General features: G+C 64.5%; 107 protein-coding genes (2 of these 107 only partly in view). 57 read left to right on the top strand and 50 right to left on the bottom strand.

Going from position 1 to position 115343, the window contains the following annotated elements:
- From BM382_RS17550 to BM382_RS17510, 9 genes are all read left to right on the top strand, one after another.
- A protein-coding gene (locus tag BM382_RS17550) for an Hcp family type VI secretion system effector (RefSeq protein ID WP_011064257.1) crosses the window boundary here: on the top strand, positions 1–344 show its 3' portion. It extends 145 nt beyond the left edge of the window; only the last 344 of its 489 coding nucleotides appear in the window; its start codon lies off the left edge, out of view; its stop codon occupies positions 342–344.
- A 160-nt stretch (positions 345–504) separates the two neighbouring features.
- Positions 505–1020, top strand: coding sequence for a type VI secretion system baseplate subunit TssE (gene tssE, locus BM382_RS17545; RefSeq protein WP_011064258.1), 516 nt, complete (start codon positions 505–507; stop codon positions 1018–1020).
- Positions 1017–2876: a type VI secretion system baseplate subunit TssF gene (gene tssF, locus BM382_RS17540; protein ID WP_072443451.1), complete on the top strand. Its 1860-nt coding sequence runs from the start codon at positions 1017–1019 to the stop codon at positions 2874–2876. The genes tssE and tssF overlap by 4 nt, the downstream gene beginning before the upstream one ends.
- Positions 2840–3892: a type VI secretion system baseplate subunit TssG gene (gene tssG, locus BM382_RS17535; protein ID WP_011064260.1), complete on the top strand. Its 1053-nt coding sequence runs from the start codon at positions 2840–2842 to the stop codon at positions 3890–3892. The genes tssF and tssG overlap by 37 nt, the downstream gene beginning before the upstream one ends.
- Positions 3885–6560, top strand: coding sequence for a type VI secretion system ATPase TssH (gene tssH / locus BM382_RS17530; protein WP_072443449.1), 2676 nt, complete (start codon positions 3885–3887; stop codon positions 6558–6560). Before tssG ends, tssH begins: the two co-directional genes overlap by 8 nt.
- A 130-nt stretch (positions 6561–6690) precedes the next feature.
- Positions 6691–8628 (top strand): type VI secretion system Vgr family protein, encoded by a 1938-nt coding sequence (locus BM382_RS17525; RefSeq protein ID WP_072443447.1) that lies wholly within the window; start codon positions 6691–6693, stop codon positions 8626–8628.
- 18 nt (positions 8629–8646) lie between these two features.
- Positions 8647–9072: a DcrB-related protein gene (locus BM382_RS17520; RefSeq protein ID WP_072443445.1), complete on the top strand. Its 426-nt coding sequence runs from the start codon at positions 8647–8649 to the stop codon at positions 9070–9072.
- A gap of 9 nt (positions 9073–9081) precedes the next feature.
- Positions 9082–13542 carry an RHS repeat-associated core domain-containing protein gene (locus BM382_RS17515; RefSeq protein ID WP_072443443.1) on the top strand — a complete coding sequence of 1487 codons (4461 nt, stop codon included), beginning with the start codon at positions 9082–9084 and terminating at the stop codon, positions 13540–13542.
- Between the two features lie 15 nt (positions 13543–13557).
- Entirely contained in the window at positions 13558–14184 is a 627-nt protein-coding gene (locus BM382_RS17510) for a hypothetical protein (RefSeq protein WP_019093145.1), read from the top strand.
- A gap of 19 nt (positions 14185–14203) precedes the next feature.
- Here the strand turns inward: BM382_RS17510 and BM382_RS17505 are convergent, their stop codons facing one another.
- The 7 genes from BM382_RS17505 to BM382_RS17475 all read right to left on the bottom strand — a co-directional run bounded on the left by BM382_RS17505 (position 14204) and on the right by BM382_RS17475 (position 17938).
- Positions 14204–14467 carry a hypothetical protein gene (locus tag BM382_RS17505; protein WP_072443441.1) on the bottom strand — a complete coding sequence of 88 codons (264 nt, stop codon included), beginning with the start codon at positions 14465–14467 and terminating at the stop codon, positions 14204–14206.
- Positions 14468–14520: 53 nt separating this feature from the next.
- The gene (locus tag BM382_RS17500) at positions 14521–14955 is read right to left on the bottom strand and encodes a DcrB-related protein (protein ID WP_011064267.1); all 435 of its coding nucleotides are present in this window, start codon (positions 14953–14955) and stop codon (positions 14521–14523) included.
- Positions 14956–15066: 111 nt separating this feature from the next.
- Positions 15067–15438 carry a hypothetical protein gene (locus BM382_RS17495; RefSeq protein WP_015637490.1) on the bottom strand — a complete coding sequence of 124 codons (372 nt, stop codon included), beginning with the start codon at positions 15436–15438 and terminating at the stop codon, positions 15067–15069.
- Positions 15426–15950 (bottom strand): hypothetical protein, encoded by a 525-nt coding sequence (locus BM382_RS17490; protein ID WP_072443439.1) that lies wholly within the window; start codon positions 15948–15950, stop codon positions 15426–15428. The genes BM382_RS17495 and BM382_RS17490 overlap by 13 nt, the downstream gene beginning before the upstream one ends.
- Positions 15951–16114: 164 nt before the next feature.
- Positions 16115–16390, bottom strand: a complete 276-nt coding sequence (locus BM382_RS17485) for an HU family DNA-binding protein (RefSeq protein WP_011064269.1) — start codon at positions 16388–16390, stop codon at positions 16115–16117.
- 189 nt (positions 16391–16579) lie between these two features.
- Positions 16580–17728, bottom strand: coding sequence for an NAD(P)/FAD-dependent oxidoreductase (locus BM382_RS17480; protein WP_053154601.1), 1149 nt, complete (start codon positions 17726–17728; stop codon positions 16580–16582).
- 42 nt (positions 17729–17770) lie between these two features.
- Positions 17771–17938, bottom strand: a complete 168-nt coding sequence (locus tag BM382_RS17475; RefSeq protein WP_011064271.1) for a rubredoxin — start codon at positions 17936–17938, stop codon at positions 17771–17773.
- 215 nt (positions 17939–18153) lie between these two features.
- Here BM382_RS17475 and BM382_RS17470 point away from each other — a divergent pair, with 215 nt between their 5' ends.
- Entirely contained in the window at positions 18154–18717 is a 564-nt protein-coding gene (locus BM382_RS17470) for a chorismate--pyruvate lyase family protein (protein ID WP_011064272.1), read from the top strand.
- Positions 18717–19607 carry a 4-hydroxybenzoate octaprenyltransferase gene (ubiA, locus tag BM382_RS17465; RefSeq protein ID WP_072443437.1) on the top strand — a complete coding sequence of 297 codons (891 nt, stop codon included), beginning with the start codon at positions 18717–18719 and terminating at the stop codon, positions 19605–19607. The genes BM382_RS17470 and ubiA overlap by 1 nt, the downstream gene beginning before the upstream one ends.
- Before the next feature lie 116 nt (positions 19608–19723).
- On the opposite strand, the gene BM382_RS17460 is transcribed toward ubiA, so the two are convergent.
- Positions 19724–20107: a COG4315 family predicted lipoprotein gene (locus BM382_RS17460; RefSeq protein WP_011064274.1), complete on the bottom strand. Its 384-nt coding sequence runs from the start codon at positions 20105–20107 to the stop codon at positions 19724–19726.
- Between the two features lie 151 nt (positions 20108–20258).
- Between BM382_RS17460 and phoB the strand changes: the two genes are divergently transcribed.
- The 3 genes from phoB (at position 20259) to BM382_RS17445 (ending at position 23827) form a co-directional block, all read left to right on the top strand.
- Entirely contained in the window at positions 20259–20948 is a 690-nt protein-coding gene (gene phoB / locus BM382_RS17455; protein WP_003177195.1) for a phosphate regulon transcriptional regulator PhoB, read from the top strand.
- Positions 20949–21076: 128 nt separating this feature from the next.
- Positions 21077–22369, top strand: a complete 1293-nt coding sequence (gene phoR / locus BM382_RS17450) for a phosphate regulon sensor histidine kinase PhoR (RefSeq protein WP_186355251.1) — start codon at positions 21077–21079, stop codon at positions 22367–22369.
- A 117-nt stretch (positions 22370–22486) separates the two neighbouring features.
- Positions 22487–23827, top strand: a complete 1341-nt coding sequence (locus BM382_RS17445; RefSeq protein ID WP_011064276.1) for a hemolysin family protein — start codon at positions 22487–22489, stop codon at positions 23825–23827.
- Between the two features lie 37 nt (positions 23828–23864).
- Here BM382_RS17445 and BM382_RS17440 read toward each other — a convergent pair whose 3' ends face one another.
- The 10 genes from BM382_RS17440 to BM382_RS17395 all read right to left on the bottom strand — a co-directional run bounded on the left by BM382_RS17440 (position 23865) and on the right by BM382_RS17395 (position 35894).
- Positions 23865–24761, bottom strand: a complete 897-nt coding sequence (locus BM382_RS17440) for a peptidoglycan DD-metalloendopeptidase family protein (RefSeq protein ID WP_072443435.1) — start codon at positions 24759–24761, stop codon at positions 23865–23867.
- A 61-nt stretch (positions 24762–24822) separates the two neighbouring features.
- Positions 24823–25137: a helix-turn-helix domain-containing protein gene (locus BM382_RS17435; RefSeq protein ID WP_072443433.1), complete on the bottom strand. Its 315-nt coding sequence runs from the start codon at positions 25135–25137 to the stop codon at positions 24823–24825.
- Positions 25130–25465 (bottom strand): type II toxin-antitoxin system RelE/ParE family toxin, encoded by a 336-nt coding sequence (locus BM382_RS17430; RefSeq protein ID WP_011064279.1) that lies wholly within the window; start codon positions 25463–25465, stop codon positions 25130–25132. The genes BM382_RS17435 and BM382_RS17430 overlap by 8 nt, the downstream gene beginning before the upstream one ends.
- Before the next feature lie 682 nt (positions 25466–26147).
- Positions 26148–27107, bottom strand: a complete 960-nt coding sequence (locus tag BM382_RS17425) for a response regulator (protein ID WP_019093932.1) — start codon at positions 27105–27107, stop codon at positions 26148–26150.
- A gap of 166 nt (positions 27108–27273) precedes the next feature.
- Complete coding sequence (gene phoU / locus BM382_RS17420; RefSeq protein WP_011064281.1) at positions 27274–28035, bottom strand: phosphate signaling complex protein PhoU; 762 nt, start codon at positions 28033–28035, stop codon at positions 27274–27276.
- A gap of 121 nt (positions 28036–28156) precedes the next feature.
- Positions 28157–28990, bottom strand: a complete 834-nt coding sequence (pstB, locus tag BM382_RS17415; RefSeq protein ID WP_011064282.1) for a phosphate ABC transporter ATP-binding protein PstB — start codon at positions 28988–28990, stop codon at positions 28157–28159.
- Positions 28991–29175: 185 nt separating this feature from the next.
- Positions 29176–30846 (bottom strand): phosphate ABC transporter permease PstA, encoded by a 1671-nt coding sequence (gene pstA, locus BM382_RS17410; protein WP_011064283.1) that lies wholly within the window; start codon positions 30844–30846, stop codon positions 29176–29178.
- A 15-nt stretch (positions 30847–30861) separates the two neighbouring features.
- Positions 30862–32895 (bottom strand): ABC transporter permease subunit, encoded by a 2034-nt coding sequence (locus BM382_RS17405; RefSeq protein WP_169892551.1) that lies wholly within the window; start codon positions 32893–32895, stop codon positions 30862–30864.
- Between the two features lie 488 nt (positions 32896–33383).
- Positions 33384–34367, bottom strand: coding sequence for a phosphate ABC transporter substrate-binding protein PstS (locus BM382_RS17400; protein ID WP_011064285.1), 984 nt, complete (start codon positions 34365–34367; stop codon positions 33384–33386).
- 237 nt (positions 34368–34604) lie between these two features.
- Positions 34605–35894, bottom strand: a complete 1290-nt coding sequence (locus BM382_RS17395; protein WP_170866337.1) for an MFS transporter — start codon at positions 35892–35894, stop codon at positions 34605–34607.
- Between the two features lie 403 nt (positions 35895–36297).
- On the opposite strand from BM382_RS17395, the gene BM382_RS17390 reads away from it, so the two are divergent.
- Both BM382_RS17390 and BM382_RS17385 read left to right on the top strand, forming a co-directional pair.
- Complete coding sequence (locus BM382_RS17390) at positions 36298–36702, top strand: acyl-CoA thioesterase (RefSeq protein ID WP_003229628.1); 405 nt, start codon at positions 36298–36300, stop codon at positions 36700–36702.
- 58 nt (positions 36703–36760) lie between these two features.
- Positions 36761–37660: a D-hexose-6-phosphate mutarotase gene (locus tag BM382_RS17385; protein WP_072443431.1), complete on the top strand. Its 900-nt coding sequence runs from the start codon at positions 36761–36763 to the stop codon at positions 37658–37660.
- Positions 37661–37764: 104 nt separating this feature from the next.
- On the opposite strand, the gene BM382_RS17380 is transcribed toward BM382_RS17385, so the two are convergent.
- From BM382_RS17380 to BM382_RS17360, 5 genes are all read right to left on the bottom strand, one after another.
- On the bottom strand, positions 37765–38301 hold the full coding sequence (locus BM382_RS17380; RefSeq protein WP_011064288.1) for a DUF3299 domain-containing protein: 537 nt from the start codon (positions 38299–38301) through the stop codon (positions 37765–37767).
- A 137-nt stretch (positions 38302–38438) separates the two neighbouring features.
- Complete coding sequence (locus BM382_RS17375; protein ID WP_011064289.1) at positions 38439–38684, bottom strand: GlsB/YeaQ/YmgE family stress response membrane protein; 246 nt, start codon at positions 38682–38684, stop codon at positions 38439–38441.
- 107 nt (positions 38685–38791) lie between these two features.
- Entirely contained in the window at positions 38792–39874 is a 1083-nt protein-coding gene (locus BM382_RS17370) for a 5-(carboxyamino)imidazole ribonucleotide synthase (RefSeq protein WP_011064290.1), read from the bottom strand.
- 11 nt (positions 39875–39885) lie between these two features.
- Positions 39886–40377: a 5-(carboxyamino)imidazole ribonucleotide mutase gene (gene purE, locus BM382_RS17365; RefSeq protein ID WP_011064291.1), complete on the bottom strand. Its 492-nt coding sequence runs from the start codon at positions 40375–40377 to the stop codon at positions 39886–39888.
- A gap of 308 nt (positions 40378–40685) precedes the next feature.
- Positions 40686–41600 (bottom strand): LysR substrate-binding domain-containing protein, encoded by a 915-nt coding sequence (locus BM382_RS17360; RefSeq protein ID WP_011064292.1) that lies wholly within the window; start codon positions 41598–41600, stop codon positions 40686–40688.
- A 181-nt stretch (positions 41601–41781) separates the two neighbouring features.
- On the opposite strand from BM382_RS17360, the gene aspA reads away from it, so the two are divergent.
- The 13 genes from aspA (at position 41782) to BM382_RS17295 (ending at position 56256) form a co-directional block, all read left to right on the top strand.
- Positions 41782–43206: an aspartate ammonia-lyase gene (gene aspA / locus BM382_RS17355; protein ID WP_019094636.1), complete on the top strand. Its 1425-nt coding sequence runs from the start codon at positions 41782–41784 to the stop codon at positions 43204–43206.
- 474 nt (positions 43207–43680) lie between these two features.
- Complete coding sequence (locus tag BM382_RS17350; RefSeq protein WP_072443429.1) at positions 43681–44037, top strand: DUF6124 family protein; 357 nt, start codon at positions 43681–43683, stop codon at positions 44035–44037.
- A 201-nt stretch (positions 44038–44238) separates the two neighbouring features.
- Positions 44239–44964 carry a hypothetical protein gene (locus BM382_RS17345; protein WP_072443427.1) on the top strand — a complete coding sequence of 242 codons (726 nt, stop codon included), beginning with the start codon at positions 44239–44241 and terminating at the stop codon, positions 44962–44964.
- A gap of 93 nt (positions 44965–45057) precedes the next feature.
- Complete coding sequence (locus BM382_RS17340; protein ID WP_072443425.1) at positions 45058–45705, top strand: YcxB family protein; 648 nt, start codon at positions 45058–45060, stop codon at positions 45703–45705.
- 47 nt (positions 45706–45752) lie between these two features.
- Complete coding sequence (locus tag BM382_RS17335) at positions 45753–46772, top strand: beta-ketoacyl-ACP synthase 3 (protein ID WP_072443424.1); 1020 nt, start codon at positions 45753–45755, stop codon at positions 46770–46772.
- Entirely contained in the window at positions 46772–47779 is a 1008-nt protein-coding gene (locus BM382_RS17330) for an NAD-dependent epimerase/dehydratase family protein (RefSeq protein ID WP_072443422.1), read from the top strand. Before BM382_RS17335 ends, BM382_RS17330 begins: the two co-directional genes overlap by 1 nt.
- Positions 47776–48630 (top strand): MBL fold metallo-hydrolase, encoded by an 855-nt coding sequence (locus BM382_RS17325; protein ID WP_011064299.1) that lies wholly within the window; start codon positions 47776–47778, stop codon positions 48628–48630. The genes BM382_RS17330 and BM382_RS17325 overlap by 4 nt, the downstream gene beginning before the upstream one ends.
- On the top strand, positions 48620–49978 hold the full coding sequence (locus BM382_RS17320) for a F390 synthetase-related protein (protein ID WP_072443420.1): 1359 nt from the start codon (positions 48620–48622) through the stop codon (positions 49976–49978). The genes BM382_RS17325 and BM382_RS17320 overlap by 11 nt, the downstream gene beginning before the upstream one ends.
- Positions 49966–51120, top strand: a complete 1155-nt coding sequence (locus tag BM382_RS17315) for an ATP-grasp domain-containing protein (RefSeq protein WP_072443418.1) — start codon at positions 49966–49968, stop codon at positions 51118–51120. Before BM382_RS17320 ends, BM382_RS17315 begins: the two co-directional genes overlap by 13 nt.
- A complete protein-coding gene (locus BM382_RS17310) occupies positions 51117–52256 on the top strand; it encodes a hypothetical protein (RefSeq protein WP_072443416.1) in 1140 nt (379 codons plus the stop codon). Before BM382_RS17315 ends, BM382_RS17310 begins: the two co-directional genes overlap by 4 nt.
- The gene (locus BM382_RS17305) at positions 52253–53269 is read left to right on the top strand and encodes an aromatic ring-hydroxylating oxygenase subunit alpha (RefSeq protein ID WP_072443414.1); all 1017 of its coding nucleotides are present in this window, start codon (positions 52253–52255) and stop codon (positions 53267–53269) included. Before BM382_RS17310 ends, BM382_RS17305 begins: the two co-directional genes overlap by 4 nt.
- A 441-nt stretch (positions 53270–53710) precedes the next feature.
- Positions 53711–55150, top strand: coding sequence for an alanine/glycine:cation symporter family protein (locus BM382_RS17300; protein ID WP_011064304.1), 1440 nt, complete (start codon positions 53711–53713; stop codon positions 55148–55150).
- 104 nt (positions 55151–55254) lie between these two features.
- The gene (locus BM382_RS17295) at positions 55255–56256 is read left to right on the top strand and encodes an asparaginase (protein WP_053160486.1); all 1002 of its coding nucleotides are present in this window, start codon (positions 55255–55257) and stop codon (positions 56254–56256) included.
- Positions 56257–56320: 64 nt separating this feature from the next.
- Here the strand turns inward: BM382_RS17295 and BM382_RS17290 are convergent, their stop codons facing one another.
- Positions 56321–56866: a hypothetical protein gene (locus BM382_RS17290; RefSeq protein WP_026020147.1), complete on the bottom strand. Its 546-nt coding sequence runs from the start codon at positions 56864–56866 to the stop codon at positions 56321–56323.
- 198 nt (positions 56867–57064) lie between these two features.
- On the opposite strand from BM382_RS17290, the gene BM382_RS17285 reads away from it, so the two are divergent.
- The 5 genes from BM382_RS17285 (at position 57065) to BM382_RS17265 (ending at position 64373) form a co-directional block, all read left to right on the top strand.
- Positions 57065–58057, top strand: a complete 993-nt coding sequence (locus BM382_RS17285) for an AraC family transcriptional regulator (protein ID WP_015637519.1) — start codon at positions 57065–57067, stop codon at positions 58055–58057.
- Positions 58058–58127: 70 nt separating this feature from the next.
- Positions 58128–60041, top strand: a complete 1914-nt coding sequence (locus tag BM382_RS17280) for an ankyrin repeat domain-containing protein (RefSeq protein ID WP_072443412.1) — start codon at positions 58128–58130, stop codon at positions 60039–60041.
- Between the two features lie 109 nt (positions 60042–60150).
- A complete protein-coding gene (locus BM382_RS17275; RefSeq protein WP_072443409.1) occupies positions 60151–62064 on the top strand; it encodes an ankyrin repeat domain-containing protein in 1914 nt (637 codons plus the stop codon).
- A gap of 164 nt (positions 62065–62228) precedes the next feature.
- Positions 62229–63260, top strand: a complete 1032-nt coding sequence (locus BM382_RS17270) for a histone deacetylase family protein (protein WP_011064310.1) — start codon at positions 62229–62231, stop codon at positions 63258–63260.
- 12 nt (positions 63261–63272) lie between these two features.
- Positions 63273–64373, top strand: a complete 1101-nt coding sequence (locus BM382_RS17265; RefSeq protein WP_072443407.1) for a polyamine ABC transporter substrate-binding protein — start codon at positions 63273–63275, stop codon at positions 64371–64373.
- A 113-nt stretch (positions 64374–64486) separates the two neighbouring features.
- Here BM382_RS17265 and BM382_RS17260 read toward each other — a convergent pair whose 3' ends face one another.
- Positions 64487–65698 (bottom strand): YeeE/YedE family protein, encoded by a 1212-nt coding sequence (locus tag BM382_RS17260; protein ID WP_072443406.1) that lies wholly within the window; start codon positions 65696–65698, stop codon positions 64487–64489.
- 39 nt (positions 65699–65737) lie between these two features.
- Complete coding sequence (locus BM382_RS17255; protein WP_072443404.1) at positions 65738–67288, bottom strand: MocR-like pyridoxine biosynthesis transcription factor PdxR; 1551 nt, start codon at positions 67286–67288, stop codon at positions 65738–65740.
- A gap of 106 nt (positions 67289–67394) precedes the next feature.
- On the opposite strand from BM382_RS17255, the gene BM382_RS17250 reads away from it, so the two are divergent.
- Genes BM382_RS17250 through BM382_RS17240 form a run of 3 tightly spaced genes read left to right on the top strand, consistent with a single transcriptional unit; the run spans position 67395 to position 69186 of the window.
- Complete coding sequence (locus BM382_RS17250) at positions 67395–68018, top strand: FMN-binding negative transcriptional regulator (RefSeq protein ID WP_072443402.1); 624 nt, start codon at positions 67395–67397, stop codon at positions 68016–68018.
- A gap of 30 nt (positions 68019–68048) precedes the next feature.
- Complete coding sequence (locus tag BM382_RS17245) at positions 68049–68495, top strand: GNAT family N-acetyltransferase (RefSeq protein WP_072443400.1); 447 nt, start codon at positions 68049–68051, stop codon at positions 68493–68495.
- Between the two features lie 19 nt (positions 68496–68514).
- Entirely contained in the window at positions 68515–69186 is a 672-nt protein-coding gene (locus BM382_RS17240) for a GNAT family N-acetyltransferase (RefSeq protein WP_072443398.1), read from the top strand.
- 66 nt (positions 69187–69252) lie between these two features.
- On the opposite strand, the gene BM382_RS17235 is transcribed toward BM382_RS17240, so the two are convergent.
- Positions 69253–70152: a homocysteine S-methyltransferase family protein gene (locus BM382_RS17235; RefSeq protein ID WP_072443396.1), complete on the bottom strand. Its 900-nt coding sequence runs from the start codon at positions 70150–70152 to the stop codon at positions 69253–69255.
- 110 nt (positions 70153–70262) lie between these two features.
- On the opposite strand from BM382_RS17235, the gene BM382_RS17230 reads away from it, so the two are divergent.
- Positions 70263–71084: an ABC transporter substrate-binding protein gene (locus BM382_RS17230; protein WP_015637530.1), complete on the top strand. Its 822-nt coding sequence runs from the start codon at positions 70263–70265 to the stop codon at positions 71082–71084.
- A complete protein-coding gene (locus BM382_RS17225) occupies positions 71081–71917 on the top strand; it encodes an amino acid ABC transporter permease (protein ID WP_072443394.1) in 837 nt (278 codons plus the stop codon). Before BM382_RS17230 ends, BM382_RS17225 begins: the two co-directional genes overlap by 4 nt.
- Positions 71918–71920: 3 nt before the next feature.
- On the opposite strand, the gene BM382_RS17220 is transcribed toward BM382_RS17225, so the two are convergent.
- From BM382_RS17220 to BM382_RS17205, 4 genes are all read right to left on the bottom strand, one after another.
- Positions 71921–72190, bottom strand: a complete 270-nt coding sequence (locus tag BM382_RS17220; RefSeq protein WP_072443392.1) for a helix-turn-helix domain-containing protein — start codon at positions 72188–72190, stop codon at positions 71921–71923.
- Complete coding sequence (locus BM382_RS17215) at positions 72187–73461, bottom strand: type II toxin-antitoxin system HipA family toxin (protein ID WP_072443390.1); 1275 nt, start codon at positions 73459–73461, stop codon at positions 72187–72189. The genes BM382_RS17220 and BM382_RS17215 overlap by 4 nt, the downstream gene beginning before the upstream one ends.
- Positions 73462–73693: 232 nt before the next feature.
- On the bottom strand, positions 73694–75502 hold the full coding sequence (gene oadA, locus BM382_RS17210) for a sodium-extruding oxaloacetate decarboxylase subunit alpha (RefSeq protein ID WP_019093474.1): 1809 nt from the start codon (positions 75500–75502) through the stop codon (positions 73694–73696).
- An 11-nt stretch (positions 75503–75513) separates the two neighbouring features.
- Positions 75514–76929 carry an acetyl-CoA carboxylase biotin carboxylase subunit gene (locus tag BM382_RS17205; protein ID WP_015637534.1) on the bottom strand — a complete coding sequence of 472 codons (1416 nt, stop codon included), beginning with the start codon at positions 76927–76929 and terminating at the stop codon, positions 75514–75516.
- Positions 76930–77119: 190 nt separating this feature from the next.
- Between BM382_RS17205 and BM382_RS17200 the strand changes: the two genes are divergently transcribed.
- Positions 77120–78082: a LysR family transcriptional regulator gene (locus BM382_RS17200; RefSeq protein ID WP_019093475.1), complete on the top strand. Its 963-nt coding sequence runs from the start codon at positions 77120–77122 to the stop codon at positions 78080–78082.
- Here the strand turns inward: BM382_RS17200 and BM382_RS32095 are convergent.
- The 3 genes from BM382_RS32095 to BM382_RS17185 form a co-directional block, all read right to left on the bottom strand.
- Positions 78024–78236, bottom strand: a complete 213-nt coding sequence (locus BM382_RS32095; protein WP_072443388.1) for a PA3496 family putative envelope integrity protein — start codon at positions 78234–78236, stop codon at positions 78024–78026. The genes BM382_RS17200 and BM382_RS32095 overlap by 59 nt on opposite strands.
- A gap of 185 nt (positions 78237–78421) precedes the next feature.
- Entirely contained in the window at positions 78422–79288 is an 867-nt protein-coding gene (gene hexR, locus BM382_RS17190) for a transcriptional regulator HexR (RefSeq protein ID WP_011064325.1), read from the bottom strand.
- Positions 79289–79455: 167 nt separating this feature from the next.
- Positions 79456–82320: a putative bifunctional diguanylate cyclase/phosphodiesterase gene (locus BM382_RS17185; protein ID WP_011064326.1), complete on the bottom strand. Its 2865-nt coding sequence runs from the start codon at positions 82318–82320 to the stop codon at positions 79456–79458.
- A 247-nt stretch (positions 82321–82567) separates the two neighbouring features.
- On the opposite strand from BM382_RS17185, the gene uvrD reads away from it, so the two are divergent.
- From uvrD to BM382_RS17165, 4 genes are all read left to right on the top strand, one after another.
- A complete protein-coding gene (uvrD, locus tag BM382_RS17180; protein WP_072443386.1) occupies positions 82568–84751 on the top strand; it encodes a DNA helicase II in 2184 nt (727 codons plus the stop codon).
- A 124-nt stretch (positions 84752–84875) separates the two neighbouring features.
- Positions 84876–85316, top strand: coding sequence for an EamA family transporter (locus BM382_RS17175; protein ID WP_011064328.1), 441 nt, complete (start codon positions 84876–84878; stop codon positions 85314–85316).
- Between the two features lie 180 nt (positions 85317–85496).
- Positions 85497–86372 (top strand): Tim44 domain-containing protein, encoded by an 876-nt coding sequence (locus BM382_RS17170; protein WP_072443384.1) that lies wholly within the window; start codon positions 85497–85499, stop codon positions 86370–86372.
- A gap of 136 nt (positions 86373–86508) precedes the next feature.
- Complete coding sequence (locus BM382_RS17165; protein WP_011064330.1) at positions 86509–86916, top strand: SMI1/KNR4 family protein; 408 nt, start codon at positions 86509–86511, stop codon at positions 86914–86916.
- A 71-nt stretch (positions 86917–86987) separates the two neighbouring features.
- Here BM382_RS17165 and BM382_RS17160 read toward each other — a convergent pair whose 3' ends face one another.
- On the bottom strand, positions 86988–88751 hold the full coding sequence (locus tag BM382_RS17160; RefSeq protein ID WP_011064331.1) for a cation:proton antiporter: 1764 nt from the start codon (positions 88749–88751) through the stop codon (positions 86988–86990).
- A gap of 289 nt (positions 88752–89040) precedes the next feature.
- Here BM382_RS17160 and BM382_RS17155 point away from each other — a divergent pair, with 289 nt between their 5' ends.
- Both BM382_RS17155 and BM382_RS17150 read left to right on the top strand, forming a co-directional pair.
- Positions 89041–89526 carry an acyl-CoA thioesterase gene (locus BM382_RS17155; protein WP_011064332.1) on the top strand — a complete coding sequence of 162 codons (486 nt, stop codon included), beginning with the start codon at positions 89041–89043 and terminating at the stop codon, positions 89524–89526.
- 254 nt (positions 89527–89780) lie between these two features.
- Entirely contained in the window at positions 89781–91193 is a 1413-nt protein-coding gene (locus BM382_RS17150; RefSeq protein WP_072443383.1) for an APC family permease, read from the top strand.
- A gap of 7 nt (positions 91194–91200) precedes the next feature.
- On the opposite strand, the gene pdxY is transcribed toward BM382_RS17150, so the two are convergent.
- Complete coding sequence (gene pdxY, locus BM382_RS17145; protein WP_015637539.1) at positions 91201–92073, bottom strand: pyridoxal kinase PdxY; 873 nt, start codon at positions 92071–92073, stop codon at positions 91201–91203.
- A gap of 117 nt (positions 92074–92190) precedes the next feature.
- Between pdxY and BM382_RS17140 the strand changes: the two genes are divergently transcribed.
- On the top strand, positions 92191–92583 hold the full coding sequence (locus BM382_RS17140) for a DUF3301 domain-containing protein (protein WP_015637540.1): 393 nt from the start codon (positions 92191–92193) through the stop codon (positions 92581–92583).
- 21 nt (positions 92584–92604) lie between these two features.
- Here BM382_RS17140 and BM382_RS17135 read toward each other — a convergent pair whose 3' ends face one another.
- From BM382_RS17135 to dksA, 4 genes are all read right to left on the bottom strand, one after another.
- Positions 92605–93567, bottom strand: coding sequence for a CobW family GTP-binding protein (locus BM382_RS17135; RefSeq protein ID WP_011064336.1), 963 nt, complete (start codon positions 93565–93567; stop codon positions 92605–92607).
- Positions 93568–93712: 145 nt separating this feature from the next.
- Positions 93713–94414, bottom strand: a complete 702-nt coding sequence (locus BM382_RS17130) for a DUF1826 domain-containing protein (protein WP_053160514.1) — start codon at positions 94412–94414, stop codon at positions 93713–93715.
- Complete coding sequence (zigA, locus tag BM382_RS17125) at positions 94414–95622, bottom strand: zinc metallochaperone GTPase ZigA (RefSeq protein ID WP_093508654.1); 1209 nt, start codon at positions 95620–95622, stop codon at positions 94414–94416. Before zigA ends, BM382_RS17130 begins: the two co-directional genes overlap by 1 nt.
- A gap of 30 nt (positions 95623–95652) precedes the next feature.
- The gene (dksA, locus tag BM382_RS17120; RefSeq protein ID WP_011064339.1) at positions 95653–96057 is read right to left on the bottom strand and encodes an RNA polymerase-binding protein DksA; all 405 of its coding nucleotides are present in this window, start codon (positions 96055–96057) and stop codon (positions 95653–95655) included.
- A gap of 121 nt (positions 96058–96178) precedes the next feature.
- On the opposite strand from dksA, the gene BM382_RS17115 reads away from it, so the two are divergent.
- Positions 96179–96556, top strand: a complete 378-nt coding sequence (locus BM382_RS17115) for a hypothetical protein (protein ID WP_011064340.1) — start codon at positions 96179–96181, stop codon at positions 96554–96556.
- A gap of 109 nt (positions 96557–96665) precedes the next feature.
- On the opposite strand, the gene BM382_RS17110 is transcribed toward BM382_RS17115, so the two are convergent.
- A complete protein-coding gene (locus tag BM382_RS17110) occupies positions 96666–97889 on the bottom strand; it encodes an N-acetylmuramoyl-L-alanine amidase (protein WP_072443382.1) in 1224 nt (407 codons plus the stop codon).
- A 129-nt stretch (positions 97890–98018) separates the two neighbouring features.
- On the opposite strand from BM382_RS17110, the gene folE2 reads away from it, so the two are divergent.
- From folE2 to thrS, 8 genes are read left to right on the top strand one after another with little or no spacing between them, the layout of a single operon-like run.
- Positions 98019–98912 (top strand): GTP cyclohydrolase FolE2, encoded by an 894-nt coding sequence (gene folE2 / locus BM382_RS17105; protein WP_015637546.1) that lies wholly within the window; start codon positions 98019–98021, stop codon positions 98910–98912.
- Positions 98912–99577 (top strand): metal ABC transporter ATP-binding protein, encoded by a 666-nt coding sequence (locus BM382_RS17100; protein ID WP_015637547.1) that lies wholly within the window; start codon positions 98912–98914, stop codon positions 99575–99577. The genes folE2 and BM382_RS17100 overlap by 1 nt, the downstream gene beginning before the upstream one ends.
- The gene (locus tag BM382_RS17095; RefSeq protein WP_011064344.1) at positions 99577–100443 is read left to right on the top strand and encodes a metal ABC transporter permease; all 867 of its coding nucleotides are present in this window, start codon (positions 99577–99579) and stop codon (positions 100441–100443) included. The genes BM382_RS17100 and BM382_RS17095 overlap by 1 nt, the downstream gene beginning before the upstream one ends.
- A gap of 11 nt (positions 100444–100454) precedes the next feature.
- Positions 100455–101339, top strand: a complete 885-nt coding sequence (locus tag BM382_RS17090) for a metal ABC transporter substrate-binding protein (protein ID WP_041120483.1) — start codon at positions 100455–100457, stop codon at positions 101337–101339.
- Entirely contained in the window at positions 101336–101779 is a 444-nt protein-coding gene (gene hisI, locus BM382_RS17085) for a phosphoribosyl-AMP cyclohydrolase (RefSeq protein WP_019093405.1), read from the top strand. The genes BM382_RS17090 and hisI overlap by 4 nt, the downstream gene beginning before the upstream one ends.
- Complete coding sequence (locus BM382_RS17080; protein ID WP_011064347.1) at positions 101769–102329, top strand: gamma carbonic anhydrase family protein; 561 nt, start codon at positions 101769–101771, stop codon at positions 102327–102329. Before hisI ends, BM382_RS17080 begins: the two co-directional genes overlap by 11 nt.
- 2 nt (positions 102330–102331) lie before the next feature.
- Positions 102332–103666, top strand: coding sequence for a dihydroorotase (locus BM382_RS17075; protein WP_072443380.1), 1335 nt, complete (start codon positions 102332–102334; stop codon positions 103664–103666).
- A gap of 26 nt (positions 103667–103692) precedes the next feature.
- The gene (gene thrS, locus BM382_RS17070; RefSeq protein WP_072443379.1) at positions 103693–105582 is read left to right on the top strand and encodes a threonine--tRNA ligase; all 1890 of its coding nucleotides are present in this window, start codon (positions 103693–103695) and stop codon (positions 105580–105582) included.
- Between the two features lie 41 nt (positions 105583–105623).
- Here thrS and BM382_RS17065 read toward each other — a convergent pair whose 3' ends face one another.
- A complete protein-coding gene (locus tag BM382_RS17065) occupies positions 105624–106148 on the bottom strand; it encodes a DUF3617 domain-containing protein (protein ID WP_011064350.1) in 525 nt (174 codons plus the stop codon).
- A 131-nt stretch (positions 106149–106279) separates the two neighbouring features.
- Between BM382_RS17065 and cls the strand changes: the two genes are divergently transcribed.
- Positions 106280–107719 carry a cardiolipin synthase gene (cls, locus tag BM382_RS17060; protein WP_011064351.1) on the top strand — a complete coding sequence of 480 codons (1440 nt, stop codon included), beginning with the start codon at positions 106280–106282 and terminating at the stop codon, positions 107717–107719.
- Positions 107720–107728: 9 nt separating this feature from the next.
- Here cls and cfaB read toward each other — a convergent pair whose 3' ends face one another.
- The 8 genes from cfaB to BM382_RS17020 all read right to left on the bottom strand — a co-directional run.
- On the bottom strand, positions 107729–108916 hold the full coding sequence (gene cfaB, locus BM382_RS17055) for a C17 cyclopropane fatty acid synthase CfaB (RefSeq protein ID WP_011064352.1): 1188 nt from the start codon (positions 108914–108916) through the stop codon (positions 107729–107731).
- A gap of 84 nt (positions 108917–109000) precedes the next feature.
- The gene (locus BM382_RS17050; protein WP_072443378.1) at positions 109001–109789 is read right to left on the bottom strand and encodes an HvfC/BufC N-terminal domain-containing protein; all 789 of its coding nucleotides are present in this window, start codon (positions 109787–109789) and stop codon (positions 109001–109003) included.
- Complete coding sequence (locus BM382_RS17045; protein WP_072443377.1) at positions 109780–110625, bottom strand: MNIO family bufferin maturase; 846 nt, start codon at positions 110623–110625, stop codon at positions 109780–109782. Before BM382_RS17045 ends, BM382_RS17050 begins: the two co-directional genes overlap by 10 nt.
- Positions 110626–110690: 65 nt before the next feature.
- The gene (locus tag BM382_RS17040) at positions 110691–110942 is read right to left on the bottom strand and encodes a BufA2 family periplasmic bufferin-type metallophore (protein WP_011064355.1); all 252 of its coding nucleotides are present in this window, start codon (positions 110940–110942) and stop codon (positions 110691–110693) included.
- Between the two features lie 118 nt (positions 110943–111060).
- Positions 111061–112965: a cation-translocating P-type ATPase gene (locus BM382_RS17035; protein WP_015637557.1), complete on the bottom strand. Its 1905-nt coding sequence runs from the start codon at positions 112963–112965 to the stop codon at positions 111061–111063.
- On the bottom strand, positions 112962–114020 hold the full coding sequence (locus BM382_RS17030; protein WP_019093400.1) for a protease modulator HflK: 1059 nt from the start codon (positions 114018–114020) through the stop codon (positions 112962–112964). The genes BM382_RS17035 and BM382_RS17030 overlap by 4 nt, the downstream gene beginning before the upstream one ends.
- Positions 114017–115060, bottom strand: coding sequence for a protease modulator HflC (locus BM382_RS17025; RefSeq protein ID WP_015637559.1), 1044 nt, complete (start codon positions 115058–115060; stop codon positions 114017–114019). The genes BM382_RS17030 and BM382_RS17025 overlap by 4 nt, the downstream gene beginning before the upstream one ends.
- Positions 115057–115343: the end of a protease modulator HflK gene (locus tag BM382_RS17020; RefSeq protein ID WP_072443376.1), read on the bottom strand. 1663 nt of this gene lie beyond the right edge of the window; 287 of the gene's 1950 nt are visible here — the last part of the coding sequence; its start codon lies off the right edge, out of view — the gene reads right to left on this strand; it ends in the stop codon at positions 115057–115059. The genes BM382_RS17025 and BM382_RS17020 overlap by 4 nt, the downstream gene beginning before the upstream one ends.

Below are 115343 nucleotides of genomic sequence, written 5' to 3'. Positions count from 1 at the left end.
GCAAGGTGAACATCCAGGACCTGTCGCTGACCAAGTACGTGGACAAGGCATCGCCGAACCTGATGATGCATTGCTCCAGCGGCAAGCACATCGACAAGGTGCGCCTGACCGTGCGCAAGGCCGGCGGCGAAAGCCAGGTCGAGTACATGATCATCGACCTGGAAGAAGTGCTGATCACTTCGCTGAGCACCGGCGGTTCGGGCAGCGATGACCGCCTGACCGAAAACATCACCCTGAACTTCGCTCAGGTGATGGTCGAGTACCAGCCGCAGAAAGCCGATGGCACCAAGGACGGCGGCCCGATCAAGTACGGCTGGAACATCCGCTCCAACACCAAGCGCTGATCCGCTTCGGTCGCCGCCCCGTGGCGGCGACCGGCCCGGCCTTCGCGTTGCGCCTGGCGCAACGCGAGGACGGTTGGCCAGGACCGCGTCCTCGTGAGTCTTTGGTTATGCCCCTTTTCGTGACGTCATGCCTGCGCAATCCGATCCTGGAGCGAACCCCTTGGTAACCGACATCGCCGCCCGCGATCGCTTGCAACCCTCCCTGCTGGATCGTCTGACCGACGATGAACCCGGCAACCTGAAAGAAAGCCCGGACAAACGCGTGCTGTCCCTGAGCCAGCTCAAGGCCTCGGTACTGCGCGACCTGGCATGGCTGCTCAACACCACTTCCCTGCTGGAAGCCGACGCCACCCTGCACACCCCCGCCGGTACTTCGGTGGTCAACTACGGCCTGCCGGCCCTGGCCGGGTACAGCGCTTCGAGCATCGATATCCCGGCCCTGGAGGCGCTGATCCACCAGGCCATCGCCACCTTTGAGCCGCGCATCCTGCGCAGCACCCTGCGGGTACGCGCACGCACCGCGCCCGGGGAAATGAACCACAACGCCCTGAGCTTCGAGATCGAAGGCGACCTCTGGGCCCAGCCGATGCCCCTGCGTCTGCTGCTGCAAACCGACATGGACCTGGAATCGGGCCACGTACGAGTGGTGCACGCCGACTCCCGGAGGCGCTCATGAACCCGCGCCTGCTGGAGCTGTACAACCAGGAACTGCACCACGTGCGCGAAAGCGCCGCGGAGTTCGCCAAGGAATTCCCGAAGATCGCCAGCCGCCTGACCCTGTCGGGCATGGACTGCGCCGACCCCTATGTCGAGCGCCTGCTGGAGGGCTTCGCCTACCTGACTGCCCGGGTGCAGCTCAAGCTCGACGCCGAGTACCCGACCTTCACCCACAACCTGCTGGAGATCGCCTACCCGCACTACCTGGCACCGACCCCGTCGATGACCGTGGTGCAGTTGCAGGCCGATCCCGACGAAGGTTCCCTGAGCAGCGGCTTCACCCTGGAGCGCGACACCAGCCTGCGCGCCGCCCTGGGCCGCGATACCCAGACCTGCTGCGAATACCGCACCGCGCACTCGGTGACCCTGTGGCCACTGCAAGTGGCCCAGGCCGAATACTTCGGCAACCCGTCGGCAGTGCTCGGGCGCCTGGCCGCCAGCGAGCCCAGGGCCAAAGCCGGGCTGCGCCTGACCCTGCGCACCGGCGCCGAACTGCCGTTCAACAGCCTGGCCCTGGACGAGTTGCCGCTGTACCTGAACGGCAATGACGAACAGCCGTTCCGCCTCTACGAACAACTGCTGGGCAACGTCTGCGCGGTGTTCGCCCGGGCCCCGGGCGGCGACTGGGTCGAGCGCCTGCCCCCGGACGCCCTGCGCTCGCGCGGTTTCAACGACCGCGACGCGGCGCTGCCGGTGGTGCCCCAGGCCTTCCAGGGCTACCGCCTGCTGCAGGAATACTTCGCCCTGCCCAACCGCTTCCTGTTCGTCGAATTCGCCCAGCTGGGGCGCGCGGTCCAGCGCTGCGCCGGCCAGGAGCTGGAGCTGATCGTGCTCTTCGAGCGCTTCGACCAGAGCCTGGAAGGCAGCGTCGGCACCGCTCAGTTCGTGCCCTTCTGCACCCCGGCGATCAACCTGTTTCCCAAGCGCCTGGACCGTATCCACCTGTCCGACCGGGTCAACGAGCACCATGTGATCGCCGACCGCACCCGACCGATGGATTTCGAGGTCCACTCGCTGACCGCCATCAGCGGCCACGGCACCGGCCCGGAACAGCCGTTCCTGCCGTTCTACGCCGTGCGCGATCCATCCCGCTACGGCCGCGACCAGTCCTACTACATCGTCCGGCGCGAGCCGCGGGTGCTGTCCAGCGACCAGCGTCGCAACGGCCCGCGCTCCACCTACATCGGCAGCGAATCCTTCGTCAGCCTGGTGGACAGCCAGCAGGCGCCCTATCGCCACGACCTGCGCCAGCTCGGGGTCAGCGCGCTGTGCACCAACCGCGACCTGCCACTGTTCATGAACACCGGCAACGGCAAGACCGACTTCACCCTGGCCGACAGCGCCCCGGTACAGGCCATCCGCTGCCTGGCGGGCCCGAGCCGGCCGCGCCCCAGCCATGCCCACGACGGCAAGGCCTGGCGCCTGATCAGCCAGCTGTCGCTGAACTACCTGTCCCTGAGCGAACAGGGCCAGGGCGCGGCGGCCCTGCGCGAACTGCTGCGGTTGTACGGCGACAGCAACGACGCGGCCCTGCAGTTGCAGATCGAGGGCCTGCGGGAAGTCAGCAGCAAGGCGGTGACCCGGCGCCTGCCGATGCCCGGGCCGATCGTCTTCGGCCGGGGCCTGGAGATCACCCTGGAGTTCGATGAAAACGCGTTCCGCGGCACCGGGGTGTTTCTGCTCGGCGCGGTATTCGAGCGCTTCCTGGCACGTTATGTGTCGATCAACAGTTTTACCGAGACGGTGATCCGTACCACCGAACGCGGCGAGATCATGCGATGGAAAGCCAAGCCCGGACGTCGTCCGACTCTTTGAATACGCTGACGGCGATGCACGCCGAGCCCTGGGAGTACGACTTCTTCCAGGCCCTGCGGCGTATCGAATGCCTGTCGCCGCAACTGCCGCGCTTCGGTCACTCCGTGCGCCTGGCGGACGATCCGCTGCGCCTGGGACAGCAGGCCGACTGCAGCTTCGCCCCGGCCACCCTGGCCTCGGTCACCCCCGGCAGCGACGGCGCCGCGACCCGCCTGGAGCAGTTCTTCTTCGGCCTCGGCGGGCCCAACGGGCCGCTGCCGCTGCACATCACCGAATACGTGCGCGAGCGCCAGCGCAACAACGCCGACAGCACCAGCAAGCGCTTTCTCGATGTGTTCCACCACCGCCTGCTGAGCCTGTTCTATCGGGCCTGGGCCGAAGCCCGGCCGACGGTGAGCCACGATCGCCCGGACGACGACTACTGGTCGGCGCGGCTGGCGGCGCTGTCGGGCCGGGGCATGCCCAGCCTGCTCAAGCAGGGTCTGATAGCCGACACCGCCAAGCTGCATTACAGCGGCCACCTGGCGGCCCAGACCCGCTACCCGGACGGCTTGCGGGCGATCATCAGCGAGTATTTCGGCCTGCCGGTGCAGATCGAGGAATATGTCGGCCAGTGGCTGGAGTTGCCCGAACGCAGCCGGGTCGGGGTGCAATCCCATCAGCTGGGGGTGGATTTCTGCCTGGGCAGCCACGTCTGGGACCGCCAGCACAAGTTCCGCATCCGCCTCGGCCCGATGAAACTGGACGATTACCTGGGGATGCTGCCCGACGGCCAGCAATTCCAGGAACTGGTGGCCTGGGCCGCCGAATACCTGGGCTTCGAGCTGGACTGGGACCTGAACCTGGTCCTGCTCAAGGACGAAGTACCCAAGCTGCAACTCAACGGCCGCCAGCGCCTGGGTTTCAACACCTGGCTCGGCCAACCCGGCAGCGATGCCAAGGATCTAATACTGGCCCGGCACTACGCCGACCTGGCCACTACCTCACGTACACCAAGGAGCACAGAGCATGGGTGAAATCAGTCGCGCGGCGCTGTTCGGCAAACTCAACAGCGTTGCCTACAAAGCCATCGAAGCCGCCACGGTCTTCTGCAAATTGCGGGGCAACCCCTATGTGGAACTGGCCCACTGGTTTCACCAGTTGCTGCAACTTACGGACTCGGACCTGCACCGCATCATCCGCCAGTTCAACCTGGAGCCGGCGCGCCTGGCCAAGGACCTGACCGAGGCCCTGGACCGCCTGCCCCGGGGCTCGACCTCGATCACCGACCTGTCGTCCCACGTCGAGGAGGCGGTGGAGCGCGGTTGGGTCTACGGCAGCCTGATGTTCGGCGAAAGCCAGGTGCGCACCGGCTACCTGGTGATCGGCATCCTCAAGACCCCGAGCCTGCGCCATGCATTGCTGGGGCTGTCCCGCGAGTTCGACAAGATCAAGGTCGAGACCCTGTGCGAGCGCTTTGACGAATACATCGGCGACTCGCCGGAAAACGCCCTGAGCGCCAGCGACGGCTTCAGTGCCGGTGCGGTGCCCGGCGAAGCCAGCGGCGCCATGGCCCCCAGCGCCCTGGGCAAGCAGGAAGCCCTCAAGCGCTTCACCGTCGACCTCACCGAACAGGCCCGCAGCGGCAAGCTCGACCCCATCGTCGGCCGTGACGAAGAGATCCGCCAACTGGTGGACATCCTCATGCGCCGCCGGCAGAACAACCCGATCCTCACCGGTGAAGCCGGGGTGGGCAAGACCGCGGTGGTGGAAGGTTTCGCCCTGCGCATCGTCGCCGGCGACGTGCCGCCGGCGCTCAAGGACGTTGAACTGCGCAGCCTCGACGTCGGCCTGCTGCAGGCCGGCGCCAGCATGAAGGGCGAGTTCGAACAGCGCCTGCGCCAGGTCATCGAGGACGTCCAGGCCTCGCCCAAGCCGATCATCCTGTTCATCGACGAAGCCCACACCCTGGTGGGCGCCGGTGGCGCCGCCGGCACCGGCGACGCGGCCAACCTGCTCAAGCCGGCCCTGGCCCGTGGCACCCTGCGCACCGTGGCCGCCACCACCTGGGCCGAGTACAAGAAGCACATCGAGAAAGACCCGGCCCTGACCCGGCGCTTCCAGGTGGTGCAAGTAGCCGAACCTTCGGAAGACAAGGCGCTGCTGATGATGCGCGGCGTGGCCTCGACCATGGAACAGCACCATCAGGTGCAGATCCTCGACGAAGCCCTGGAGGCCTCGGTCAAACTGTCCCATCGCTACATTCCCGCGCGCCAGTTGCCGGACAAATCCGTCAGCCTGCTGGATACCGCTTGCGCCCGCGTCGCCATCAGCCTGCACGCCGTGCCGGCCGAGGTGGACGATAGCCGCCGGCGCATCGAGGCCCTGGAAACCGAGCTGCAGATCATCGCCCGGGAACAGGCGATCGGCGTTGCCATTGGCAACCGCCAGGTCAACAGCGAGAACCTCCTGACTGCCGAGCGCGAGCGCCTGGCCGAGCTGGAAAGTCGCTGGGCACAAGAGAAGACCCTGGTGGACGAACTGCTGGCAACCCGCGCCCAATTGCGGGAAAACGTCGGCCTGGTGGACAGCGACGTCGGCGACGACAGCCGCGGCCTGCGGGAAAAACTGGTGGACCTGCAACAGCGCCTCAGCACCCTGCAAGGCGAGACCCCGCTGATCCTGCCGACCGTGGACTACCAGGCCGTGGCCTCGGTGGTCGCCGACTGGACCGGCATTCCAGTGGGGCGCATGGCCCGCAACGAGCTGGAAACCGTGCTCAACCTGGACCAGCACCTGAAGAAACGCATCATCGGCCAGGACCACGCCCTGCAGATGATCGCCAAGCGCATCCAGACCTCCCGCGCCGGCCTCGACAACCCGAACAAGCCGATCGGCGTGTTCATGCTGGCCGGCACTTCCGGGGTGGGCAAGACCGAAACCGCCCTGGCCCTGGCCGAAGCCATGTATGGCGGTGAGCAGAACGTCATCACCATCAACATGAGCGAGTTCCAGGAAGCCCACACCGTGTCCACCCTCAAGGGCGCCCCGCCGGGCTATGTCGGCTACGGCGAAGGTGGCGTGCTCACCGAAGCGGTACGGCGCAAGCCCTACAGCGTGGTGCTGCTGGACGAAGTGGAAAAGGCCCACCCGGACGTGCACGAGATCTTCTTCCAGGTATTCGACAAGGGCGTCATGGAAGACGGCGAAGGCCGCATGATCGACTTCAAGAACACCCTGATCCTGCTCACCACCAACGCCGGCACCGAGCTGATCGCCAACGTCTGCAAGAACCCGCAGGCGGTGCCCGAGCCGGAGGAAATCGCCAAGGCCCTGCGCCAGCCACTGCTGGAGATCTTCCCGCCGGCACTGCTGGGGCGCCTGGTGACCATTCCCTACTACCCGCTGAGCGACGAGATGCTCAAGGCCATCACCCGACTGCAACTGGGGCGGATCAAGAAGCGCGTGGAAAGCACCCACAAGGTGGATTTCGATTTCGACGACGAGGTCATCGACCTGATCGTCTCGCGCTGCACCGAGACCGAAAGCGGCGGGCGGATGATCGACGCCATCCTGACCAACAGCCTGCTGCCGGACATGAGCCGCGAGTTCCTCAACCGCATGCTCGAAGGCCGCGCCCTGGCCGGGGTGCGCATCAGCCAGCGCGACAACGAACTGCACTACGACTTCAGCGAGCCGGCCTGACCCCACGCCCTGCGCAGGAGCCGGCTTGCCAGCGAAGCGACCGCCACGGTGATGGACCTGGCGCCTTCGCGAGCACGCTCGCTCCTGCAGGGGGCTGACCTGGCACACCACGCATTCAACGAGACTGACGATGTTATTTCAGCAATCCACACGACTGGCACAGGTCAACTGCCCCCTGGGCCCGGACGTCCTGCTGCTCAAGAGCCTGGGCGGCGGCGAGGAGCTGGGGCGGCTGTTCGACTACCAGCTGCAACTGGCCTCCAGTGACGCCAACATCGACCTCAACCAGTTGCTGGGCAAGCCCATGGGCCTCAGCGTACAGCTGGACGGCGGCGGCCAGCGGTACTTCCACGGCATCGTCGCGCGCTGCAGCCAGAACATCGACACCGGCCAGTTCGCCAGCTACGAGGTGACGCTGCGCCCCTGGCTGTGGCTGCTGAGCCGCACCTCCGACTGCCGGATCTTCCAGAACCTGAGCATCCCGCAGATCATCAAGCAGGTGTTCCGCGACCTGGGCTTTTCCGATTTCGAAGACGCCCTGAGCCGCCCCTACCGGGAGTGGGAGTACTGCGTGCAGTACCGCGAGACCAGCTTCGATTTCGTCAGCCGGCTGATGGAACAGGAAGGTATCTACTACTTCTTCCGCCACGAGAAGGACCGCCACGTGGTGGTGCTGGCCGACGCCTATGGCGCTCACAGCAGCGTGCCCGGCTACGCCTCGGTGCCCTACTACCCGCGAGACGAGCAGCAGCGCGAGCGCGACCACATGTTCGACTGGCACCTGGCCCAGGAGGTGCAGCCCGGCTCGCTGGAGCTCAACGACTATGATTTCCAGCGCCCCAGCGCCCGGATCGACGTGCGCTCGGCCATGCCGCGGCCCCACAGCGCCGGCGACTACCCGCTCTACGACTACCCCGGCACCTACGTGCAGAGCAGCGACGGCGAGCACTATGCCCAGACCCGCATCGAGGCCCTGCAAAGCCTGCATGAGCGCATCGAGCTCAGCGGCAACGCCCGGGGGTTGGGGGTGGGCAACCTGTTCAGCCTCACCGGCTTCAGCCGCCAGGACCAGAACCGCGAATACCTGATCGTCAGCATCCGCTACTACCTGGTCCAGGAAAGCCTGGAGAGCGGCGCTGGCGGCGGTTCGGCGCAGTTCGAGAGCCACCTGACCTGCATCGACGCCCAGCAGAGCTTCCGCCCCCTGGCCACCACCCACAAGCCCATGGTCCAGGGCCCGCAGACCGCGCGAGTGGTGGGCCCGGCCGGGGAAGAGATCTGGACCGACCAGTACGGCCGGGTCAAGGTGCACTTCCACTGGGACCGCCACGACCAGTCCAACGAAAACAGCTCGTGCTGGATTCGCGTGTCCCAGGCCTGGGCCGGGAAGAACTGGGGCTCGATGCAGATCCCGCGCATCGGCCAGGAAGTCATCGTCAGCTTCTTGGAAGGCGATCCCGATCGCCCGATCATCACCGGCCGGGTCTACAACGCCGAACAGACCGTGCCCTACGACCTGCCCGCCAACGCCACCCAGAGCGGCATGAAGAGCCGTTCGAGCAAGGGCGGCAGCCCGGCCAACTTCAATGAAATCCGCATGGAAGACAAAAAGGGTGCGGAGCAGCTGTACATCCACGCCGAGCGCAACCAGGACATCGTGGTCGAGGTCAACGAAAGCCATTCGGTGGGCAACAACCGCAACAAGAGCATCGGCCACGACGAGTACGTGACCATCGGCAACAAGCGCACGCGCATCGTCCAGCACGTGGATGAGCTGACGGTGGGCGAGAAGAAGCTCGACAGCGTCGGCCAGAGCTATGTGATCGAGGTCGGCGAGCGCCTGCGCCTGGTATGCGGGGCCAGCATCCTGGAGCTCAACGCCAGCGGCCAGATCAACCTGTGCGGGGTCAACATCAGCGTGCATGCCTCGGCCGATGCCCAGATCAATACCGGTGGCGTGCTGCACCTGAACAACGGCGGCGGCCCGGGCACCACCACCGAGGGCCAGGGTGTGCAGGGCGCCATCAGCGCCAAGGCCAAAGCCCCCTTTTCCGCCCCCAAAGGCTAATGAACGGATGCCCATGCCATGACCTATCGCCTCAATGAATTGCAGTTCCAGCTGCCTGCCGGCGAACTGCAGGACGCCTCGATCAACATCCTCAAGTTCCCGGCCCTGGGCACTTCGCTGATCGTCAGCCGCAGCCTGCTGGGGGAAGGCGAAACCCTGGAGAGCAACCTGGCCAGCCAGCTGCAGCGGCTGGAGCAGCAAGTCCAGGACCTGCGCTGCCAGGCTCCGCAACCGGTGCAGCTGGGCCCGGCCCAGGACATCCAGGGCCTGGAGCTGCGCAGCCAGTTCAACAAGGGCAAAGAACAGGTGTTCCAGTTCCAGCTGGCCCTGGTGCTGCCCGGCACCCGACAGATGCTCGCCATGAGCTACGTCAAGGCACAGAAGCTCGGCGACGCGGAAGCCGCCCATTGGGCGCAGATCAAGAACACCCTGGTGCTGGGCTGAGGCAGGGCCATGTCTGACGCACTGTGGGCCGCCCGCCTGGGCGACGGGCTGGAACACACCTCGATGATGGCCGACATTCTCGGCGGCGTGCTGGAGGTGGCGGCCAACGTTGCCATCGGCGCCCTGGCGACCATGGCAGTAGCCGCGGCGGCAGGCATCACCGTGGCCACCGGCGGCCTCGGCGCCTGTGTGCTGGGGCTGGTGGTGGGCGTCGTCGTCGGTGTGGTCATGAGCAAGACCGGAGCCGACAAGGGCCTGAGCAATTTATGCGAGGGCATCGCCAACGCCCTGTTCCCGCCCTCGATCCAGGCCACCATCGCCAGCGGCTCGAAAAAGGTCCTGACCAACAACAAGCCGGCGGCCCGCGCGGCCGGCATCGCACCGCCGACACAGATCAGCGGCGACGGCGCCGAAGAAGGCGAAGCCACCGACACCCCGTCGGCAACGCCCGAGGAAGGGCCCGGTTTCCTCGACATGGCCAAGGAGTTTTTCTCGCAGATGTGGCGGCCCACCGTGGCCTCCCCGGCGCCAGGCTCCCAGACCAAGGAACTGGACCTGGTGACCTGCACCAAGCACCCGCCGATGCCGGTGCAGTATCTGGCTGAAGGCTCGGAAAAGGTCAGCATCGACGGCCAGCCGGCAGTACGCAGCGGCGACCGCAGCACCTGCGATGCCAAGGTAGTGTCGGCCGGGCCTATCTCCCCGAACGTGACCATCGGCGGTGGCTCGGTGGTGGTGCGCGAGATCCGTAGCGGCAAGACCCCGGGGGTGGGCCTGGCGGTGACCGTGCTGATGATGCTCAAGGGCGGCAAGGGCAAGTTCCTCAGCAACCTGCCGTGCATGCTGATGGCGGGGGTCAATTCCTTTGTCGTCAGCCAGGCCACCAATGCTTTGACCCAGGCCGTCGTCGCCTCGACCCACCCGGTGCATGCAGCCACCGGGGCCAAGGTGCTCGGAGCCGACGACGATCTGGATTTCACCCTGCCCGGGCTGATGCCCATCGAATGGCAACGCTTCTACAACAGCCGCGACGAACGTCGTGACGGCCTGCTCGGGGCCGGCTGGAGCTTGCCTTACGAGATCAGCGTCCAGATCGAGCCCCACCCCGAAGGTGGCGAGCGCCTGCTCTACATTGATGAGCAAGGACGCCGCATCGACATGGGCTCCATTGCCCTGGGTGCAGGAGCCTTCAGCCCCGGTGAAGGCTTGAGCGTGCGACGCAACGAGAACGGACAGTTGCTGATCGAAAGCGGCGACGGTATCTACCGTCTGTTCGAGCCGCTGCCGGGCGACTCCTCGCGGCTGCGCCTGAGCCAGCTGGGGGACCGCAACGACAACCGTCTGCACCTGGAGTACGACTCGTCCGGACGCCTCTGGCTGCTGCGTGACACCTTTGAACAGGCGCAGCTCGAACTGAGCTACAGCACGCTCTGGCCCGGTCGGATTGCCCAGGTCGAACGGCTGTACCCCGACCAGCAACGGGAAGTGCTGGTCAGCTACGACTACGATGCGGCAGGAGACCTGGCACAGGTGCGCGATAGCGAAGGCCAGGTACAGCGTCGCTTCGCTTATGACGCCGGCCACCGGATGACCGAACATCAATTGGCCACCGGGCTGCGCTGCTTCTATCAATGGACACAATTTGCCGACCAGCAGTGGCGAGTGACCCGTCACTGGACCGACGAAGGCGATAGCTATCAGTACGACTATGATCTGGAGGCGGGAATCACCCAGGTCACCGACAGCCTGCAACGCCTCAGCCGCCGCCGCTGGAACAGCCAGTTACAGATCGTCGAGTACACCGACAACCTCAACCAGACATGGGCCTTCGAGTGGAACGATGAGCGCCAACTGCTCAGCGCCACCGACCCCTTGGGAGGACGCTATGCCTACAGCTACGACGAAACCGGCAACCTGATAGCCGAGACCGATCCTCTGGGGCACAGCCATTCGACCTTGTGGCTGGAGCACTGGTCGCTGCCACAGACCCTGACCGATCCCGCCGGAGAAAGCTGGCACCTGCGCTACGATCCCCGGGGCAACTGTATCGCCGAAGTAGACCCGCTGGGCCAGGTGACCCAGTACCGCCATGACGCACACGGCCAGGTGGTAGAGATCATCGATGCCGCGGGAAGAAGCCGGAAGATGCGCTGGAACTCGTCCGGGCAACTGCTTGAACACCTGGACTGCTCGGGCTATCCAACCCGCTTCGAATACGATCGACGCGGCAACGTGAAAGCAATCATCGATGCCCTTGGCGAGCACACCCGGTTCCATTACGACTGCCAGGGACGGTTGCTGAGCAGCCAACTGGCCGATGGGCGCGCCGAGCATTTTCAACGCAGCAGCAACGGCCAGCTACAGGGCTACACCGACCCTTCCGGCTACACCACGCTCTACCAGTACAACCGGCGCGGGCAGATACGCCAGCGCATCGACGCTCACGGCCGACAGGTCCGGTTCGACTATGACGCGTACGGACGGCTGCTGGCGCTCACCAACGAGAACGGCGAAAGCTATCGCTTTGCGTGGGACGCCGGCAACCGCTTGAGCGAACAGCAGGACCTCGACGGCAGTGCCAAACGCTATGGCTATGACCTGCTGAACAACGTCGTCGAACTCCAGTCCCACCCCGCCCCTTATGGCACCGGGCTGAGTGCCGTGCCCGTGCAACCTATCGCGCCGATCATCCACCGGTTCGAGCGCGATGCCGTGGGGCGGCTGCTGGCCAAAATCACAGACGATGGCCGCAGCCAATACACCTACGACCCCTTGAACCAACTGACCGCCGCCAGCTTTACCGACAACCTCGGCAACCAGCAGGCACTGAGTTTCAGCTACGACGCCCTGGGCCAATTACTCGAAGAACACACCGTGGCCGGCAGCCTGATCCATCGATACGACGAACTGGGCAATTTGACTCAGACCCAGCTACCGGACAAGCGTTGGCTCAACCGGCTCTATTACGGCAGCGGCCATCTGCACCAGATCAATCTCGATGGCCAGGTAGTCAGCGACTTTCAACGTGACCGCCTGCACCGTGAGGTGCTGCGCACCCAGGGTCAGATCAGCACTCGCAGCGAATACGACCGTTGTGGCCGCCTGCGCGCACGCCTGCAGCATTCCAGCCTGCTGGCAAACACCTTGCCAACAGCCCCGGAGCGACACCTGGAGTACGACGATAGCGATAATCTGGTGGGCCTGGCCGAACGACATGCCACCGGGCAACATCGGCAACTGTTCCATTACGACGCGACCGGGCGAATCATTGCCAGCCAGGACGGCCTGCAGGGCCAGAAAGAAACCTTCGCCTATGACGCCGCCGCCAATTTGCTTGATGGCCCGAAGGCGGGCGCCGGGCTGGTGGTGCACAACAAATTGCTGACCTACCAGGACAAGCGCTACCGCTACGATGCCTTCGGGCGAATGATTGAAAAACGCAGTGGTCGGCGAGGCGTGCAACGTTTTGCCTACGACGCCGAACACCGGTTGATCGAAGTGCGCAATCAGACCTCCAGCGGCGAAACCCTGGTCAGGATGCGCTACGACGTCTTGGGTCGCCGCATCAGCAAGAGCGAGTACGACAGCCAGGGCAACCTTCTGGGTGAAACGCGATTCGTCTGGGATGGCCTGCGGCTGCTGCAGGAACAGCGTAATCAACAGACCAGCCTCTATGTCTATGAAGACCTGGGACATGCGCCCCTGGCGCGGGTCGACGGCCTCGGCGCGCAGCAGAAGATCCGCTACTACCACAACGACCTGAATGGCCTGCCTCAACAGCTTTGCGAGCCTGACGGCCATAGCGTCTGGCAGGCCCGCTATCAGGTCTGGGGCAATACTGTCGAAGAAATACGCGAGCCCTACTACATCGAGGAACAGAATCTCAGGTTCCAGGGCCAGTACCTGGACCGCGAGACTGGATTGCACTTCAACACGTTCCGTTTCTACGACCCGGATATCGGGCGCTTCACCACGCCGGACCCCATCGGCCTGGCCGGAGGCTTGAACCTTTATCAGTACGCTCCCAACCCAATCGGTTGGATCGATCCGCTGGGCTGGATCTGCAAATCGGCCTACAGCGGTAGAAGGGGCACTACAAAAGCCAAAGCTGACCTCGAGAGGAACGGTTTCACTGTGGTAGGTGAAGAATTGACCATGAAGGTCAAACACCCTGTCACCCAGAAGTCCTATCGCATCAGGGCAGATATCATCGCCAAGGACAAAGCCGGCAACTACCACGTGTTCGAAGTCAAAAATGGCAGCGGCAAACTGACCAAGAACCAACAGGGATCGGGAATGTTCGACATGAGCAATCCGGCCAATACGAACGGTGGCCTGGGCGGTGGCCTGATCAAACCGTCGGGCGCTACCCAAGGCCAGTTCGAAGTTGCGACCAAAACCGCCAGAGGTACCCAGTTCGGTGGCAATGGCGCACAGCATTCGGCCACCTTCTGGCTTCTTCGCTATTGAACGAGTAATCGAGAAATGAAAGCAGACACCAAGGAATTGCGCAGCAACTTTGAAAAGGCACTCCAGCTTTTTTTGAAGAGCGAGCTCTCGGGTTACCCCGGAGTAAAAGTCACCAAGAACAAAGTGGTGGTTGCACAGAAAGAATCGGGCGCCGTGGCGACCCTGCATTTCGAATACCTGGCCAACACCCGCGCCTACGAAATCCTCATCTTCGTCGAACACCCGGCCCTGCAGGCCGAGATCGACCAGATAAACCCGCCCTACCCGTCCAACCTGGCCAATCCGAAATTTATCTACAGCTTGTCGACGGTCAGTGAAAAAGCTGCCTGCCCGCTACTGCCCGTGACAGAGCAAGGTATTGAAAATACCTGCCAGGTGATTCTGCGCCAGCTCCAGGATGTTCACCTGCCTATTCTGTTCAACCTCTTCAACGTCAGCCCCGCGCTGGTGAGCGATGTCATAGACAGGCCAAAGTATTACTCCTATCCGGTCCCACTGATTTTCATCGCCTTGAAAACCAACAAAATCAAACCGGACGACGAAACGCTAGCGAAGATCATGAGCGAGCAGACCCTGGGCTACACCGGTCATCAGGACCTGAAAGAGTCGTTCAACAAGCAACTACTGGCAGCACTAAACTGAGCGCCTGTTGGAGGCCGGGTCAAATCGCCGAGCCGCGATTCTTGCCCGGCCTGATGATCAGCAACGCGTCCAGCTCGCGCTTTCTGGCGCGGCTGACGAACGCCAGCGCGGCCTGCAGATCCTGTTCGAACTGTTCGAAGGTCGCGCGCTCGATGGCGTAGTACTCCTCGTAGTCGACCACCCCAAGGCTCACCGGAAAGGTCAGGTAGTACTGGCCGGTGGATTCCTCGATGCCCATCGAGAACATCTCCTCGCGACTGACGAACAGATCGTTGAACTTCATGCGGTTCCTAGAGTTCGGCTACCGGGCAATGCGCCTCAGGGCAGGTTGACCGATCAGGCTTTCGAAGGCTGCGGCTTGAGGCTCTGCATGGCCTGTTTCCAGGCCGGCTCATGATGCACCAGGTCGTTGACCGTGGTGGTCAGGGTGGTGATCAGCACGGCCGGCTTACGCTCGATGAAGACCTGGCGCAGCATCAGCTCGCGCCCTTCGCGTTTCCAGCTGTAGTCCAGCAGCACGGCGGCATGGCCTTGCATGTCGAAGTCCCAGCGCTTGATCAGGTTGAAACCTGGCAGTTGCTGCTCCGCAGCATTCAGCTGCGCGGCGACATAATCGGCAAAGGCGGCGTCGCCCTGGCTCGGGTCGCGGCTGATGACGAAGCTGGCTTCCTGGGCACCGCCAACGGCTGGCAGCTTGAAGATATTGATGCTCTGGTCCTGCCAGGCGTCAGGAATATCGAGATCGGCTTCTTGAATGCGGTAGGTGGACAAGAGTTTGGCGTTCCATGCTGAAAGGGTGATTCGGAGAGTGGCAAATATTCAGGCAACGGCCGGCAACAATCAAGGAACCACTCGGCAACTCTGCGCAGCGGCCGTGGCCCCTCAACGCGCTTCCAGGCAGGACGCGTAGGCACGGGCGAAGCCTTGATCGAACTTGAGGGCCTGGGGTTCTTCGGGGTCGATGCTGACGTTCCACAGGGCCTGCTGCGGCACGTCGTAGCGGACCCAGCCGATGGTCCCGCTGCCGGAGGTTTCGTAGAACAGCTGCAGGCTCAGCTGGTCGCCATCGTCGCGGTCGATCAGCAGCTTGAGGTGCTCCGGGGTGGTGAAGTCGCGGTAGGGAAAATCGCTGCTGCGCACCAGTTCGGTGAGGTAGCCGTAGCAACCCTTGCCCGGGTTCGATTCATCCGCCAGGGCGGGCGTGGCCGCGCAGGCGATCAGCAGGCCCAGGCCTGCCAGGTTCAGGTACCGCATGATTGCCCCTTGAGGGTGAGGGTTTCGACCTGGTCGTTCATCTCGATGCGCGCCAGCACCTGGCGGTCGTGAGACTCCTGGTACTCGCTGAAATTGTTGCGCTTGAGGATGTTCAGGGTGACCCGGATATGAGCGCCGGTGTTCTGGTACTCGCTGCGTTCCAGGCCCTGGGCGGCGCCGGTGAGTTCCACCAACTGGCCGGCGGTCTTGAGGTAAAGAAAGCGCTGGTCCACTTCCACCAGCAGGCGCGGAGCCTTGGGCGCTACGCTGTAGTCCTCGCGGGCCAGGGAATAGCCGCAGAGCCAGGCGCCGGAACTGTCGTATTTCTGGCTGTGGAACCAGCTGAGGGCCTCGCGATAGCCGATCTGCTCCAGTCGCGAGTCGTTGCCGGCAGCGGCCGATGACAGGCCAAGGCTGAACAGGCAGCCCACGATCAAGGCAACTAAACCGGGGCTTGCCAGGCCGTGCAGCAGGGCGGCCCATGAAAGGGGGCTGTCAGTGGGGCGGGTCATCCTTGGCCTTAGATCAAAAATCGAACGATCGCGCATCCTAGCCACGCCAAAGCGGCTTCGCAAGAACATCTGCGGGCAAACGGCAGGCAAAAAAATAGGCACCCGATGCGCTCGGCGTGCCTATTTCCCCTGCGTGCTCCCGCTGCCGGGAGCCCGCTCAATGCTTATGGGTTGACGCTGTCTTTCAGCGACTTGCCCGGTTTGAATGCCACGGTGTTGCTGGCCTTGATCTTTACCGGCTCGCCGGTCTGCGGGTTCTTGCCGGTGCGGGCGCCACGGTGGCGTTGCAGGAAGGTGCCAAAACCAACCAGGGTGACGCTGTCTTTGCGGTGCAGAGCCCCGGTGATCTCTTCAAGAATGGCGTTGAGCACGCGATTGGCCTGCTCTTTGGTCAGGTCCGCTTTTTCAGCAATGGCTGCGGCGAGTTCTGGTTTACGCATAGTGTGAAGCCTCTTTGACGGTTTTTTGTTGTTATGTCCGTGCTGTTCACGGGAACAGCGCCCAAGGCGCCGCAGGCTCTACGCTGCGGCAGACGGGTGTGAGGATGGCACGCGCTTGAGAGTGGCGCCAGTCTCCCCGCGACCTTTGTGAGGGCAAGAACCGGGTTATTCCGACAGAACGACCGGTATTTAAGCCAGCAACGCAGGAAGTTCCTTGTTCAGGGCCAGTTTTTCCATCACCGCGGCCCCGGTCAGGGCGTAGCCCAGCAACTGGCCTTCGGCGTTGCGGCACAGGACCTTGATGTCGGCCCCCTGCCCTTCTGCAGTCCATACGCCTTCGGCGCCACGGGGCGGCGGCGACACCACCAGGGGGCAGACCGGAGTCTTGACGGTGATCGGCATCGGCCCGTAGCTGACCGCCGTCGGCTTGCCCGCCAGGGTCTGCGCCAGCGCCCGGGCGCAGCTCATCAGCGGCATCACGTACAGCAGGTTGAGACCGTCGACCTCGGCGCAATCGCCCAGGGCGTAGATATTGGCGTGGGAGGTTTTCAGCTCGCGGTCCACCACCACTCCGCGATTGACCACCAGCCCGGCGGCAGCCGCCAGGTCGATGCGCGGGCGCAGGCCGATGGCCGAGACCACCAGGTCGCAGGCGATCACCTGGCCATCGGACAGGTGGGCTTCCAGACCGTCGGCGCTGCGCTGCAGGCGGTTGAGCACCGGGCCCAGGTGGAAGCGTGCGCCCAGACTCTCCAGCCCGGCCTGGACCGCCGCCGCTGCGGCCGGGTGCAGCAGGGTCGGCATCACCTGCTCGCAAGGTGCCACCAGGTCCACGCTGTAGCCGCCGAGGATCAGGTCATTGGCGAACTCGCAGCCGATCAGCCCGGCGCCCAGCAGCAGCACCCGACGCTTGCCGGCCGCGGCGCTGCGAAAGCGCGCGTAGTCTTCCAGGTCATTGATGGGGAAAATCAGTTCGGATGCGTCGCCCTGCACCGGCACCCGCACGGTTTCCGCGCCCCAGGCCAGGATCAGGTCGCGATAGGCCACCGCTTCCTCGCCGATCCACAGGCGCTTGTGGCCCGGGTCGATGCCGCTGATACGGGTGTGGGTGCGGACCTCGGCCTTGAGCTGCTCGGCCATGGCGCCGGGCTCGGCCATGCTCAGGCCGTCGGCGTCCTTGTTCTTGCCGAAGCCGGTGGACAGCATCGGCTTGGAGTAGGAACGGCCATCGTCGGCAGTGATCAACAGCAGCGGCGTCTCGCTGTCGAGCTTGCGAAACTCCCGGGCCAGGTTGTAACCCGCCAGGCCCGTCCCCACGATCACTACCGGTGCGCTCATTCCCTGCTCCTTGTTATTGGTTGTTCAAGCCACAAAAGTCGATCAAGCGATCTCGATCATTTCGAAATCCATCTTGCCCACGCCGCAGTCCGGGCAGAGCCAGTCCGCGGGCACATCTTCCCAACGGGTACCCGGCAAAATACCGTCGTCCGGCCAGCCTTCCGCTTCGTTGTAAATCAGGCCGCAGACCACACATTGCCACTTTTTCATTGATGCATTTCCTCAAGGGTTCAGGCTTCGCCGGTGGGTCGGTCGATGGATCGACTCTAGAAGGCCACGCTGATCAGCGTCCGGCACTGGGGTTTTTTACTGATCACTACCGGCAGATGCAAGCACGTTCGTGCCGCCGGGCGTCCTGGATCAATCAAAACCGGCGATCGCCATGCTAAGCTCGCCGCCTCATTTGCTGCCAATACTGACCCACTGTGCCGCACTCAATGCCCCCCGCCCCGGCCCCCATCTGGCTGGTGCAAAGCCGTTTGTCCCCCTTCCCCGGCACAGCCGTTGCCAACTGGCTGTTCGATGAAGGGTCGCTGACCCGGCGCCTGACCCGGCTGTCCCACAACGCCTTCAGCGTCACCCCGCTGGTGCAAGAGTGGCAAACCCTGCGCAACGACGAATGCGCCGCCCTGGGCCTGCCCGAACAGAGCGAAGGCTGGGTGCGCGAGGTGTACTTGCGCGGGCACGGCCAGGCCTGGGTGTTCGCCCGTAGCGTCGCCGCCCGCAGCGCCCTGCTCGAAGGCGGCCTGAATATCGACGAACTGGGCAGCCGCTCCCTGGGCGAGTTGCTGTTCTGCGACCAGGCCTTTACCCGCCAGCCCATCGAAGTCTGCCGCTACCCCCGGCACTGGCTGCCCGCTGCCGTTGCCGACAACGGCCTGTGGGGCCGTCGCTCACGCTTTGACCGCGGCCCCCTGAGCCTGCTGGTGGCGGAAATCTTCCTGCCCAGCCTGTGGACCGCCATAGACGCCCGACCGGAGGCCTGCTGATGTACCTGAGCCTGCTCAAATCCCTCAATCGCCTGCACCCGCGGGCCTGGGACTTCCTGCAACTGGCGCGCATGGACAAGCCCATCGGCATCTATCTGCTGCTATGGCCAACCCTGGTGGCGCTGTGGATCGCCGCCGAGGGCCAGCCGTCCCTGAGCCATGTGCTGATCTTCACCTTCGGGGTGGTGCTGACCCGCGCCGGCGGCTGCGCCATCAACGACTTCGCCGACCGCAAGGTGGACGGCCAGGTCAAGCGCACCGACCAGCGGCCCCTGGCCACCGGCAAAGTCAGCGCCAAGGAGGCCCTGATACTGTTCGCGGTGCTGATGGGCGCCGCCTTCCTGCTGGTGCTGTGCACCAACGCCACCACGGTCTGGCTGTCGTTCGGCGCCCTGGCCCTGGCCGCCTGCTACCCCTTCATGAAGCGCTACACCTATTACCCGCAGGTGGTACTGGGAGCGGCGTATTCCTGGGGCATCCTGATGACCTTCACCGCGCAGAACGGCGAACTGCCGGCCACCGCGTGGCTGCTGTACATCGCCAACCTGCTGTGGACCGTGGGCTACGACACTTACTACGCCATGACCGATCGTGACGATGACTTGAAAATCGGGGTCAAGTCCACGGCGATCCTGTTCGGCGATGCCGACCGGGTGATCATTCTCACCCTGCAGGGCTTGTCCCTGGGCTGCCTGCTGCTGGCCGGGGCACGGTTCAATCTGGGGGGCTGGTTCCACCTGGGGCTGGCGGTGGCGGCGGCGTGTTTCGCCTGGGAGTTCTGGTACACCCGGGATCGCGACCGGATGAAGTGCTTCAAGGCCTTCCTGCATAACCACTGGGCGGGCCTGGCGATCTTTGTCGGGGTGGTGCTGGATTACACGTTGCGCTAGACCGTCAAGCAAGGCCCTATGGGCCTTTTCGCAGCTTTGCCAGGGCTCGGCAGCGGCTACAGAGATCGGTGTAGCCGCTGCCGCAAGCTGCCAATGGCCCGGAGGGCGGCGGGAGGTCAGTCGGATTTCGCGACCTTCCAGGCGCCGTCCATCTTGCCTTCGCCGGTCATGTCACCGGCCTTCTTGTCCATCACGAAGCCGTACAGCGGCTTGCCGTCGTAGGCCCACTGCATCTTGCCGTCGTCACGCTTGATCACCGTCCACTTGCCCATGGCCTTGTCACTGCCCTCGGCCATCAGCGGCGGCCAGTTGGCAGCGCATTTGTCATTGCACATGGACTTGCCGTCGGCATCCTTGGCAAAGGTGTAGAGGGTCATGCCCTTGTGGTCCACCAGCACGCCGTCCTTGCTCATTGCCGGGTCGGCGGCCATGGCGAATGTCGGCAGGGCCAGGACAGCGCCTACCAGCAGGACTTTCAACGATTGCTTGAACAGAGTCATGGAAACCTTCTTTTGTGGTTGTCAGGAATCGGACTCAAAGCTTAGTCCACGAAGCAGCACCCCGCCCCGCGACCTGAAATACTGTCACACGACTGCAATAATTCCGTTATCTAATGCGGCGCAAGACAGTTAAATGACAAGAGGTTCAAGCATGGTTGGCAGAAGCATTCTGATCGTTGACGACGAAGCGCCTATTCGCGAAATGATCGCCGTTGCGTTGGAAATGGCCGGCTATGACTGCATGGAGGCAGAGAACTCTCAGCAGGCCCATGCCATCATCGTCGACCGCAAGCCGGACCTGATCCTGCTGGACTGGATGCTGCCCGGCACCTCCGGCATCGAGCTGGCGCGGCGCCTCAAGCGCGACGAGCTGACCGGGGACATCCCGATCATCATGCTCACCGCCAAGGGTGAAGAGGACAACAAGATCCAGGGCCTGGAAGTCGGCGCCGACGACTACATCACCAAGCCGTTCTCCCCCCGCGAACTGGTGGCCCGCCTCAAGGCCGTGCTGCGCCGTGCCGGCCCTACCGATGGCGAAGCACCAATCGAAGTCGGCGGCCTGCTGCTGGACCCCATCAGCCACCGGGTGACCATCGACGGCAAGCCCGCGGAAATGGGCCCTACCGAATACCGCCTGCTGCAGTTCTTCATGACCCACCAGGAGCGTGCCTACACCCGTGGCCAGCTGCTGGACCAGGTCTGGGGCGGCAATGTGTACGTCGAGGAACGCACCGTGGACGTGCATATCCGCCGGCTGCGCAAGGCCCTGGGCGATGCCTACGAGAATCTGGTACAAACCGTGCGCGGCACCGGCTATCGTTTTTCCACCAAGGCCTGACGGCAGCGGCAAGCGACAAGCGGCACGCCGATGAGTGACCGCTTCAACACTTGCAGCTTGGAGCTGCGCCACCCTCCACGGACGTGTTTCAAGTGAATCAAAACTGGCATGGCACCCTGATTCGCCACATGTTGCTGTTGATCACCGGCTGCCTGCTGGTGGGCCTGATCAGCGGCTACTACGGCTGGAGCCTGGCCGCCGGCCTGGGCATCTACCTGGCCTGGACCCTCAAGCAGTTGCTGCGCCTGCACGAATGGCTGCGCCTGCATCAACCCGACGAAGCGCCCCCCGACGGTTATGGCCTGTGGGGCGAGGTGTTCGACAGCATTTACCACCTGCAACGCCGCGATCAGCGGGTACGCGGGCGCCTGCAGGCGGTGATCGACCGGGTCCAGGAGTCCACCGCGGCCCTTAAGGACGCGGTGATCATGCTCGACAGCGACGGCAACCTGGAATGGTGGAACCGCGCCGCCGAGACCCTGCTGGGGCTCAAGACGCCCCAGGACAGCGGCCAACCGGTGACCAACCTGGTGCGCCATCCGCGCTTCAAGGAATACTTCGAGCAGGACAGCTACGCCGAGCCGCTGGAAATCCCCTCCCCGGCCAACGACCGGGTACGCATCCAGCTCTACATCACCCGCTACGGCAACAACGAGCACCTGATGCTGGTGCGCGACGTGACCCGCATCCACCAGCTGGAACAGATGCGCAAGGACTTCATCGCCAACGTCTCCCACGAGCTGCGCACGCCGCTGACGGTGATCTGCGGCTACCTGGAGACCCTGCTGGACAACGTCGAGGAAGTGAACCCGCGCTGGAGCCGCGCCCTGCAGCAGATGCAGCAGCAAGGCGGGCGCATGCAGACCCTGCTCAACGACCTGCTGTTGCTGGCCAAGCTGGAGGCCACGGACTACCCGTCGGACAACCAGCCGGTGCCCATCGACGTGCTGCTGCAATCGATCAAGAGCGACGCCCAGGCGCTGTCCGGGGAGCGCAACCAGCGCATCACCCTGGAAGCCGACGCGTCGGTGCAACTCAAGGGCAGCGAAGCCGAGCTGCGCAGCGCCTTCTCCAACCTGGTGTTCAACGCGGTGAAATACACCCCGGCCGAAGGCAATATTCGCATTCGCTGGTGGGGCGACGAACAGGGCGCGCACCTGAGCGTGCAGGACTCGGGGATCGGCATCGACAACAAGCACCTGCCGCGCCTCACCGAGCGCTTCTACCGGGTGGATTCGAGCCGCAACTCCAACACCGGCGGCACCGGCCTGGGCCTGGCCATCGTCAAGCATGTGCTGCTGCGCCACCGTGCGCGCCTGGAGATCAGCAGCGTGCTGGGCCACGGCAGCACCTTCACCTGCCATTTCGTTCCGGCCCAAGTGAAGAAAAACCGCACCCAGAGCCTGACCGACCAGCGCTGACAGCCACTCGCCCCTAGGCAATTGCCCTGTCAGCCGCTACATTGCGTAACTTGTGCCTGCCTTTCAGGCACCGCATTTCCTTCCTTTTCGAATACACGGAACCCGCAAAACTCCATCATGGACCCTTCCCCTGGTTTTACCCTCGCGTCTCTTTTCGCCGACTTCGGCATGATTCTTTTTGCTCTGATCCTGGTCCTGCTCAACGGCTTTTTCGTTGCGGCGGAGTTCGCCATGGTCAAGCTGCGCTCGACCCGGGTCGAGGCCATTGCCCACAAGAACGGCTGGCGCGGGCAGATCCTGCGCACCGTGCACAGCCAGCTCGACGCCTACCTCTCGGCCTGCCAACTGGGCATCACCCTGGCCTCCCTGGGCCTGGGCTGGGTCGGTGAGCCGGCCTTCGCCCATCTGCTGGAGCCGCTGCTGGGCGCCCTGGGCGTGAGCTCTCCGGAAGTGATCCGCGGCGTGTCGTTCTTCACCGCGTTCTTCATCATTTCCTACCTGCACATCGTGGTCGGCGAGCTGGCGCCCAAATCCTGGGCGATCCGCAAGCCGGAGCTGCTGTCGCTGTGGACGGCGGTGCCGCTGTACCTGTTCTACTGGCTGATGTACCCGGCCATCTACCTGCTCAACGCCAGCGCCAACACCATCTTGCGCATCGCCGGGCAGGGCGAGCCCGGCCCGCACCACGAACACCACTACAGCCGCGAAGAACTCAAGCTGATCCTGCACTCCAGCCGCGGCCAGGACCCCAGCGACCAGGGCATGCGCGTACTGGCCTCGGCGGTGGAAATGGGCGAACTGGAAGTGGTGGACTGGGCCAATTCCCGGGAAGACCTGATCAGCGTCGAGTTCAACGCGCCGCTCAAGGAAATCCTCGCCCTGTTCCGCCGCCACAAGTTCAGCCGCTATCCGGTCTACGACAGCGAGCGCAACGAATTCGTCGGCCTGCTGCACATCAAGGACCTGCTGCTGGAACTGGCGGCCCTGGACCACATTCCCGAGTCGTTCAACCTGGCCGAGCTGACCCGCCCGCTGGAGCGCGTATCCCGGCACATGCCGCTGTCGCAGTTGCTGGAGCAGTTCCGCAAGGGCGGCTCGCACTTCGCCCTGGTGGAAGAAGCCGACGGCAAGGTCATTGGCTACCTGACCATGGAAGACGTGCTTGAAGTGCTGGTGGGCGATATCCAGGACGAACACCGCAAGACCGAGCGCGGCATCCTGGCCTACCAGCCGGGCAAGCTGCTGGTGCGCGGTGACACCCCGCTGTTCAAGGTGGAACGCCTACTGGGCATCGACCTGGACCATATCGAGGCCGAAACCCTCGCCGGCCTGGTGTACGAAACCCTGAAACGGGTGCCGGAAGAGGAAGAAGTACTGGAGGTCGAAGGCCTGCGCATCATCATCAAGAAGATGAAGGGACCGAAGATCATCCTGGCCAAGGTGCTGATGCTGGATTGACGGCCCTTTCGCCGCCAAGCCGGCTCCTACGGGCAGGTTATTGGTTGCCCAGGGCAAAATTCGGCAGATCCCCCAGGGGCTGGTTGAACTGATAGGGAATCGACACCAGCCCCAACCCGGTATTGCGCTGCACCACGAAATGCAGGTGCGGCCCACTGCTGTTGCCGGTGTTGCCCGACAGCCCCAGGGCGCTGCCCACCGCCACTCGCTGGCCCTCCCGCACGCTGACCGAACCCTGCTTGAGGTGCAGGTACACGCCCATGGTGCCGTCGTCGTGCAGCACCCGGACGAAATTGCCCGCCGGGTTATTGCCCCGCCCGTTCTGGGCGTTCTCGGTCTTCACCACCACCCCGCCCCGGGCCGCAATGATCGGCGTCCCCACCGGCATGGCGATATCCATCGCATAGCGGCTCTTGGGGCTGAAATGGCTGTATTGGCCATTGGCGCCCTGGGTCAGGCGAAACGGCCCGCCACGCCAGGGCAGCGGGTAGCGATAGGCCTGGGTGGCGCCTGCCGGATCCCCCAGGGAATAACGGAACCTGGGGGCATAGCTCAGAGGCTGGTCGGCGCGAATCGCCGTGAGCAGCGCCAGGCGCTGCCTGCTGCGGGCCGGCAGCACCTGGCGGATCGGCTGCCCCGGAGCGCCGCTGACATTGCTCAACCCGGCAAAGCTCAACTCCACTTCCACCGGGGCATACAGGTCATTGCGCACATACACCGCATCCACCCCCCTGTGCTTCTGGATATCCAGGCGCACCTGGCGCTCAAGGTGCTCCACCATGCGGTCGCGGAACACGAACTCCTGGGCCCCCGGCGAAGGCCGGTCGCTGTAGGAGACCACGCCATTGGCGTCGATGGACTTGTACACAGTCATCGCCGCCAGCGATGTGGCGGCTAAAGACAATCCACAGAAAAACAGCAGGCGCACAAACATTCGGCAGCTTCTTGGCAGAGGGTGGAATCACGCTAGCAGCCTGATATGGAGCTTGTATGAATCAGGCGGGCGCCAAGGGTTCAATGCCGCCAGCGTAGAAGTGGATGTCCACCCCCAGTTGCGCCGCCTCGCAGAGGTTGACCAGCGCATCGAGGGAGAACTTGTTGATCTTGCCACTGAGCACATCGTTGAGCCGGGGCTGGGTGATATTGAGGCGCCTGGCCGCCTCCTTCTGCGACCCCCCCCAGGCCTGCACGGTCTTGCCCAGTTCCAGCATCAGCTTGGCCCGCAGGCGCATGTTGGCGGCCTCCTGGGGAGTGGCTTCAAGGGCATCCCAGACACTGGCAAAGCGCTGGTTGATCGGTTGGTCAGTCATGGCGTGAACCTGTTTCCTGATATCTGGCACGAGCCAGCTCTATATCCCGCGCCTCGGTCTTGCGGGTGGTCTTGCGCACCGCGTGCAACACATAAATGGCCGCGGCCCGCCGGACCACATAGAACAACCGAAACGCCCCTGAATCCTCATGGATCCTGATCTCGAAAACGCCCGGGCCAATGGTTTTCACCGACCTGCAATCGTAGGGCTGTTCACCCTGCTGCAGCAGATCCAGCTGGAAACCGGCGGCCCGACGGGCATCTTCAGGGAACGCCCTGAGATCCCGCAGCGCGCTCCCGACAAACACCACATCCTTGTGCCTGGGCATCGAACCTCTCCTGTTAATGACCAGGAACAAGGCTAATCAACACGGCCAGGACCGGTCGCGCCGGGTTGTTTCAAGGCATGGCCGCAAGGGGTGAGCAATAAAGAGCGCCACCTGAAATCTATATCCAAACAGATATAAATCAAGCGCAAAAAAATTAATCTGACGTACGGCGGAAAGTACCGAGGGGGGCGGAGCACGCCTTGTGGCTTGAGGGTTACGGCCTATGTTGCGAGTTGCTCGCTCGATAGCGGGATGACGCAGCAGCCCGCCTCGGCGGCCGGTAAAAGCCCGCAGTGGGAAAGTGTTTTCAGCAGATTTCCGCTGCCTCCCATCACCGCAGGAACCGGCTTGCCGGCAAAGAGGCCTTCAAGCCTTGTGCTGCCCTTGCGGGCGCCTTCGCTGGCAAGCCAGCTCCTACACAGCAAGAGGGTGTTCTCGCGGCTTACGCACCTGCCACCGTAGGAGCCGGCATGCCGGCGAAGAGGCCTTCAAGCCTTGTGCTGCCCTTGCGGGCGCCTTCGCTGGCAAGCCAGCTCCTACACAGCAAGAGGGTGTTCTCGCGGCTTACGCACCTGCCACCGTAGGAGCCGGCTTGCCGGCGAAGAGGCCATCAAGCCTTGTGCTGCCCTTGTGGGCGCATTCGCTGGCAAGCCAGCTCCTACAGCGAGGCGGCCGGCAAGGATCAGGCGCCTGGAACGAAGTGCTTCTGGGCGGTGCCGCGGGCGATCAGGCGGGAGATGTAGTCGAGCTTCTGGGCATCCTGGTCCACGAAGCGGAAAGTCAGCTGCAGCCACTCGCTGTCCGGCTTGGGTTCAAAGGCCACCACCGCATGCAGGTAGCCATTGAGCCGCGCCACTTCGGCGTTGTCGCCCTGCTCCAGGTCCAGCACCGCGCTCTCCAGCACCTGGGGCAGGCTGTCGGTGCGCTTCACCACCAGCAAGGCTTCCTTGATGCTCAGGGCCTTGATCACACACTGCTGGTTGCCGCTGGACAGCCGCAGTTGGCCCTGGCCACGACCACCACCGGCCGCTGCCGCAGGCGCCGGGGCCTTGACCGGAGGGCTGTTGAGCAAACCGCGGGCCGGCGCTGCTGCCGCTGGAGCTGGAGCCGGGGCGGCAGCCGCCGGTTTGGCGAACGGATTGACCGGAGCGGAAGCCGCCCCCACCACCGCCGGCTTGCCGCCAGTCAGGGCGCTCAGGGAGTCGTTGCCAAAGGCCGAGTTCATCTTGGTCGGCGCGCTGTTCATCAAGGTGTCGAGCTTGCCGACCTTGTTCAGCGCCTGCTTGACCTTGGTCAGCAGCTGTTCGTTGGTAAAAGGCTTGCTCACATAACCGGAAACCCCGGCCTGGATCGCCTGCACCACGTTTTCCTTGTCGCCCCGGCTGGTGACCATGATGAACGGCATGGCCTTCAGCGCATCTTGCTCGCGGCACCAGGTCAGCAGCTCAAGGCCGGACATTTCCGGCATTTCCCAGTCGCACAGGACCAGGTCGAAGGCTTCACGGGCGAGCATCGCCTGGGCCTTCTTGCCATTGATCGCGTCTTCGATCTTGATGCCAGGGAAGTAGTTGCGCAGGCACTTCTTCACCAGGTCACGAATGAACGAAGCGTCATCCACCACCAACACACTTACCTTACTCATCGACCACCCCTTTAAAAATCCCGGCAAGCATAACGCTGGCTGATGGCACTTTGCCAAAACTCTTCAGTCACGCCGGGACTTTTCGTTCGCGGGTGCTGCTTTTCAATTTCCAGGAGCACAAACAAAAACGCCCGGCCAAAAGGCCGGGCGCTCTTCTCGGGCACTCTTACTTATCGTCAGTTTCATCCGGAACATTAGCGGATTCGCCACTGGTACCTTCAACTTCCTGCTTCATGCGCTTGAGCCCAAGGTGACGAACATCGGTGCCGCGCACCAGATAAATCACCAGCTCGGAAATGTTGCGCGCGTGGTCGCCGATCCGCTCCAGCGAGCGCAGCACCCAGATAATGCTCAGAACCCGCGAGATAGAGCGTGGGTCTTCCATCATGTAGGTGGCCAGCTCACGCAGCGCGGTCTTGTATTCGCGGTCGATGATCTTGTCGTACTGGGCCACCGAAAGTGCCAGGTCGGCATCGAAGCGGGCAAAGGCGTCCAGGGCATCGCGCACCATGTTGCGCACCTGGTCGCCGATATGCCGCACTTCCACGTAGCCACGCGGGGCCTCGCCCTCTTCGCAGAGCTGGATGGCCCGGCGGGCGATCTTGGTGGCTTCGTCGCCGATGCGCTCCAGGTCGATCACCGACTTGGAGATGCTGATGATCAAACGCAGGTCCGAGGCCGCCGGCTGGCGACGGGCGAGAATGCGCAGGCATTCCTCGTCGATATTGCGTTCCATCTGGTTGATCTGGTCGTCGATCTCGCGCACCTGCTGGGCCAGGCCGGAGTCGGCCTCGATCAGCGCTGTGACCGCGTCATTGACTTGCTTCTCCACCAGCCCGCCCATGGCCAGGAGGTGGCTGCGTACTTCTTCCAGCTCGGCATTGAACTGCTGGGAGATGTGATGGGTTAAGCCTTCCTTCGAAATCATCGTGTTCGCTCCGCGAAAGTTGCAAGCTTCAAGCCGCAAGCTTCAAGCAGTTAAATTGTGATCCGGATGTCGCGCACCGCCTCTGTTGCGCCGCGTGAAACCTGCGGCTGGCAGCTGCTTTCTAGCCATAGCGCCCGGTAATGTAGTCTTCGGTCTGCTTCTTCGCCGGGTTGGTGAACAGCGTGTCGGTATCGCCGAACTCCACCAGTTTGCCCATGTACATGAAGGCGGTGTAGTCGGAAACCCGCGCCGCCTGCTGCATGTTGTGGGTCACGATGACGATGGTGAACTTGGACTTGAGCTCATAGATCAGCTCCTCGACCTTCAGGGTCGAGATCGGGTCCAGGGCCGAGCAGGGTTCGTCCAGCAACAGCACTTCCGGCTCCACGGCGATGGTCCGGGCGATCACCAGACGCTGCTGCTGGCCGCCGGACAGGCCCAGGGCCGAATCATGCAGGCGGTCCTTGACCTCGTCCCACAGCGCCGCGCCCTTGAGGGCCCATTCCACGGCTTCGTCGAGCACGCGCTTCTTGTTGATGCCCTGGATGCGCAGGCCGTAGACCACGTTTTCATAGATGGTCTTGGGGAACGGGTTGGGCTTCTGGAACACCATGCCGACCCGGCGACGCAGCTCGGCCACGTCTTCGCCCTTGCGATAGATGTTGTTGCCGTAGAGGTTGATCGCACCCTCTACGCGGCAGCCGTCCACCAGGTCGTTCATGCGGTTGAAGGTCCGCAGCAGGGTCGACTTGCCGCAACCGGACGGGCCGATGAAGGCGGTCACGCGCTGCTTGGGGATGTTCATGCTGACGTCGAACAGCGCCTGTTTCTCGCCGTAGTACAGGCTCAGGCCGGGCACTTCGATGGCCACGGTTTCCTGTTCCAGGCTCAGGCTCTGCTTGTCGCGGCCCAGGGCGGACATGTTGATGCCATGAGTGTGTGCTTCGTGTTGCATGGGATGCTCCCTGTGCTACCAATTCGTTTGTCGTGAACCGCAGGCATCTGGCCAGCGGCGACATCATTCTGTTTGTAGGAACCGGCTTGCCGGCGAAGAGGCCTGCAGGCCTTGTGTCGCCCTTGTGGGCGCCTTCGCTGGCACGCCAGCTCCTACGCAAGCCAGCGTCCACACAAGCCAGCCGATCAGCTGTCCAGTGCCTTGTATTTTTCACGCAGGTGGTTACGGATCCACACCGCCGACAGGTTCAGGGTGGCGATCACCAGCACCAGCAGCAGCGCGGTGGCGTACACCAGCGGCCGCGCCGCCTCGACGTTGGGGCTCTGGAAGCCGACGTCGTAGATGTGGAAGCCCAGGTGCATGATCTTCTGGTCCAGGTGCAGGTACGGGTAGTTGCCGTCCAGCGGCAGCGACGGCGCCAGCTTCACCACACCCACCAGCATCAGCGGCGCCACTTCACCGGCGGCACGGGCCACCGCGAGGATCATGCCGGTCATCATCGCCGGGCTGGCCATGGGCAGCACGATCTTCCACAAGGTCTCGGCCTTGGTCGCGCCCAGGGCCAGGGAGCCTTCACGCACGGTGCGGGGAATCCGCGCCAGGCCTTCTTCGGTGGCCACGATCACCACCGGCACCGCCAGCAGCGCCAGGGTCAGGGAAGCCCAGAGCAGGCCCGGGGTGCCGAAGGTCGGCGCCGGCAGCGCTTCGGGGAAGAACAGACGGTCCACGGAGCCGCCCAGCACGTAGACGAAGAAGCCCAGGCCGAACACACCGTAGACGATGGCCGGAACCCCCGCCAGGTTGTTCACCGCAATGCGGATCACCCGGGTCAGGGTGTTCTGCTTGGCATATTCACGCAGGTAGACCGCTGCCAGCACGCCGAACGGGGTGACGATCATGGCCATGATCAGGGTCATCATCACGGTGCCGAAAATGGCCGGGAAAATACCGCCCTCGGTGTTGGCTTCGCGCGGGTCATCGCTGAGGAACTCCCAGACCTTGCTGAAGTAGAAACCGATCTTGGTAAAAGTGCCCATGGCGTTCGGCTGGTAGGCGTGTACCACCTTGCCCAGGCCGATCTCCACTTCCTTGCCGTTGGCATCACGGGCGGTCAGGCTGTCGCGGTTGAACTGGGCGTGCAGGTCGCTCAGGCGCGCCTCGATGTCCTGGTAGCGGGCATTGAGTTCGGCGCGCTCGGCATCCATGTCGGCCTGGGCCGCGGCATCCAGCTTGCCGTCCAGCTCCAGCTTGCGGCCGTGCAGGCGGATGCGTTCCAGGCCGGCGTTGATGGCGCCGATGTCGGATTTCTCCAGGGTCTTGAGCTGGGCGGCCAGCTTGTTCACCCGGTCGATCCGCGCTTGCAGCTCGGGCCAGGCGGCTTCGCCTTCGGCGATCACCTTGCCGCTTTCCTTGACGTTGACCAGGTAGCCGTAGAAGTTGCCCCACTCACGGCGCTCGATGGCCATCAGCTCTTTGGGGTAGCTCTGGTTGGTCAGCCACTCGCCGACGATCCAGGTGAAGTCGTTGCCGTTCAGGTCACGGTTGCCGACCTTGATCAGCTCGCGGGTCATGAACTCCGGGCCCTGGTCGGGCACCGGCAGGCCGGCACTCTTCAGGCGCGCCCGGGGCACTTCTTCCTTCTGCACCACTTCACCGATGACCAGGTGGTTGGCCTGGCCCGGAACGTCGTAGTTGGCATGCACCAGGTCGGCTGGCCAGAAGTGGCCGAGGCCACGCACGGCGATCACCGCCAGCAGGCCGATGGTCATGATGACCGCGATGGACACCGCGCCACCGCTGATCCAGACGCCGGGGGCGCCGCTCTTGAACCAGTCTTTTAGGGAGTTCTGTTTCACAGACTTCTACCTTTCTTAAAGCGACGAGTATTTCTTGCGCAGACGCTGACGGATCAGCTCGGCGAGGGTGTTCATGACGAAGGTGAACAGCAGCAGCACCAGCGCCGAGAGGAACAGCACGCGGTAGTGGCTACCGCCGACTTCCGATTCGGGCATTTCCACCGCGACGTTGGCGGCCAGGGTGCGCAGGCCTTCGAACAGGTTCATTTCCATGACCGGGGTGTTGCCGGTGGCCATCAGTACGATCATGGTCTCGCCCACGGCGCGGCCCATGCCGATCATCAGCGCCGAGAAGATCCCCGGGCTGGCGGTGAGGATCACCACCCGCGTCATGGTCTGCCACGGCGTGGCGCCCAGGGCCAGGGAGCCCAGGGTCAGGCCCCGTGGCACGCTGAACACGGCGTCTTCGGCGATCGAGTAGATGTTCGGGATCACCGCAAAGCCCATGGCCAGGCCCACTACCAGGGCGTTGCGCTGGTCGTAGGTAATCCCCAGATCGTGGGAGATCCACATGCGCATGTCACCACCGAAGAACCAGTTCTCCATGAACGGGCTCATGTACAGCGAGAGGAAGCCGACGAAGATGATCACCGGGATCAGGATCGCGCTTTCCCAGCCGTCCGGCACTTTCAGGCGCAGCGACTCGGGCAGGCGGCTCCAGGCGAAACCGGCCACCAGGATGCCGATCGGCAGCAGGAGCAGCAGGCTGAAGATGCCCGGCAAGTGGCCTTCGACATAGGGCGCGAGGAACAGGCCGGCGAAGAAACCGAGGATCACCGTCGGCATCGCCTCCATCAGCTCGATCACCGGCTTGACCTTGCGGCGCATGCCCGGGGCCATGAAGTAGGCGGTGTAGATCGCCGCCGCCACCGCCAATGGCGCCGCCAGCAGCATGGCGTAGAACGCCGCCTTCAGGGTACCGAAGGTCAGGGGCGAGAGGCTCAGCTTGGGTTCGAAATCGGTGTTGGCCGCGGTGGATTGCCAGACGTATTTAGGCTCGTCGTAGTTCTCGTACCAGACCTTGCTCCACAGCGCGCTCCAGGACACTTCCGGGTGCGGGTTGTCGAGCACCAGGGGCTGCAGCTTGCCGCCGGCCTCGACGATTACCCGGTTGGCCCGTGGCGACAGGCCGAACAGGCCCTGGCCGTCTACCACCTGGTCCACCAGCAGGGTGCGGTGGGCGGTGCTGTGGAACACCCCGAGCTTGCCGGCGGCGTCCAGGGCAACGAAACCCTTGCGACGCTCTTCGGCGGTGATTTCAACAATGGGCGCAGTGCCCATCTGGAAGGTGCGGATCTGCTTCAGGCGCAGCTCGCCGTCCGGGTCGCGGGCCATGAACCACTGGGCCAGGCCGCCCTTGGAGGTCCCGATGATCAGCGAGATGCCGCCCACCAGCTGGGTGCTGGCGGTGACTTCGGTATCGGCGTCTTCCAGCAGTTTGTAGCGACCGTTGAGGCTCTTGTCCCGCAGGCTGAAGACGTCGGCCTGGGCGCGCCCGTTGATCACGTACAGCCACTGCTGGCGCGGGTCGATGTACATGGCCTTGACCGGCTCGGTCATCTGCGGCAGCTCGATGCGGCTCTGCTCGCTGGTGACCTCGCCGGTCATCATGTTTTCTTCGCGGGTCAGCTTCAGCACTTGCAACTGCGAAGCGGTAGAACCGGCAACGATCAGCGACGAATCGGTGGCATTGAGGTTGACGTGCTCCAGCGCACCGCCCTGCTCGTTCAGGGTGATGGGGGTCTCGCCGTAGGGGTACTCGATGGCCGGCGAGATGGTCTTCTTGCCGTCCGGGTAGCTGACCTTGTAGGTATGACGGAACACCAGGGCCTGGCCGTTGGACAGGCCGACCACCACCAGCGGGTTGCCGGGCTGGTCCTTGCCGATGGAGGTGACGCTGGCGCCCGCCGGGATCGGCAGGTCGACCTTGCGCAGCTCGGCGCCACTATCGATGTCGAAGAACAGCGCCTGGCCCTTGTCGGAGACACGCATGCCAACCTGGTTCTGCTCTTCCAGGGAGAACATCAGCGGCTTGCCGGCGTCCTGCATCCAGGCGGGAGTCAGAGGGTCCTTGGCGGTCAGCTCGGCGCCCTGGAACAGCGGTGCGACGACATAGGCGAGGAAGAAGAAGATCAGGGTGATAGCACCCAGTACCGCGAGGCCGCCGACAAGGACGTACCAACGGGTCAGGCGGTCTTTGAGCGCGCGGATGCGACGCTTGCGTTGCAGTTCAGGCGTATTGAAGTCAATGCGCTTGGGGGGAGAAGTCGTAGTCATGGTGGAGTTGGCCAGATCATTCATGCGCACACCCTAGCGATCCTGTATGACAGAAAGATGACAATGCAGTGACGCAACAAATCCGCCGCATGGCAGGGCCGGCAGCGGACAGAAAATGAGGTTGCAGGAGCCGGCAGGCCGACGAACCAGCCTTAAGCCTGGGTCGCCATTCCGGGCGCTTTCCCTGGCAAGCGGAACGCCGCCCGGCCAACTCCTACGAAAACGAGAAGGTCCGGGGAGCCCGGACCTTCGGAGGCGGCTTATGCGCCTTCTTTCAGGCCCAGGTCAGCCAGTGCCTTGGCGGCCACCTTGGCTGGCAGTGGGATGTAGCCGTCTTTGACGACCACTTCCTGACCCTGTTTGGACAGGACCAGTTTCACGAACTCGGCTTCCAGCGGGGCCAGAGGCTTGTTCGGGGCCTTGTTGACGTAGACGTAGAGGAAACGCGACAGCGGGTACTTGCCGTTCAGGGCGTTTTCTTCGGTGTCTTCGATGAAGTCGGTGCTGCCTTTCTTGGCCAGGGCCACGGTCTTCACGCTGGCGGTCTTGTAGCCGATGCCCGAGTAGCCGATGCCGTTCAGCGAGGAGCTGATGGATTGCACCACCGACGCCGAACCAGGCTGTTCGTTGACGTTAGGCTTGTAGTCGCCTTTGCACAGGGCTTCTTCCTTGAAGTAGCCGTAAGTGCCGGATACCGAGTTGCGACCGAACAGCTGAACCGGCTTGTTGGCCAGGTCGCCCTTCACGCCCAGGTCGCCCCAGGTCTTCACTTCTTCCTTGGCGCCGCACAGACGAGTCGAGGAGAAGATCGCGTCGACCTGTTCCATGGTCAGGTGCTGGATCGGGTTGTCCTTGTGCACGAACACGGCCAGGGCGTCCACGGCCACCGGGATAGCGGTTGGCTTGTAGCCGTACTTCTGCTCGAAGGCCGCCAGTTCCGTGTCCTTCATCTTGCGGCTCATCGGGCCCAGGTTGGAGGTGCCTTCGGTCAGCGCGGGTGGCGCGGTGGCGGAGCCGGCGGCCTGAATCTGAATGTTGACGTTCGGGTATTCTTTTTTGTAGTTCTCGGCCCACAGGGTCATCAGGTTCGCCAAGGTATCGGAACCGACGCTGGACAGGTTGCCCGACACACCAGTGGTCTTGGTGTAGCTCGGGATAGCAGGGTCAACAGCGGCAACCGCGTGGGCAGTCGCAACGCCAGCGGCGACAAAGGTCATTGCCGCCATCAAACGCTTCAGTTTCATGCCTTACTCCTAGCAGATAGGGTGTGTTAAGTCGGGGCCAAGTATCTGTAGGCCGTGTGAACACTCTATGTCCGGAATATGACAATTAGATGAAAGGCCAGCATTCCTGAACGGAAGCTGGCCTTTCTTTGTTCGGCGATAAAAACCTCTGTAGCCGCTGCCGCAGGCTGCGATCGACCCGCAGGGTCGCGGCGCCCTTCAGCGCACACCAGGGCCTGAGCGGCTACAGGGTGGTGGTCAGCGGCCCTTGGCCCACAGGTACAACCCCACCAGCAGGCCGATGCCGCAAATAATTGCAACATAATAGGCCGGGCCCATGGGGCTTTCCTTGAGCAGCCAGGTCACCACCATTGGCGTCAGGCCACCGAAGATCGCGTACGCCAGGTTGTAGGAAAACGACAGGCCGCTGAAGCGCACCACCGCCGGGAACGCCTTGACCATCACATAAGGCACCGCGCCGATGGTGCCGACGAACAGGCCGGTCAGGGCATACAGCGGGAACAGCCACTGCGGGTTGTCCAGCAGGCCGTGATAGAAGGTCCAGGAAGTGACCAGTAACAAGACGCTGCCGAACACGAACACCTTGCCCGCACCGAATCGGTCCGCCAGGGCACCCGAGGCCACGCAGCCCAGGCTCAGGAAGATAATGGCCAGGCTGTTGGCCTCCAGGGCGGTGATGGCCGGGAATTTATAGACGGTCTGCAGCACGGTGGGGGTCATCAGGATCACCACGATGATCCCGGCGGACAGCAGCCAGGTCAGCAGCATGGAAATCACGATCGCCCCGCGGTGATCACGCAGCACCGTGCGCAGCGGCAGTTCCTCGGCCAGGGCCTTGCGCAGTTGCAGTTCGGCGAACACCGGGGTTTCGTGGAGCAGGCGGCGCAGGTACACCGAGAACAGGCCGAACACCCCACCCAGCAGGAACGGGATCCGCCAGGCGTAATCCGCCACTTCCACCGGGGTATAGATGCTGTTGATCGCAGTGGCCACCAGCGACCCCAGGAGAATCCCGGCAGTCAGGCCCGAGGTCAGGGTGCCGCAGGCATAGCCGATATGCCGCTGGGGCACGTGTTCGGAAACGAACACCCAGGCCCCGGGCACTTCACCACCGATGGCCGCCCCCTGGATCACCCGCATCAGCAACAGCAGGATCGGCGCCCACATGCCGATCTGCGCGTAGGTCGGCAACAGGCCCATGATCAGGGTCGGCACCGCCATCATGAAGATGCTCAGGGTGAACATCTTCTTGCGCCCCAGCAGGTCGCCAAAGTGGGCCATGACGATCCCGCCCAGGGGCCGCGCCAGGTAACCGGCCGCGAAGATCCCGAAGGTCTGCATCAGGCGCAGCCACTCGGGCATGTCCGCCGGGAAGAACAGCTTGCCGACCACGGTGGCAAAGAACACGAAGATGATGAAGTCGTAGAACTCCAGCGCCCCGCCCAGGGCAGACAGGGACAATGTCTTGTAGTCACTACGGGTCAACGGACGGGCGGGTTGCGCAGGCTGCGCGGCGCTCGAGGGCACAGTGGTCATGGCAAGGGCTTCTCTTATTAGTCGGTTCTGGAAGCCGCAACAGCGCTGGTTGGGGCCTGGCAGGTTCGGCACGATAGCAAATTGTTCGAATGCGTACACAGCGGCGCACAAATGACTCACAAATTTGCGAACTGGACGGGTCGTCGCGGAGTCTATCGACCGATATACTCGCAGACCTCGAAGCGCAAAGCCGCTTCTGGCAAGGGTTGCTGTGCGAAAACGCTGCTGCGCGCCCCTGGCCCTGGCCAGCGCCAGTCGATTTCGCAGAGTTTCCCTTTAGCACGCCTTAGAAAGAACGTGACGAACGTAGTATGTTCGGGCTGAATCGTTTTTCCTGAAGACGGCTATTCACCTGAAGTACCCATGAAGCGTCACGGGTCAGAGGCCCCCCGGCATGATAGAACTCGAACAAGAAGATCCAATCCCGCAAGGCGACCTGGCCTTGCAAATCACCGCACTGCCCCGTGAAACCAACGGCTTTGGCGATATTTTCGGCGGCTGGCTGGTCGCGCAGATGGACCTGGCGGGCACCGCCATGGCCAGCCGCGTGGCCGGCGGCCGGGTGGCCACGGTGGCCATCGACCGCATGGCGTTCCTGGTGCCGGTGGCGGTGGGCGCGCAGCTGTCCTTCTACACCCAGACCCTGGAGATCGGCCGCAGCTCGATCCAGATGATGGTGGAAGTGTGGAGCGACGACCCGCTGTCCAGCGAATGGCGCAAGGTCACCGAGGCAGTGTTCGTATTCGTCGCCATCGATGGCAGTGGCCGCACCCGCTCGGTTCCGCCGCGCGCGCGCTAAACCTGATGACCGTTCTGCGGTCCATAGCAGCCCACACCTTGCGAACGAGAACAGCAGCATGCCTACGCCCCAGGTCGAAACGGTAAAACTGGATGAACTGAACTGCTGGCGCATCCGCCACGGTGACGCCGAACTGCTGGTGGCCCAGCAGGGCGCGCACATCCTCAGTTATCAAGTGGCCGGGCAACAGCCGCTGATCTGGCTCAACGACGAGGCCGTGTTCAAGCGCGGCAAGAGCATCCGCGCCGGGGTGCCGGTGTGCTGGCCCTGGTTCGGCAACTTTGCCCGCAACCCGCAGGCGGTGCAGGCCATGCGCCAAGGCACTGACCCGGCGCCGGCCCACGGCCTGGTGCGGGCCACCGACTGGGAGCTGCTGGGCATCGAAAGCCAGGGCGACAGCCTGCTGGTGGAGCTGCGCCTGCCCTGCCCCGCGGGTGGTTTTCCCGGCTGGCCCCATCAAGTGGAACCGCGCCTGAGCATCCGCCTCGACCAGCAACTGCACATCAGCCTCAGCAGCCACAACCTGGGCACTGAAAGCGTGAGCATCAGCCAGGCGCTGCACAGCTACTTCGCGGTCAGCGATGTGCGCCAGGTGCAGGTCGAAGGCGTGGACGGGCTGAGCTACATCGAAACCCTGGAAGACTGGAAGACCAAGGTCCAGAGCGGCAGCCTGCACTTTACCGGCGAGACCGACCGCATCTACCTGAACGCCCCGGCGCTGCTGGAGATCGTCGATCCGGACTGGCAACGACGGATCCGCCTGCGCAGCGAAGGCTCGCGCACCGCGGTGATCTGGAACCCCTGGATCGACCGCGCCGCCCAATTCAGCGACATGGCCGACGACGGCTGGCAGCGCATGCTGTGCATCGAGACCGCCAACGTGATGGACGACATCGTCACCCTGGCCCCGGGCGCCAGCCACACCCTGAGCGTCAGCATCAGCGCCGCCCCGCTCTGACTCCACCTGCCCCGTAGGAGCTGGCTTGCCAGCGAAGAGGCCCTCAAGACCGCGTTCGCCGGCAAGCCGGCTCCTACCGTTCAGCGGCGTTCAAATGCGCCGCTTCAGAGATCCGATTCCTTGACCACCCGCACCTTCGCCGCATCCAGGGCATAGGCGGCATCGGCCAGGTCGTTGCTGACCTTTTCGATCTTCAGGGTGCCGGTCACCCACAGCGGCGTGTAGATGTCGTCCAGCTTCAAGCCCTTGGGAAAACGCACCAGCACCAGCTGGTTGGGCGGCGGTGGCGGCACGTGGATGCAGGCGCCCGGGTACGGCACCAGGAAGAACAGCGTGCTGCGCCCCTTGGCATCGGCTTCCAGCGGCACCGGATAACCGCCGATGCGGATCTGCTTGTCATTCATGGCCGGCACGGTCTTGGTGGAATACATCACCGCCGGCAACCCCTTGCTCTGCTTCAGGCCGCCCTTTTCGGTGAAGGTGCCATTGGCTTCCGGGGAGTTGTGGTCGATTTCCGGCATCTGCTCCAGGGCCTTCTGGTCCGACTTGGGCATCAGCTCCAGCCAATCGGTTTCCGGCAGTTCGCCAGCCTGGGCCAGGCCGCAGCCCAGCAGAACAAAGGTCAATAGAAGACGGCGCATGTGAGGGTGGCTCGGTCAAAAGGGAAGGACGGGAAAACCCGGGCATTCTAGTGCCCAGACCGTCAGATGCGTTGAAGTTTCAGATGAAGAAAAAGGCTCCCCTCCGCGCGGACGGCAGAGGGGGCTTGTAGCGTGGTTCAGCTCTTCTTGACGAAGCCGTAGATCACCAGCAGGACGATCGCGCCCACCAGCGCACCGATGAAACCGGCGCCCTGGCCAGCCTGGTAGATACCCAGCGCCTGGCCGCCATATGTGGCTGCCAGCGAACCGCCGATACCCAGCAGGATGGTCATGATCCAGCCCATGCTGTCGTCTCCCGGTTTGAGGAAGCGCGCCAGCAGACCAACGATCAAGCCGATGAAAATGGTTCCAATAATGCCCATGGCTGTTCCTCTGTAAGGGGGGTTCAAGCCAAAGCCTAGCCAGCACTTTGGCATCCTGCTATCAGAGAACGGCGGGAAACGAAGGTTCCCGCCAGCCAGAGGATTTGTTACTCGGCGATCAGCGCTTGCACCTTGAGGATCTGCGCTTGCAGGGTCGCCTGATCGGCGCAGCGCAGGTTGGCGTGGCCGACCTTGCGACCGACCTTGAAGGCCTTGCCGTAGTGGTGCAGGTGGCAGTCGTCGATGGCGATGACCTTGTCCACCGGCGGCACTTCGCCGATGAAGTTGATCATGGCGCTCTCACCGACCTTGGCCGTGGAGCCCAGGGGCAGGCCGGCCACCGCCCGCAGGTGGTTTTCGAACTGGCTGCACTCGGCGCCTTCGGTGGTCCAGTGCCCGGAGTTGTGCACCCGCGGAGCAATCTCGTTGGCCTTGAGGCCGCCGTCCACTTCGAAGAACTCGAAAGCCATTACGCCGACGTAATCCAACTGCTTGAGCACGCGGCTGGAGTAGTCCTCGGCCAGGGCCTGCAACGGGTGGTCACTGCTGGCCACCGACAGGCGCAGGATGCCGCTGTCGTGGGTGTTGTGCACCAGCGGGTAGAAACGGGTTTCACCGTCACGGGCGCGCACGGCGATCAGCGAGACTTCACCGGTGAAGGGCACGAAGCCTTCCAGCAGGCAAGGCACGCTGCCCAGTTCGGCGAAGGTGCCTTCGACGTCGGCGGCGCTGCGCAGGACCTTCTGGCCCTTGCCGTCGTAACCCAGGGTGCGGGTCTTGAGCACGGCCGGCAGGCCGATGCGCGCCACGGCGGCGTCGAGATCCGCCTGGGACTGGATGTCGGCGAACTCCGGAGTAGGAATCCCCAGGTCCTTGAACATGCTCTTCTCGAACCAGCGATCGCGGGCGATGCGCAGGGCTTCGGCGCTCGGGTAGACCGGCACGAACTGCGAGAGGAAGGCCACGGTTTCCGCCGGCACGCTCTCGAATTCGAAGGTCACCAGGTCCACTTCATCGGCCAGCTGGCGCAGGTGGTCCTGGTCGCCGTAGTCGGCCCGCAGGTGTTCACCGAGGGCGGCGGCACAGGCGTCCGGCGCCGGGTCGAGGAAAGCGAAGTTCATTCCCAGCGGAGTCCCCGCCAGGGCCAACATGCGGCCCAGCTGGCCGCCACCGATTACACCGATCTTCATCGTCAACAACCTCAGGCGACGCGCGGGTCTGGATTGTCCAGGACGCTGTCTGTCTGTTCAGCACGGAATTTTTTCAGCACCGCATGGAACTGCGGGTGCTTGGCGCCCAGGATGCTCGCCGAGAGCAGCGCCGCGTTGATCGCGCCGGCCTTGCCGATGGCCAGGGTGGCCACGGGGATGCCGGCCGGCATCTGCACGATGGACAGCAGCGAATCCACGCCCGAGAGCATCGACGACTGCACCGGCACGCCCAGCACCGGCAGGTGGGTCTTGGCCGCGCACATGCCCGGCAGGTGCGCCGCGCCGCCGGCACCGGCGATGATCACCTCGATGCCTCGCGCCTCAGCCTCATCGGCGTACTGGAACAGCAGGTCCGGGGTGCGGTGTGCGGAAACCACCTTCACCTCGTAAGGGATGCCGAGCTTTTCCAGCATATCGGCGGTGTGGCTAAGGGTGGACCAATCGGACTTGGAGCCCATGATCACGCCAACCAGTGCACTCATCGTCGTGCCTCTTCTCTCTGGGCGCCCGCAGGCGCGTCAAAAACAACAAGCCACGCGAAATGCGTGGCTTAAATTGTACGAATTATGGCCAGGCGAACCGGCCGAAGGCCGCGCAGTATACCGAAAAAGGCGCGTTAAACGCACTTTCGCCGACCATCTGCAAAACAAAGTATTTCCGGCGCAAAACCCCGGTTTTATTGACTCCCAGGTCAATCCCGTCCCCCCTCGCAGGCGCTGGCTTACCAGCGAACAGGCCCACCCTGCGATCACCGCCCTCCCGGCCGACGCTTTCACCGGCAAGCCGGCTCCTACGTGGCCGCAGCTTGCGCGGCAGCGCCTTCCAGCTTGCGCCACAGCAAGCGTACGTTGGCCTTGCGCACCAGGGCGCAGCGGTACAGGCGAATCTCCAGCGGCACATGCCATTGCGCCCCGCCGCAGACCACCAGCTCGCCCCGGGCCAGCTCGGCGCGCACGCTCAGTTGCGGCACCCAGGCAATGCCCAGGCCTTCCAGGGCCATGCTCTTGAGGCTGTCGGCCATGGCGGTTTCATAGACGGTGGTGAAACGCAGGTTGCGCTGGCGCAGCAGCAGGTTCACCGAACGCCCGAGGAAAGCCCCGGCGCTGTACGCCAGCAACGGCACGCTGGCCTCGCCTTCCAGGTCGAACAGCGGCTTGCCCTGGGCATCGGCGGCGCACACCGGGAGCATCTCGGTGTGCCCCAGGTGCAGCGAGGGGAAGATTTCCGAGTCCATCTGCAAGGCCGCGTCCGGGTCATAGAAGGCCAGCATCAGGTCGCAACCGCCTTCGCGCAGGGCGTGCACCGCATCACCGACGTTGGTGGCCACCAGCCGCGTGGCGATGTTCAGCCCTTCGTTGCGCAGTTGGGCGATCCAGCGCGGGAAGAAGCCCAGCGCCAGGGAGTGGGCAGCCGCCACCTGCATCACCTCGCCCTGCCCGCCTTCCAGGTGGTGCAGGTGACGCACCACCTCGCCGAGCTGTTCGACCACGGTGCGCGCGGTCACCAGGAACAACTGCCCCGCTGCCGTCAGCTCCACCGGCGTGCGCGAGCGGTTGACCAGGGTCAGGCCCAGGGCCGCTTCCAGGCTGCGGATCCGCCGGCTGAAGGCCGGCTGGGTCACGAAACGTCGCTCGGCAGCCTGGGAAAAGCTGCGGGTGGCGGCCAGGGCACTGAAGTCCTCGAGCCATTTGCTTTCCAGATTCATCACGTCCTCCCGGACACGCACCATTTTAGGTCACACGCTCGCCGGCAACCCGGCGTCACACCGGCATTATGCCGAATATGCATAGCCCAGTGTTTAACAGCATTGGCCCAAAAAATCCCTTCGGCCTAGGATTCGCAGCGTTCCCGGCACAGACCGGGTCCCTACCGAGATGATCTCCGTCATGTCCTCCGCTGCATCTTTCCGCACAGAAAAAGACCTGCTTGGCGTACTCGAAGTACCGGCTCAAGCGTATTACGGCATCCAGACCCTGCGAGCGGTGAACAACTTCCGCCTCTCCGGCGTTCCGATTTCGCACTACCCAAAACTGGTCGTGGCCCTGGCAATGGTCAAGCAGGCAGCTGCTGACGCCAACCGCGAACTGGGTCATCTGAGCGAAGCCAAGCATGCAGCCATCAGCGAGGCTTGTGCCCGCCTGATCCGCGGCGACTTCCACGAAGAGTTCGTGGTGGACATGATTCAAGGCGGCGCTGGCACTTCGACCAACATGAATGCCAACGAAGTCATCGCCAACATCGCGCTGGAGGCCATGGGCCACAGCAAGGGCGAATACCAGTACCTGCACCCGAACAACGACGTGAACATGGCGCAGTCCACCAACGACGCCTACCCGACCGCGATCCGCCTGGGTCTGCTGCTGGGCCACGACGCGCTGCTGGCCAGCCTCGACAGCCTGATCCAGTCGTTCGCCGCCAAGGGTGAAGAATTCAGCCACGTCCTGAAGATGGGCCGTACCCAGCTGCAAGACGCCGTGCCGATGACCCTCGGCCAGGAATTCAAGGCCTTCGCCACCACCCTGGGTGAAGACCTGGCTCGCCTGAAGACCCTGGCGCCGGAAGTGCTGACCGAAGTCAACCTGGGCGGCACCGCCATCGGTACCGGCATCAACGCCGACCCGCGCTACCAGCACCTGGCCGTACAACGCCTGGCCACCATCAGCGGCCAGCCGCTGGTACCGGCCGCCGACCTGATCGAAGCCACCTCCGACATGGGCGCCTTCGTGCTGTTCTCCGGCATGCTCAAGCGCACCGCGGTCAAGCTGTCGAAGATCTGCAACGACCTGCGCCTGCTGTCCAGCGGCCCACGCACCGGCATCAACGAAATCAACCTGCCAGCGCGTCAGCCCGGCAGCTCGATCATGCCCGGCAAGGTCAACCCGGTCATCCCGGAAGCGGTCAACCAGGTGGCGTTCCAGATCATCGGCAACGACCTGGCCCTGACCATCGCGGCCGAAGGCGGCCAGCTGCAACTGAACGTGATGGAGCCGCTGATCGCCTTCAAGATCTTCGACTCGATCCGCTTGCTGCAACGCGCCATGGACATGCTGCGCGAGCACTGCATCACCGGCATCACCGCCAACGAAACCCGTTGCCGTGAACTGGTGGAGCACTCCATCGGCCTGGTCACCGCGCTGAACCCGTACATCGGCTATGAAAACGCCACCCGTATCGCCCGCATCGCCCTGGAAAGTGGCCGTGGCGTACTGGAACTGGTGCGCGAAGAAGGCCTGCTGGACGACGCCATGCTCGACGACATCCTGCGTCCGGAAAACATGATTGCCCCGCGTCTGGTTCCGCTGAAAGCCTAACCGCCGCGACCCCGAAACATGCAACACCGCTCACCAGGTTGAGGGACTAGACACCTCTCACCTTTTGAGGGCTTGGAGATACGTCTCCAGGCCCTTTTTTTTGCCTGGAGAAAAGCAGAGTTTGTAAGGGGATGCCGCCCGGCATCGAAGCGGATTCGCTTTGTTTTGTAGGGCAAATCCGAGAGAATCCCCAACGCCTTTGAGCGCCTTGTACCCCTTCGAACGATCAGGCAGTCTCCCGGTGCCGCTGCCAAATCAGCGGCCCGGATGTGGAAGTTCGGACCTGAGTAAGCATGAGCGCTCATGAGCATGGCTCGACGCATAGTCGTCGGCATCGCTTTATGGCGGTTGTGCGCGGGACACCTTCGGGTGTGCTGGGTTACTCAGTCCCGGTCTTCCACACCCTCGCACAACTGCCCCCCCTCATGTGGAAGTGAGCTCGGCAGTCCGTTAACTACTGAGTGAGTGACCGTCATGAAAAAGCTCGTCCCCGATCCACCCTTGTCCACCGATCATCCGCGCCGCGACCCGGAGCTGGACCACGCCAACGCCAACCTGCTGGCCGCCTTGCACGGCACCCGTCATCGCCCCTTCGGCCTGCGCGATGGCCGGGGCCACCCGCTGTTCGCCGTGCAACCCCAGGTGAATGCCGAAGACGCCCTGATGCACGTCTCCTTACTGCTCAAATGCGCCGAAGAGGTGTCCGATGAAATCACCGAACGGGCCAGCGGCATCGAACGCGGGCTGATCTGGTCCATGGTGCATTCCGTGGAAATGGCCCGCGCCGTGGTGGACGCCCTGCTCGACGGCGCCCGCCCAGCCCCCGCCTAAACACCGCCCCGTAGGAGCTGGCTTGCCAGCGAAGAGGCCTGCCCTGCCTTCACCGAAATCCGGCCGACGCCTTCGCCGGCAAGCCGGCTCCTACAGGTCTTGCGAGCGTTATGGTCCCTTGTTTTAAACCAGCACAATCCATCGCCCGCAGTGGATAATCGCCTCTCTCAAACATCCGCCATCCCCGAGGCACCGCAGTCGATGGACCCGACGCACACCCAAGCTCTGCAACAGCTACGCAAGCTGATCCCCATCGGCCTGCGCCATGCCCAGGCCCTGCTCGCCCGCTGCGCCAATAATCCGCAGCAAGCCGCCGAGTTCTACAAAGCCGAGCTGTTGCAGGTGCTGGTAGACAAATCCGGCCTGCCCCCCGAGCAAGCACGAGAACACTTGCTCAACGCCGGTTACGACCTGAACTGCGCCCTGCACGCTATAGAAGAAGCGCGCTTCACCCTGACCCAGCGCATCCTGCGCAAGCATCACCGGGACAAGGGCCAGGCCCTGGACCTGATCGCTCAGGCCATCGAAACCGCCGAGCAACTGCCGCGTCAGTACTGGCTGGATTTCCAGCGACTGGAACAACTGCCCCCGGCGCTGCGCTGCTTCATGGTGCTCCACGAGTGGCTGGCCTTCGAGGACTGGGAGGGTTTCGACAGCGCCCTGCACTTTCACCTGCCCCAGGCCATCGCTCAGTTCAGGTACCTGCAACTGGACGCCCTGGCGCACACCCTGGAACAGGCCGATCAGCGCCAGCAACAGGTGCGGGCCGCCCATGCTGCAAGCGACAGCGCCACCGAGCTGGCGGCTCGGGTCAATCAGGACCCGCTCTTCAACCGTTGCCAGGACAGTTATCGCCAACATCGAGCCCAGCTCGACGAGCGTCTGTTGGAGTGGGTGGAACAGCATCTGCCAGCATTTCCCGCCTGAGCGGCTCTGTCGCCGCTCATGCCACTCCTCGTCACACCCCAGAAGCCGGTAGACTGCCGCCCTCACCGAACACGGACCTCGGATTCAGCCCCCATGGAATTGCACTACCGCATCACCCCCGCCCACACCGAAGCCTGGATTGCCGAACCGCTGAAGCAGGAATTGCTCAAGGATGATCAGCAGCATGTCCGGGCCATGAGCACATTTGCCCGGTGGCAAAGCCGCTTTATCGGTCCCGTGATGTTCACCCTGTGTCTGATCGGCGGCTGCCTGTCGATCTATTTCCCCGAGCGGACCTTCACCCCGGAGAAGGTCATCGCCATGGTGGCGTTCGCCTTGATCTTCATCCCCCTGTGGTGGCGCTTTTCCGGGCGCTGGATCAAGCACCTGCAAGCCCGTATTGCCGCCACCCCGATCAAACCCCAAGCGCCGTTGCGCGGGTTGAGTCAGCGCCTGATCGAAACCCGGTTGCGAGCCGTCGAAGGCACCTATTGCCTGAACTTCGACGACCAGGGCTTCACCCTGCTCAACACCCGCGGAGGTCAGAGCAGCCTGGCCTGGAAGCAGATCGCAAGCGTGCAGGAAATTCCCGACTTCTACCTCGTGGCGGACGCCGATATGGAGCGTCAAGGCGTGGCCTGCTTCATCGCCAAACACACTGACCTGATGCCCACCGAGGCCTACCAGCAGGGGCTGCAAGCCTTCCTGAGCCAATGCCCGGCGGCACTGCCAGCGCACTAACCGCCTCTCTCAACGCCAGCCCCGACGCCCACACACACGGAATTTGCATGCACACATCAGCGTCCTCCCCTCGCCCGGCCCGCGCCCTGGCCATCCTCGGCACGGGCCATGCCCTGCCGCAGCGGGTGGTCACCAGTGCCGAGCTGGACCGCCAGCTCGGCCTGGAAACCGGCAGCGTGGCGCGCATCAGCGGAGTGCAGCAGCGTCACGTCGCCGACCCTGCGGACACCGCCGCCAGCCTCGGCGCCAGCGCCGCGCGCCGGGCCCTGCACGCGGCGGGCCTGGAGCTTGGCCAACTGGACCTGATCGTCTGCGCCAGCGGCACCATGGACCAGGGCATGCCCTGCAACGCCGCGCTGCTGCAACGGGAGCTGGGCCTGGGCCAGTCAGGCATTCCGGCCATGGACATCAACGCCAGTTGCCTGGGCTTTATTGCCGCCCTGGACACCCTGTCCTGGCCGATCCAGGCCGGGCATTACCGGCGCGTGCTGCTGGTGTGCGCCGACATCGCCTCCTGCGGCCTGGACTGGCAACAGGTGGAAGTCTGCGGCATCTTCGGCGACGGCGCGGCAGCGGTGGTGCTGGAAGCGGGCGACGGCGGCCCGAAGATCCTCGCCTCGCGCCTCAAGACCTACGCCGAAGGCGCCGCGCTGTGCCAGATCCCCGCCGGCGGTTCGCGCTTTCATCCGCGGCGCATCCAGGTGCCGTTCGAGCCCCTGACCAGTTTCACCATGCAGGGCAAAGGCGTGTTCCGCCTCGCGGCCAAGCACCTGCCCGAACTGATGGACGATTTGCTGCAGCAAGCCGCACTGTCCCTTGCGCAGATCGACTGGATCATCCCCCATCAAGCCAGCCAACAGGCCATGCAGCATGCGGCCAAACGCCTGAGCCTGGGGCCGGAGAAAGTCATCGATATCTTTGCCCAGCATGGCAATCAGGTGGCGGCGTCCCTGCCCACCGCTCTGGATATCGCGGTGCGCGACGGGCGCATTCAACGCGGACAAACCCTGATGCTGATCGGCACCGGCGCGGGCCTGTCCCTCGGCGGCATGATCCTGGAGTTTTGATGAAGATCCTGGTCACCGGCGGCACCGGTTTTATCGGACGGCATCTGGTCTGGAAGCTGGCCGCCGAAGGCTGCGAGGTGCAGTTCAGCGGGCGCAACCCCGAGGCGGCGGCGCAAGTCATTGCCCACAGCCCGGCGCCCGTGCGCTGGCTGCCCCTGGAGCACGGCAGCCCGCTGGCCAAACGCCTGCTGGCCGATGCCAGCCGCGAGCATGACGCCATCGTGCATTGCGCCGCCTTGTCTTCACCCTGGGGTTCGCCCCAGGCCTTCGCCCGGGCCAACCTCGACTCCACCGCCGAGGTGATCCACGCCTGCGGCAAGAACCGCATCCCGCGGCTGGTGCATATCTCCACCCCCAGCCTGTATTTCAACTTCAGTGATCGCCTGGGCATCCGCGAAGACCAGCCACTGCCGCCACCGGTGAACGACTACGCCCGCAGCAAGGCCCAGGCCGAAACCCTGCTGGCAGACGCCAAGCTGCCCGAATGCGTGATCCTGCGCCCCCGGGCGGTGTTCGGCCCCTGGGACGCAACCCTGATGCCGCGCCTGCTGCGGGTGATGCAACGGGGGGCGATTCCGCTGATGCGCGGCGGCCAGGCACAGTTGGACCTGACCTGCGTCGACAATCTGGTGCACGCGGTGTGGCTGGCGCTGACCCGGCCGCTGCCGCGCCCGCTGTGCGTGTACAACCTGAGCAACGGCACGCCGCTGGCCTTCAAGGACCTGCTGCAACAGATGGCCGAGCACTTCCGCCTGCCCCTGCGCACCCGTCGCCTGCCCTGGCCCCTGGTGCATGGCCTAGCGCGCCTGCTGGAGCTCAAGGCACGGCTGGGCAACGGCGCCGAACCCCTGATCACCCGCTACGGCGCAGGCGTCCTGGCCTTCAGTCAGACCCTGGACATCAGCGCCATCCAGCGCGAGCTGGGCTATCGCCCGGTGATCAGCCAAGACCAGGGCATCGCCCTGCACGCCCAATGGTGGCTGGCCCAACAGAGGCAACGAGCATGAGCCGCAGCGTGAGCTTGAAGATCCTGCGGGCCGGCTGGTGCCAGCACCTGGAATGCATGGCCGACCGTGGCGGGCGCCTGGCGCCGGTGCAATTTCCGGCACTGTGCGGGCTGATCCAGCACCCGGAGCACGGCTGGATTTTGTACGACACCGGCTACGCCGAGCACTTCTTCCAGGCCACCCGCGCCCTGCCCGAGCGCCTGTACCGCAGCGCAGTGCCGGTGCAGTTGCCGGTAGTCGAGCAACTGGGGGCGCAGCTGCATGAGCTGGGCATCGGCCCGGGGGATATCCGCCATGTGATCATTTCCCACTTCCACGCCGACCATATCGCCGGGCTGCGGGATTTTGCCAATGCGCGCTTTATCGCCCTGGAAGCCGATTACCGGCATATCGACAGCCTGCGCGGCCAGCGTTGGCGCGCCACCCTTGGCGGCCATCTGCCGGGCTTGCTGCCGGACGACTTCAGCGCCCGCCTGCGCCTGGCCGAAGCCAGCCCCAACTGTGCGCTGCCAAGCTGGATGGCGCCCTTCGAGCAAGGCCTGGACCTGTTCGGCGATGGCAGCCTGATCGGCGTACCGCTGCCGGGGCACAGCGCCGGCCAGCTGGGCCTGTTCATCCCCGATGCCCAGGGCCGGCCGGTGTTCCTGGTGGCCGACGCCTGCTGGTCGGTGCCGGCCTGCCGCGCCGAGCGCCTGCCGGCCGCCCCGGCACTGTGGTTTGCCAGCGCCGACCGTCAGCAATACGTGCGCACCTACAGCGGCCTGGGCCAGTTGATTCGCCGCGAACCGGCGGTGGCGGTGCTGCCGTCCCATTGCACCCAGGCCTGGGAGGCGTTCGCCAATGAACAGTGAGCGCCTGCTGGGCACTCTGCGCAGCATCGGTTCATTCGTGTTCAGCCGCTACGCCCTGCGCTTTCGCCGCCGTGAGCGGCTGGAAGCCTGGCAGGCCCGGCGCCTGCGGCACTTCATGGCCAAAGTCCTGCCCCGTGGCCAGCGCTTCAACGGGCTGACCCAAGACGGCCTGCACAACTTGCCGCTCATGGACAAAGCCGCCCTGATGAGCGACTTCGCCGCCTTCAACACCCGCGCCCTGAGCCTGGAACAGGTGTTGCCGGTGGCCCTGCAGGCCGAGCGTTCCCGGGACTTCAGCCCGACCCTGGGGGACATCACCGTGGGCCTGTCCAGCGGCACCTCGGGGGCCCAGGGGGTGTTCCTGGTCAGCAGTGTGGAACGCCAATGCTGGGCCGGCATCCTGCTGGCGCGCACCCTGCCCCGGGCGCTGCTGCCCCGGCTGCTGTGCCCCTGGCTGGCGCCGCTGCGGATCGCCTTCTTCCTGCGGGCCAATAGCCGCCTGTACACCACCCTCGCCAGCCGCCGCATCGACTTCGCCTTTCATGACCTGACTCTAGGCCTGACCGCCTCCCTGCAACGCCTCAACCAGCAGCATCCGGACGTGCTGGTGGCTCCGGCCACGGTGCTGCGCGGGCTGGCCCAGGCGGCCCTGGCCGGGCAGCTGACAATCCGCCCACGGCACATCCTGTCGGTGGCCGAAGTGCTGGAAAGCACCGACGCCGAGCTGGTCCAGCAAGCCTTCGGGCGCAAGCCGCAGCAGATCTATCAGGCCAGTGAAGGCTTTCTCGGCTACACCTGCGAGGCTGGCACCCTGCACCTGAATGAAAGTCACCTGCACATCGAGCCGCAATGGCTGGACCCTGAGCGCACGCGCTTCCAGCCGATCATCACCGACTTTTCCCGGCGTACGCAGCTGATCGTGCGTTATCGCCTCAACGACATCCTGCGGGTGGCCAGCGCGCCCTGCCCCTGTGGCCGTGCGGAGCGGGCCATCGCCGCCGTGGAAGGCCGCGCCGACGAGATCCTCTGGCTGCCCCGGCTCGACGGCCAGCAGCTGGCACCGCTCTACCCTGACGTATTGCGCCGGGCCCTGCTGATGCTGGGGGCGGAACTGGAGGAGTACCAGATTCACCAGCGCGGGCTGCTCTGGCAGGCCAACCTGCGTACCTCGGGCGACTACCACGGGCTGTGCCAGCGCTTGAGCGAAGCCCTGGCCGAACTCTGCGCGCAACAAGGGCTGCAGGCGCCGCAGCTGAGCTTCGGCCACTGGCAGGCACCACCGCCACAAACAAAAAGACGCCGTCTGCTGATGCTGCAACTACCCGAGGGACTGCCATGCGTGTATTGATTCTCGGCGCCCGGGCCCCGGCCTGCCTGGAGTGGGCCCGGGCCTTTAGCCAAGCCGGCTGGACGGTGACCGTGGCCGATTCCCTGGCCCAGCCCCTGAGCCGCTTCAGCCGCGCCGCCGAGCACTTCGTGCGCCTGCCGGAACCCCGCCACGACCCGGATGCCTGGATCGAAGCCCTGGCCGGGGTCATCCGCCAACAGGCCATCGACCTGCTGCTGCCGACCTGTGAAGAGGTGTTCTACCTGGCCCACGGCCTGGAGCGCTTGCGGCCTTTGTGTCGGGTGTTCACCAGCGACTTCGAGCTGCTGCACCGCCTGCATCACAAGGGCGATTTTGCTGCCATGACCCAGGGCTGGGACGTGGCCGCGCCGCCGACTCAGGTGCTGCATGACCCGGCCGCGTTGCAAGCACTGGCGGCAGAGCACGATGCCCTGGTGTTCAAGCCGGCCTATTCGCGCTTCGCCTCCCAGACCCTGATCCGCCCGAGCCCGGCGCAACTGGCCAAGGTCCGCCCCAGTAGCGATGCGCCCTGGGTGGCCCAGCGTTTTGTCCCCGGCCAGGAGTACTGCAGCTTCAGCGTGCTGGTGGACGGCCAGTTGCGCGCCCACAGCAGCTATCAGCCGCGCTACCGGGTTGGGCGCGGCTCGGGGATCTACTTCCACAGCTGTGCCCCAGCGCCGATCCGTGCGTTTCTGGAACAGTTCGGCCAGGCCACCGGCTACACCGGGCAGGTGGGTTTCGACTTTATCGAAGACCAGCAGGGCCGCTTCCATGTCCTGGAGTGCAACCCCAGGGCCACCAGCGGCGTGCACCTGTTCGACGACCAGCGCGTGCAGTTGGTAGCGGCGCTGGGCAGCGAAGCCGACGCAGCGCTGGAGGCGACCCTGGAACCCCGGATGATCGCCCTGGCCATGCTGCTTCTGGCGGCGCCGCAACGGGCCTTGAGCCGCACGTTCTGGCACGACTACCAACAAGCCCGGGACGTGATCGTCCAGGACGGCGATCGCGGCCCGCTGACCGCCCAGTTGCTGAGCCTGAGCGAGATCATCGGCCGCGCCCTGACCCGCCGTTGCGGGCTGCTGGCCGCCTCCACCGCCGATATCGAGTGGAACGGCCAACCCCTGGGAGCGCCGCGCCGATGAAACTGTTGCTGCCCGAGCAACTGGCCCTTGAGCCCCCGAGCATTGGCGACAGCCACGCCCGGCAGTACGTGCGCACCTGCGCCGGCGGCGCGCTGATCGGCAACGTCAGCACCGCCCTGGCCCTGCTGGACACCGGCCGCCAGCAGTTCCCGGTGAGCATCAACCACGGCCACGACCCTGTGGATAACTGCTACGTGGTCTCGCCACAAACTGCCTACAGCGGCTATGCCCGGGAAGAACTGCAGCGCCTGAAACGGCCCTGGCTGGCCTGGCCCTTGAAGCTGCTGACCCAAGGCGTGGACCGGTTGCTGAGCGCGGCCAAGGTCGACCGCCTGGTGCAGGTCAACAACTGGCTGCTGTCGACCAATCTCTACCCGGCCGACTGGGATGGCGCGGATTTGCCGGCGATCACCGAACTGCTGCGCCGGCAGTTTCCCGACCACGGCTTTGGCTTTCGCTCGCTCAACGACTTCAGCAACCTCGAACTGCGCAAGCGCCTGCAAGCCCTGGGCTACCTGGCGATCCCCAGCCGTCAGGTGTACCTGTTCGACGGCCGCGAGGGCGAAAATTCAGCCTTCCTGCGCCACCACAACACCCGCCTGGATGCCACCCTGCTGCGCCGCAGCCCTTATACGGTGGTGCCCGGCAGCGAGCTGAGCGAGGCCGACTTCCAGCGCATCGAGCAGCTGTACAACCTGCTCTACCTGGACAAATACAGCCGCCTCAACCCCCACTACAGCGCCCACTGGCTGCAACGCGGGCAGGCCGAAGGCTGGCTGGATGTGCGCGCCCTGCGCAACGCCGAAGGGCGCATTGACGGCGCCCTGGGCTGGTTCGCCAACAGCGCGCTGATCAGCACCCCCATCGTCGGCTACGACACCGCCCTGCCCCAGCGCGCCGGCCTGTACCGGCAACTGACCAGGCTGTGCCTGCAAGAAGCGGTGAACCGTCGTCAGGTGCTCAACTTCAGCTCCGGCGCCGCCGCCTTCAAGCGCCTGCGCGGCGGCCAGCCCGAAATCGAATACAGCCTGATCCACGTCGCCCACCTGCCCTGGTCGCGGCGCCTGGTGTGGCAACTGATGGGCCTGCTGCTGCAACGAATCGGCGTACCGCTGATGAGGAAGCTCAAACTGTGAACAGTCACGCGGGCTGGTGGCCCGTCGCCCTGAGCCGGCAGCTGCACAAGCAGCCCCTGGCCTGCACCCTGCACGGCGTACCGCTGGTGCTGTTTCGCGATGCCGACGGCGCCGCCGCCGTGCTGCCGGACCGCTGCCCCCACCGCTTTGCGCCACTGAGCGCCGGGCGGGTGCGCGACGGGCAGGTCCAGTGCCCCTACCACGGCTGGCGCTTCGACCCCCAGGGCCGCTGCACTCAGTTGCCCGGCCAGGAGCAGCAGCGGTGCAGCCAGCCCTTGTTGCAGCCGCTGCACAGCTGCGAAGCCCAGGGGCTGGTGTGGGCCAGCCTCGCCAGCGAGCGGCCGAATGCCCCGCCGGTGGCCGCCGCCGAGCAGGCCCAGGCCCTGGATGTGTTCTGGATCAGCGACCGGGTGCAGTGCAGCTTGCAGGACGCTGCGGAGAACTTCCTCGACGGCTTCCACACCCATTTCGTGCACGCTGGCTGGATCCGCCACGACCGCCAGCGCCAGCGGATTCGTGCCTGGGTGCATCAGCTCGAAGACGGGGTTGAGGCGCAGTACAGCGAAGAAGGCACCCAATCCGGGCTGATATCCCGGCTGTTCGAAGGCGAACGCGGCCTCAGCATGGGGCGCTTTCGCCTGCCGGGGCTGGCGGAAATCGAATACCGCGACCGCCAGGGCCGGCTCAACCTGCTGGTCAGCGCCTGGCTGACCCCGACTGCCGAGGGCGAACTGCGCCTGTTCGCGCGCATCGCCACGGCCCGCGGGCGCTTGCCGGGCTGGCTCAAGCGCGCTGTGCTGCAACCCTTGTTCAAGGTGATCCTCAAACAGGACCGGCAGATCCTCGAACAGGTCAGCGCCAACCAGCAGCGCTTTGCCCGGGTGCCGCTGCGCTGGCACCGGCCCACCCCTCTGGACAGCTCGCTGGATCTGCTGGGGCCGTGGATTCGGCAATTACTGGAACAAGGTGAACTGAAGGACTTCCAAGAGTGCCGAGAGGAATTCTGGCTGTAATCCCGTAGGAGCCGGCTTGCCAGCGAACAGGCCCTCAAGACCGGCGCCGCTCAAACGGGCCCCTTCGCTGGCAAGCCAGCTCCTACGGTTGGCAACAGTATCGCGAGGATGATGCGGGCCCCTTGGGGCCCCTGTTCGCGGGGTTTTGCGGGGCGCGACAAGAACCGATTCAGCCCCCCGTACAGCCTGCCGTTCCTCGGCTCGACGCGCTATATGCAGACGGCGAGCCCGCGCACCGGTATAGTGCGCCCCCTCTTCACGTGGACAGCCGTCGGTAACGAGGCTCAAACCCACGGGAAACCCGAACTAATAACAACCCGCGAATAGAGAACCGGGACGAACAATCGCCCCACCGCTTTGCCGTGCGTGCAATCAGCGGTGTAACAGAATGTTTCCGTCTGCTCTGCTTTTGCCTACACAAAAAACAGCGAGGAATAATCCATGCTCGAAGTCATCAACGACTTCCTCTCAGGGAAAGTGCTGATCGTGCTCATTGTCGGGCTCGGCAGCTACTTCACGATCCGCTCGCGTTTCGTTCAATTGCGCCACTTCCTCCACATGTTCGCGGTGTTCCGTGACAGCCTGAAAAGCAGCGGCGGCCAGCTCAGCTCGTTCCAGGCGCTGATGCTCAGCCTCGCCGGCCGGGTCGGCGCGGGCAACATTGCAGGCGTCGGCATCGCCGTGACCCTGGGTGGCCCGGGCGCGGTGTTCTGGATGTGGGTGACCGCGCTGGTCGGCATGTCCAGCAGCTTCTTCGAATGCACCCTGGCCCAGGTCTACAAGCGCGCCGACGGCGACGGCCTGTACCGCGGCGGCCCGGCCTACTACATCGAGCACGGCCTGAAGCGCAAAGGCATGGCGGTGGTGTTCTCCATCCTGCTGCTGGTCACCTACGGCTTCGCCTTCATCGGCCTGCAGTCCTACACCGTGACGCACTCGCTGCAGGATGCCTTTGCCTTCGACCCAAGCCACACCGGCATCGTCCTGGCGGTGCTGCTGGCCATTACCTTCATCGGCGGCATCAAGCGCATCGCCGCAGTGTCCGACCTGCTGGTCCCGATCAAGACCCTGGCCTACATCGCCGTGACCCTGTACGTGATCGGCACCCAGATCGAACAAGTGCCGGCCATGCTGGAGACCATCATCAAGAGCGCCTTCGGCCTCGACCCGGCCTTCGGCGGCCTGCTCGGCAGCGCCATCGTCATGGGCGTGAAGCGTGGCGTGTTCGCCAACGAAGCGGGCCTGGGCAGTGCGCCCAACGTCGCTGCCGTGGCCGCCGTGAAGCACCCGGGCGCCCAGGGCGTGGTCCAGGCCTTCAGCGTGTTCCTCGACACCTTCGTGATCTGCACCTGCACCGCGCTGCTGATCCTGCTGTCGGGCTTCTACACCCCGGGCTTCGAAGGCGACGGCATTGTCCTGACCCAGAACTCGCTGGCCGCCGTGGTCGGTGACTGGGGTCGCCTGTTCGTCAGCGTCGCGCTGTCGCTGTTCGTCTTCACCTGCATCCTCTACAACTACTACCTGGGCGAGAACAGCCTGCAGTTCCTCACCCGCAACCGCACCGTGCTGATGCTGTTCCGCGGCCTGGTGCTGGCGCTGGTGGTATGGGGTTCGATGCAGGACCTTTCGACCGTGTTCGCCTTCGCCGACATCACCATGACCTGCCTGGCCTTCGTCAACCTGGTGGCCCTGGCCATGCTGTTCAAGGTCGGCCTGCGGGTGATGCGCGACTACGACGAGCAGCGCCGCGCCGGCGTCGCCCAGCCGGTGTTCGACTCGCGCAAGTTCGCCGATCTGGACCTGGACCTGAAGGCCTGGCCCGCCGAACCCTCGGCCACCGCCGAGGCCGAGCCGCAAGGCGTGCCCGCAGCGCAACGCTGACGGGTGAACGACGGGCGCATCCTCTGCACCCGTCGGTTACAGTGCGATAAATGTGCGAGCGGGCTTGCCCGCTCCCACAGGTACTCACCGTTTCGGAGAATCCCATGACCCCTTCGACCTACCCTGGCGCCCAGCACGTCATGGTGCTCTACACCGGCGGCACCATCGGCATGCAGGCCAGCGCCGACGGCCTGGCCCCGGCCTCGGGTTTCGACGTGCGCATGCGCGCCTACCTCGACAGCCAGCCCGGGCTGGTGCTGCCGGCCTGGCGCTTTCGCGAGATGGCGCCGCTGATCGACAGCGCCAACATGACCCCCGACTACTGGCAGCGCCTGCGTGAAGCGGTGGTCGAAGCCGTGGACCAGGGCTGCGACAGCGTGCTGATCCTCCATGGCACCGATACCCTGGCCTACAGCGCCGCCGCCATGAGCTTCCAGTTGCTGGGCCTGCCGGCGCCCGTGGTGTTCACCGGCTCGATGCTGCCAGCGGGTGTGCCCGACAGCGATGCCTGGGAAAACCTCAGCGGCGCCCTGTCGGCCCTGGGCCAGGGCCTGGCCCCGGGGGTGCACCTGTACTTCCACGGCGAGCTGCTGGCACCGACCCGCTGCGCGAAAATCCGCAGCTTCGGCCGTCACCCGTTCGCCGCCCTGAAGCGCAATGGCGGCGGCGCCAGGGCCGAGGCGATTCCCGCCGGGCTGGATTACCGCCAAGCCAGGCAACTGGCCAAGGTCGGCGTACTGCCGCTGTTCCCCGGCATCGGCGCCGAGCTGCTGGACGGAGTGCTCGACAGCGGCATCCAGGCCCTGGTCCTGGAATGCTTCGGCAGCGGCACCGGCCCCAGCGACAACCCGGCGTTCCTCGCCAGCCTCAAGCGCGCACAGCAGCAAGGCATCGTGGTGCTGGCCGTGACCCAGTGCCATGAAGGCGGTGTCGAGCTGGACATCTACGAAGCCGGCAGCCGCCTGCGCGGCGTGGGCGTGCTGTCCGGTGGCGGCATGACCCGCGAAGCGGCGTTCGGCAAGCTCAATGCGCTGCTCGGCGCCGGGCTGGAAACCGCCGAAGTGCGGCGCCTGGTGGAACTCGACCTGTGTGGCGAGTTGGGCTGAAGCTCGGGAGCCGGTAGCTATGCAGTAGCCGCCGGCTCGACGACAAACAACGGGGGCTGTCAGGTTACTTCTTGACCGAATAATCCTGGCCCCAGACCCGCACCGAACTCGAACTCTCGATCGGCCCCTCAAACACGAACTTCTGCCGCACTGCCGCCTTGGCCGGGATGGTGACTTCGTCCGGGTTGTCGAGGCTGACAGTCAGGTTGTTGGCGTAACCGTCCTGGTCGATCGCCAGCAGGGCGCCGGTCTGCTTGAGGTTGATCAGCCGCAACTGGCTGTCGCTGCTGTTCTTGAAACCCAGGGTGACGTTGAAGCTGTCGCCGACGGCTTCGGTCTTCAATACCTGGACCTCGACGCGGCCTTTCATTTGCTCACGGGAGGAAATGATCGACGCACCGTCGACGCCTTGCGCCGATTGGCGACCATCGAGCACACCTTCGCTGACGCCGCCCAAGAGGTTCTTGCCTGCCGAGATGGCTGACGAGACGGCTGACTTGGCAGAGTCCTTGATGGTGCTTTCGCTGCCTGGCTCAGCCTCGGCCAGGCACAGCGAACTCAGGAGCAAGCCGGACACCAGAAGCAGGGAACGCGCAGGAATGAGGGTCATACATAGTCCTTTATCGGGGTTGCTGCACCGCCACCTCAGGCGGTGAATGGCAGGCAGGTTGCACCAATCAATGCGCCAAGTCACTAGCCACACAACGCCGGGAATGCCGCATGTCGCTGGCCGGCAAACCGCAGGCCTGATCGCGGGCGGCATGCAACTTGCTCCGGTTAAGGGTCTTTCCCAGGCTGGAATCTGCGCATGCTGCACTCGCACCTCACCACCCTCAATGCGGTTTCCCTGATCCTCAACACCTTCAAGGACCAGGGCCAGGCCGGCGGCGCGCTGTTGGCCGGCAGCGGTATAAACCCCGCCGACCTGAGCCGCGCCGACACTCGCATCACCACCAACCAGGAAATGCTAGTGTGCGCCAACGCCGTGGCCTTGCAACGGGACATCGGCCTGGAACTGGGCCGGCGCATGCACGTTTCCTCCTACGGCATGCTCGGCTACGCCCTGCTCACCAGTGCCACCTTAGGTGACGCTTTGCGCCTGGCGCTGCGCTATCCGGCGCTGATGGGAACACTTTTCGAACTGAGCCTGGAAACCGACGGTTCGCGCATCTGGCTGACCGCCGCCGACTACCGCGAAAGCCCGGCCCTGGCCGCGTTCAATACCGAGTTCTGCCTGGTGTCGCTGAAGGTCATCTGCGACGACCTGCTGGGCCACGCCCTGCCGCTACTGGGCGCACGCTTCGACTACCCGGCCCCGGACTATCAGCAACGCTACCGCGAGCCTTTCGACTGCCCGCTGCAATTCAACGCCAGCAGCAACGCCTTCGCCTTCGACCAGCGCTGGCTGGACCAGCCCCTGCCCCTGGCGGACGTGATCACCCACCAGGCCATGGCCGAACGCTGCCGCAAGCAGAACACCGAGTTCACCGGGCGCCAGGCCTGGCTGGGGCGCATCCGCCAGTTGCTGGCGGCGCAGCTGGACGCCGCACCGGGCCTGGAGGGGCTGGCGGAACAGATGAACTGCTCGGCCCGGACCCTGCGCCGCCACCTGCGGGACCTGGGGTGCAGCTATCAGGAACTGCTGGACGAGCTGCGCTTCGAGCGCGCCAAGCAGATGCTCTGCGAAGACCAGATGCCCATCTACCGCATCGCCGAGGCCCTGGGCTTCAGCGAAACCGCGAGCTTTCGCCATGCTTTCATCCGCTGGAGCGGCGTGGCGCCGAGCCAGTTCCGGCCCTGACAAAAACCCCGGCACAACGCTGGCGATTGCATTACATTGCCGACCTTTCTACCGGCAAGGGACTGCACGCTTGAACCTATTCACAGACGCCATCGGCATTCGCAGGCTTTGCCTGGCACTGGTGCTGCTGGCTGGCGTCCCTGTCGCCCAGGCGTTCGACCTGTCCAAGATCAAATGGTGGGAGATGTCCCGCAGCTTTGTCCTGGATGAGCCGGAAACCGCCATCCTGCAGATCAAGCCGTTCCCCCTGCCCGGCCTTGCGCAAGTGCCGGCGCGGATCGTCCTCAGCCAGTACCGTGGGCTGTTCTATCTCAATGCCTACCAGGACCTGGATTACCAGCAGCGGATCTACAAGTCCGCGCCCCTGCCGCTGCTCAGCCCCGAGGACCTGCGCAACTGCGTGTCGCCGGACAACCCGATCCAGGTCTCGGACAACTGGCCACCGAGCAACACCCTGGACACCGGCATCACCCTGACGCCGCTGGGTTTCGACTGTTCGGTGCCCCCGCAGTGGCAACTCAGCCTGCGCTACCTGCTGATCGACCAGCGCGATCCCCAACACCCGCTGCTGGCCATCAGTCACCGCCAGGACATGACCCAGATGGACTTCACCCCGTTGCAACCCATCAGCGTCGAGACCGGGCAACAATGGTTGCAGGCCTTGCAGAAGTTTCCGCCGTGGTTCCGCGCCTTCGACAGCGGTAGCGGGCCGATCACCCTCAATGCCTACACGCCACCGGCCACGGCGGACAGCGTGTGGAAGCAGTTTCGTGCACTGCATGAACAACTGCGCACAGCCAAGGACAAGGGGCCGGGCATCCGCCAGGTGGAAGACTTCTTCGCCCTCCATGACTATCGCAGCATCGCCATCGACCACAGCGAATACCCGGGCCTGCTCAATGACATCGCCTACTGGACCAGCGAGGCCGGTCAGTTGAACACCGCCCGGAACTGGCTGTTGGAAGTGCTGCGCCGGGATCTGGGCCGCATGCCGACCTACCTCAACCTGGCCGACCTGGACTGGGCCCTGTTCGAGCAACGGCCGTTGGACAACATCCACCAGGGCCGGGCCATCGAGGGTTATCGGCTGTACTGCGGCATGCGCCTGCAACGCCAGATGAGCGTGCCGCCGCGGGTGCTCAAGCGCCTGGGCCTGGAGTCCGCCAACCCGCAGGCGTGCCAGGGCTTCTGGCCGCTGGTGGCCGCCGCGGATGCCGGCGACGAGGCAGAGGTAAGGCGTTTGCTGGCCAGTGGCGTCAGCGGCGAGGTCATGGCCGAGGACGGCCGCAGTGCCCTGCTGCACGCTCTGGATGCGCCGCACCTGGAGATCGCCCGACTGCTGCTGGCCCACGGCGCCCACACCAGCGGCCAGTACCAGTGGAGCACCCTGGCCATGCTGGCCATGCAACGTGACCTCAAGGACAGCCCCGACCTGAACCAGGGCGGGCGCCTGAAATTTCTCCTGCAAGCCGGCGTCGCCATCGATGAGCCGAACAGTCGCGGGCAGACACCGCTGATGAAGCTGGCCGAGCAGGAACGCAACCTCCAGGGCTTCACCTGGTTGCTGCAGCACCCGCAGAACCTCGACCTGCGTACCGTCGACGACGGTGAAACCGCGCTGTACCGCGCCTTCTGGAGCAACAACTACCCGGCCATGAAACTCCTGATAGAGGCCGGCGCCGATCTGAACCTGAGCTATGGCCGCGGCACCTGCGGCAACGAGCCCATGGGCCAGAGCCTGCTGATGCTCGTTGCCGACAAGATTTCCCCGGACCAGCACTCCCCCATCGTGAGCATGCAGGACACCCTGGACATGTTCACCCTACTGCTGGAAAAGGGCGCCGACCCCAACGTCGGCCAGCGCTGCGAGAAAAAGGGCCGGACCCTGCTACTGGAGATCATCGCCCGGAAAAAACGCGACGACATGCTCAAGGTGCTGCAAGGCTTTGCGCCGCCAGCGCCGGCGACGGCGTTTCGTCCTTGAGGCGTGGCGCCGAACCCGCTGCGCCCCTGAAACAAAGCCCGGCACAACGGCGCCGATTGCATTACATTGCCGGGCTTTCTACCGGCAAGGGACTGCACACGTGAACCTATTGACCGCCATCGCCCGGCGCATCGGCATTCGCGGGCTTGGCCTGGCGCTGGCACTGCTGGCTGCCACCCCCGTGGCCCAGGCCTTCGACCTGGACCTGGCCTGGTTCAAATGGTCGGGAATGCGCCGCAACTTCGTCCTCGACTACCCGGAAACCGCCACCCTGGAGCTCAAGCCGTTCCCCCTGCCGGGCCTCGCGCGGATGCCGCTGCGGATTGTCCTGAGCCAGTACCGCGGGCTGTTCTACTTCAATGCCTATCAGGACCTGCAGTACCGGCAGCGGGTCTACAAGTCGCCGCCGATGGCTCTGTTCAGCCCTGAAGAGCTGCGGGCCTGTGTGTCCCCGGGCGATGACATCCAGGTCAACGACATCTGGCCCACGAGCAACAGCCTGGTCCCCGGCATCACCCTGACGCCCCTGAGCTTCCAGTGCAAGGAGCCATCCGAGTGGCAACTTAGCGGGCGCTACCTGCTGATCGACCAGCGCGATCCGCAACATCCGCTGCTGGCCATCAGTCACCGCCAGGACCTTGGCCAGATGGAATTCACCCCGTTGCAACCCATCAGCGAGGAAACCGGGCAGCAGTGGTTGCAGGCCCTGGAGACATTCCCGCCGTGGTTCCGCCCCTTCACCCAAGGCAGCGGGCCGATCACCGTCAATGCCTTTGTGCCTGCGCCAGCCTCGACGCCGGACAGCCTGTGGAAAGAGTTCCGCGCGCTGCACGAACAACTGCGCACGGCCAAGGACAAACTGCCGGGCATCCGCGAAGTGGAAGACTTCTTCGTCACCCATGACTTTCGCAGCATCGCCACCGAGCGCCGTGAATACGCCGGCCTGCTCAACGACATCGCCTACTGGACCAGCGAAGCCGGGCAGCTGAGAACCGCCCGCCCCTGGCTCAAGGAAGTGCTGCGCCGTGACCCCGGGCGCATGCCGACCTACCTCAACCTGGCGGACCTGGACTGGGCGATCTACCAACAACGCACGCAGGACAACATCCACCAGGGCCGGGCCATAGAAGGTTATCGGGTGTATTGCGGCCTGCGCCTGAAGCGCCAGATGAGCATCCCGCCCCGGGTGCTGCAGCGCTTGGGCCTGAACGCCGCCAACCCCCGGGACTGCCAGGCCTTCTGGCCGCTGGTGGACGCGGTGGATGCCGGCGACCTGAGCGAAGTGCAGCGCCTGCTGGCCAGTGGCATCAGCGGCGAGGTCATGGCCGACGATGGCCGCAGCGCCTTGTTGCACGCCCTGGACGCACCGCACCTGGACATCGCCCGGCTGCTGCTGGAGCACGGCGCCCACACCAGCGGCCTGTACAACTGGACCACCCTGGCGACCCTGGCCATGCGCCGCGACCTGGGCGACAGCCCCGACCTGAGCCAGGGCGGACGCCTGAAGTTCCTCATCGAGGCTGGCGTGGCCATCGACGAACCCGACAGCCAGGGCGTGACGCCACTGATGCAGATGGCCGAGAACAAGCGCAGCCTGCAAGGCTTCAGCTGGCTGCTGCAGTACCCGCAGAACCTCGACCTGCGCAACAAGAATGACGGCGAAACCGCACTGTACCGTGCCTTCTCGGGCAACAACTACGTGGCCATGAAGCAGTTGATAGCGGCCGGCGCCAACCTCAACCTGAGCTACGGCCGTGCCGTTTGCAACAACCAGCCCGTCGGCGAAAGCCTGCTGACCCTGGTCGCCGACAAGACCTCCGCCGACGCCCAGTCGCCCTCCGTCAGCCAGCGGGACACCCTGGAGATGTTCACTCTGCTGCTGGAGAAAGGCGCCGACCCGAATGTCGGCCAGCACTGCGAGAAAAAGGGCTACGCAATATTGCTGGAAGCCATTGCCCGGAAAAAACGCGAGGACATGCTCAAGGTCCTGCAGCGCTACGCCCCTACCCCGCCTGCCAGCTGAAACCGGATGGCGCCCCGCAACGGGGCGCCATGCCTCTTTAAGGGGCGAATTTCGGTCAAACACTTTGGCCACATCAATCCCCTTTTGGCCGCTCCTGCCGTTCTCCCAAACCCCGCGCCCCGCAAGACTGTGCTCCACCGAATCAGCCTGCGGAGAACAAGAAAATGCTGACGATCTACTCGGACGATCACCACCTGCACCACGGCCGTTGCGAACTCATCGACGGGCAACTGATGCCCTGCTTCGAAATGCCTTCCCGGGCCGACCACGTGCTGGATCGGGTGAAACATCAAAACCTGGGGCCGGTAGAGGCACCCAAGGACTTCGGCCTGGAGCCCATCGAGCGCATCCACAGCCGGGCCTACCTGGACTTCTTCAAGGGCGCCTGGGCGCGCTGGGCGGCACAGGGCATCGACGGCGACCTGCTGCCCTACACCTGGCCGGCGCGTACCTTGCGCAGCGTGATTCCCACCAGCCTCCACGGCCAGCTCGGCTACTACAGCTTCGACGGCGGCGCGCCGATCACCGCCGGCACCTGGCAGGCGGCCTATAGCGCGGCGCAGGTGGCGCTGACCGCCCAGGCCCATATCCAGAATGGCGCCCACAGTGCCTTCGCCCTGTGCCGGCCACCGGGACACCACGCCGCCGGCGACCTGATGGGCGGCTACTGCTACCTGAACAACGCCGCCATTGCTGCCCAGGCGTTCCTCGATCAGGGCCACAGGAAGGTCGCGATCCTCGACGTCGACTACCACCACGGCAACGGCACCCAGTCGATCTTCTATGAGCGCAGCGACGTGCTCTTCACCTCGATCCACGGCCACCCGGAAGCCGAGTTCCCGTTCTTCCTGGGCTATGCCGACGAATGCGGCGAAGGCGCCGGGGAAGGCTTCAACTTCAACTACCCACTGGCCGCCGGTAGCGGCTGGGATGCGTGGAGCGCGGCCCTGGAACAGGCCTGCAACGAAATCCAGCGCTATGACGCCGACATCATCGTGGTGTCCCTGGGCGTGGACACCTTCAAGGACGACCCGATCTCGCAATTCAAACTCGACAGCCCGGACTACCTGGCCATGGGCAAGCGCATCGCCGCCCTCGGCAAGCCGACGCTGTTCGTCATGGAAGGCGGTTATGCGGTAGAGGAAATCGGCATCAACGCCGTCAACGTTCTCGAAGGCTTCCAAAGCGCCCAGTGAGGGATTCGCATCATGCAAAGACTCAAACGCTTAATGATCCCCGCCCTGTGCGCCAGCCTGCTGGGGACCGCCGCCCACGCCGAAGAACGCACCCTGCGGGTGTACAACTGGTTCGACTACATCACCCCCAAGGCCCTGGAAGACTTCAAGGCCCAGAACAGCCAGGTGAAGCTGGTCTACGACATCTTCGACACCAACGAAGCCCTGGAGGCCAAGCTGCTCACCGGCAACTCCGGCTATGACGTGGTGGTGCCGTCCAACGTGTTCCTGGCCAAGCAGATCGAGGCCGGGGTGTTCCAGCCCCTGGACCGCAGCAAGCTGCCCAACTGGAACCACCTGGACCCCAAGCTGATGAAGCTGATCGAGGCCAACGACCCGGGCAACAAGTTCGCCGTGCCCTACATGTACGGCACCATCCTGATCGGCTTCAACCCGGACAAGATCAAGGCCGCCCTGGGGGACAAGGCGCCGGTGGACAGCTGGGACCTGATCTTCAAGGAAGAGAACATCAGCAAACTCAAGCAGTGCGGCGTGGCCCTGCTGGATTCGCCGTCGGAAATCCTGCCCCTGGCCCTGCAGCACCTGGGCCTGGACCCCAACAGCAAGAAACCGGCGGACTACGAGAAGGCTGAAGCGCTGCTGATGAAGATCCGGCCGTACATCACCTACTTCCACTCGTCCAAGTACATGGCCGACATCGCCAATGGCGATATCTGCGTGGCCGTGGGCTATTCGGGGAGCTTCTCCCAGGCCGCCAACCGCGCCAAAGAAGCCAAGAACGGCGTGACCGTGGACATGCGTCTGCCCAAGGAAGGCGCGCCGATCTGGTTCGACATGCTGGCGGTCCCCAAGGGCGCGAAGAACCCGGAAGATGCCTACACCTTCATCAACTACCTGCTGCAACCCCAGGTGATTGCCCCGGTCAGCGACTTTGTCGGTTACCCGAACCCGAACAAGGATGCCACCGAGCGGGTGGACCCTTCGATCCGCAACAACCCCAACCTGTATCCGACAGAAGCGGCCATGAGCACCCTGTACACGCTGCAGCCGTTGCCCCGTGATGCAGAGCGGGCGCGGACCCGGGCCTGGACCAAGATCAAGTCCGGGACCTGATCCGGCGCAAGCACACGGGCGGTGTTCTGGTGGGCGGCGAACGACGAGGACGCGGCGGGTGATAGACCGCGTCGCCGCTGTTCGCCGGCAAGCCGGCTCCTACACAGTGGCGTTTAGCAGCCGGTGAGGCCTTGGGGGGTGCGCTCTTCGGCGAAGAACCAGGGCCGCAGGCGCACGCCCACGCCGTTGCCGATGAAGGCCGCCACCAGCCACAGCCAGCCATGCAGGCTGCCGGAGGCGATGCCGCTGAAGTAGGCGCCGATGTTGCAGCCATAGGCCAGGCGCGAACCGTAGCCCAGCAGCAGGCCGCCGATTACCGCCGCTACCAGGGAACGGGTGGGGATTCTCAGGTTGGGGGCAAAACGTCCCGCCAATCCTGCCGCCAGCAACGCACCCAGGACGATGCCGATGTCCATGACGCTGGTGATGTCCTGCCACACCGGTGCCGCCAGCGCCTTGGCATTCGCCGCGCCCTGCCAGAACACCCAGCTGCCTACGTCCACCCCCAGCCCGCTGGCGACCTTGGCGCCCCACAGGGCGAACGCCGAGGTAATGCCCCATGGGCGCCCCGCCAGGGCCAGGGTGGCAAAGTTCAGCAGAGCCAGGGCTACCGCGCCCCAGACCAGCGGCCAGGGGCCGCGCAGCAGCCGGCGCCAGCCCTGGTGCTCGCTGGGGACCGGAGCTTCAAGGCTGCCATGACGGCGCTTTTCCAGGGTCAGGGTGAGCACCGCGATCAGCGCGAACAGGCACAGGCTCAGGCCCAGCGCCGGGCCTACACCAAAACTCTGGACGATAGAGATTGGCGGCAGCGACGGCAGCGCAAACCACCAGTCGACGTGATGGGTGGCGATCAGCGAACCGCAAATGAAGAACGCCAGGGTCACCAGCATCCGCGCATTGCCGCCGCCAACGGTGAACAGGGTGCCCGAGGCGCAACCGCCGCCCAACTGCATGCCGATGCCGAAGATGAAGGCACCGAAGATCACCGAGACGCCGGCCGGCGCCACCAGCCCCACCACCGGCTGGCCGAACAGGCTGCCCGCCCCCAGCGCGGGGAAGAACAGCAGCACCGCCAGGGCCAGCATGACCATTTGCGCTCGCAGGCCGGCGCCACGCCGGTCGCGGATGAACACCCGCCAGGCCGAGGTGAAGCCGAAGGCCGCGTGGTACAGGGTCAGCCCCAGGGCAGCGCCCAGCAGCAACAGCAGCACCTGGCGGGCACCCACCTGGGCTTGCAGGAACAGAGCACCGGCCACCAGCAGCAGCAAGGCGAACAGCGGGGCGCCGAACTTGCGTTCAGGCGCCAGGGAGAGGGTCTGGCTCATGGGGGTTCTCGCGCGGGAAATGCTCGCGAGTATACCGCTTCAGGCCCGCCAGGCCTGGCGCAAACGGCTTACCGCAGCCTGTATATCGGCTTCCGGCACAGCCGCGAAGCCCAGCACCAGCCCGGCCCGCTGGTCCTCGGGCAAGGTGGTTTGCGGCAGCCAATAGCTGCTCAGGCCGGCGACCTCGACCTCCACACTGGCGGCCTGGGCCAGCAGTTCCTGTTCCCGCGCCAGGCTGTCGACCCGCACCGTCAGGTGCAGCCCCGCCGCCACGCCGGGCAGTGGCCCGACGCCGCCGATCGCCTGCGGCCAGGCCGCCAGCAAGGTGTTGCGCCGGCTCAGGGCCGCCCGGCGCATGCGCCGGATATGCCGCTGGAAGTGCCCGGCGGCCATGAACTCGGCCATCACCGCCTGGGTACTGACCTCGGAATGGCGCACGTCCACCGCCCGGCGCTGGGCGAAGACCTGGACCAGGGTCGGCGGCAGCACCAGGTAGCCCAGGCGCAGGGCCGGAAAGGCGACCTTGCCGAAGGTACCGACGTAGATCACCCGGCCCTGGCGGTCCAACGCCGCCAGGGGGGCCAGGGGCGCACCGCTGTAGCGGTACTCGCCGTCGTAGTCGTCCTCGATGATCCAGCCCTGGCTGCGTTCGGCCCAGGCCAGCAGCTCCAGGCGCCGGGCCAGGCTCATGATCACCCCGGTGGGGTACTGGTGGGACGGCGTGACATAGGCCAGGCGGCAGCTGTCCAGCTGCTCCAGCTGGCGGCAGTCGATGCCCTCCTGGTCCACCGCCACGCCCTGCAACTGCGCACCCGCCAGGGCGAAGGCATGCCCCGCGGCGCGGTAGCCGGGGTTTTCCACAGCCACCTTGTCGCCTGGCTCCACCAGCAGCTGTGCACAAAGGCTGATGCCCTGCTGCGCGCCACTGGTGATCACAATTTGTTCAGCCGTGCAGTTCAGGCCCCGAGCGCTGCGCAGGTAGGCGGCGATCAGGCTGCGCAGCCGCGGATCGCCCGCCGAGTCGCCGTAGCACAATTGCCCGAGGTCGGGCCTGCGCCAGAAAGCCGCATTCAGCTTGGCCCAGACCTCGAACGGGAACAGATCGAAGGCTGGCACGCCAACCCGAAAAGCCCGTGGCGGCCCCTTGGGCGGGGTACTCAAATGATGGGTTTGCAGGCGCTGCCAGCCGCTGCTGTGGATAACTTTACTGGATAAATCACCAGCCATATCTGCCTGTTTTGTGGATAACCCTGTTGGTAAGCCTGTTGAAAACCCTGTGGATAGTTTTGTGGATAGTTTTTTGATCGGCAATCGGGTTTCCGGCAATTGCGCCACATAGGTGCCGTCACCGACCCGCCCTTCGATAAAACCCTCGGCGTACAGCTGGTCATAGGCCCGCACCACGCTGTTGCGGGAAATCCCCAGGGCGGCGGCCAGGTCGCGGCTGGCAGGCAGGCGCGTACCACTGGCCAGGCGCCCGTCCAGCACCCGCTGTCGCAAGGCCTGGTACAGCTGGCGGCTGAGGCCCTGGCGGCGGTCCAGCTCAATGCCGGCAGGGTTGAAAGACAACGGGGGTACGGCACTGTTCATCGAGGTTCACCCGGGCAATTGGACCTACAAAATAGACCAGAGATGGCTCTTACAACGAACCATTAGCCTGCCTAGGATGCAGCCACTCGCCAAGGATTTTTTTTACATGTACCTACCCCGCGCTTTCGTCGATGAAGACCTCGCCCGCCTGCAGCAACTGATCCTGGGCAGCCGCCTGGCGACCCTGGTGACCTGGGGCGCCCTGGGCCTGCAGGCCAGCCACCTGCCCCTGCTGCTGGACCCCGGACAGGGGGCCAATGGCACCCTCTACGGGCACCTGGCCAAGGCCAACCCGCAATGCGCCGAACTGGCCGCTGGCGCCGAGGCGCTGGTGATCTTCACGGGCGAGGATGCCTACGTCAGCCCCGCGTTCTATCCAAGCAAGGCCGAGCACGGCAAAGTGGTGCCGACCTGGAACTACGTGGCAGTGCACGCCTATGGCCAGCCTGAGGTATTCAGCGACCCGGAGCGGCTGCTCAAGGTGGTGGGGGGCCTGACCGAGCGTCACGAAGCCGGCCGCCCCCAACCCTGGCAAGTGACAGATGCCCCCGCCGACTACCTGGAGGGCATGCTCCGGGCAATCGTCGGCTTTGCCTTGCCGATCCAGCGGCTGGAAGGCAAGCGCAAGCTCAGCCAGAACCGCAGCGCCGAGGATATCGCCGGGGTGCGCGAAGGCCTCGCGGCCAGCGCCGACCTGCGCGACCAGCAACTGTCCCGATTGATGAGCTAGGTTTTCGTCCAGAACAATAAAGGAGCTTTCATGCGCCAGATCCAGATCCGCCCCGTTACCGCCGCCGACCACAGCGCCTGGCTGCCCCTGTGGCAGGCCTACCTGCGCTTCTACGAGACCGAGCTGGCGGATGCCGTGACCCAGAGCACCTGGCAGCGCTTTCTCGACCCCCGCGAACCCACCCACGCGGCCCTGGCCTGGGACGGCGAGCGCGCCGTGGGCCTGGTGCATTTCATCTACCACCGCTCCAACTGGAGCATCGAGAATTCCTGCTACCTGCAGGACCTGCTGGTGACCCCGGACCAACGCGGGACCGGCGTGGGCCGCCAGCTGATCGAGTTCGTCTACGCCCAGGCCAAGCAGGACGGCTGTGCCAAGGTGCATTGGCTGACCCACGAAACCAATGCCACGGCCATCCAGTTGTATGAGCGCATCGCCGAGCGCCCGGGTTTCATCCAGTTCCGCAAACCCCTCTGAGTTGCCAAGGAGCCACTGCATGTCGATTTCACTCGCCGATTGGAAAGGCGTTCCCGCCCCCTCGGCCACCCTGCTTGATGGGCGCTTCATCCGTTTGGAAAGGCTCGACCCGGCGCGCCATGGCGACGATCTGTTCCAGGTGCTGCAAGGCCCTGGCGCCGATCCGGTGCTGTGGAACTACCTGCCTTACGGCCCCTTCCCCGAGCGCGCGGCGTTCGATGCCTGGCTCAGTGGCCATGCCGCCGCCAGCGACCCGTATTTCTTTACTGTGATCGACCGCGCCAACGGCCAGGCCCAGGGCATCATCAGCCTGATGTCCATCGTCCCGGCCCAGGGCCGCATCGAGATCGGCCACGTGACCTTCGGTTCCCCCATGCAGCGTTCGCCAAAGAGCACGGAAGCGGTGTACCTGCTGGCCAAGGAAGCTTTCGCCCTGGGTTACCGGCGGCTGGAGTGGAAGTGCAACAACGCCAATGAGCGCTCGCGCTATGCCGCACAGCGCTTGGGTTTCAGCTTCGAAGGGGTGTTTCGCCAGCACATGGTGGCCAAGGGACAGAACCGCGATACCGCGTGGTTCTCGATCCTGGACGGGGAATGGCCGGCAATCGCCAGGGGCTTCGAGCAGTGGCTCAGCGATGAAAACCAGAGCGGCTCGGGGCAGCTCAAGTCGCTGGCGGAGTGTCGCGGGTAAGCGGGATTTTCGCCGGCAAGCCGGCTCCTACAGGCCTGTGTAGGAGCCGGCTTGCCGGCGAAGGACTCAACCGAGCTTCTGCGCCAACACCGCAATATGCTCCGGCCCAATGCCGCAGCAACCGCCCACATGGCTGGCACCGCGCTGGTGCCAGTCCGCTACCCAGTGCAGATAACCCGGCGGGTCCAGGTCTTCACGCAGCGGGCACAGGCCATCGTTGGCGGTGGCATCCTCGGGCTGCGGCGGGAAGGCGTTGGCGTATACGCCGATATGGATCTGCACCCCCAAGCGCTCGAAGGTTTCACGAGCCGCATCCACTGCCGCACCAATCACTTCCGGCTGGCTGCAGTTGAACAGCAGGGTCTGCACGCCCAACTGCGCCGCCGCTGCCGCCGCTTCTGCCACCGGTTCGCCGGAACGCAGGCGTGGCACTTCATCGACGTCTTCATCCTTCAGGGTGAAGGACAGCCAGAACGGCTTGCCGTCCTTGGGCAATCCGGCGTGGATGGCCCGCGCCTCGGCGATGGAGCTTTGGGTTTCTGCGAGCCACAGGTCCACGAAAGGCGACAGGCCCTTGACCAGCGGGCTCAGCACTTCCTCGACCCGGGACGCATCGAACAGGTCCGGGCGATAGGAACCGAACAGCGGCGGCAACGAACCCGCGACCCGCACCGGCTTGCCGGAGGCCTCTACTGCGCGGCGCGCCAGCTCACCGGCCAGAGCCGCCAGGGCTTGGCCTTCAGCGGCAAAACGTTCCTCGCCGATATGAAACGGCACCACCGCGTAGCTGTTGCTGGTGATCACGTTGGCACCGCTGTCGATATAGGCCGCGTGCACCGCCTCAACCGCCTGGGGCGCCTCGCTCAGCGCCAGGGCCGACCATTCAGGCTGCCGGAACGGCGCCCCGCGACGCTGCAGTTCACGCCCCATACCGCCATCGAGAATTACCGTATTGCCTGCGCCCATATGCTTTTTACTCATATGCTTATGAAAATAACTCACTACCGGAGTCGTTCTTATAACTATTAAATACGCACCATTCGGTTAATAACAACTCTTTTTCAGTCAGGATTCCGATGAATTTCAAACCGCTGCTGGCCCTCGGCCTGACCCTTCTCGCCGCCTCTTCCCAAGCCTTCGCCGGCGCCACCCTGGAACGTATCGAGCAGAAAAAGGAGCTGGTCGGAGTGCTGATGGAAAGCTACCCGCCCTTCTCGTTCCTCAATGACCAGAACCAGCTGGACGGCTTCGACGTCGACGTGGCCAAGGCCGTGGCCGACAAGCTCGGCGTCAAGCTGCGCCTGGAAACCCCGTCCTGGGATGTGATCGCCGCCGGACGCTGGAGCGGGCGCTACGACATCTGCATCTGCTCCATGACCCCGAGCAAGGCCCGCGCCGAGGTCTTCGACTTCCCGGTGCAGTACTACGCCTCGCCGGCGGTGATCGTGGTCAACGCCAAGGATGAACGGATCCACGGCGCCCAGGACCTGAGCGACAAGAAGGTCGGCCTCACCGCCGCCTCCAGCTACGAGGGCTACCTGAACAAGAACCTGGTGATCGAAGGCGCCGAGGACACCCACCTGCAATATCCCTTCGAGAACGTGCAAATCGCCCCCTACGACACCGACAACGTGGCCTTCCAGGACCTCGGCCTGGGCCCGGGCGTGCGCCTGGATGCGATCCTCACCAACCTGGTCACCGCCCAGCCGCGCCTGACCCAGGACTCGCGCTTCAAGCTGGCCGGCGAGCCGCTGTACGCCGAGCCCAACTCGGTGGCCATCGAGAAAGGCGATGCCCAGTGGAATGCCAAGGTGCGTGAAGTCTTCGCCCAGCTGAAGCAGGACGGCACCCTGAGCAAGCTGTCGCAGAAATGGATCGGCGCCGACATCAGCCAATGACCGCCTACACGCCACCGCCGCAGCCACCACAATCGGTGGCTGCACCGCTGCTCAAGCGCCTGCTGGGCTTTCGCACCCGCCTGTACCTGACCTGGGGCGCGTTGCTGGTGCTGTTCGCCAGCTTCTTCCTGAGCTTCGATCTGAAGTTCTCGATCATCCTCGACAAGCTGCCGAACCTGCTGGGCCTGCACCTGTCCCCCAGTGGTTTCCTCCAGGGCGCGGCGCTGACCCTGTTCCTTTGCGCCTGCGCCATCGTCGCCTCGTCGCTGCTGGGCTTTGTCACCGCCCTGGCGCGGCTGTCCTCGAGCGCCGTGGCGTTCGGCATCGCCAGCTTCTACGCCTCGTTCTTTCGCGGCACACCGCTGCTGATCCAGATCCTGCTGATCTACCTCGGCCTGCCGCAACTGGGGGTGGTGCCGGGCGCCATTACCGCCGGGATCATCGCCCTGTCGCTGAACTACGGCGCCTACCTCAGCGAGATCTTCCGCGCCGGCATCCTCGGCGTGCCACATGGCCAGCGCCAGGCCGCCCTGGCCCTGGGCATGAGCGACAGCGTGATCTTCTGGCAGGTGACCCTGCCCCAGGCCATGCGCACCATCATTCCGCCGGCCACCAACCAGTTCATCTCGATGCTCAAGGACTCGTCGCTGATCTCGGTAATGGGGGTCTGGGAAGTGATGTTCCTGGCCCAGTCCTACGGCCGTTCCAGCTACCGCTACATCGAGATGCTCAGCACCGCAGCGCTGATCTACTGGCTGCTGTCCATCGGCCTGGAACTGATCCAGGCGCGGATGGAAAGGCATTACGGCAAGGGTTACGTTCAGCGCGGGTGAAGCTCAAGGGCGCAGGGAAACCACTCCCATCTGCAGGCCGAAAGGCTTGAACACCGCGTTCAGCGACTTGAGGGTCGGGTTGCCGTCGCCGTGTTCGATATGGATCAGGGTACGCAGGGAAATCCGGCACATCCTGGCGAACTGGCTCTGATGCAACCCGGTGACTTCAGTGCGCAGGCGCTTGACCGCATCACCAACCGACAAACGCCCAGCGGCCAGTTCCTGGTGGATGTTATCGATCAGCAGGCCGCGCTGTTCCAGGGTCGTAGTCATCGCAAACCCCACTCCTGCAGGCGTCGATCCAGGTCACGCAGGTAAATGCGCGGGTGATTCAGGGTGGCCTCGGGCAAGCCCCCGGCACTCAGCAGGTCCGGCAGGGCCCGTAGCCGTTCGGCATCTTCGCGCAGGCGCGTCAGCGCAGCATCGGGATCGATCAGCGGCTTGAGGCTGGCACACACCTGGCGCCAGTCGATATCACCCGCCACTTCCATCCGGCCGGGCCATTTGGTGCTGCGGGTAATGCCCTTGTCATCCATCACTCGCGGCGCCAGATCGTGGATCGGCGCCAACTGCACCTGGCCCTCGTGACGGATGATCCAGGTATTGCGCCCATGGTTGGCCGAGTTGCCAAGGATCTTGTTGAGCAGGTCCCGACGCAGGTAGTCGGCCACCAGCTCCGGGATCGCCGAGGCCTGCCCGGCGGTTCGCCAGAGTTCGGCCAGCAGCCCCAGGACCTTGGTGTGCCGCATGCCCAGGCTCTGGCCGGGCAACCCCGCCAGGGAATAGATGGACTCCAGCGCCAGCCGTTCCACACCCTGCCCCTGCAGGCGACGATCAAAGCGTCGCATCCACAGGCTCGGCTGCCGCTCCTCTTCCAGGGCCAGGCCTTGGGCGGGAACCGTATCGATGCCCAGCTGCTGCAGCGCCCGGTAGTAGTGGAACTCGCTTCTGAGCATGTCGCAGTCATTTGGCGTCGCCTGCTCTGGCGGGCATTTCACCAGCCAGTGGCACGCCGCCAACCTGTCTTCCAACAGCGCATCGGGGTACAGCAACCCGTCACGCCCCTGGGTCAGCAGCAGCTTCGTCGCCTCGCCAACGGCACCGGTGGCCCCGCTCATTGCCGCTCCCTGTTCATGGGCGTATTCAAGAAAGCGGTTGTCGCGGGCGCTGACCTCGGCCCGGGAGAACCCCTGCAGCGGCCGTTCATTCATGGCGGCAAGGGACTCCTTGATCCGCAGATTGCCCATAGGGGCCGCGCTGGATCGGGCCAGCAGGAACAAGTCGGGGGCAATGCCGGCGGGGCGCGCGCCCACCGAGCGCTCGGCCAAAAAACGCTGCATGGTGAGCGTCGGCGCAATGTCATACAGGAACGCCGGGGCGCCCGGACTGCGCAGCAGTTCCCAGGTCAGCGGCAGACGCACACTCACCGATCCCGCCAGCGGCGTGGCAAAGGCTTCCAGATTGCCTGCCAGGTACGACTGCTCATAACCCAGACGGCAAGGGCTGGTGAAGCCCTGCTCGGGATGCTCGAAAATCAGGGTCATCGCATCGCTCCACGTCCCGGCGCGATGGACCTGTAAAGTCAGCTGTAGCATTCATTACCTGCAATTTAATGCACTTTTGGTGCGTCATTACCTCTGCGAAATGCATTGTAATGCAGATATAGCCGATTTTTGCAGACAATAAGTGCACTAAAATGCACTCAGGCAAATCGTGGACAAAAAAAGGGAGGCCGTAGCCTCCCCGAGGTAAAGCGTTGCAGATGAAGGCCTGAACTCAGCCTTCGATCTCGATCAGGATCTCGCCCGGGTTGACCCGGTCGCCCTTGGCCACATGGATCGCCACGACCTTGCCGGCAACCGCTGCCTGGACTTCGGTCTCCATCTTCATGGCTTCGGTGATCAGTACCGCCTGGCCGGCCTTGACCATGTCGCCTTCCTTGACCAGCACATCGACGATGTTGCCCGGCATGGTGGTGCTGACATGGCCCGGGGCGCTCGCCTGCTTGCGCTTGCTGCCACCACCGCCGACGAATTCGTTGAGAGGTTCGAACACCACCTCTTCCGGCATGCCGTCGATGGACAGGTAGAAGTGGCGCTTGCCTTCGGCCTTGACCCCAACCCCGGTGATGTCGACGCGGTAGGTCTCGCCGTGGACGTCGATGACGAACTCGGTGGGCACGCCTTCACCGCCCGGCTTGCTCACGCCGCCCGCTTCAGGAATCGGCAGCAGCACTTCCGGAACCAGGGTGCCGGCCTCACGCTCTTCAAGGAACTTGCGCCCGATGTCCGGGAACATGGCGTAGGTCAGCACGTCTTCTTCGGAATGCGCCAAGGCGCCGATTTCGCCACGCAGCTTGGTCATTTCCGGCTTCAGCAGGTCGGCGGGACGTACATCGATCACCTCCTCGCTGCCGATGGCCTGGCGCCGCAGTTTCTCGTCGACTTCCCCCGGAGCCTTGCCGTAGCCGCCTTGCAGGTAGAGCTTCACTTCGTTGGTGATGGTCTTGTAGCGCTCGCCAGCCAGGACGTTGAAGAACGCCTGGGTACCGACGATCTGCGAAGTCGGGGTCACCAGCGGTGGGTAGCCCAGGTCGTGACGGACCCGTGGAATCTCGGCCAGCACTTCGTTCATGCGGTTCAGGGCGCCCTGCTCTTTGAGCTGGTTGGCCAGGTTGGAAATCATCCCGCCCGGCACCTGATTGACCTGCACCCGGGTATCGACCGCAGTGAATTCGCTTTCGAACTGGTGGTACTTCTTGCGCACGGCGTAGAAGTACAGGCCGATTTCCTGCAGCAGCTCCAGGTCCAGGCCGGTGTCGAACTCGCTGCCTTTGAGGGCTGCGACCATGGATTCGGTACCCGGGTGGCTGGTGCCCCAGGCGAAGCTGGAGATGGCGGTGTCGATATGATCAGCGCCGTTCTCGATGGCCTTGAGTTGGCACATCGCGGCCAGGCCCGCGGTGTCATGAGAGTGGATGAACACCGGCAGCGACAGCTCTGCCTTCAGCGCCTTGACCAGCTCGCCGGTGGCGTAAGGGGTCAACAGGCCGGCCATGTCCTTGATCGCGATGGAGTCGCAGCCCATGGCTTCCATCTGCTTGCCCTGGGCCACGAAGGCCTCGATGGTGTGCACCGGGCTGGTGGTGTAGGCGATGGTGCCCTGGGCGTGCTTGCCGGCGGCTTTCACCGCTTCGATGGCGACCCGCAGGTTACGCACGTCGTTCATGGCGTCGAAGATGCGGAACACGTCGATGCCATTGACCGCCGCCTTGGCCACGAAGGCCTTGACCACGTCATCGCTGTAATGGCGGTAGCCCAGCAGGTTCTGGCCGCGCAGGAGCATCTGCAGGCGGGTGTTGGGCAGCGCGGCGCGCAGTTTGCGCAGGCGCTCCCAGGGGTCTTCCTTGAGGAAGCGCACGCAGGCATCGAAGGTGGCGCCGCCCCAGACTTCCAGGGACCAGTAGCCGACTTTGTCGAGCTTGTCGCAGATCGGCAGCATGTCGTCGGTGCGCATGCGGGTCGCCAGCAGCGATTGGTGGGCGTCGCGCAGGATGGTGTCGGTTACATGAATCTTCTTGGACATTGTTTTATTCCTCACAGGCCTGCGTGGGCGGCAATGGCGGCGGCGATGGCCAGGGCCAGCTCTTCGGGTTTGCGCTTGATCGAGTAGTTGGTCAGTTCCGGGTGGCTCTCAACGAAGCTGGTGTTGAACTGACCGCTGCGGAATTCCGGGTTACGCAGGATTTCCTGGTAATAGGCGGCGGTGGTCTTGACCCCTTGCAGGCGCATGTCGTCCAGGGCGCGCAGGCCACGGTCCATCGCTTCTTCCCAGGTCAGGGCCCAGACCACGAGTTTCAGGCACATGGAGTCGTAGAACGGCGGAATGGTGTAGCCGGTGTAGATCGCCGTGTCGGTGCGCACGCCCGGGCCGCCGGGGGCGTAGTAGCGGGTGATCTTGCCGAAGCTGGGCAGGAAGTTGTTCTTCGGGTCCTCGGCATTGATCCGGAACTGCAGGGCAAAGCCGCGGTGCTGGATGTCTTCCTGTTTCACCGAGAGCGGCAGGCCGGAAGCAATGCGGATCTGCTCGCGGACGATATCGATGCCGGTGATTTCTTCGGTGATGGTGTGTTCCACCTGCACCCGGGTGTTCATCTCCATGAAGTACACCTCGCCCTCGGCGAGCAGGAACTCCACGGTGCCGGCGTTCTCGTAGCCCACGGCCTTGGCCGCGCGCACCGACAGGTCGCCGATGTAGGCGCGCTGTTCCGGGGTCAGCTGCGGGCTCGGGGCGATCTCGATGAGCTTCTGGTTGCGGCGCTGGATCGAGCAGTCACGCTCGAACAGGTGCACCACGTTGCCAAAGCTGTCACCGAGGATCTGCGCTTCGATGTGCTTGGGATTGACGATGCACTTTTCCAGGAACACTTCCGCCGAACCGAAGGCCTTGGTGGCTTCGGAAATGACCCGGGGGAAAGCCTGCTCCAGCTCTTCACGACTGTTGCAACGACGGATGCCGCGCCCGCCACCACCGGAGGTGGCCTTGAGCATCACCGGGTAGCCGATGCGGTCGCCTTCGGACAGGGCTTCGTGGATATCGGCCACGTTGCCTTCGGTGCCCGGAGTCACCGGCACACCCGCCTTGATCATGCTGCGGCGGGCTTCGGTCTTGTCGCCCATGCGGCGGATCACTTCCGCCGACGGGCCAATGAACTTGATTCCACGTTCGGCGCAGATGTCCGCCAGTTCGGCGTTTTCCGAGAGAAACCCATAGCCGGGATGCAGCGCATCACAGCCGGTTTCCACCGCCAGGTTCACCAGTTTGCGTGGGTTCAGGTAGCCGGCCAGCGGCTCGGCGCCAATGCTGTGGGCCTCATCCGCGCGCTTTACATGCAAGGCATGGCGATCGGCGTCGGAGAAGATCGCTACCGAACGGATGCCCATTTCCGCGCAGGCACGCACGATTCGTACGGCAATCTCACCACGGTTGGCGATCAGGATCTTTTTTATCACTTGGAGGTTCCCTTGAGCCGTTGAAACAGACGACCCGCTAGACCGAGTCGGCGCGTGACCAAATGTTTCAAGTCAGTCGCAGCGACACACTAGCTCTGCAGAGGGATTAACAAAAATCAATAATTATTGGGTTGGCCATAAGTAAAGACTTATAGTCATGCCACCAGCCCTTGGCGCGAGCCCTCAAGAAATGCGCAAGTCCTTGATGAGACTGACATTGCGTCAGTTGCAGATTTTCAATGAAGTCTGCGATCTACGCTCCTACAGCCGCGCCGCCGAGGAAATGTCCCTGTCCCAGCCCGCGGTCAGCCTGCAGATTCGCCAGTTGGAGGAGCTGATCGGCCAGCCGCTGTTCGACTATGTGGGCAAGAAGCTCTACATGACCGAAGCCGCCGAAGCGCTGCAACGGGCCAGCCGGGACATCTTCGGGCGCCTGGAGAACCTCGACATGCAGCTCTCCGACATGCAGGGTTCGCTGCAGGGCCAGCTCAAGCTGGCGGTGGAATCCAGCGCCAAGTACTTCGTGCCGCACCTGTTCGCCGCCTTCAAGCGCCAGCACCCGGAAGTGCACCTGCAACTGACGGTGGTCAACCGCTCCCAGGTGATCCGCCGGCTCTCGGACAATCGCGACGACCTGGTGATCATGTCCATGGTGCCCCAGGACATGGAGCTGGAGTTCCTGCCCTTCCTCAACAACCCGATCGTCGCGGTGGCCCCGCCGGAGCACCCCCTGAGCCACATGGGCCCGCTGCGCCTGCAGGACCTGGAGCCCTACACGCTGGTACTGCGCGAACAGGGCTCCGGCACCCGCCTGGCCTGCGAGGAGTACTTCAAGGAGAAGCGCGTGCACTTCACCCAGATCCTCGAAGTGTCGTCGGCGGAAGCTCAGCGTGAGTGTGTGCGGGCGGGTCTGGGCGTGGCCTTGCTGACGCGCCACGCCCTGAACCTTGAGTTGGCGACCGGCGGCTTGATCGAGTTGCCGGTCGAAGAGCTGCCATTGCTTCGCAGCTGGTGCCTGGTGCAGGCCAAAGCCAAACGCCTGTCACCGGTAGCGCATGCGTTCCTGGGATTCATCCGCAGCGAACGCGTGCAGATCAGCGGGCTGGTTGAACGCTTCGACGGGAAGCCGCGGGTGCCGCCTGCCAGTAATTGACGGCGTCCAGCTCAGGGTAATCGTTGATTTGTTGCTGCAACTGACGCAGCTCGAAGCGGTGTTCGATCGCACGACGAAATTCCATGCGGCGCTGATCTTCCTGCTGACGACGGGTCTTGACTGCGCTGTTGCTCTCTTCGTAAGGCCGGGCCATTTCGAGTCTCCCAATGCGAGTACGGAAGCTTCACGATGGACGTCGGCGGTTACGGTTTGGCGGCGGGTCGGTTACAGGACGATGAACATTCACAGCGCCTACCTTTCTGTAGGAGCCGGCTTGCCAGCGAAGGCGTCCGTCAGCGCGATGCACAACCCCGAGGCCTCATCACCGGCCAGAGAGACTCAATCGTCCAGGGCTTTCACCGACTTGGGCGACAGGCGCAGGCTGCGCAAGCTGCGCTTGACGCTCTTGAGGTGGTTCACCAGGCTCGGGCCGCGGGCCATGGCCACGCCCATGGCCAGCACGTCGATCACCACCAGGTGGGCGATACGCGAGGTCAGCGGGGTGTAGATCTCGGTGTCTTCGTGCACGTCGATCGCCAGGTTGACCGTGGACAGTTCGGCCAACGGCGTCTGGCTCGGGCACAGGGTGATCAGCGAGGCGCCGCTTTCACGTACCAGGTTGGCGGTGATCAGCAGGTCCTTGGAACGACCGGACTGGGAAATGCAGATGGCGACATCGGTAGGCTTCAAGGTCACCGCCGACATCGCTTGCATGTGCGGGTCGGAATAGGCCGCTGCGGTCAGCAGCAAACGGAAGAACTTGTGCTGGGCATCCGCCGCTACCGCGCCCGAGGCACCAAAGCCGTAGAACTCCACGCGCTGGGCCTGGGACATGGCGGTCACCGCCTGCTGCAGGGCCACCGGGTCGAGCTTCTCGCGGACCTCCATCAGGGTATGCAGGGTGGTGTCGAAGATCTTCAGGCTGTAGTCGGCGACCGAATCGTCTTCATGGATCGCGAACTGGCCGAAGCTGGCCCCGGCGGCAAGGCTCTGCGCCAGCTTGAGCTTGAGGTCCTGGAAGCCGGAGCAGCCGATGGCCCGGCAGAAGCGCACGATGGTCGGTTCACTGATGCCCACGCTGTGGGCCAGGTCCGCCATGGAACTGTGCATCACGGCCGCAGGATCAAGGAGCACGTGATCGGCGACCTTGAGTTCCGATTTGCGTAACAAATGACGTGACTGGGCGATGTGCTGCAACAGGTTCAAAGGGCTGGACTCATTGTTATTGGCTGACGCCGGGGATGTAGCAAGCTTGTAGTTATACTACAGGAATCGGCTTTTTGCCCGCCCAATGCATCACGAAGTTGCCTGCCTGCCCCCCATTTTCAGCCGGGTACGACTTATGTAGCCGTTGTGGCAGGCAGCCCTGGCGGCTACCGGCTCTGGGCCTGCAACAGCAGCGCGAGGCCTTCGGCGGCCACCGGGCGGCTGATCAGGTAGCCCTGCACCTCGTCGCAGTGTTCCGCCTTGAGGAAGGCCAGTTGCGCCGGGTCTTCCACCCCTTCGGCCACCACTTTCAACGACAGCCCATGAGCCATGGCGATGATCGCCCGGGTGATCGCCGCGTCCTCACCGCCCTCGGCCAGGCCGCGAATGAAGGCCTGGTCGATCTTCACGTAATCCACCGGGATCCGTTTCAGGTAACTCAGGGACGAATAGCCAGTGCCGAAGTCGTCGATGGCCAGCTTGACCCCCAGGCCCCGCAGTTGCTGGAAGGTCGCGATGATGTGCTCGACGCTGTCCAGCAGTTGGCTTTCGGTCAGTTCCAGTTCGAGAAAATGCGGCTCCAGGCCTGTTTCTTCCAGCACCTGGCGCACCAGGCTCACCAGCTTGCCCTGGCGCAACTGATACACCGACAGGTTGACCGACACGCGAATCGGCTCCAGGCCCTGGCGTTGCCATTCGCAGGCTTGGCGGCACGCCTGGCGCAACACGAACTCACCAATGGGGCCGATCAATCCGGTCTCTTCCGCCAGGCCGATGAAATCCCCCGGGGGCACCCGGCCCATGACGGGGTGATCCCAGCGCACCAGGGCCTCGGCAGCATTCAGACGGCCGCTGGCCAGGCACAGCTTGGGTTGGTAGAAGACCGTCAACTGGCCCTCCTCAATGGCCTTGCGCAGCTGGTTTTCCAGCTGCAGGCGCTCCAGGGTGCTGGCTTGCAGGCTCTCGGTATAGAACTGGAAATTGTTGCCGCCCAGGTGCTTGGCATGAGCCATGGCCATGTTCGCCTGGCTGATCAGGGCTGCGATCTCCCGGGCGCTGTCGGGCAGCATGCTGATGCCCATGGAAGCGCTGACCACCAGTTCATGGCCCTCGACGGTGATCGGCAGGCGCAGCTTGCTCAGCAGCCGGGTAGCGACCCGGGTCAGGCTCGACAGGCTGCCGTAAGCGTCGAACAGCACGGCGAATTCGTCCCCGGAAAGCCGGGCGATGGTGTCGGCTTCCGGCAAGGCATTGACCAGCCGCCGGGCCATCTTTTGCAGCAACTGGTCGGCCACTTCATGGCCAAGGCTGTCGTTGAGCAGCTTGAAACGGTCCAGGTTGATGTGCAGCAAGGCCAGGCTGCGGCCGCCCTGGCGCACCCGCTGATGGGCCTCGCGCAGGCGCTCGCGGAACAGCGAACGGTTGGCCAGCCCCGTGAGTTCGTCGTAATGGGTGAGGTAGCGCATGCGCTCCTCGGATTCGCGCCGTGCCGAAAGATCGGCGAAGAAGCCCACGATATGCCGGACTTTTCCTCGTTTATCACGCACTACATTCAATTGCAGCCATTGCGGGTAGAGCTCGCCGTTCTTGCGTGTCTCCACCAACTCGCCCTGCCAGCTGCCGTACTGTTCCAGGGCCTGGTGGATCAACGGGTAGTGCCGGCGCGCATCGCGGCTGCACGACAGCTCCACTACATTGCGCCCGAGCATGTCTTCGATCTGGTAGCCGGTGACCTGGCTGAAGGCCTGATTGGCGGCGATCAAGGCGTAATCGGGGTCGAGGATGACGATGCCTTCGCTGGCCGCCTCGAACACCGTGGCCGCCAGGTTGCGCTGGACCTCCAGCTCCTTGTCGGCACTGATGTCGCGACGGGTGCCGGCCATGCGCAGCACCCGGCCACTGGGGCTGCGCTCCACGGCCCGGCCACGGTCCTCGATCCACACCCAGTGGCCGGCGCCGTGGCGTACCCGGTACTCCACCTGGTAATCGTCGCTGCGGCCCTTGAGGTGCTCCACCAGGGCGCGCTTGAGCAGGGGCAGGTCTTCCGGATGCAGGCGTGGCTTGAGATGGCTGAGCATGGCCGTGACATCTTCCGGCTCCAGGCCGAACAGCTCCTTGATCTGGGTGTGATGGACCTCGTCGGTCTGCAGGTTCCAGTCCCACAGCCCCAGCTCGCTGGCGTTCAGGGCCAGGGCCAGGCGCGCCTCGCTCTTGCTCAGGGCCTGGTTGGCGGCGTCCAGCTCCAGGCTGCGCTGGGCCACTCGCTGTTCCAGCCCGGTCTGGGCTTCGCGCAGTTGCTCCTCGGCACGGCGGCGCTGCTCCACTTCCCGGGCCAGCTCGCGGTTGAGCTGATCGCTGCGGCCCTGGGCATTCTGCAGGTGCTCGATCAGGGCCTGGTTCTGAAAGCGCCGCAGCAGGCCGCGCTGCATCAGGCGGTTGACCTGCCAGGCCACCACACTCAGGGACACCAGCAGGATCAGCCCGAGCCAGCCCCAGCCACGCTGCTGGTCGTCGCCGCCCCAGAACAGGTAGGCGATGGCCGGCAACAGACACGGCAAGGTGAATGAAAGGAAGGCCTGCAGGCTCACCGCGTAGGCTACGCTGGCCGACAGGATGGCCGCACCGATGAGGCCGAAGACCCAGGCCTGCTGCAGGAAATTGTCGGTGGGCACCAGGGCGATGCCGGCGCAGGCCAGGGTCAGGCCACTGACCGCCGAGCCCAGGAGAAACATGCGTTGCCACACCGGCTGTGCCTGACGGCTGGGAATCGCCGAATCGAAGGCCGCCACCTGGATCACCCGCAAGGCCACCAGGGCCAGCAGCCAGACCATCCACACACTGAGCAACAGATAGCGCGCCGGGCTCCATAGCAGCCAGGTGCACACCAGGCCGTTGAGCAACATGAACAAGGTCGGCAGCAACGAGCCCTGGTACAGCAGGCGCGTACGCTCCACTGCCATCTCCACGGCGTAGTGCTGGCGGATGACCCGGGGCTCCACAAAGGGCCCGGACAGGTCGGGGTTAAGTGTCATAGGCAGTGTTCTTATAATGGTTGAGCCCGAAACGTCGCCGGAGCATACACAAGCAAAGCCCCGAGCCAAACTGCTCCAGGTCATAAAATCGATAAAACCGGATGGTCCGGCTTGCACCCTGAAAGCGTCCGGGCGAGAAGCGCCAATGGCTGGGGCCTGTGACCAACCGGTCGTCATCGGCGGCTGTTTTATCGGCTAATGCAAAGCCGGGTTTGCCCGGGGTGGCGCCGCCCCCTAGAATGCCCCGATGCGCGATGATCTCTCCCTCCTGTTGAACTCCCTCAACGACGCCCAACGCCAGGCCGTAGCCGCCTCCGTGGGTCGTCAGTTGGTCCTGGCCGGTGCTGGCTCCGGCAAAACCCGTGTGCTGGTGCACCGTATCGCCTGGTTGATCCAGGTCGAGAACGCCTCACCCCACTCGATCCTGTCGGTGACCTTCACCAACAAGGCCGCAGCCGAGATGCGCCACCGCATCGAACAACTGCTGGGCATCAACCCGGCAGGCATGTGGGTCGGCACCTTCCACGGCCTGGCCCACCGCCTGCTGCGGGCCCACTGGCAGGAAGCGGGGCTGAGCCAGACCTTCCAGATCCTCGACAGCGACGACCAGCAACGCCTGGTCAAGCGGGTGATCCGCGAGCTGGGCCTGGACGAACAGCGCTGGCCGGCCCGCCAGGCCCAGTGGTTCATCAACGGGCAGAAGGACGAAGGCCTGCGCCCGCAACATATCCAGGCCAGCGGCGACCTGTTCCTGGCCACCATGCGCGGCATCTATGAGGCCTACGAGGCCGCTTGCCAGCGTGCCGGGGTCATCGACTTCTCCGAACTGCTGCTGCGCGCCCTGGACCTGTGGCGCGACCACCCGGGTTTGCTGGCGCACTACCAGAAGCGTTTCCGCCACGTGCTGGTGGACGAGTTCCAGGACACCAACGCCGTGCAATACGCCTGGCTGCGGTTGCTGGCCCAGGGTGGCGACAGCCTGATGGTGGTGGGCGACGACGACCAGTCGATCTACGGCTGGCGCGGGGCGAAAATCGAGAACATCCACCAGTACTCCGCCGACTTCCCGGACACCGAAGTGATCCGCCTGGAGCAGAACTACCGCTCCACCGCCGGTATCCTCAAGGCTGCCAACGCCCTGATCGCCAACAACACCGGGCGCCTGGGCAAGGAGCTGTGGACCGATGGCGGCGAAGGCGAAGCCATCAACCTGTACGCCGCCTTCAACGAGCACGATGAAGCCCGCTATGTAGTGGAAACCATCGAGAGCGCGCTGAAGACCGGCATGGCCCGCAGCGACATCGCCATTCTCTACCGCTCCAACGCCCAGTCCCGGGTGCTGGAAGAAGCCCTGCTGCGCGAGCGCATTCCGTACCGCATCTATGGCGGCCAGCGCTTCTTCGAGCGGGCCGAGATCAAGAACGCCATGGCTTACCTGCGCTTGCTGGAAGGCCGTGGCAACGACGCGGCCCTGGAACGGGTGATCAACGTTCCGGCCCGGGGCATCGGCGAAAAGACCGTCGAAGCCATCCGCGAGCACGCGCGCCACAGCGATGTGTCGATGTGGGAAGCCATGCGCCAACTGGTGGCCAATAAAGGCCTGACCGGTCGTGCGGCCGGCGCCCTCGGCGCCTTCATCGAGCTGATCGAGAACCTGGCGGCCAAGACCCTGGAAATGCCCCTGCACCTGATGACCCAGACGGTGATCGAGCAGTCGGGGCTGATCGCCTACCACGAAGCGGAAAAAGGCGAGAAGGGCCAGGCCCGGGTGGAAAACCTCGAGGAACTGGTGAGCGCCGCGCGCAACTTCGAGAACAGCGAAGAAGACGAGGACCTGACGCCCCTGGCGGCCTTCCTCGGCCACGCGTCCCTGGAAGCCGGCGATACCCAGGCCGACGAACATGAAGACAGCGTGCAACTGATGACCCTGCACAGCGCCAAGGGTCTGGAGTTCCCCTACGTGTTCCTGGTGGGCATGGAAGAAGGCCTGTTCCCCCACAAGATGAGCCTGGAAGAACCCGGCCGCCTTGAGGAAGAACGCCGGCTGGCGTATGTGGGCATTACCCGGGCCATGCAAAACCTGGTGATGACCTACGCGGAAACCCGACGCCTGTACGGCAGCGAAACCTACAACAAGGTGTCGCGTTTCGTGCGCGAGGTGCCCAAGGGGCTGATTCAGGAAGTGCGGCTGTCCAACAGCGTCAGCCGGCCTTTCGGCGGCGGCCAGTCACAAAGTACCAGCAGCCTGTTCGGCGGCAGCGAAATCCCGGACACCGGCCTGAGCCTCGGCCAGGCGGTACGGCACTCGGTGTTCGGCGACGGGGTGATCCTCAATTTCGAGGGCGCCGGCGCCCAGGCCCGGGTCCAGGTCAACTTCAACGAAGGCAGCAAGTGGCTGATGCTGGGCTACGCCAAGCTGGAAGCCATCTAACCCCACCCGCTTGGCTTGTGTAGGAGCTGGCTTGCCAGCGAATCTCACTGGCGAAGACCGGCTCAAGGGCCTCTTCGCCGGCAAGCCGGCTCCTACAGGTCGGTGCAGAAAGGGAAGCGTGAACATGGGCACAGGCTTTTTTTCCTCGTGGACATTCTGGGCCCTGTTGTCGGCAATTTTCGCTGCCTTGACGGCGATCTTCGCCAAAGTGGGGATAGAAAACGTCAATTCAGACTTCGCCACCCTGCTGCGCACCGTGGTGGTACTGGTCAGCCTGGCCTTGATTTTGTATGCAACGGGCCAATATCAGTCCCTGGGATCGATTTCTCCCAAAAGCTACCTGTTCCTGCTGCTGTCCGGGCTGGCCACGGGCGCATCCTGGCTGTGCTATTTCCGCGCCTTGAAACTCGGCCCCGCTTCATTGGTGGCACCGGTGGACAAGCTCAGCGTGGTGTTCGTCGCGATCATCGGCGTGTGCCTGCTGGGAGAGAAGCTCGACCTGCGGCAGTGGAGCGGAATCGGCTTGATCACCGCAGGTGTGGTGCTACTGGCACTACGCCGCTAACGGCTTTCGGGTTGAACCAGAGCCAGGTCTGCGGGGACCAAAAACCTATCGGCGAGCATGACGCCTGGCGAAGCTGAACCGAGGCTGTCAGGCAAAAGCCCGAAACATTATGCCGCTCGCCACTGACACTTCACCTGTGCAATATGGCGCGCGTGCCATCCACAAATGGGAACCCCCTTTATGAAACGTTTTCTTAGCATCGCCATGGCGCTGTGCATCGGCCTGACGATGAGCCTCGACGCCAACGCCAAGCGCTTTGGTGGCGGCAAAAGCGTCGGCGCTGCCCCGACCCACCAGACCCGCCAGGCGGCGCCAACCGCTCCGGGCGCTCCCGCCGCTGCAGCCACCGCGGGCGCAGCCGGTGCCGCGGGCGCTGCTGCCAAGGCCGGCGGTGCTTCGCGCTGGCTCGGCCCTCTGGCCGGCATCGCAGCCGGTGGCCTGCTGGCCTCCATGTTCATGGGCGGCGGCTTCCAGGGCATGCAGATCTTCGACATCCTGATCATGGCGGTCATCGCCTTCGTGATCTTCCGCTTCATCGCCGCTCGTCGTCGCAAGCAGCAGGAGCAGTTCGCTCCAGCGGGCCATGCGCCGATGCAGCGTGAGGCTTTCGAGCCTCAGCAACCGGCTGGCGGTTCGATCTTCGGTGGCTCGGCAGCACCTGCCGCGCGTCCTGTGATCAACGCTCCGGCCTGGTTCAACGAAGAGCGCTTCATTGAAGCGGCGCGTAGCCACTTCCAGTCCCTGCAGCAACACTGGGACGCCAACGAAATGGACAAGATCGCCGAGTTCGTGACCCCACAGATGCTGCAGTTCCTGAAACAGGAACGTGCCGATCTGGGCGACGGCTTCCAGTCGACCTACATCGACAACCTGCAAGTGCAGCTCGAAGGTGTGGATGACCGTGCCGACAAGACCATCGCCACCCTGACCTTCAGCGGTGTGTCGAAGACCTCGCGCTTCGACCAGGGCGAAGTGTTCAGCGAAAGCTGGAACATGGAACGCGCCCAGGGCGACAACCAGCCATGGCTGGTAGCAGGTATCCGCCAGAACGGCTGATTCATTCTGCTGTCACAGCTGTAAGGCAAAACCCCGACTCAGGTCGGGGTTTTGCATTTCACGATTGCACTTATAGCGAGCTACTGTATAAACCGCCGTCAAACAACCGCGCCATAGAGCTAAGAGGACCCAGGCCGTGGAAGAAGTCATCGAACAACTCCGGGAAGCCAACGAACCGGTACCCGTCCCCCTGGAACTGCCGGACGAAGATCAGCTGGTGGAAATTGAAGAACAGCTGTTCATCAATATCCCGTTCGTCTTCAAGGAGTTCCTGTTGACGGTCAGCGACGTGGTTTACGGCAGCCTGGAACCTGTGACCGTCACCGATCCGCAATCCCACACCTACCTGCCGGAAGTGGCTGCGACCGCCTGGGACATGGGCGTGCCGCGCGAGCTGATCCCGATCTGCCAGGACGGCGACGATTACTACTGCGTCGAGGAAGACGGCACCGTGGTGCTGTGGTCCGGCGAGGAAGAGCTGATCACCGAAGAATCCTGGGAATCGGTGTGGCACTGGGCGCGGGACGTCTGGCTGGAAAGCTGAGACGCCGCCGCGGCTGCGTACACCGCGGCGACTGAAACAGCTCGCCGGCACCCTGCCGGCGAGCGGCAAGGTCAATGCCCACTGTTGTCCTTGCTGTGGTCGAAGGTTTCGATCAGCGCCACCTGCATCCGCGTATGCACACGGATGAACCAGCGCCACAGGACCGCGGCCACCGCCGCCGCCACTACGGCGATCAACACCAGCAGTTCCAGGGTCGGCAGGATGCTCGACGAGAGCGCCGCCAGCAGCAGGAAAATCACCAGCAGCGACAGGATCGGGATCACCTCGGCGATCACCCGACGCACTCGCTGGGTATGGCGCCCGGCCATTTCCGGCTTGACCCCCATCTCCGCCAGCAACATCGACAGTGCCTTGAGCTTGCGATAGGCAGCAATCAGGAACGGCAGCGAAAGCAGCAGCGCCCCGCCCCAGATCAAGGCTTTCTGCCAGCTCGGCTCACTGACCCAATCTTCCAGGTAGGTGCCAATGCGCTTGGCGAAATAGCCACCGGAAAAGAAGATCGCCACCACCAGCGCCAGGTTCACCCCCACTTGCAGCAGGATCTTGCGGATCATCGTCGCCAGCAGCGCACCCTCGCCCTGGGGCTGGATGCTGCGCAACCACTCGCCATACATGCCCAGTACCCGGCTCAGGCGCTTGGGCAGGACCCCTGCCAGCTTCAGCGATAGCGGGTCCGCGGCACGGATCAGGTAGGGCGTGAGCAAGGTGGTGATGGCGGACACCGCCACCGCTACCGGGTAGAGGAAGTCGCTGGTGACCTGCAGGGTCATGCCCAGTGCGGCGATGATGAAGGAAAATTCGCCAATCTGTGACAGGCCCATGCCTACCCGCAGTGAGGTGCGTCCATCATTGCCGGCGATAAAGGCCCCCATGCCGCAGGACAGCATCTTGCCCAGCACCACCGCCACCGTGATCACGGCAATCGGCCAGGCGTATTGCAGGAGGATCTGCGGGTCGATCATCAGGCCGATGGCGACGAAGAAGATTGCGCTGAACAGGTCGCGAACCGGTTCGATCAACCGCTCGATCTTCAGCAACTGGCGGGACTCGGCCATGATCGCACCGATCAGGAAGGCCCCCAGGACCATGCTGTACTCCAGTTTGACCACCAGCAGGCAGAAGCCGAAACACAGCCCCAGCACGGTGATCAGCAGCATCTCGTTGCTGTCGAACCTGGCCACGTAGGCCAGCAGGCGCGGCACCAGCAGGATGCCGATCACCAGCGCCACGATCATGAACAGCGAAAGCTTGCCGACGGTGGAGAACACCTCGCCGGAACTCACCGTACCGCTGACCGCGATGCTCGACAGCAAGGCGATGATGCCGATGCCGAGGATGTCCTCGACGATCAGTACGCCGAAGATCAGCTGGGCGAAGCGCTCGTTCTTCATCTTCAGGTCATTGAGCGCCTTGACGATGATGGTGGTGGAGGAAATGGCCAGGATCGCCCCGAGGAACAGCGAATCCATGGTGCTCCAGCCGAACCAGCGGCCGATCTCGTAGCCGATCCAGATCATCAGGACGATTTCCAGGAACGCCGCGATAAAGGCCGTGGCCCCGACCTTGAACAGCTTGCGCAGGCTGAACTCCAGCCCCAGGCAGAACATCAGGAAAATCACCCCCAGCTCGGCCAGGGTCTTGATGGTCTGTTCGTCGTGGATCAGCCCGAAAGGCGGAGTGTGAGGGCCGATGATGAAGCCGGCGACTATGTAGCCCAGCACGACAGGCTGCTTGAGGCGATGGAAGAGGATGGTCACCACGCCTGCGACCAGCATGATCACGGCCAGGTCCTGAATGAAGCTGATGGCATGCATGGCCGGGGCTCTCCTTGGAATGCTGGGCGGGGGTGATCGCCTAAAAAGAATGTTCTGATCAGTAGAAGGAAATATCCAAAATAGAAGCGGAAAATGCCCTGGAACGGGTGTTTTGCAGGTTAACACCGCGACTTCCGGCAGGAAGGCGGTGCAATATTAGGAAACAGATCCACCAGGGCGTGACGACGTGGCCCGGCCCGGCGTCCCGTTATCGATGGTTTGAAAACCCTTTGGAGCCAGCACCCGCAGAGGTGCTCCAGCAACCCCTGCCCAGAACCGTGAGCGTGCTATGGAACCCGGAAACGCCCAACTGTCGATGACGGTATTGATGACCCCTGACATGGCCAATTTCTCTGGCAATGTCCACGGCGGCACCTTGCTCAAGTACCTCGATGAAGTCGCCTATGCCTGCGCCAGCCGTTACGCCGGCCGCTACGTGGTGACCCTGTCGGTGGACCAGGTGATCTTCCGCGAGCCGATCCATGTCGGCGAGCTGGTGACCTTCCTGGCCTCGGTCAACTACACAGGCAACACCTCCATGGAGGTGGGCATCAAGGTGGTCACCGAGAATATCCGCGAGCGTTCGGTGCGCCACACCAACAGCTGCTTCTTCACCATGGTGGCGGTGGACGACCAGCGCAAGCCGGCCCAGGTGCCGCCGCTGCAGCCGGAAACCGCCGACGGCAAGCGACGCTTTATCCAGGCCCGGCAGCGCCGGCAGATCCGCCAGGAACTGGAGCAGCGCTACCGGGAAATCAAGGCCGACGGCCCTTGATGCTCAAGCTGCACCGCTGATTCAGCAGGGCCAAGGACGGTCCTCCCCCCTCCAGAGCTTCCAGCGCTCCGCCGCCACACTCCAACACCCTCCAGCAGGCTTCTGCGGTCATCCCGAATGGCCAGATCCATCCCTTTTTGACCACATCGAGAGTTATGCCCCCAGGGCACCGCTGCCAGAATCGAAGGGCAAGGCACAAACGCACTCCCCGTCCGGGGAGCCTTCGAGCCAACGAACGCGTGAGAACAATAAAAATGCCCAGCGCCAATGCTCTCTCCAGCAGCCCCCCTGCGTCCGCCCATAACGCCAGCCTCGATGGCGGCTTCACCCACAGTGCCCAGGGCACCTCGCTGCGGCGCATCCTCGGCCTGCCGGCCCTGGTGTTCTTCGGCCTGGTGTACATGGTCCCGCTGACCGTCTTCACCACCTACGGCGTGGTCACCCAACTCACCGGCGGGCGCACCGCCGCAGCCTATGTGATCACCCTGCTGGCGATGATCTTCACCGCCCTTTCCTACAGCGTAATGGTCAAGAAATACCCCATTGCCGGCTCAGCCTATTCCTACGCCAGCCTCAGTTTCGGCCCGGGCATCGGCTTCCTTGCCGGCTGGTCGCTGCTGCTGGATTACCTGTTCCTGCCGATGATCAATTACCTGGTGATCGGCCTGTTCCTCAACCTGGCCTTCCCCGCCGTGCCGGCCTGGGTTTTCGTGGTGGCGACCATCAGCCTGGTGACGCTGCTGAACATCCGCGGCATCGGCTCGGTATCGAGCATGAGCAACCTGATCGTCTGCGCGCAGATGGTCTTCGTGGTGGTGTTCGTGGCCCTGGTGGTCCGCCAGTTGGCAGGGGCCGAGAGCCTGGACCTGAGCGCACCCTGGGTCGGCGATGGCAGCCAGGATGGGCTGTTGCCGCTGATGGCGGGGGCCGCGGTGCTGTGCCTGTCGTTCCTGGGCTTTGACGCGGTGTCGACCCTGGCCGAGGAAACCCGCGACCCGCGCCGGGACATCCCCCGGGCAATCGTCATCACCACCCTGGGCGCCGGCCTGCTGTTCATCCTGCTGGCCATGACCAGCCAGCTGGCGTTCCCCGGCAGCAGTTTCAAGGACGCCGACTCGGCGGCCAGCGAGGTCATGCTGCACGCCGGCGGACGCTTCCTGGAGATATTCTTCACCGCCACCTATGTCGCCGGCGCCGCCGGTTCGGCCCTGGCATCCCAGGCCTCGGTATCGCGCATTCTGTTCAGCATGGGCCGTGACGGCATCCTGCCACGTCGGGTGTTCGGTACCCTGTCCGAGCGCTACAAGACCCCGGTGGTGGCCATTGTCCTGGTGTCGCTGGTGTCATTGCTGGCGGTGGTCATCGACCTCACCACCCTGGCGTCGATGATCAGCTTCGGTGCACTGGTGGCGTTCTCGGTGGTCAACCTGGCGGTGATCAAGAGTCACCTGGGCCAGGGCCAGCCGCGCAGCACCGCACGGCTGTTGCAGTACGGCCTGCTGCCGTTGATCGGCTTTGCCCTGATCGCCTGGCTGTGGACCAGCCTTTCGGCCCTGACCCTGGGCATCGGCCTGGCCTGGTTCGCCCTGGGCCTGCTGTACCTGGGCATACACACCCGGGGCTTTCGCCAGCCCGCGCCGACCGTGCAGTTTTCCGAGCAGGCCTGAGCCCGCCTCAGAAGCCGATCGGCGTGGCCTCGAAGCGCACCCGTGGGTGGGCGATGCGGTCCTGGGCGCGCACCAGCTCCAGCTCGTAACTGGCGCAGGCCTGGGTTTCCAGCAGTACTTCATGCACCGCCGCGGCGGTGAATTCGAAGGCCGCCACCAGGCTGTCCCCCAACAATACCCGGGCCAGGAACAGGCCTGAGGTCAGGTCGCCCACCCCCACCGGCTGGCGCGGGAACGCCAGTAATGGACGGCGCAGGTGCCAGCTGCCGTCAGCGGTCACCAGCAGCATCTCGAAACCGTCCGCCAGCTTGCCCGGGTAGTCCAGGTGCTTGACCAGCACCGCCCTGGGGCCCTTGTCCAGCAGCGACCGGGCCATGCCCAGGCAGTCGAACAGCGATTGCGGCTTGCGCCCGCAGAAGCTGTCCAGCTCCAGCTGGTTGGGGCAGAGAAAATCCGCCATGGCCACGGCCTCGTCCAGCAGGAAGTCGCTGACTTCAGCCGGCACGCTGCAGCCCTTCTCCGGGTGGCCCATCACCGGGTCACACAAGTACAGGGCCTTGGGATTGACTGCCTTGATCCGCGCCACACCGCTGAGGATCGCCCGGCCCTGGGCCGCGCTGCCCAGGTAGCCGGACAGCACCGCGTCGCAGTTGCCCAGCTCGCCGATGGCGGCAATGCCTTCCACCAGCTCGGGAATCTGCTGTGGCGCCAGCACTTCCCCGGCCCACTGACCATACTGAGTGTGGTTGGAGAACTGCACCGTATTCAGCGGCCAGACATTCACCCCAACCCGCTGCATGGGGAATACCGCGGCACTGTTGCCGGCGTGGCCGAAAACCACATGGGACTGGATCGCAAGCAGGTGGGGCGTACGTTTCATGCAGGATTTTCCATAAAACCGGTGGAATTCAAGCCGCGCAGTATGCGACTAAACGCAGCCTGTACGACAGACCGGAGTCGCAGTTAAGCTGACGCCACCTCGTTGGAGCAAACCTTCATGCTGACCCTTGGAAACATCTTTGTGCTGATGCTGCTGGCAACCGCTGCTGCCTGGCTGTGGCACAACCACGGCCTGCGCGAACGGGCCCTGGAGCGGGTCAAGCAGCACTGCGCGCGGCTCGACATCGAGTTGCTGGACGGTAATGTGGCGCTCAAGCGCATCGGTTTCGTCAAGGATGGCAATGGCCGGCGGCGCCTGGCGCGGGTCTACAACTTCGAGTTCACCGTGACCGGGGAAACCCGTCATGCCGGGACCATCACCCAGTTCGGCGCCCACAGCGCCCATATCGAGCTGGCGCCCTACCCGTTCGAAGCCAAGGAGCCCCTGCCCAGTGCCGAGGTCATCGAGCTGAGCCAGTGGCGCGAGGAACATCGCAAGTTCAAGCCGTAAGAGTGGCGTGCACGCCGTTTCCTACAGGCGACAGGCATCGAGACTGGCCTGCAGAACGGCAATGTCCTGAGGGCTACTGAAGATCAGTTCCAGGCGCGAATCCCGGCGCCATTCGCTGGGCAGCCAGTTCAGCGGTGAATTATCCAGCCCGTTGCCCGACCGCCAGCCTTGATCACTGTGGAGCACCAGCTTGGCCCGGCGCCAGTCGAGGTTCTGCAGCCAGTGCTCGACCCGGACCAGATCGAACTGTTGGCTGGGGTGCCAGCGCCAGCCGATGCTCCAGCCATCCTCCTGGGACTGGCTGAGGCAGATCGGCAGCGTCGGATCGCTCCACACGGCCGGCAACTGGGCCAGGCCCTGGGGAATGTCCGACTGCTCCAGGGCCGCTTCGGCGCTGGCTCCCAGGCCCGGCAGCTCGGCCAGGGGCAAGGCGGCATGGCGGGTCCAGAACAAGGGAAGGTCCGGCAATTGCTCCAGCACCCGCAACCTGTCGCTGTCGCTGAGCAGTTCGTCCTTGTTCAGTACCAGCAGGCCGGCGCTGGACAGCGCATCCTGCTGCGCCCGGGGCAACGGCTTGCCAGCGGCCAGCGCCTGGGCATCCAGGACCAGCACGCAGGGTTGCACCGCCAGCACGCCCTTCCAGGGCGCTTCATTCAACTGCTTGAGCAATTGGGCCGGGTGGCCGAGGCCCGAGGGCTCGATAAGCAGGCGGTCCGGCCGGGCCTTGCGCAACAGGCGGCCCAGGCCCACCTGGAACGGTGCACCGTTGACGCAGCACAGGCAGCCGCCGGCCACTTCGCCCAGGGCGATGCCATCTTCGTCGCGGGTCAGCAGGGCCGCGTCCAGGCCGATCTGGCCAAACTCGTTGATCAGCACCGCCCAGCGCTCGGCGGCCGGGCGCTGGCTCAGCAGATGGCGGATCAAGCTGGTCTTGCCGGCGCCCAGGGGGCCGGCGATCACGTGGGTGGGGATGTTCTGCAGCATGGGAAGGGGTCCGGGAAACCTGTGAGGTGATGCTACGCCCTTCCCGCCCTGGGCGAAAATCCGCTCGATTCGACGCCGCTCTTGGGAGCGCTGAAGGTCCTGCGGAGCTTCGCCCAGGCTCGGCAAGCGGCTGCACGGGCCTAGGTCAACCCAGCCAATCGAGGGTGAGGATCAGCCGGCGTTCCCCTGGCGCTGGCTGCGGCGAGCGGTGGATCAGGCCAAAGCCTTCGTTGCCGTGCCATTTCTCGCCCTTGAACAGCGCCACGTCGCCGCTGGCGATCTGCTGGATCTGTGCCGGGTCCCGTGGTTCGCCCTCGGCCTGCCCCAGTTTCCTGCGGTCCATGGCGCCTTCGCGCAGCCATTGGCTGCCGACTCCGGCGTAGGTGGTAATCAGCCGCACCGGTACATGGTCCACGTGAAACCGCGGGCACATGGCCTTGTCCAGGACCCGCAGGCGCAGCCCGACGCGCCTGGCCCCGAGCAGGCAGGCAAAAGCGCTGACCAGCCAGGCAACATCGGCGATAAAGCCTTCATAACCCTGCAGATCACTGAACCCCGAAGCCAGGCCGCGCAGATAGGGTTGCGCGTCTTCGTCGGGCAGTTCCAGGGACAGGGATTCGGCCAGCGGCTGGTCCAGGGACAGCAGCAACTCGGCGAAATCGGCGATGTGGGCCGGCAACTGGCGCTGCCAGAGGCCAAGATTGACCTCATCCTCCAGCACCTGGGCGAGCACCGCCGGGGTGCTGCCGATGGCCTGGCGGCGAGAGACCGGCGCGGTCACGCTCGGCAGCAGCAGCCATCTGGGCGGATTGGCCAGTGGAGTCACCGGCAAGTTCAGGGTCAGCATCAGGCCGCTTCCTCGTCATGCCAGGGGCCAAAGGGATCGTTCAGCAGGCTCCAGCCCTCGACGCCGAGGGCCATTTCATCGTCATCCAGCAGGCACAGGTCGAGCTCCGCGCAAAGCCGGGTGAAGTCGATGTTCTGGCCGATGAACACCAGTTCCTGGCGGCAATCGCCGGTGGCCGCGGTCCAGTTGTGCATGATCGCCGCGGTGCCTTCTTCGTCCTGGGGCCAGTGCTGCTTGGGCACGAAGCGCCACCAGCGCCCGGCAAAGCCATGGCGCATCAGGCCACCGGCCTGGGACCAGCTGCCGGCTTCCTGGTACTTGCTGGCCAGCCAGAAGAAGCCCTTGGAGCGCAGCAGCTTGCCGTTGACCCAGGGCCGGTTGATGAAGTCGAAGAAGCGCTGGGGATGGAACGGCCGCCGCGCCCGGTAGGCGGTGGAAGCGATGCCGTACTCCTCGGTTTCCGGCACATGCTCGCCGCGCAACTCCCGCAGCCAGCCCGGGGCCTGGGCCGCGCGCTCGAAATCGAAGCGCCCGGTGTCGAGGATCTTCGCCAGCGGTACCTGGCCCATGACCATGGGCACGATCTCGGCCTGGGCATTGAGGCTCTTGAGGATGGCCAGCAGTTCCTGGCGCTGGTCGCTGCTGATCAGGTCGATCTTGCTGACCAGGATCACGTCGGCGAACTCCACCTGTTCGATCAGCAGGTCGCTGATGGAACGTTCATCGTCTTCGCCCAGGGTTTCGCCCCGGGAAGCCAGGCTGTGCGCGGCCTGGTAGTCCAGCAGGTAATTCATGCCGTCGACCACCGTGACCATGGTGTCGAGCCGGGCGATATCCGCCAGGCTCTGGCCGGATTCATCGCGAAAGGTGAAGGTTTCCGCCACCGGCAGCGGCTCGGAAATCCCGGTGGATTCGATCAGCAGGTAATCGAAGCGCCCGTCGCGGGCCAGCTTGCCCACTTCCTCCAGCAGGTCTTCGCGCAGGGTGCAGCAGATGCAGCCGTTGCTCATTTCCACCAGTTTTTCTTCGGCGCGATTGAGGCTGACATCGCGCTGCACTTCGCTGCCATCGATGTTGATTTCGCTCATGTCGTTGACGATCACCGCCACCCGCAGGTGGTCGCGGTTGCGCAGGATGTGATTGAGCAAGGTGCTTTTACCGGCGCCGAGAAAGCCGGACAGCACGGTAACGGGGAGACGGTCGGTCATGGGTTGTTCCTCATCAGGATCGCGGCTGGGTCAAAGCGCCCGTTGATGGCGTTCGCGCAGCTCTTGGCGTTCTTTGGCTTCGATACACAGGGTGGCGGTGGGCCGCAGCAGCAGGCGCTTGAGGCCGATGGGCTCGCCGGTGTCGCGGCACCAGCCGTATTCGCCACGGGCCAGGCGCTCCAGGGCTTCGTCGATCTTGTCCAGAAGCTTCTTTTCCCGCTCCAGCAGGCGCAGTTGCCACTGGCGCTGCTCTTCGGCACTGCCGATATCGGCGGGGTCGCTGTGGGGTTCCTGCTCGCGCAGCTGGTCGAACTCGCCGGCAATGCGCTCCTGCAGATCACTGCGCTGGGCCAGCAGCAGCTGGCGAAAGAAGCCCTGCTGGGCTTCGTTCATGTAGTGCGTCTCGGGTTGGGCGAGAAGGTCTTGTTCAGTCATGGCGAGTCACGGGTCAGGCTGTGTTTTAATGTTATATTATAACAACACAAATTAGCCAACCTTCCCTTGCCGCCCACGACGAAGGGCGCGATGCTGCGCCCCTGTCGTCACGAGAATCGCCATGCGCCCTGTCCTGCCCACCCTGCTTTCAGGCCTGTTGCTGCTGGCTGGTCACGCCAGCGCGGCGGTGCCCAGTACCCTGGCCACCTGCACCCGCAGCGCCACCTTGCTGGCCTGCGTCGACCCGCAGGGCAACGCCTACAGCGTCGCCACGGCCGGCAGCACCACCTACCTGCGCGGCTTCGAGGTGATCGGCAAGCGCTATTGGGCGCAGACCAACAGCCGCTACGGGCAGCTGACGTTCTTCACCGGCCTGGCCTCCGACGGCGAGGCCTGGGTGGGCTACAGCCAGCGCGTGGGCTGGACCACACGCAACCGCTTTTCCAGCTCCGGCGGTAGCCGCGGGCAGTTCACCTGCAGCCGCATCAGCGGCTGCTAGCTCCCTTTCCCGTACCTCTTGCGTAGAAGCCGGCTTGCCAGCGAAGACATCCTCAGCCACCCCATTCACCGGCCTCTTCGCCGGCAAGCCGGCTCCTGCAGGTCGGCGTTCAGGCGGGGCGGTTGTTCTTGGTTTCCTGGAGCCAGGCCATGTAGCTGTTAACCGGTGGGTTTTTCTCGAAGTAGCGCTGCAGGCCGTTGAACAGGCCATCGGCAATCGCCTGCTGGTGGCGCGCGGTGACCAGGCGCTGGCTGTCACGGCTGTTGGAGATGAAGCCGGTTTCCACCAGGATCGACGGCACGTCCGGTGACTTGAGCACCGCAAAACCGGCCTGTTCCACACGCTTCTGATGCAGGGTGGTAATGCCCGACAGACTCTGCAGCACAGTCCCGCCCAATTGCAGGCTGGCGGCGATGGTGGCGTTCATCGACATGTCGACAATCACCCCCGCCAGCATCGGATCCTTGTCCTTGAGGTTGAGCAGCGTCGTCGCCCCCAGCAGGTCGGCGCCGTTTTCCCGCTGGGCCATCAAGCGCGCGGTGGCCGAGGTGGCGCCACCTTCGGACAGGGCGTACACCGATGCGCCGGATGCGGTAAGCCGCGGCGCGGCATCGGCATGCACCGAGATGAACATGTCGGCCTGGTGCTTGCGGGCAATCTCCACGCGTTTGCGCAGCGGCACGAAGAAATCATCGTTGCGCACCAGCTTCACGTCGAAACCCTTCTCGCGCTTGAGCCGCTTGGCCAGCAGGCGGGCGATGGCAAGCACCACATCCTTCTCCCGTTCGCCCTTGGCCCCCACGGCGCCCGGGTCCTTGCCGCCATGGCCGGGGTCTACTACCACGATGATGTCGCGCTTGGGATGGGGCTTGCCTGTCGTGGCCTCGGGCTTGGCCAGCGGCGCGGCGGCCGCAGCGATCGGCAGGGGCAGCCTGGTGGCATTGGACAGATCCAGCACCAGCCGATGGCCCTGGCCATCCTGGGGCGGCAGGAGAAAACTGTGGAGCTGCACCGGCTCGCGCAGGTCGAGGACGATCCGCGTATCGCCCTGGCCGAAGTGCCCGGAACGAATGGCGCGGATCACCGTGTTGGCCAGGGACAGCTGGCTGAAATCACCGCTCAGGCGCGCGCCGTTCAGGTCGATGATCAAGCGCTCCGGGGCACTCAAGCTGAAGGTCTTGTATTGCACCGGGCCGCTCAGATCGAGCACCAGCCGCAACTTTTCTGCGTCCTTCCACAATCGTGCGTTGCGGATCTGCGCGGCGCGGACACTCCAGGGAAACATCAGGGCCGTACCGGCCAACAGCAGGTTGAGCAATTGACGTCTGTGCATGGCAAATACCGCGAAAAAAGGAGCGTCCCTACTCACAAGACAAGATGAACAACCATCGAGGAAAAATTTCCCATCGAACGTATTGTTATAATATAACATGTGAAATCACTTCCCACGACGGACCTGTTCATGAACGCGCTGACTCTGCCGGATATCGCCGCGCAGGCCTCACGCCAAGCCTTGCCCCTGGAATGGGTGGGCATGTGCGGCATTGCCTTACCTGTAGTGATCAACAACCAGCCAAGCGCAGCCAAGGCCGATGCCGGTGTCAGCCTCGACGATGGCGAGGCCCGGGGCATTCACATGTCACGCCTGTATCTGGCCCTGGAAATGCTGGAACAGGAGAACCTCACCCCCGCTCTGCTCCGGCGGATCTTGCAGCGTTTTCTCGATAGCCATGAAGGCCTGGCCCACAGCGCCTACCTGCGTATTCAGTTGGATCTACTGTTGAAACGCCCGGCCTTGGTCAGCCCGTTGGCCGGCTGGAAAAGCTACCCGCTGAGTATCGAAGCGCGGCTGAAAAACGCGATGTTCCACGTGGAACTAAAAATCGACGTGCCTTATTCCTCCACTTGCCCCTGTTCGGCGGCGCTGGCGCGGCAGTTGATCCAGCAGCAGTTCATCGAAGATTTTGCCAACCGGCCGTTGCAACACGCCGACGTCCTGGCCTGGCTGGGCTCGCCCCAGGGCATCGTCGCGACGCCCCATAGCCAGCGCAGCAACGCGGCATTGCATCTGCGCCTGGATGATTTCATCGACGAACTGCCGTTGATTGCCCTGATCAACGATGCGGAAAACGCGCTGGGCACCGCCGTGCAAACCGCGGTCAAGCGTGCCGACGAGCAGGCCTTCGCCCTGGCCAACGGGCAGAACCTGATGTTCTGCGAAGACGCCGCCCGCCGCCTGAACCTAGCCCTGCGCCGTTCCCCCGGAATCAACGCCTTTCAATTGCGGGTCGTGCACGCCGAAAGCCTGCATGCCCATGACGCCGTGGCCGAAAGCCGCTGGAACTGGGAGGCCTGATGATCCGCTGCGAACACCTGCGTTGGGGCGCTCCGGGGCAACCCCTGACTCCAGCCCTGGATCTGCACCTGCCCAGGGCCAGCCTGAGCGCGATCATTGGCGCCAACGGGTCGGGCAAGAGCAGCTTGTTGAAAGTCATCGCCGGGCTGCAGAAACCACTCGCGGGCAAGATCCACCTCGGCACTGCCCGAGGCGGCTTGTCCTTCTTGCCGCAGCAGCAACACCTGGATCGACAGTTCCCCATCAGCCTGGAAGAACTGGTGGCCGGCGGCTTCTGGGGCAAGCGTGAACCGGCCAGGGTCAGGGCAGAAAAGCTGCGCACGGTCCTCGAAGACTGGTGCCTGAGCGGCCTGGAAAAGCGCCCGTTGATGGCCCTTTCCGGTGGTGAATTGCAACGCGCCCTGCTCGCCCGATTGAGCCTGACCGAAGCCCCCTTGCTGCTGTTGGACGAGCCCCACGCCGCCCTCGACGAAACCGGCCAGGCCTTGCTCTGGCGTCACTTGTACAACTGGCACGCTCAGGGCCGGACCCTGGTGGTGGTCTGCCATGACCTGGCCGCCGTGCGCCAGCACATCCCCCAGACCCTGCTGGTAAAAAGCAGTGGCTGCGTATTCGGCCCCAGCCTGGAGCTGATCGCCCCACAATCCTGCGCGCAGGTGGCTTGATGCACTTCGCCGCACATTTCTGGCAGCCGTTCAGCGAATTCCTGTTCATGCGCCGGGCCCTGCTCGGCGGCCTGCTGCTGGCCTGCAGCACCGCGCCCCTGGGGGTGTTCCTGATCTTGCGGCGCATGAGCCTGATCGGTGACGCCGTGGCCCACGGCATTCTCCCGGGCGCCGCCCTGGGCTTCTGGTTCGCCGGTCTCAGCCTGCCGGCGCTGACCCTGGGCGGCCTCGGTGCCGGGTTGGGCATGGCCGGGCTGGCCGCCTGGATCACCCGGCGCACCGGCCTGCGGGAAGACGCCAGCATCGCCGCCATCTACCCCATTTCCCTGGCCAGCGGCGTGCTGATCCTCGGGCTGGCGGGCAAGCGCCTGGACCTCTTGCACCTGCTGTTCGGCTCGGCCCTGGCGGTGGATGGCCCGACCCTGAACGGCATGCTGCTGGTCTCGCTCTTCAGCCTGCTGGCCATGGCGCTGATCTACAAAGCCCTGCTGCTGGACACCCTCGACCCGCTGTTCCTGCACAGCGTCAGCCGCCTCGGCCCCCTAGCCCACGGCCTGTTCCTGACCCTGGTGGTGCTCAACCTGGTGATAGGTTTCCAGGCCATCGGCGCGCTGATGGTGGTGGGCCTGATGATGCTGCCGGCCGCCGCCTCGCGTTTCTGGAGCCGACGCCTGCCCGCCCTGATCGGCATCGCCGCGCTGTTTGGCTGCCTCTCGGTGTGGCTCGGCCTGCTGCTGTCGTTCCACTACTCGCTGCCCAGCGGCCCGGCCATCGTGCTGGTGGCCGGCGGCCTGTACCTGCTGTCCGTGGTGTTCGGCCCGGTGCACGGCTTGCTGCACCGCCCACCTTTGCTCACATCCCCATGAGGTGTTTCCCGATGCGCGCTCTACTCGTGCTGTTCAGCCTGCTGTTGCCCTTGTCGCTGCCTACTGCCCAGGCGGCGGACAAGCTGGCGGTGGTCACCAGCTTCAGCATCCTCGCCGACATGACCCGCCAGGTCGGCGGTGAGCATGTGCACATCACCAACCTGGTGGGTGCCGACGAGGATGCCCACACCTACGAGCCGAGCCCGGATGACGCCAAGGCCCTGCTCAAGGCCCGGCTGATCATCAAGAATGGCCTGGGTTTCGAACCCTGGCTGGACCGCCTGGTGGCCAGCACCGCCACCCAGGCCCAGGTCGTCACTGCCAGCCGCGGGGTTATTCCACGCACCCTGGAGGAAGACGGCGAAAGCGTTCCCGACCCTCATGCCTGGCACAACCTGGCCAACAGCGAGCTCTATGTGAGCAACATCACCAAGGCGCTGATCGCTGCCGACCCGGCCCACCAGGCCGACTACCAGCGCAACAGCCAGGCCTACCTGAAACAGATCTATCGCCTGCTGGCCGAGGCCAAGGCCAAGCTCGGTTCCCTGCCCCCGGGCAACCGCAAGATCGTCACCTCCCACGACGCCTTCGGCTACCTGGGCCAGGCCTACGGTATCGACTTCATGGCGCCCCAGGGCCTGTCCACCGAGCGTGAACCTTCAGCCGCCGAAGTGGCTGCACTGATTACCCAGATCCGCAACGCCAAGGTCAAGGCAGTGTTCATGGAGAACATCAAGGACGCCCGCCTGCTCAAGCAGATCGCCGACGAAAGCGGCGCCCATATCGGCGGCACCCTGTACTCCGATGCGCTCTCGGCCAGCGGTCCGGCCAGTACCTTCACCGGCCTGTTCGAATACAACCTCGACACCCTGTACGAGGCCCTGAGCCGACCATGATCCGCCGCCCACCGCTGTCGCTGCTGGATCTGGAAGCCGCGCCCCAGGGCAGCCGCTGGGCCTTGACCGCGGTGCTCGACGCCCTGCCCTGGAACAGCGACGGCCTGATCGCCGCCATTGCCCAGCAGCACGACAGCGGCGAGGTGCTGATGCTGGCCTGGATGAACCGCCAGGCCCTGGGCGAAACCCTGGCCAGCGGCCAGGCCTGCTACTGGTCGCGCTCGCGTCGGTGCCTGTGGCGCAAGGGCGAAAGCTCCGGGCATCGCCAGCGCCTGATCGAAGCGCGCCTGGACTGCGACGGCGATGCCGTGCTGCTGCTAGTGGATCAGCAAGGACCGGCCTGCCACACCGGGCGCCCCAACTGTTTCTACAACGCCATTCGCGATGGCGCGGTGGAAGTCATCAGTTCCCCCTTGAAGGACTCGCGCCATGATTCGTAAAAACCCCTCCGGCGATCTGCCCGTGATCGCCGAATCCGCCTACGTCGACAAGACGGCCATCATCTGCGGCAAGGTGGTGATCGGCGACAACGTCTTCGTCGGCCCCTACGCGGTGATCCGCGCCGACGAAGTGGACGCCAGCGGCCAGATGCAAGCCATCACTATCGGCGCCAACTCGAACATCCAGGATGGCGTGGTGATCCACTCCAAATCCGGCGCGGCGGTGACCATCGGCCAGCACACTTCCATCGCCCACCGCTCCATCGTCCATGGCCCCTGCGTGGTCGGCGACCGAGTGTTCATCGGTTTCAACAGCGTGCTGTTCAACTGCGAAGTGGGCGACGGCAGCGTGGTTCGACACAACTCCGTGGTGGATGGCCGCGACCTGCCGCCGGGTTTCTACGTGCCCTCCACCACCCGCATCGGGCCCAAGACCGACCTGGCGCAGTTCCCTCCCGTGAGTGTCAGCGCTTCGGAGTTTTCCGAAGACGTGGCGCGCACCAACGTCGACCTGGTGCGTGGCTACAAGGCCCTGCAGAACGAGTTTTGAGCATGAGCCGAATCCTCATCCGCAACGCCCGCCTGGTGAACGAAGGGCGCGAATTCGACGCCGACGTGCTGGTGGCGCACGGGCGCATCGACACCATCGGCAGCCTGGACCACCTCAGCGCCGAGATCGAAATCGACGCCCGCGGCCAGTGGCTGCTGCCGGGCATGATCGACGACCAGGTGCACTTTCGCGACCCCGGCGCGCCGGACAAGGGCAGCCTGTACAGCGAGTCGCGGGCGGCGGTGGCCGGTGGCATCACCAGCTTCATGGACATGCCCAACACCTCGCCGGCGACCCTGGATCTTGCCGCCCTGAACGACAAGAAGCGCCGCGCAGCGAGCGTTTCGGTGGCCAACTATGGCTTTCACTTCGGGGTCAGCAACGACAACCTCGACCTCGTCGCCGCCCTGGACCCCACGGAGGTGGCCGGGGTCAAGGTGTTCATGGGGGCCTCCACCGGCAACATGCTGGTGGACGATCCCGAGGTGCTGGACCGGCTGTTCCGCCAGGTGCCGACCCTGCTCCTGGCCCACTGCGAACACACCCCCAGCATCCAGGCCCGGCAACAGCGCTGGCTGCAACTCTATGGCGAGCAGATTCCCGCCGCCGCCCACCCGCACATCCGCGATGCCGAGGCCTGCTTTCGCTCCTCATCCCTGGCGGTGGAACTGGCGAAGAAACACGGCACTCGCCTGCACGTACTGCACCTGACCAGCGCCCGGGAGCTGGCGCTGTTCGAGGACCGGCCCCTGGCGCAAAAGCGCATCACCGCCGAGGTCTGCGTGCATCACCTGCTGTTCGATGACCGCGACTACCCGCGCCTCGGCCACCTGATCAAATGCAACCCGGCGATCAAGACCCAGGCCGATCGCGATGCCCTGCGCCAGGCCCTGAACAGCCAGCGCCTGGATGTCATCGGCACCGACCACGCGCCCCATACCTGGGAGCAGAAACAGCTGCCTTACAGCCGCGCGCCCTCCGGCCTGCCGCTGGTGCAGCATGCATTGCCAGCGCTGCTGGAACTGGTGGCCGACCGGGCGCTGCCCCTGGCCACCCTGGTGGAAAAAACCAGCCACCGAGTCGCCGACCTGTTCGCCATTCCCGATCGCGGCTACCTGCGCGAAGGCTACTGGGCCGACCTGGTGCTGGTCCGCGCCGAGCCCACAGGCCTGGCCGTGGACAGCCAGCCGATCCTCGCCCACTGCGGCTGGACGCCCTTTGCCGGCCAGCGCTTTCGCCACAGCGTCAGCAGCACCCTGGTGTCGGGCCAGCTCGCCTGGCACCAGGGCCGCCTGTACGACGACTGTCAGGGCCTGCCCCTGCGCTTCACCCGTTAATAGCCCGACACCAAGGACCACCGAAGATGATCCGCATCACCCTGCCTGATGGCGCGTGCCGTGAGTACGACCAGCCGTTGTCTGTTTTCGAGGTGGCCGCCAGCATCGGCAGCGGCCTGGCCAAGGCCGCCGTGGCCGGGCGAGTGAACGGCCAACTGGTGGACTGTGACTACCTGTTGCACAGCGACGCCCGCTTGAGCATCGTCACCGCCCGCGACCCCGAGGGCCTGGAGGTACTGCGCCACTCCTGCGCGCACCTGCTGGCGATGGCGGTGAAACAGCTGTTCCCCTCGACGCAGGTGGCCATCGGCCCGGTGATCGAAGATGGCTTCTTCTACGACTTCGCCCACGAGCGCCCCTTCACCCCAGAGGACCTGGAACTGATCGAGGCGCGCATGCATAGCCTGGCCGCCACCAATCATTCAGTGCGCCGCCGGGAATTGTCCCGGGAGCAGGCCCTGCAGCATTTCGCCGACCAGGGCGAGCACTACAAGGTCGAGCTGATCCGCGACTTGCCGCCAGATGCCGTGCTGTCGCTGTACCGTCAGGGGGATTTCGAAGATTTGTGCCGTGGGCCACACCTGCGTTCCACTGGCCAACTGCGCGCCTTCAAGCTGACCAAGGTGGCCGGTGCCTACTGGCGTGGCGACGCCCGCAACGCACCGCTGCAGCGGATCTACGGCACCTGCTGGGGCACCCGCCCGGAACTGGAGGCCTACCTGTTGCGCCTGGAACAGGCGCAACAGCGCGACCACCGCAAGCTCGGCCAGCAGCTGGATCTGTTCCATTTCGACGACTGCGCGCCGGGCTCGGTGTTCTGGCACGCCAAGGGCTGGACCCTGTTCCAGGAACTGATCGGCTACATGCGCAGGCGCCAGGAACAGGCCGGCTACCAGGAAGTGAACACCCCCGACGTGATGGACCGCGGCCTCTGGGAGACCTCCGGGCACTGGCAGAACTACCGCGACCACATGTTCACCACCACCACGCAAGACCAGCGCACCTTCGCCCTCAAGCCGATGAACTGCCCCGGCGCGGTGGCGATCTTCGGTCATGGCCGCAAGAGTTACCGCGACCTGCCACTGCGCATCGCCGAGTTCGGCAAAGTCCACCGCTACGAACCTTCAGGAGCCCTGCACGGCCTGTTGCGAGTGCGCCATTTCACCCAGGACGACGCCCACATCTTCTGCACCCCGCAACAGATGCAAAGCGAATGCGCCGCCACCATTGCCCTGGTATTCGACATCTACAAGGAGTTCGGTTTCGACCAGGTGGCGGTGAAGCTCTCGACCCGCCCCGACCACCGCATCGGCAGCGATGAGGTCTGGGACCAGCTGGAAGAGGCCCTGGTCGGTGCCTTGCAGAGCATGCACATCGACTACCGGATCAACCCCGGGGAAGGTGCCTTCTACGGCCCCAAGCTGGAGTTCGTGCTGCGCGACGCCATCGGTCGCGACTGGCAGTGCGGCACCCTGCAGGTGGACCTCAACCTGCCCGAGCGCTTCGCCATCAGCTACATCGACGAGCGCGGCGAACGCTGCCAGCCGGTGATGCTGCACCGGGCGCTGTTTGGTTCCCTGGAACGCTTTATCGGCATTCTCCTGGAACACCATGGCGGCGCCCTGCCCCTGTGGCTGGCACCGCAACAAGCGGTGGTGCTGAACATCAGCGAAGCCCAGGCCGACTACGCCCGGGCCATCAGCGACAGCTTGCGCCGTCACGGGCTGCGGGCCAGCGCCGACCTGCGCAACGAAAAGATCGGCTACAAGATTCGCGAACACAGCCTGCAGAAAGTGCCTTACCTGCTGGTGGTCGGGGAAAAGGAAAAGGACGGAGGCTACGTCAGCCTGCGCAGCCGAAATGGCGAAGACCTGGGCCGCCTGAGCCTGGAGCAGGCCCTGGCCCGGATGCGCTAGGCGCTGCCCGGGGCACGGGCAGCGTCAGCGTCAGCCAAAAGTCAGGAGGCGCGAGGTTTGACCGTGCCGCAGTCCTGGCCCAGCCACACGGCGCGGGTGTCCATGCTGCCCTTCTGCTGCAGGCCGGTGGCGTTGAAGGTGCCGGCCACGTTGGTGGTGAACTCACGATCGCTGATGAACGTGGCCACTCCATTGCCCTGGGCCTTGGGGCAACTGAAGCGGAACTTCCATTGATTGCCACTGCGTTCGGTCACCTGCTGCTGGCAACCCGACTGCGGGTCCTGCAGCGGGATGGTGTCCGACTGCACCTGGGCCGGTGTCAGGCACACCCGAATCCCCTTGCCGCCCATGGTCACACCCTGTTTCTCCAGCATCGCCCGCTGTTGCGGGGTCATCTGCTGCTGCAACTGGCCGAGAATCAGCGACAGGTCCGGCATGTTCTGGTCGTCGATCTTCATGTTGCTGCTGGTCAGCTCCCACAACCCCGGCTGCAGCATCTGCGCCTGCGCCACCACCGGAAGCGCCAACCCCGCCGCCAAGGCCCAACCCAGTAAACGAAGTTTCATCGAATGACTCCTAGACAATAGTGGCCGTTAGACTTCAGCCGGGGCACGGTGTTGCATGCAGAATAAAATAGCGACATTCACCGTGGAACATGGTCTGTTAGGCATTGAATCTTCAGGAGCAAGGCTGCCCCATGGATTATTTTGGCCCGCACATCTTCGGCTATCTCATCGCACTGCTGCATTTTCTCGGGTTGATCGCCGCGATCCACGCGGTACTCACCGTCAGGACCGCCCAGGGCGCCATCGCCTGGGCCCTGTCGCTGCTGTTCATGCCCTACCTGACCCTGATTCCCTACCTGGTGTTTGGTCGCAGTACCTTCGATGCCTACATCCAGGCCCGGCGCCAGGCCAACGTGGAAATGCACAAGGCCATCAATGAGCTGAACTGGCGTCCCTGGGTGGAAGAAGCCCTCACCGCCCGCGCCTCCAAGGCCTACGCCTCGCTGCGGGCCATGCCCAAGCTGGGGCGCATGCCGTGCCTGGCCAACAATCAGGTGCGCCTGCTGGTCAACGGCGACGCCACCTTCGAAGCGATCTTCAACGCCATCCGCCGCTCCCACAAGGCGGTGCTGATCCAGTTCTTCATCATCCACGACGATGACCTGGGCCGGCGCCTGCAACGCCTGCTGCTGGAAAAGGCCGCCGAGGGTGTGTCGATCCACCTGCTCTACGACCGCATCGGCAGCCACTCCCTGCCCGCCAGCTACGTACAGACCCTGCGCGACGCCGGGGTCCAGGTGCACGCCTTCGCCACCCGCAGTGGCTGGCTCAACCGCTTCCAGGTGAACTTCCGCAATCACCGCAAGATCGTGGTGGTGGACGGCATGCTGGGGTTCGTCGGCGGGCATAATGTCGGCGACGAATACCTGGGCAAGAAGCCGCCCCTGGCGCCCTGGCGCGATACCCACGTGCAGGTCAGCGGCCCGGTGGTGGCCTGCCTGCAGGAGTCCTTTGCCGAAGACTGGTTCTGGGCCGCCCGGGAACTGCCGCCGCTGATCCTCCCGGACACCTACCCGGACGACGGCGTGCTCTGCCAATTGCTGGCCAGCGGCCCGGCCGATGCCTACGAAACCTGCTCGCTGTTCTTTGTCGAGGCCATCCACGCGGCCACCGAGCGGGTGTGGATCACCAGCCCGTACTTCATTCCCGATGAGGCGGTGTTCGCTGCCCTGCGCCTGGCGGTGCTGCGGGACGTGGATGTGCGCATCCTGCTGCCCGCCCGCCCGGACCACCGCATCGTCTATGCCGCCTCCAGCCTGTACGCCTTCGAAGCGGTGCGCGCCGGGGTGCGAGTATTCCGCTATCAGCCGGGCTTCCTGCACCAGAAGGTGGTGCTGATCGACAACGAAATCAGCGCCATTGGCAGCGCCAACCTGGACAACCGTTCGTTCCGCCTGAATTTCGAAGTGATGCTGCTGACGGTGGACGACGACTTCGCCACCGAAGTGGAACACATGCTGGAAGCCGACTTCGCCAAGGCCCGGGAAATCGCCAAGGAAGAAAGCCGCCAGACCCACCGCCTGCAACAACTGGGCATGCGGGTCGCGCGGCTGATTTCTCCGATCCTTTAAGGGCCAGACTTATGGATGGTAGAGGTCATCCCGGGTCCAGGGCAGTTCATGGCTGCCATCGGCATGGGGCTTGACCGCAAGGATCTGGTGCAGGTTGATCCAGCCCTTGGCAAAGGCATAGGCGCAGCCCGCCAGGTACAGCCGCCAGATCCGTAGCGCCTGCTCCGGAACCTGCCTGGCGGCGGCTTCCAGATTGTCTTCCAGGCGTTCGCTCCAGTGATCCAGTGTCCGCGCGTAATGCATGCGCAGGCTCTCGACATCGACAATTTCCAGCCCCGCCTCGCTGATGAACGCCGAGATCATTGCCAGGTGCGGCAGCTCGCCATTGGGAAACACATAGCGCTCGATGAAGTCCCCGGCCCCGCGGCCCACCGGGCGGCCGTCGGTGTGCTTGGCGGTGATGCCGTGGTTCATCACCAACCCGCCCTCGCGCACGGCCCTGAACAGGGTCTGGCAGTACTCCGGCAAGTTGGCGTGGCCGACGTGCTCGAACATGCCGACACTGACCACCTTGTCGAAGCGGCCATCCTGGGGCAGGTCGCGGTAATCCAGCAGTTGCAGGTCCACCAGGTCGTCCAGGCCTTCGGCGGTCACTCGCTCGCGGGCCAGGGCCAGCTGTTCCTTGCTCAAGGTGATGCCGAACACCTTGGCGCCGAACTCACGGGCGGCGTAGCGGGCCAGCCCGCCCCAGCCGCACCCGACATCCAGCAGGTAGTCCCCCGGTTGCAGGCGCAGCTTGCGGCACAGATGGCGGAATTTGGCTTGCTGGGCCTGTTCCAGAGACTCGCTTCCGGTCTCGAAATAGGCGCAGGAATAGGCCATGTCGCTGTCGAGCCACAGTTGGTAGAAGGCGTTGGAAAGGTCGTAGTGATAGGAAATCGCGGCAGCGTCGGTCGCCTTGTCGTGCAGCGAGCGCACCGGCTGGTTGCCGTCGTCATCGTCGAGCAAGGCCTGGCTCAGTTCGTCGCAGACCCGGATGACTTCGCTGATGGAACCTTCCAGTTCCAGTTTGCCCTCGACAAAGGCGCCCCCCAAGGCGTCCAGGCTAGGGTGAGTCAGCTGCGCCACCAATTGCGGGTCCTTGACCACGATCGTGACGTTGGGCTCCGGCCCCAGATTGAATTCATGGCCGTCCCAGAGCCGCAGGCGTAAAGGCAAATGCAGATTCTGTAAGGCCGGTGGAAGTTGCGCGAGCATGGAAAATCCCCCCTTGTTTCAGACGTCTGAAATGAGGGTAGACCATCCTAGAAAATAGCAGGCTATCGATTTGATAGTGGTTTTCTATGATTCGCTGCGCATCACCAGGCCATCTTCGACCCACTGTTTCAACCAGGTAACCGCCTGCAGCGGGGCCCCCTCGGCATAAGTGACGGCCAGCCCGACGCAGAGTTCCGCAAAATTCCACCGTTGCTCGATCATGCCCCGCAGCGCTGTGGCCTCTTCGGCCGGCAGGCTGCGATAACGGCAGACCCGGTCCGCTCGCCAGACCAGGCACAGCTGCTGCTGATCGAGTAAAGCACTGCGGGGGAAATCCGCCTGCTCCTTGACCGCGCGCCACTGGGCCACGCTGTTGTAGCGGCAGTCGAGCCATTGCACACAGGGCGCCAGGCGCAGTTGCAGCTGCGGCCATTGCTCGACATCCAGCCCGGCCATGGCCGCCACCGTCAGCACCTGGGCTTCGGCTGCGTCGAAGGCCAGGGTGAAGGCCCACTCCAGGCGCGCCAGTTCCGCCAGAGGGGTGCCCTGCTCCGGCACCAGATGGCCCTGGATGAATTCGGCAAAGCCCTGCCCCAGCCAGCGCAGGCTGAAATGCCGGGACGGGCACTGGCGAATGTAGGCCTGCGTCAGGGCCTGGAATTCTGCATCCCCCAACCAGTGCAGGATGGCCGGGAAGTCGCTGCCCATGACCTCCTGCAACCGGGCCATGTAGGCATTGTGATAGATCGCCAGGCCGGTCTCGACATCCAGGGTCGGGCCACCGATCAGGCTGTCTTGCAGGACGGCGCGGGCCTGGGCCTGTTCGCCCAACAGATAGGCTTCAAAAGCCAGTTGCCAGTCGTTCAGGCGCATTGCTGCCTCCCGGCCAGGGTCTGTTGCCCGAGATCTCGGGCCTTGTGCAGTTCGCTGAGCAGCTCTTCCAGGGGCGGAAAATGATCATCGCGCTCCAGCAGGGTGGCCACCGGCCCCAGGTGTTCAAGGGTGCGTTGATACAGCGCCCACACGGGATCGCAGACCGGGTGGTCGTGGGTGTCGATCACGTAGTCGCCATAATCCTGGTGCCCGGCCAGATGCAGTTGCCGCACGCGCTGCGCCGGCAGCGCCTGGATGAAGTGCCAGGGATCGAAACCATGGTTGCGCGAACTGACGTAGACGTTGTTCACATCCAGCAGCAGTTCGCAGCCGCTGAGCTGGCTCAAGGCGGCGAGAAATTCCCACTCGCTGAACTCGTCGGCCGCCGCCCGCACATAACTGGAGACGTTCTCCAGCACCAGGGGGCGCTCCAGAATGTCCTGCACCTGACGCACTCGCCCTGCCACGTAGTGCAGGCTCTCCTCGGTGTAGGGCAGCGGCAGCAGGTCGTGCAGTTGATGGGCGTTGCCCCGGCTCCAGCACAGGTGATCGGAGATCCACGCCGGGTTTGCCCGGCTGGCCAGTTGCCTGAGCCGCAGCAGGTAATCCCGGTCCAGGGCATGGGGGCCGCCGATGGACAGCGACACCCCGTGCATCACGATGGGGTAGCGCTCGACGATCGCATCCAGGTAATACAGCGCCTTGCCGCCCTGCACCATGAAGTTCTCGGACACCACTTCAAACCAGTCGACGTTGGGCGCCTCGTCGAGAATCTGCTGGTAGTAGGCACTGCGCAAACCCAGGCCATAGCCCAGGCTGGAAGAAAATTCAGACATCGCCAACTCCTTGCCAAGTGGCCGCAGTGGTTGCCAACCCCACTGCGGCAGCACTCGAACGCCGCTTACTCGCCGACTTTGCCGCCTGCTTTGTCACACGCGGCCTGGGTCATGGCCTTGAAGCCCTGGCCTTTGCAGGCGCCCATGCCCTTGCAGGCGTGGTCCTTGGTCTTGCAGTCGTTCTGCCCTTTGCAGGCGTTGACGCCGTAGCAGTGCACCTGGGCATCGGCAGCAGACGCTTGAGTCACGACACCGGCAAACAGAGTGGCGGCAGCAAAGGCCAGGGCAGCGCCGGCGGCGGTTTTCTTCATGTTCATTTTTGTTTCCTCAATAGTCGCAGGGGATCGGCGGGTGCTTGTGCAATCCCGTCATAGCACTAGAGAGAGGAAGCATCCCGGCGTTACAGCCGGGATGAAAAAAACTGCGCGGCGGCGTCTACAGCTTCAACAGCGGCTCCTGGAAACGCAGCAGGCGACCGGCATTGCCCAGCACCAGCAAGGTGCTCAGGTTGTGCAGCACCGCAGCGATCATCGCCCCCGCCGCCCCCAACCAGCCGAACGCGGCAAAGGCGACGATGGCCAGGGTCCAGCCCAGGCCGATGATCACGTTGACCTGCAAGGTCCGCCGGCATTCACGGCTCAGGCGCACGCAGGTGCCCAGGCGTCGCAGGTCGCTGCCGATCAGCACCACATCCGCCGAAGCCAGGGCGATGTCCGCACCACCGGCGCCCATGGCCACCCCCACCACCCCGGCCTTGAGAGCCAGGGAGTCGTTGATGCCGTCGCCGACCACCATCGGCCGGAAGCCCTTGTCGATCTCCTCCAGTACCCGCTCAAGCTTGTCTTGCGGCAGGGCCTGGGCCTCGACGTCGGCGATTCCCACTTCCAGCGCCAGGCTGTCGGCCACACTCTGGCGGTCGCCGGTGAGCAGCAACTGCCGGCCCAACCCCAGTTCGCGCAACTCGCCCAGGGCATGCCGGGCCTCGGGTTTGACGCTGTCGGCCAGCAACAGCCAACCGAGAAATTCGCCATCAAGCGCCAAGCCGGCAATCGGCCCGTCGTGCCCCGGCACCGGGCTGGTGTCGATACCCAACTGGCGGAACAGCTCCGGGCGGCCAAGGGCCGCTTCGCCCTCCTCGGTACGGGCCACCACACCCAGGCCCTGGCGTTCATGAATGTCCCCCAGTGGCCATTGCTCTTCCTGGGGCACCAGCCCTGCCAGGGCCCGGCTGACCGGGTGGCTGCTGGCCGAGCCGAGGCTGGCGGCCAGAGTGAGCAGGCTTCGCTGGTCTTCCCGGGGGCTGTCGATGGCCTGCAAACGCAAGGTGCCGTACGTCAGGGTGCCGGTCTTGTCCACGACCAGGGAGGTCAGGTCCGCCAGCTCCTCGAGAAAGGCCGAACTGCGAATCAGGATGCCGTGGCGCGCGGCCACAGCGATTCCGGCGATGGCGGTGGCCGGCGCCGACAGCACCAACGCGCAGGGACAGGCCGCCACCAGCACCGCGAGCATGGCTTGGGCATCGTTGGTGATGAACCAGGTCACCGCCGCCAACAGCAACACCAGCACCATGTAACTGCCGGCATAGCGCTCCAGCAAACGGGTGATGGGCGGCTTGGCGCGCTCGGCGCTTTGCATCAGGGCAATCACCTTGCCCAAGGTCGACTCCTCGCCGGTACGGGTGACCTGCACACGCAACAGCCCATCGAGATTGATTGCGCCGCCAAATATCTGCATGCCCTGAACCGCTTCCAGGGGGACCGATTCGCCAGTGATCGGCGCGGTATCCAGGCTCGCCTGGCCGGACACCACCAGACCATCGGCGGGCACCCGATCGCCGGCGCGTACTTCCACCAGGTCGCCGGCCTTGAGGCTGGCGTTGTCCACTTCCACGACGCTGCCATCGGCCCGTACCTGTCGCGCCAGGCTGCGGGTCAAGCGGCCCAGGGCGTCGATGGCTTCCTGGGAGCCGATCACGCTGCGCTCTTCCAGTACGTGGCCGAAGATCATGATGATCGGCAACAGGGCCGCGGTCAGCAGGTCGCCAGTGGCCCAGGCGCCGAGCATCGCCAGGGCGATCAGTTGGTCGGTAATGCCGTGCAGGCTCGGGTAACGCAGGCTGAACCAGGCCGAGCGCATCACCGGCACCGCCACCAGCAGCGAGGCGACACCCAACAGCAACTGGCTGACGCCCACCTGCCCTGGGGCCAGCCAGCGCCAGACCAGGCCAAGGGCCAGAAGCCCCAGGGCGAGCATGGCCAGGGTCAACTGGCGGGCGGCGCTGCGTTGCTCGGCCGAGGTCAGCATGCTGGCGGGGGGCGCGGCATGGGTGGTGGCAGTCATTGTTCGGCTCCCTGAATGATCAGGCGTGAATCGTCTTGGGGATTGACCGTGGTCACCGAACCGGCCTGCCCGAGAATCTTCGGCAGGCGTTCACGGTAGATACGCAGCAGCATTTCCGGGTCGGTGCCGTTGCGCTGCGCCTGGGCCAGGCTCTGCACCGTGGCAGTCTGGGCCCGTGCCAGGGCCAGCCGTTCGCTGGCCTGGGCATGGGCCACTTGCAGGCTGCGGTCCGCCTGCTGGTTGGCGCCCTGGGTCAGCTTTTCCGCTTCGGTGCGGGCATTGGCGACCGCCTTGTCGGCTTGCTGGCTGGCAGTGAGCACCGCGTTGAAGGCGCTGACCGCCGGGCCGGGCAGGCTCGATTGCACATCCACCCGCGTTGCCTCGACGCCAATGCCCTGGCCGCTGGCGGTCAACTGCGCCAGGCGCTGGTTGATGCTTTGCAGCAGATCGCCCCGCAGCCGCTCACGATGCTCGGCGGCCTGGTTGTCGCTGCCGATCAGTTCCGGGCGCGCCACCAGGATGGTGTCCAGGTCACGGGCGGCGGTCAGGGCCACGGCACTGCGGGTCACCAACCGATCCAGGGCCGGCAGCACGTGGTCAGCCTGGAGCACATAGGCGTAGGGATCGCTGACCTTGTAGAACACCCGCACGTCCAGCTGTACCACACCGGCATCGCCAGTCAGCAGGTAACCGGACCCGGCCAGGGTGTCGTTCAAAGGCGTGGCCAGGGTGGCAACCCGGTCCCCTTCCAGAGCCGCCTCGGAACGCAGCAAACCCTCCACCCGCCGCTCCAGTACCCGGTCGGCGGCGGGCAGCAGCACCACCTGCTCAAAAGGCTGGGGCCAGGCCAAGAGCAATCCGGCGCTCTGCACCCTTTCCAATTTGCCAAAGTGCAAGACCATGGCCCGGTTCTGCGGGTCGATCTGCCGCACATTGGAGAAGGCCCAGGCCAGCGCCGCCAGTACTGTCACCCCGTACAAGGCGATGAATGCCAGACGCCCGGCCTGGATCCACGGGCTGCTCAACTCATTTGTTCCACGTGGAACCTTATTCATGGTTGCGAACCAGCGGCTTTGCCCGGCAGGTTTGGCGGGCCATCCACCAGCACCCGGAAAGGCGCCGCGTCGGTGCGCAGGATCAACTTGGTGCCCGGAGTCACCACGGTGCCCAGGGTGTCCAGTGAGCGCAGCAAGTTGTACAGCTGCGGGGAACTGGCGTAGGCGCGGCCATAAATCTGCGCCGCTTCAACCCGGGATTGCGCCTCGATATCCGCGGCCTTCACCGTGGCATCGGCCTGGACGATCCGCGCATCGCGTTCGGCGCCAGAGCGGATTTGCGCCGCTTCGCGCTTGCCGATGGCGGTGCGTTCCGTGGCGATGGTTTCACGCTCGGCGCGCATGCGGTCCACGGTGGCGGTCAGGGTCACCGAGGGCAGGGTCAGACGCTCCACTCCCACCTGCACCACTCGCACTCCATAAGTGGAAAGCAATTGCTGTTCGATCTGCTGGCGCAGTTGCGCTTCGAAGTCGGCAATGCGCACCTGGCTGGCATCGGTGTTCACCAGGTTGGCCAGATCGAAGCTGCTGGCGGTGGTTTCCAGGGCCGAACCGACAAAGGTGCGGATCTGCCGCGCCGCTTCGTCCGGCTGGTTCTGCACCGCCCGCATGAAACGCTGCACATTGTCCGCATCGCCCTGGACCCGCCAGGCCACGTAGGCCTGGACGATAATCCGCAAACCGTCGCGGGTGCCCACATCCTGCAAGCCACTGGAGGTGGTGCGCAGGCGCAGGTCCACCGGGATCGCCGCTTCAAAGGGTGCCGGCCAGCGCCAGTTCAGGCCCGGCTCCAGCAGCACCCGCGCCGGGTTGCCGAAGCGGGTGATTACCGTGGCTTCGCCGGAGCGCACTTGCACTAGGCTCGCCGCGGCCACGGCAAACAGCACCAGTAGCACGGCCCAGCCCATGCGCCGCCAGGGGAAAGGCCCGGCCTCGGCCGGCGCCCCATGATGATGGTGGTGGTGATGCCCGTGATGGTGGTGATGGCCGTGCCCGTGGTCGTGGCCGGCGTGATCGTGGGAATGGGAGGACTGGCTCAATGGACGGCTCCTGGCTGAGCGGCTTTACGCGGCGCCGAAGGGTCGGCCGGCAAGGTGAACGTACGCAGGTCGAGGGTCGGCGCGCTGTCGCCCCCCAGACGATGATCAAGAATCAGCAGCTTGGCCTGGCTCAGGCCCTGGCTCAGCTGGCTCAGGTACTGCTCGAGAACGAAGGCCTGCCCCGCACTGGCGAAGGCTTTCTGTTCGGCGGCAAAGCGCAGGTCGGCAGCCTGGGCCGCCGCCTGCACTTCGCGCGCATCGGCCTGGGCCTGGTCGCGGGCCA

The sequence above is a fragment of the Pseudomonas sp. NFPP25 genome, assembly GCF_900116505.1.
Taxonomy (GTDB): Bacteria; Pseudomonadota; Gammaproteobacteria; order Pseudomonadales; family Pseudomonadaceae; genus Aquipseudomonas; species Aquipseudomonas protegens.
The sequence above is the reverse complement of the archived record's forward strand: the minus strand, read 5'-3'. Positions and strand labels throughout refer to the sequence as shown.

Coding starts and splice junctions, on each gene's coding strand:
- BM382_RS17050 (WP_072443378.1), bottom strand. CDS start 109,789: ATGCGCCTGAACGACTGGCAACTGGCTTTTGAAGCCTATCTGTTGGGC.
- BM382_RS17435 (WP_072443433.1), bottom strand. CDS start 25,137: ATGACTGACCAACCGATCAACCAGCGCTTTGCCAGTGTCTGGGATGCC.
- BM382_RS17075 (WP_072443380.1), top strand. CDS start 102,332: ATGAGCCGAATCCTCATCCGCAACGCCCGCCTGGTGAACGAAGGGCGC.
- BM382_RS17485 (WP_011064269.1), bottom strand. CDS start 16,390: ATGCGTAAACCAGAACTCGCCGCAGCCATTGCTGAAAAAGCGGACCTG.
- cls (WP_011064351.1), top strand. CDS start 106,280: ATGGATTATTTTGGCCCGCACATCTTCGGCTATCTCATCGCACTGCTG.
- tssH (WP_072443449.1), top strand. CDS start 3,885: ATGGGTGAAATCAGTCGCGCGGCGCTGTTCGGCAAACTCAACAGCGTT.
- BM382_RS17350 (WP_072443429.1), top strand. CDS start 43,681: ATGAAAAAGCTCGTCCCCGATCCACCCTTGTCCACCGATCATCCGCGC.
- phoR (WP_186355251.1), top strand. CDS start 21,077: ATGTTGCTGTTGATCACCGGCTGCCTGCTGGTGGGCCTGATCAGCGGC.
- BM382_RS17200 (WP_019093475.1), top strand. CDS start 77,120: ATGCGCAAGTCCTTGATGAGACTGACATTGCGTCAGTTGCAGATTTTC.
- BM382_RS17130 (WP_053160514.1), bottom strand. CDS start 94,414: ATGCTGACCCTGAACTTGCCGGTGACTCCACTGGCCAATCCGCCCAGA.
- BM382_RS17095 (WP_011064344.1), top strand. CDS start 99,577: ATGCACTTCGCCGCACATTTCTGGCAGCCGTTCAGCGAATTCCTGTTC.
- BM382_RS17370 (WP_011064290.1), bottom strand. CDS start 39,874: ATGAAGATCGGTGTAATCGGTGGCGGCCAGCTGGGCCGCATGTTGGCC.
- BM382_RS17310 (WP_072443416.1), top strand. CDS start 51,117: ATGAAACTGTTGCTGCCCGAGCAACTGGCCCTTGAGCCCCCGAGCATT.
- oadA (WP_019093474.1), bottom strand. CDS start 75,502: ATGTCCAAGAAGATTCATGTAACCGACACCATCCTGCGCGACGCCCAC.
- BM382_RS17510 (WP_019093145.1), top strand. CDS start 13,558: ATGAAAGCAGACACCAAGGAATTGCGCAGCAACTTTGAAAAGGCACTC.
- BM382_RS17405 (WP_169892551.1), bottom strand. CDS start 32,895: ATGCAGGACGCCGGCAAGCCGCTGATGTTCTCCCTGGAAGAGCAGAAC.
- BM382_RS17260 (WP_072443406.1), bottom strand. CDS start 65,698: ATGAGCCAGACCCTCTCCCTGGCGCCTGAACGCAAGTTCGGCGCCCCG.
- BM382_RS17320 (WP_072443420.1), top strand. CDS start 48,620: ATGAACAGTGAGCGCCTGCTGGGCACTCTGCGCAGCATCGGTTCATTC.
- BM382_RS17110 (WP_072443382.1), bottom strand. CDS start 97,889: ATGCACAGACGTCAATTGCTCAACCTGCTGTTGGCCGGTACGGCCCTG.
- BM382_RS17170 (WP_072443384.1), top strand. CDS start 85,497: ATGAAACGTTTTCTTAGCATCGCCATGGCGCTGTGCATCGGCCTGACG.
- zigA (WP_093508654.1), bottom strand. CDS start 95,622: ATGACCGACCGTCTCCCCGTTACCGTGCTGTCCGGCTTTCTCGGCGCC.
- BM382_RS17445 (WP_011064276.1), top strand. CDS start 22,487: ATGGACCCTTCCCCTGGTTTTACCCTCGCGTCTCTTTTCGCCGACTTC.
- purE (WP_011064291.1), bottom strand. CDS start 40,377: ATGAGTGCACTGGTTGGCGTGATCATGGGCTCCAAGTCCGATTGGTCC.
- uvrD (WP_072443386.1), top strand. CDS start 82,568: ATGCGCGATGATCTCTCCCTCCTGTTGAACTCCCTCAACGACGCCCAA.
- BM382_RS17115 (WP_011064340.1), top strand. CDS start 96,179: ATGCGCCCTGTCCTGCCCACCCTGCTTTCAGGCCTGTTGCTGCTGGCT.
- BM382_RS17515 (WP_072443443.1), top strand. CDS start 9,082: ATGTCTGACGCACTGTGGGCCGCCCGCCTGGGCGACGGGCTGGAACAC.
- aspA (WP_019094636.1), top strand. CDS start 41,782: ATGTCCTCCGCTGCATCTTTCCGCACAGAAAAAGACCTGCTTGGCGTA.
- tssF (WP_072443451.1), top strand. CDS start 1,017: ATGAACCCGCGCCTGCTGGAGCTGTACAACCAGGAACTGCACCACGTG.
- BM382_RS17150 (WP_072443383.1), top strand. CDS start 89,781: ATGCCCAGCGCCAATGCTCTCTCCAGCAGCCCCCCTGCGTCCGCCCAT.
- BM382_RS17185 (WP_011064326.1), bottom strand. CDS start 82,320: ATGACACTTAACCCCGACCTGTCCGGGCCCTTTGTGGAGCCCCGGGTC.
- BM382_RS17140 (WP_015637540.1), top strand. CDS start 92,191: ATGCTGACCCTTGGAAACATCTTTGTGCTGATGCTGCTGGCAACCGCT.
- BM382_RS17240 (WP_072443398.1), top strand. CDS start 68,515: ATGTCGATTTCACTCGCCGATTGGAAAGGCGTTCCCGCCCCCTCGGCC.
- dksA (WP_011064339.1), bottom strand. CDS start 96,057: ATGACTGAACAAGACCTTCTCGCCCAACCCGAGACGCACTACATGAAC.
- BM382_RS17290 (WP_026020147.1), bottom strand. CDS start 56,866: ATGACCCTCATTCCTGCGCGTTCCCTGCTTCTGGTGTCCGGCTTGCTC.
- BM382_RS17155 (WP_011064332.1), top strand. CDS start 89,041: ATGGAACCCGGAAACGCCCAACTGTCGATGACGGTATTGATGACCCCT.
- BM382_RS17040 (WP_011064355.1), bottom strand. CDS start 110,942: ATGAACATGAAGAAAACCGCCGCCGGCGCTGCCCTGGCCTTTGCTGCC.
- BM382_RS17330 (WP_072443422.1), top strand. CDS start 46,772: ATGAAGATCCTGGTCACCGGCGGCACCGGTTTTATCGGACGGCATCTG.
- BM382_RS17425 (WP_019093932.1), bottom strand. CDS start 27,107: ATGAGTAAGGTAAGTGTGTTGGTGGTGGATGACGCTTCGTTCATTCGT.
- BM382_RS17285 (WP_015637519.1), top strand. CDS start 57,065: ATGCTGCACTCGCACCTCACCACCCTCAATGCGGTTTCCCTGATCCTC.
- BM382_RS17460 (WP_011064274.1), bottom strand. CDS start 20,107: ATGACTCTGTTCAAGCAATCGTTGAAAGTCCTGCTGGTAGGCGCTGTC.
- tssG (WP_011064260.1), top strand. CDS start 2,840: ATGGAAAGCCAAGCCCGGACGTCGTCCGACTCTTTGAATACGCTGACG.
- BM382_RS17035 (WP_015637557.1), bottom strand. CDS start 112,965: ATGACTGCCACCACCCATGCCGCGCCCCCCGCCAGCATGCTGACCTCG.
- BM382_RS17215 (WP_072443390.1), bottom strand. CDS start 73,461: ATGACCCTGATTTTCGAGCATCCCGAGCAGGGCTTCACCAGCCCTTGC.
- BM382_RS17400 (WP_011064285.1), bottom strand. CDS start 34,367: ATGAAACTGAAGCGTTTGATGGCGGCAATGACCTTTGTCGCCGCTGGC.
- BM382_RS17345 (WP_072443427.1), top strand. CDS start 44,239: ATGGACCCGACGCACACCCAAGCTCTGCAACAGCTACGCAAGCTGATC.
- BM382_RS17430 (WP_011064279.1), bottom strand. CDS start 25,465: ATGCCCAGGCACAAGGATGTGGTGTTTGTCGGGAGCGCGCTGCGGGAT.
- BM382_RS17385 (WP_072443431.1), top strand. CDS start 36,761: ATGCCTACGCCCCAGGTCGAAACGGTAAAACTGGATGAACTGAACTGC.
- BM382_RS17525 (WP_072443447.1), top strand. CDS start 6,691: ATGTTATTTCAGCAATCCACACGACTGGCACAGGTCAACTGCCCCCTG.
- BM382_RS17390 (WP_003229628.1), top strand. CDS start 36,298: ATGATAGAACTCGAACAAGAAGATCCAATCCCGCAAGGCGACCTGGCC.
- phoB (WP_003177195.1), top strand. CDS start 20,259: ATGGTTGGCAGAAGCATTCTGATCGTTGACGACGAAGCGCCTATTCGC.
- BM382_RS17270 (WP_011064310.1), top strand. CDS start 62,229: ATGCTGACGATCTACTCGGACGATCACCACCTGCACCACGGCCGTTGC.
- BM382_RS17030 (WP_019093400.1), bottom strand. CDS start 114,020: ATGAATAAGGTTCCACGTGGAACAAATGAGTTGAGCAGCCCGTGGATC.
- BM382_RS17505 (WP_072443441.1), bottom strand. CDS start 14,467: ATGAAGTTCAACGATCTGTTCGTCAGTCGCGAGGAGATGTTCTCGATG.
- BM382_RS17225 (WP_072443394.1), top strand. CDS start 71,081: ATGACCGCCTACACGCCACCGCCGCAGCCACCACAATCGGTGGCTGCA.
- BM382_RS17235 (WP_072443396.1), bottom strand. CDS start 70,152: ATGGGCGCAGGCAATACGGTAATTCTCGATGGCGGTATGGGGCGTGAA.
- BM382_RS17300 (WP_011064304.1), top strand. CDS start 53,711: ATGCTCGAAGTCATCAACGACTTCCTCTCAGGGAAAGTGCTGATCGTG.
- BM382_RS17495 (WP_015637490.1), bottom strand. CDS start 15,438: ATGCGGTACCTGAACCTGGCAGGCCTGGGCCTGCTGATCGCCTGCGCG.
- BM382_RS17440 (WP_072443435.1), bottom strand. CDS start 24,761: ATGTTTGTGCGCCTGCTGTTTTTCTGTGGATTGTCTTTAGCCGCCACA.
- BM382_RS17080 (WP_011064347.1), top strand. CDS start 101,769: ATGATTCGTAAAAACCCCTCCGGCGATCTGCCCGTGATCGCCGAATCC.
- BM382_RS17255 (WP_072443404.1), bottom strand. CDS start 67,288: ATGAACAGTGCCGTACCCCCGTTGTCTTTCAACCCTGCCGGCATTGAG.
- BM382_RS17520 (WP_072443445.1), top strand. CDS start 8,647: ATGACCTATCGCCTCAATGAATTGCAGTTCCAGCTGCCTGCCGGCGAA.
- ubiA (WP_072443437.1), top strand. CDS start 18,717: ATGTACCTGAGCCTGCTCAAATCCCTCAATCGCCTGCACCCGCGGGCC.
- BM382_RS32095 (WP_072443388.1), bottom strand. CDS start 78,236: ATGGCCCGGCCTTACGAAGAGAGCAACAGCGCAGTCAAGACCCGTCGT.
- BM382_RS17315 (WP_072443418.1), top strand. CDS start 49,966: ATGCGTGTATTGATTCTCGGCGCCCGGGCCCCGGCCTGCCTGGAGTGG.
- BM382_RS17160 (WP_011064331.1), bottom strand. CDS start 88,751: ATGCATGCCATCAGCTTCATTCAGGACCTGGCCGTGATCATGCTGGTC.
- BM382_RS17220 (WP_072443392.1), bottom strand. CDS start 72,190: ATGACTACGACCCTGGAACAGCGCGGCCTGCTGATCGATAACATCCAC.
- BM382_RS17360 (WP_011064292.1), bottom strand. CDS start 41,600: ATGAATCTGGAAAGCAAATGGCTCGAGGACTTCAGTGCCCTGGCCGCC.
- BM382_RS17265 (WP_072443407.1), top strand. CDS start 63,273: ATGCAAAGACTCAAACGCTTAATGATCCCCGCCCTGTGCGCCAGCCTG.
- BM382_RS17065 (WP_011064350.1), bottom strand. CDS start 106,148: ATGAAACTTCGTTTACTGGGTTGGGCCTTGGCGGCGGGGTTGGCGCTT.
- BM382_RS17135 (WP_011064336.1), bottom strand. CDS start 93,567: ATGCTGCAGAACATCCCCACCCACGTGATCGCCGGCCCCCTGGGCGCC.
- BM382_RS17045 (WP_072443377.1), bottom strand. CDS start 110,625: ATGTCTGAATTTTCTTCCAGCCTGGGCTATGGCCTGGGTTTGCGCAGT.
- pdxY (WP_015637539.1), bottom strand. CDS start 92,073: ATGAAACGTACGCCCCACCTGCTTGCGATCCAGTCCCATGTGGTTTTC.
- phoU (WP_011064281.1), bottom strand. CDS start 28,035: ATGATTTCGAAGGAAGGCTTAACCCATCACATCTCCCAGCAGTTCAAT.
- BM382_RS17490 (WP_072443439.1), bottom strand. CDS start 15,950: ATGACCCGCCCCACTGACAGCCCCCTTTCATGGGCCGCCCTGCTGCAC.
- BM382_RS17100 (WP_015637547.1), top strand. CDS start 98,912: ATGATCCGCTGCGAACACCTGCGTTGGGGCGCTCCGGGGCAACCCCTG.
- pstB (WP_011064282.1), bottom strand. CDS start 28,990: ATGCAACACGAAGCACACACTCATGGCATCAACATGTCCGCCCTGGGC.
- BM382_RS17480 (WP_053154601.1), bottom strand. CDS start 17,728: ATGAGCGCACCGGTAGTGATCGTGGGGACGGGCCTGGCGGGTTACAAC.
- BM382_RS17230 (WP_015637530.1), top strand. CDS start 70,263: ATGAATTTCAAACCGCTGCTGGCCCTCGGCCTGACCCTTCTCGCCGCC.
- folE2 (WP_015637546.1), top strand. CDS start 98,019: ATGAACGCGCTGACTCTGCCGGATATCGCCGCGCAGGCCTCACGCCAA.
- BM382_RS17375 (WP_011064289.1), bottom strand. CDS start 38,684: ATGGGCATTATTGGAACCATTTTCATCGGCTTGATCGTTGGTCTGCTG.
- BM382_RS17175 (WP_011064328.1), top strand. CDS start 84,876: ATGGGCACAGGCTTTTTTTCCTCGTGGACATTCTGGGCCCTGTTGTCG.
- BM382_RS17295 (WP_053160486.1), top strand. CDS start 55,255: ATGACCCCTTCGACCTACCCTGGCGCCCAGCACGTCATGGTGCTCTAC.
- BM382_RS17245 (WP_072443400.1), top strand. CDS start 68,049: ATGCGCCAGATCCAGATCCGCCCCGTTACCGCCGCCGACCACAGCGCC.
- thrS (WP_072443379.1), top strand. CDS start 103,693: ATGATCCGCATCACCCTGCCTGATGGCGCGTGCCGTGAGTACGACCAG.
- BM382_RS17090 (WP_041120483.1), top strand. CDS start 100,455: ATGCGCGCTCTACTCGTGCTGTTCAGCCTGCTGTTGCCCTTGTCGCTG.
- BM382_RS17475 (WP_011064271.1), bottom strand. CDS start 17,938: ATGAAAAAGTGGCAATGTGTGGTCTGCGGCCTGATTTACAACGAAGCG.
- hisI (WP_019093405.1), top strand. CDS start 101,336: ATGATCCGCCGCCCACCGCTGTCGCTGCTGGATCTGGAAGCCGCGCCC.
- BM382_RS17340 (WP_072443425.1), top strand. CDS start 45,058: ATGGAATTGCACTACCGCATCACCCCCGCCCACACCGAAGCCTGGATT.
- BM382_RS17250 (WP_072443402.1), top strand. CDS start 67,395: ATGTACCTACCCCGCGCTTTCGTCGATGAAGACCTCGCCCGCCTGCAG.
- BM382_RS17325 (WP_011064299.1), top strand. CDS start 47,776: ATGAGCCGCAGCGTGAGCTTGAAGATCCTGCGGGCCGGCTGGTGCCAG.
- BM382_RS17335 (WP_072443424.1), top strand. CDS start 45,753: ATGCACACATCAGCGTCCTCCCCTCGCCCGGCCCGCGCCCTGGCCATC.
- BM382_RS17380 (WP_011064288.1), bottom strand. CDS start 38,301: ATGCGCCGTCTTCTATTGACCTTTGTTCTGCTGGGCTGCGGCCTGGCC.
- cfaB (WP_011064352.1), bottom strand. CDS start 108,916: ATGCTCGCGCAACTTCCACCGGCCTTACAGAATCTGCATTTGCCTTTA.